Genomic DNA, 115,343 nt, shown 5'->3' on the forward strand with positions numbered 1-115,343 from the left:
GGCCGTCGTCCACCTCGCTGACCGCCAGCCTGCCCTCGGTGAGGGTGCCGGTCTTGTCGAAGCACAGCACGTCCACCCGGCCGAGCGCCTCGATCGTGCGCGGGTTGCGGACCAGCGCGTTGTGCTCGGCGAGCCGCCGCGCCGCCGCCAGCTGCGCCGCGTTGACCAGGAACGGCAGCCCCTCCGGCACGGACGCGACGGCCAGGTTGACCGCGGCGCCCATCGTCTCGCGCAACGGCACCCGGTGCAGCAGGCCCGCGCCCGCGACCGCGGCGGCCGACCCGAGCGCCAGCGGCAGGCTCTTGCCGGTCAGCTCCGCCAGCCTGGCCTCCACGCCGGTGGTCGGTGCGGACGCGCGTGCGGCCGCCATGCCGCGGCCCACCTCGGTCGCGTCCCCCACCGCGACCACCACGGCCACCGCGGACCCGCTCGAGATCGTGGTGCCCTCGTACAGCATCGACGCGCGGTCGGCGATCTCGGCGGCGACGACCGGCGCGGGGTCCTTGACGACCGGCAGCGACTCGCCGGTCACCGACGACTCGTCCACCTCGACCCCGGCGCCGTCGAGCAGCCTGCAGTCGGCGGGCACGACGTGGCCCGCGCCGAGCACCACGACGTCGCCGACCACCAGCTCGTCGGCCGTGACCTCGTGCTCGGCGCCGTCCCTGCGGACGGTCGCGCGCACGGCCGACCGCTTGAGCAGCTTCGCGAGCGCCCGCTCGGTCCTGGTCTGCTGCACGCTGCCGACCAGCGCCGACACCGACACGACCGCGCCGACGAGCGCCGCGTCCACCGGTGAGCCCACCGCGGCCGACAGGGCGGCGCCGCCGGCCAGCACCGGGGTCAGCGGGTTGGCCAGCTCGGCGAGGAAGGCCTTCGCGAAGCTCGTCTCCCCGCCGTCGCCGCCGTGCCCGGCCGCCGGACGGCGCCGCGCCTCGGCCGCGGTCAGGCCGTCCCGCCCGGTGCCGAGCCGGTCCAGGACGACGTCGACGGGCATGAGGTGCCACGGCGTGTTCGCCTGCGCGCGTGGTGCGCTCGCGGCCGCGGACATCAGTTTGCCCGCCCGCCACGTGCCGTCGACGAACGCCAGCGCGGCGCCGGTGTTGACCGCGCGCGTGCTCCGCGACGCCGACCGGACCGGCGTGTTCAACGCGTTGACGGCGCCGATGCCGGTCGCGGCGACGGCCAGCCGCGTGCTGTCCCGGTTGACCAGCCGCGCCGCCTGCGTGGCGGCGACGACGAGCGCGGCGGTGTCCAGGTCGGCGCCGGTGATCAGGTGCGCGCCCCACGGCGGGGCCGCGCCGCCGCGGTGCACGCCGACGCCGCAGTCGGCGGCGCCGAGCGCCCGCCGGTCCGCGGACACCAGCATCACCACGTGCCCGTCGGCCTGCAGCGACCGCACGGCGGCGACCGGGTTCCCGTCCTCGTGCCGCACCACCCGCAGCCCGGCACGCGCGGCGGCGGTGCCGAGCCCGTCGGCGCCGGGCGCGGTCTCCTCCCCGACGGCGACCAGGCCGCGCAGCCGGTCCCCTTCGGCGAGCCCCAGCACGTCGGCGCCGGACTCGCGCAGCCGCGTCCGCTCGGCGTCGGCCGTGTCACCGGTCAGGTCCAGCTCGTCGACGGGGCCGAGGTGCCAGCCGCGCCCGCTGCGGACGGCCATCGGCTCGTCGGGGTCGAACAGCTCGAACACGGTGGTGGCGAGTTCGGTGGCTGCGGTGCCGCCGACCGGCACGAGGTCGGTGAGCTGCCTGCGCCCGCTGGTGAGCGCGGCGGTGTCCACCACGAGCACGTCGACCAGGTCGAGGCGGCGGAGGACGGTGCGGTCCATGACGATCACGCCCCGGCGCGACAGGACCCGCCCGAGCTGGGCGGCGAACGCGGCGCGGCCGGTCCCTGGCGCCTTCGGCAGTGCGGCCAGCCCGGCGCCGAGCGCGCGCCGCGGCCCCGCGAACGGGGTGGCGACCGCGGTGGCGACGGCGCCGGCCGCCAGTGCCGTGCGCGCGTACCGTTCCACGTCGCCGTCGGGCAGCGGGCGCGGCCGTTCGGTCACGACCGCCTCGGCACCCGCCGCGTCGGGGCCGTCGACCAGCGACGCCTCGACCGCGCACCACGCCCGCTCGTACTCCCTGGCCTCCCGCCACTGCGCGACGCGCGTGGCGATGTCGAGTGCCGCGCCCTCGCCGCCCGCGGCGAGCCCGTGCACCAGGGCGGTGGCCATGGACAGGCGGGAGTCGGCCTTCTCGTGGCTGCCCATCCGCTCCCCGGCGAACCGGCGCGTCGCCGGGTGCATGTTCACCGCCGACAGCAGCCCGGCGACCTCGGCCGGCAGCGGCGCCCACGGCGCGATCTTGTTGACCGCCCCGAGCAGCATGCCGACGGCGTCGACCAGCACGGTCGACCGCAGCCGGGTGTGTGCCGTGCCGTCCGCCGGGTGGTGCAGGGCGTCCTCGACGAGCTTGTCCTCGTCGTCCGGTTCCTCCTCGGCCCGCTCGACGACCCGGACGAGCGCCGCGGTGCGGGGCGGCGGGTCCTCGACGCCGATCACGACCCGGGCCGTCGGCGCGTTCACCCGGGCCCACGCGACCCCGGGCTGTGCGGCCAGGCGCCGCTCGATCCGCCGCGCGACCGCGGCGCCGCCCGGTCCGTGCACACCTCGCGCCGCCACGTAGACCCGGCCGGGGCACGTCCACACGGCGCGGCTGCCTGCCCGGCCCGTCAGCCGGTCGACCCCGGCGAACGCGACCCCACCGAGTCCGCGCGCGAGACGGCCGACGCTGGTCAGCGGGTCGGGCAGCGGGACGCCGAGCAGTTCCATGGCACCTCCGGACGGGGTTCGTCGTGCCCGGATACCCACTCGGGCGGCCCGGCTCACCTGGTTTCCCCCGAACGTGCCGGGCCGCGCGCATACTGTCGGCGTGGCACCGGACCGCACCCCGAGGCAGCGCGTCGAGGCCGAGGCGGCCCGCCGCGGCCGGGAACGGTTCGCCGCGGGCTGTGTCCGCCTGCTGCGGGGTGACGACGCCGACGTGCCGCTGATCCTGCAGCTCGGTGGCCGGACCGCGCCGTGGGCGCTGGACCCCGAGCGCGACGCGGCACAGCGCTACTGGTTCCGCGTGTGGGCGGCTCGCGGCCTGCTGTGGGCGTGGCACGACAGCGCGGCGCCCGCGCTGCGGCAGGCCCTGCGGGACGAGGCGTGGCGGGTCCGCGAGATGGCGGCGAAGGTGGTCGCCCGGCACCTCCTCGGTGACCTCCTCGCCGACGTGGCCGAGCTGCGGGACGACCCCGTGCCCCGGGTCAGGGCGGCCGCCACGCGTGCCGTCGACCGGATCACCCGCGCGAGCGCCTGACCCGCCTCACCACGTGGGCCGCGCCGAGACGCCGCCGTCGACGACCAGGTTCTGGCCGGTGATCCACGCCGCCAGGGGGGAGGCCAGGAAGACGCACGCGTTGGCGACGTCGGCCGGGGTGCCGAGCCGGGTCAGCGGCGCCGCGCGCTGCCAGCGGTCGACGCCGTCCGGCCAGTCGTCCGCGAGGCCGGGACGGTCGATCAGCCCCGGCGAGACCGCGTTGACGCGGATGCCGCGCGCCCCGTACTCGAGCGCCGCGGCGCGGGCGTGCATGACCACGGCCGCCTTCGCGCTGCTGTAGTGCGCGTGGCCGGGCGCGGGCTGGGTCGCCTCGATGGACGCGACGTGGGTGACGCTGCCGCCGTCCGCCATGACCTCGGCGGCGGCCTGCGTGCACGCGAACACGCTGTCCACATTGGTCTCCAGCACCGCGCGCCAGCGCTCCGCGGACATCCCGGCCAGGTCCTCGACCGGCTGCACCCCCGCGTTGTTGACCAGTGCGTCGAGCCTGCCCGCCCACCCGGCGGCGGCGTGGACGAGGTCGTGGCACGCAACGTCGTCGGCGAGGTCCGCCCGCATGGCCGTCGCCCTGCCGCCCGCCGCCGCGATGCGCGCGACGAGCGCCTCGGCCGCCGCCGCGCCGCGGTGGTGGTGCACGACCACCGCGCTGCCCGCCTCGGCGAAGCGCCACGCGATCCCGCCGCCGATGTTCCCGCTCGCGCCGGTCACCAGCACGGCCGTGCCGCTCAGGTCCGGCAGCGCGGGGTCACGCGTCGACATCGCCGGGCATCCGGTGGGGACCCGCCGTGCGGCACAGCGCGCGCACGCGGCCGGCGACGGACGGGTACCGGGCCGCGAGGGTGTCCGCGTCGCCGCCTTCGTAGTCGGCGGGCACGAACCCCGGGGCCATCGTCGTGCCGCACAGCGCCCAGCCCTCGGGGACCTGCGCGCCCATCCACGTGCCCGCGGGCACGGTCAGCTGGACGTGCTCGTCGGGGCCGGGGCCGAGCACCTCGACCCGGGCGGTGCCGTCGGGGTCGAGCAGCAGCATTTCCAGCGGGTGGCCGCGGTAGAAGTGCCACACCTCGTCGATGGGCAGGCGGTGCAGCGCGGAGAAGTGGTCATCCTCGGCCGACAGCAGCAACATGATCGCCGACCCGGCCGGGCGCCCGGCGGCGTCCGGCGGTCCCGCCCACGTCCGCCGGTAGAGCCCGCCCTCGACCGGCAGCGGCGCCAGGTCGTAACGGGCGACGAGGCCGGCCGCTTCTTCGCTCAACACCCCCGTGATCGTGCCAGACAGGGTTGAGCAACCGTCGCCGATTGTGTTAGCGTTAACACTTCTCCACTTCTCCACTTCTCCACTTCTCCACTTCTCCACTTCTCCACTCTGCTACTTTGTGCTCTCTCGAAGCGTTCTCCTGCTCGTTAGCGATCACATGCTGTGCGGACAAGAGAGTTCGATCGTCATGCGCGTCTTCCGGCGGCTCTCGACCCTGCTCGCCAGTCTGCTCGTCACCGCGGCCACGACCGTCGTGCTCGGCACGGCACAAGCGGCGGCGGCGAACACGGCCTACGTCATGGCCTACTTCACCGAGTCGCCCCAGATGGCGGGGGCCGACTACGGCCTGCACCTGGCGGTGAGCCAGGACGGGCTCAACTGGACGCCGCTCAACGGGAACAACCCGGTCACCACCCCGACAGCGGGCACGCGCGGGCTGCGCGACCCCTACGTGTTCCGCAAGCAGGACGGCACGTTCGTCGTCCTCGCCACCGACCTCAACGGCACGGACTTCACCCAGAACAACCAGTACCTGCACGTGTGGGACTCGACGGACCTGACGAGCTTCACGGGGTACCGCCGCGTCCGCATGCACACGCTGAACACGCACACGTGGGCGCCGACCGCGTTCTGGGACGCGGCGAGGAACCAGTACGGGATCGTCTACTCCGCCAACAACGGCAGCGACGTGTTCCTCGTCAACTACACGTCGGACTTCCGGACGGTGAGCGCGCCGCAGGTCTTCTTCTCCCCCGGTTTCGGTGTGCTGGACGGCGACATCGTCGTCGACGGCGGCACGACCTACCTGTACTACAAGAACCTCGCGAACGGACTCCTGTACGGGGCGCGGTCGTCGACCGGCGCGCCGGGCAGCTTCACCACGTACACCAGCGGGGTACGGCAGGGCAACGCCATCGAGGCGCCGCTGCTGGTGAAGAACAACGACGGCGGCGGCTGGCGGCTGTGGGGCGACTCGTTCAGCCCCGTCAACAACGACTACTACGCCTGGTCGAGCACGAACATCGGCGGCGGCGCGTGGACGGTGCTGAACCAGCGCGACTACACGCCGCCCCTGAACGCCAAGCACGGCTCCATCGCGGGCATTTCCACCGCCGAGTACAACGCGCTCGTCGCCCGCTGGGGCACGCCGAACTGGGTGCGGCTGAAGTCGTCGAACTACCCGGACCGGTTCGTGCGGCACGCGAACCACGTCGGCAGGCTCGACCCGTACCCGTTCGACCCGTACCAGGACCAGCTGTGGCGGATGGTGCCCGGCCTGGCCGACGCGACGGGTGTGTCGTTCGAGTCCGTGAACTACCCGGGTCAGTACCTGCGGCACTACGACTACGCGGTGCGGCTCGACGCGAACGACGGCACCGCGACGTTCCGCGCCGACGCCACCTTCCACCGCACCGCGGGTCTCGCCGACGCCGCGTGGTCGTCGTTCCGGTCGTACCACAACCCGGCGTACTACCTGCGGCACCACGACTTCGTGCTGCGGATCGACCCGATCGCCACCGCGACCGACCGCCAGGACGCCACCTTCCGCGTCGCGCCATGACGCGCGTCCGGCGAACACCGAGGACTCCGGGATCACGCCGCGGCCCCACCCGGCGACGGGCTGACCGGCTGCCGTCAGGTGGTGCGGCGCAGCGTGAGGCGGCGGGTGCCGTCCTCCTGCACCTCGTCCGTGGCCACCTCGTAGCCGTGCGTCTCCGCGTACCGGAGGGTGGCCGCGTAGCTGTAGGTGTGGGTGAGCTTGGTGAGCCACCCCCGGCCGTACCGCCGCCGGTCGAAGTCGCTGATGATGGCCTCGAACGTGTCGTCGGGGCGGCGGGCGAAGCCGATGTCGTTGCTGGCCGCGCCGATGTGCTCGCGGCGCACGATCACCTCGGCCTTCTCCGGCCGGGCGTCGCCCTGGTAGCCGTACAGGGTCTGGGGCTGGTCGTGGACCTCCACGTGCGGCAGGCCGACGGCGCGCAACGCCTCGGCGAGCACCTCGGCGTCCCGCAGCTGGGTGCGGATGCGGGTGAAGTGGGACAACGGGTTTCTCCCTTCATGCCAACTGGACGACCGGGTGCCCGTCCAGCACCCAGATCCGTCGCTCGATGTCGAACGCCGAGACGGTCAGGCGTTTCTGCGCGTCGATGCGGAAGTCCAGCCGGAACCGGTCCACGCCCGCCGCCGCGGGCGGGTCGGCGTGCAGGAACGTCGGGCTGTCCTCGTTGAGCCACAACGACGACCGCTCCTGGCGCTGTTGCGCGGTCACGGGCACGGTGCGGGCGCCGCCGCGGGCGTCGAACACGATCTCGAGGTCCGCGCCGCCACCGCCGGTGGCGTGGGTCAGCTCGTGGATGGCGAGCCCGAGGCGCCGCTGGCCGTGGTGGATCGCCTTGATGGTGATCGACTTGACCGGCTCCGGCGTCGGGTACGGGGTGCCCGCCTCGACGATCGGCTCGTACTCGTAGGCGCCGGTGCGTGCCTCGACGTGCCGGATCGCGTAGTCGTGCTGGATGTGGTCGTGCAGCTCGCGCCCGCCCGCGATGCCCGCCGCGCCCGCCGCCACCGCTTCCAGCGGCCGGTCGAGGTGCACGCGGTCCGGTTCGAACTGCAGGTGCACCAGGTCCTGCACGGCCGGGATCAGGCTCGTGCCGCCGACCAGGAACACGCCCGCGAACCCGTCGGCCGGGTAGCCCTTCGCGGCCGCGCCCTCGAGCGCCTTGCGCAGCGCGCGGTTCACGCGGCCGAGCACGTCCTTGTCCCGCAGCAACCGTTCGAACCCCGGCCGCGTGATCTCCGCGCGGTAGACCCTGCCGGTCACCGGGTCGGTCGCGGCGATCTCGGTCTCGTCGACGTTCGTGAGCGCCACCTTCGCCGTCTCCGCCGCGTGCAGGAGCCGCCGGAACACGCGGTTGTGGGTGAGCGGGTCGCCGTGCGGCAGCCGGGCCTGCGCGGCCGCGTGCTCGGCGAGCAGGGCGTCGATGTGGTTGCCGCCGAGGTCGAGCCCGACCTTGGCGACCGCCCGCACCCCCGCGCCCGCGCCGGCCGCCGGGTCCTCGACGCGCACCACCGAGACGTCCAGCGTGCCCGCGCCGAAGTCGAACACGCAGAACACGTCGCCGGGGCTCATGCGGGCGCTGTAGCCGACGGCGGCGGCGGTCGCCTCGTCGACGACCCGCAGCCGGGTGCCGCCGATCCCGGCGCCCACCTCGCGGACGAGCCAGTCCCGGTAGGTGTCGAACGCCTCGACCGGTGCGGTCGCCACGATCTCCAGGTCCTCGGCGCCGACGGTGAGCACGGCGAGTGCGGTCACGTCGCCGAGGAACTGGGTGGCCGCCTCCCGCGCGGTCACCTTGCGGTCGCCGACGTGCCGCGCCACGTCGATGGCGCGGCCGGTCACGTTGCTCTTCGTGGACTGGAACACGGTGACGTCCGGGTCGGACAGCAGCTCGGGCCGCGCCACCACCTGCGCGCCGACCCAGCGCTGCTGCCCGCCGTGGTGGTAGGCGATCAGCGACGGCACCACCCGCTGCGTGACCCCGGTGCCCGCCGGCCGGCTCGTGTCGACCCCGTCGAGCGGCACCGGCTCGCCGCGCCCGCGTACGTCGTCCCACCGCGCCACCACCGTGTTCGCGGTGCCGAAGTCGATGCCGATCCTGGCCGTCAAGCCGAACCTCCCAGAGCGATGTCGTCCCCCCGCGCGTGCGCCGGGCCTGCCGGGCCGATCGCGACGTCCACGGCGAACCGGTGCACGAGGCATGCGTACAGCAACTCGAGGAACGGCAGCGCCCTCGGGTCCGTGGTCCGGCGCCTCAGCTGGGCGGCGACCAGTGCCACGTCCGCGGGCGTGGTCGCGGCGAGCGGCCGGTGCGCCAGCTCCGCGATGCCCGTGGCCATCGTCAGGTCGGTCATGGTCACCCAGCCGTCGCCGCCGACCGCGAGCCGGTTGCCGTACTTGGCGAGGAACGTCGGGCTCAGCCCGGCGAGCCGGTCCGGTACGGGCGCGTCGGCGAGCGTCGCGACGTCGAGGAACCGCAGCCGCCGCGTGTCCCCCGCCGCGTCGATCACCGCGAACACGCCGGCCCGCGGCAGGAACACCGGGCAGGCGGGCACGGCGACCTGGCCGAGCTGCCGCTCCGCGACCGGGCGCAGTTCGCCGTCGGTCAGCCGCCAGGTCCGCAGCACCCGCTCGGCGTCCACGCCCGCCACCTGGCCGGGGCCGCGGAACGCCAGGCACGACGCGTCGCCCGGCCGGAACGGGACGCCCGGCGCGAGCGGGTGCAGGTCCGTCCCGGCCACCCGCACCAGGTGCAGGTGGCCGTCGCCGGCGAGCGCGAACCGGCCGGTCGCGGGGTTCGTGGCCATGGTCCACGCGCGGCGCGGGTACGGCGGGACGATGCCCAGCCGGGCGCGCACGTCGACGACACGCGGCCGGAACCCGGTGGCGCCCTCCTCCTGGAGGTACAGCCACACGGTCTCGTCCTGGTCGGCGCCGAGCGCCGCGAACCCCTCCGCCGTCCTGGCGAACCCCCAGACGATCTGGCGGACGGGCGTCCGGTACCGCGGTCCCGTCCCGCCTGCACGCGCGAGCCAGCCGTTGGCGAGGTGGCCGTCCTCGCCGGGCAGCGGCGGCTGGTGCCTGCCCGCCATCACCAGTGCGTCGCCCCGCAGCGCGAGCAGCGCGCGGAGGTTGGCGGCCGTGTGCCGCGCCACGCGCACCGGGCGGTCCGGGGCGAACGTGATCACCTCGACCTCGTCGCCGGTGCCGACGGCGACCCGCGGCGCGTCCGGCTCGACCGACAGTCCCGCGACGGTGCCGGGCACCTGGGCACGCACCGTCCACGGGGTGCCGACGACCTCCCGTGACGCCGTGACCGCGCCGAGGTCGGCGCTGGCGAGCAGGTCGAGGAGGGCGGCGTCGTCGCCGTCGGGCCGCCAGCCGTCGAACCGGGTGACCGCCCGCGCCGCGTCGACCGCCGGGAGGTCCCGCGCGAGTGCCCAGAGCGCGGGCCAGTCCCGCCGCGCGGCCAGCGCGTCGACCAGGTACCGGGTGTCGAGCCGGGCGGACCGGTCGCCGCGCACCATTTCGGCCAGCGCCCGCACGACGCCGGGTTCACCCGCGGCGTGCTGCCGGATGCGCGCGCGTTCCTCCTCCCGCGCGCCGCGGTAGGCGAGCACGAGCAGCGAGTGGTCCGGGTCCGCCAGCCGGTACCGCTCGTCCTGCCCGGTCAGCAGGAAGAACACGGCCGCCCGGTGCGGGTCGGCGGGCGCGAGCCGGTGCCCGGCGCAGAACGCGGCGAGCACCTCGTCGGTCAGCGCGGCCTCGCACGCCGCGTCCACGAGGTCCTGGGGTCCGTCGACGATCCGCGCCCGCGCCAGGTCGCCGACCGGGTGGCCGGTGCGCCGGGCCGCGGCCACCACGTCCGCGGCGGCGGCCTTCATCCCCAGTGCGACCAGGCTCGGGCCGCCGCCGCTGCGGGGCCGCCGCCACGTGGACAGCGCCGCCCACGCCTCGTCGTCCGGGCCGGCGAGCCACAGGTCCCACACCGCGTCGACGGCGTCCTGGGCGCCCCGGGCGCCCGCCTTCAGCAACCGCCGCAGCGCCCGCCGCCCCTTCGGTCCACCGCCCCTGGCCGCCGCCAGGAGCCGTTCGGTCCTGGTCACTCGTCGTCTCCCAGGGCGATGTCGTCGGCCCACGCGCTGAGCGCGTCGCCGTCCCCGAGCGCCACGTCGGTCCCGAACCGGTGCACCAGGCAGTCGTGCAGCAGCTCGAGGAACGGCCGCGCGGCCGGGTCGGCCGACTGCCTGCGCAGCTGGGCACGCACGAGCGCCACGTCGGCGGGGGTGGTGCCGGCGAGTGGCCTGGCCGCGAGTTCCGTGACGTCCCACCGGATCCGGGCGTCGGTCACCGTCACCCAGCCGTCCCCGCCGACCACGAGCCTGCCGCCCGCGGCGGTCAGGAACGTCGGGCGGAGCCCCGCGAGCCCGGCCGGCGCCGGCGTCTCGGCGAGGCTCACCGGGTCGAAGCCGCGCACCCCGTCCGTGTCGATCACGGCGAGCACGCCCGCGTCGGCCAGGTACACGGGGCACGCCGGCCCGTTGACGGGTCCGAGCCGCCACTCCCCCACCACCGTCAGCCGCTGCCGGTCACGCCGCCACATCCGCAGCACCCGCTGCGCGTCGACGCCGGCGAGCTGGTTCGGCCCGCAGAACGTGACGCACGGGACCGAGCCGGGCGCGAACGGCGTCGCGGCCATGAGGGCCATCGCACGGGGCTTGCGCGTCAGGTACAGGCGCGCGCCGTCGGCGAGCGCGATCCGCCCGCTCCCCGGGTCGGTGGTCATCTGCCATGCGGGGGCGGTCGCGGTGGACCCGAGGCGGTGGACCACGTCGTGACGGCGCCACAGCTGGGCGAACCCGTCCCGGTCGGCACCGGGGACGCGGTACACGACCACGTGCGGGGCGTGGCCGGAAGTCAGCGCCACGAACCCCTTCGGCGTTCTGGCGAGGTCCGTCACCGGCTGGTCGGTGGACATCGTGCGGATGCCGCGGATGAGGTACCCGCGCCCGGAGTGTTCGTGGGTGCCGCCGCGGACCACCGTGCCGTCGTCGAGCACCAGCACCGCGCGCCCGGTGACGCCCGCCCGCGGCATCCCGCGCACGAGGTCTCCCCGCCGGACGTCGAACTCCTGGACGAAGTCCGTGCCCGCCACCGCGATCCGCTGCCCGTCGGGGCCCATCGACCCGCAGGTGACCCGGCCGCGCACCTCCGCGCGCGCCGTCCACGGCCGGGCGACCGCCGCCCACGACGTGGTGAGCGCCGCGCGGTCGGCCTGCCGGAGCAGGTCGAACAACTCGATGTCGTCGCCGCCGGGCCGCCAGCCGTCGAACCGGGCGACGGCGCCCGCGGCGTGGTCGACCGGGAGGCCCTTGGCCAGCTCCCAGAGCCCGGCCCAGTCGCGGCGCCCGGCGAGCGCGTCGACGAGGTAGCGGGCCTCCGGATCCGTGATCCCCGCCAGCCGGTTCCTGCGCACCGTCTCGGCCAGCACCCGCACGAGGTCCGGCTCCTCCGCCGCACGCTGCCGGATGCGGGCCCGTTCCTCCTCGGGCGCGGTCCGGTAGGCGAGGCCGACGAGCGAGTGGTCCGGGTCGGCGTACCGGTACTTCTCGAGCTGCCCGGTCAGCAGGAAGAACACGGCCGCGCGGTGCGGGTCGGCGGGTGCGAGGTGGTGCTCGACGCAGAACGCGGCGAGGCCGTCGTCGGCCGTCGCCGCCGCGCACACCGCGTCCACGAGTTCCTGCGACCCGTCGAGGACCGCGGCGCGTGCGGTGGCCTGGATCGGGTGCCCGGCACGGCCCGCGGCGTCGACCACGTCCGGGATCGCGGCCGGTTCGCCGAGGGCGACCAGGCTCAGCCCGCCGCCGCTGTGGGGCCGCCGCCACCTGTCCAGCGCCGCCTGCACCTCGGCGACCGGGTCGGCGAGCCACACGTCCCACAACGCGTCGATCGCGTCCCGGTCGCCGCGGTCACCGGCACGCACCAGCCACCGCACCGCGCGGCGGGCTCGCCAGCCGGTGCCGTGTGCCCGCGCCGCGCGCCGGGCGACGCCGGCGGTCACGACCGCCCGCCCAGCGCGATGTCGTCGGGCCGCGCGGCGACCGCCGTGCCCGTGCCGAGCGCGATGTCGCCGCCGAAGCGGTGCTCGAGGCACGTGCGCAGCACGGCGAGCAGCGGCCGGGCCACCGGCTCGGCCCGGCCGAGCCGGGCGCGCACGGTGTGGAGGTCGGCCGGGGTGGCGGCGGCGAGCGGCCGGGTGACGAGCTCCGACAGCAGCACCTCGAACACCTCGACGAAGTCGCGGTAGCCGACGCCGAACCAGGCGGCGTCGGGCGACGCGAACAGGGCCACCGGGTCCTCGCGGTTCGTGAACCGGGCGGGCACGGGGACCTCGGTGAGCGTGTCGCGGTCGAGGAACAGCACGCTGCGGCCGGTGTTGTCCGACAGGTCGTTCATGGCGATCACACCGAGCCAGGGCAGGTCCACCGGTTCGACGGCCTTGATCGCGCGTTCGGCGGTCAGGTGCGGCTCGCCGTCGTCGATCCGCCAGACGCGCACCACGCGGCGGTCGTCCTGCCCGACGAGCCGGCCGGGGCCGGAGAACGCGAGCCGGGGCACCACCCCGCCCGTGAAGGGGAGGGCGGCGAGCGGTCGCAGCCCGCCCGCGGTGATCCGCGCCAGGTGCAGCCCGGCCCCGGCGAAGGCGATCAGGCCGTGCACCGGTTCGACGGCCATCGCCCACTGCGCACTGGCGTGCCGCGCGGGGATCCCGAGGGCGCCGCACACCTCGAGCGTGCGGCGCTCGTAGTCGCCGAACCGGTGGCCGCGGCCGGACAGGAGGTGCAGGTGGAGCCGGTCGTGGTCGCCGAGGGTCAGAGCGGCGAACCCGTCGGCGGTGCGCGCGAGCGCGCGTGCGCGGTGGAACCTCGCGGTCCTCGTGGACTCGGCGGGGTCGCCGAGGTAGCCGCTCGCGGTGAACCCCGTGTCGCCCGGTTCCTGGCCTCCGTAGGAGTAGACCTGCATGCCGTCGTCCAGGGCGAGCACCGTGCTGTTGTGGCGGACCGGCCACGTCTCGACGAGTCCGCCGTCGGGGAAGGTGCACACGTGCACCTGGCGCGTGCCGCCGACGACGAGGTGCCGCCCGTCCGGCGCGATGGAGCCGTTCGTGGTGTTCCGCAGGGGAAGGCGGATCGTGGCGGCGAGCGCGCGGTGGGACGCGGCGAGCGCGTCCGGGTCGGCGGCGGCCAGCGCGTCGAACAGCGCGCCGTCCGCGCCGTCGGGGCGGGGACCGTCGAACCGGCGCACCGCGCGGACGGCGTCCAGCATCGGCAGGTTCTTGGCCAGTTCCCACAGCGCAGGCCAGTCCTGCCTGGCCGCGAACGCGTCGACGAGGTAGCCTGCCTCGCCGTCCCCCAGCCTGGGGCGGGCGAGCGTGCCCGCCAGGGCACGCACGAGATCGGGGTCCCCGGCGGCCTCGGCGCGGATCCTGGCCCGTTCGTCCTCGGCCGCGCCCCGGTAGGCGACGGCGAGCAGCGAGTGGTCCGGGTCGACGAGCCGGTACTGCTCGCGCTGCCCCGTCAGCAGGAAGTACACCGCCGCCCGGTGCGGGTCCGACGGCGCCAGCCGGTGTTCGACGCAGAACGCGGCGAGGCCGTCGTCGGACAGCGCGGCCGCGCACGCCGCGTCGACGACGTCCTGGTCCCCATCGAGGATGGCCGCCCGCGCGGTGGCCGCGACCGGGTGCGGCGAACGGCACGCGGCGGCGGCCACGGCCACCGGGTCGGCCGGTGCCCTCAGCGCGACGAGGCTCTGCCCGCCGCGGGTGTGCGGTCTGCCCCACCGCGACAGCGCGGCCCACAGCCGCTGGTCCGGCGTCTCGAGCCACAGGTCCCACGCCACGTCCGTGGCGACCGGGTCACCGCGATCGCCGGCACGCACCAGCCGCCACAGCGCCCACTGCCGGGACAGGCCGCCGCGGTGCACCCGCCTCGCCACCGAGTGGGCCGTGAACCGGTCGAACCCCATCAGCGGTCCCCCATCCCGGCCACCGGGTCGCCCGCGCAGGTCCCCGGCCGCTCCGCCCGTCGCCACCGCATGCCGTGTTCAGTTCAGCTCGAGCCGGACCTGCGCCTGCTCGGCCTGCGCGACCTCCGCGAAGGACGCCGACTGGGCGCGGCCCTCGCGCAGCCACGCCCGCAGCCGCTCGATGACCTCCCGCTGCGCGCGGGACAGCGGCACCGACCGGCTGATCGCCGCGGTGATGTCGGCGGTGCGGACGTCCCGGTCCTCCGGGAACGCGTGGTACAGCGCGTCCACGATGGCCTGCTCCAGCTCGGCGCCGGTGAAGCCGTCGGAGATCTGCGCGAGGTGGTGGACGTCGAAGGCGCCCGGGTCGCGGCGGCGTTTGCGCAGGTGCACGGTGATGATCTCGCGGCGTTCCTCCTCGGTGGGCAGGTCGAGGAAGAAGATCTCGTCGAACCGCCCGCGCCGCAACGTTTCCGGCGGCAGCGCCGTGACGTCGTTCGCGGTGGCCACCACGAACACCGGCGCGGTCTTCTCCTGCATCCACGTCAGGATGGTGCCGAACACCCGCTGCGCGGTGCCGCCGTCGAGGTCACCGCCGCCGAGGCCCTTCTCCAGCTCGTCGATCCACAGCACGCACGGCGCGACCGTCTCGGCGAGGTGCAGCGCGCGCCGCACCCGTTCCTCGGACTCGCCGACGAGCGACCCGAACACCGCGCCGATGTCCAGGCGCAGCAACGGGAGCCGCCACAGGCCGCCGATCATCTTCGCCGTCAGGCTCTTGCCGGTGCCGGGGATCCCGATCAGTGCCAGGCCTTTCGGCGCGGGCAGCCCGAACGCGGCGGCCTCCTCGGTGAACGCGCGCTCCCGCAACGCGAGCCACCGCTTCAGCGAGTCGAGGCCGCCGACGTCGTCCGGGGTCTCCTCGGCCGCGAAGAACTCCAGTGCCTGGCTCTCCCGGATGATCGCCTTCTTCTCCGCGACGACCGCGTCGATGCCGCGGTCGTCGAGCACCTCGTCGCGCACGATGGCCTTCGCGAACGCGCGTTTGGCCTGTGCGGCGGTCAGTCCGAGCGCGGCCTGCGCCAGCCGCGCGCGGCCCTGCGGGGTGAGCGCCGACCGCACGCCCGCGGTGTCGTCGATCAACGTGTCGAGCGCCGCCCGCAGCGCGTCGGCCTGCGGCAGCGGCATCTCCACGAGCACGGCGTCGTCCCGCAGTTCCTGGGGGATCTCGCGGGACGGGGTGGTGACGACCAGCGACGCGCCGGTGTAGATAAGCTGCTGGGCGAGGCTGCGCAGCTTGCGGCGCACCCTGGGTTCCTTGCCCCAGAACTCGTGGAAGTCCTTCAGCACGTAGAGGTCGCGGCGGTCCGGGGACTTCAGCGCCATGTCCTTGACCTTGTCCAGCGCGGCGAGCGGGTCCCCGGCCGCCGGGAGCTGGCGCCCCGCCTTGGACTCGAACCCGGCGACGACCTCCCACAGCACCAGGTCGGAGCCGCGGTCCCGGTCCCTGCGGACCTCGTCGAGCACCTCGATCGCGCGCTGCTCCTCCACCGTGACCAGCACGATCAAGGCCACCCGCGCACGCAGGTACAGCCGGATCTCCTCCTGGATGTTCACCAGACGTCCCCTCCCGGCGCCGCGATCCCCGTCACCGTGACCATGCCGTCGACACCAATGTGCACCTCCACGTCCGGGACCCTTCCCAGCGCGGCCGGCGGGTACCGGCCGGTGCGGTCCCAGTACTCCTTGTTCGCCGACCCCCGCAGCCCGGCCGCCACCCGCAGCCGCTCGTTGTAGCGGCCCGCCACGACGAGGTCGGCGCCGGCCACGGCACGCGCCATGGCCGGGTCGCGCTCGATCTCCGCCCGCGTGAACCCGGTCAGCACGATCACCCCCAGGTCGGCCGCGGCCCGCAACCCGGCGCAGAACGCGGCGACGGCCTCCGGCTGCTCCAACGGCTCACCCCCGGTCAGGGTGACGCCCTCGATGCCGGGCACCTCCGCGAGCGCCGCGTCCACCAGCTCGCCGACGGTCCGGGTGGCGCCTGCGGTGCCCTCGTGGGTCTCGGGGTTGAAGCACCCCGGGCACGCGAGCGCACACCCCTGGCTCCACACCACGAACCGCTGGCCCGGACCGTTGGCGAGGCTGCGCGGCAGGACGCTGTGCACCCGCCAGGGCAGCGCGCGACCGGTCAGTGCCACAGCCGGTCCTGGGTCTCCTCCTCCGCCTCGACGTACGCCTCGTCGGTCAGCTCCTGAGCTGCGATGTCCCCGCCGAGCAGCTCGACCAGTCCCTCCGTGTTCGTCAGGCACGCCATCCCGGCCACACCCTGAACCGACATCGCGACCGTCCCGTCGGGAGCGATGCTGACCTCGACCACCTCGTCCGCCATACCCCCATCGTAGGAGCCGGATCACGCCGCGTTGGCCGGTTTGCCACACCGCGTCAGCAAACTGCCAGGGGAACAGGCCGCCGTCCGCGGCCGGGTACCTACCGCCACGGGCGGAGCTTGTCCGGGTTGAGCACCGCCCAGATCCGCGTGATCCGGTCGCCGGTCACGTCGAATGCCAGCACCGCCACGGTCGTCCCGCCCAGTCGCGCCACCAGGCCGGGCTGGCCGTTGACCGTGCGTTCGGTGAGCACCGCGCCGGGCAGCGCCGCCGCGCGGTCGGCGAAGAACCGGGCGATCGCGGCGGCGCCCTGTACCGGGTGAAGCACGGCGCTCGCCACCCCGCCGCCGTCACCCGTGGCGACGGCGCTCGGGTCGAGGAGCCCCACCAGCGCGTCGATGTCCCCCGCCTGCCACGCCTGTTTGAAGTCGCGGACCACCTCGGCGTGCCGGGCCGCGGGCGCCGCGGGCCGTTCCGCCGAGGCGATGCGGCGGCGGGCCGACGACGCGAGCTGGCGGCACGCGCCCGGACTGCGGCCGACGACCTCGGCCACCTCCGCGAAGGAGTACCGGAACACGTCGTGCAGGACGAACGCCACCCGTTCGGCCGGGGTCATCGACTCCAGCACGACGAGGAACGCCATGTTGACCGACTCGTCGAGTGTGATCCGGTCGGCCAGGTCACCGTCCTGGTCGGGCACCGGCTCGGGGATCCACTCGCCGACGTACCGTTCGCGCCGCACCCGCGCCGACCGGAGCAGGTCAAGGCAGATGCGCCCGGCGACCGTCGACAGCCACGCCCCGGGCGCCGCGATGCCCGCCTGTTCCGCCCGGGACATCGCGTACCAGCGGGCGTAGGTCTCCTGCACGACGTCCTCGGCGTCGGCCAGCGACCCGAGCAGCCGGTACGCCATGTTGATCAGCTGACGCCGCTCGCTCATCACCGCGGCCAGGTCCGGGTCGCCCATCGTCGTCCTCTCCACACCCGGTCCGACGGGACAGCGCACCGGAACGTCAGGCCTGACGTTACGACGGACCAGCTCGTCGGGTGGGCATGAACATCACCCTGTGGGTCGTCGCGGGCCTGCTCGCGGCGCTCTTCCTCGCGAGCGGCCTCGCGAAGCTGGTTCAGTCCAAGGAAAAGCTGGTCGCCTCCCCGACGGGAGCGGCCCTCGCCGGGTACGGCCCGGCCGCCATCAAGGGCATCGGCACGGCCGAGGTCCTCGCGGCGGCCGGGCTGGTCCTGCCCGCCGCACTCGGCATCGCACCGGCCCTGGTCCCGGCGGCCGCCGTGGGCCTGGTGCTGCTGATGACCGGCGCGATCGTCACGCACCTGCGCCGCCACGAGGCCACGGTGCTCGCGATGCCGCTCGTGCTGCTCCTGCTGTCCGCGTTCGTGGCGTGGGGCCGCTTCGGCCCGCACGCGTTCCCCGGCTGAGCGGACCAAGAACCGCGCCCGGCCTCGCAGAGCGGGCGAAGCCCCCATCACCCCCGAGGGGTGCCTGCCAACCCAACCCCGTGCCCAAACCCCCGCCATCCCGGAGACCAGCCCCTCCGGCGAGGAGGCCCGTCCGGCGAGGACAAACCCAGAACGGGGACAACCCCCGAACCGCGAAGACCCCGGAGGCAACCCACAAAGAGGCAAACCCGCTCCCGGACGGACCGCGGCTACGCGTTCGCCGCGAACCGTGCCTTGTTCCACAGGTCGAAGTAGAGCACCTCGGTCCACCAGCTCAGCCCGACCGGGTGCGCCGTCTTGCGGTCGCGCGTGTTGTCGAAGTCGTCGTCGAGGACGAGGCCGTGGAAGGGGGCCAGCGGGCCGTCCGCCTTCTCCGCCGCCGCCTTCGCCAGCACGGCGCCCGCCGCCTCGGGGTCGTCGGGGAGCGCGTCGACGGCGGCGCCCGCTTCCTGGCACAGGCCGATCTCGCGCTCGACGCACGCCCGCAGCGCGTCCGCCTCGCTCTCCACCATCGTGTCGAGTTCGATCGTCTCCAGCAGGAGGTAGCGGTCGCGGTGCGCATCGAGGAACGTCAGCGTCTCGTCGATCGCGCCCAGCAGCCGGGGCGCGTCCGCTCCCGCGGACCGCAGTGCCGCGCAGAACTTCGCCAGCCGGGCGTGGCCCGTGGCGAACTCGCCGCTGATGGCGTACAGCGGCGTCCGCTGCCCGGGCGCGTCGTCCTCGAAGCCGTCGGAGATGAGCGACGCGCACAGCCGCGGGTCCCCGGACATGAGCACCCGGTAGGAGAACGGCACGGCGTACGGCCATTCCGACAGTCCGGAGATCGTGTCCGGCCGGTCCTCATAGGACTCGGGCCGGTTGCTGGTGCTGTAGAGGTAGGACCGGTTCGCCATGGTCGGATCCTAGGGTGCGAGCGCGGACGCCAACGGCACCGGCGTGTCCTGCCCCGGCCACGTCCCGGTCAGGACGGTGCCCGGGAGCGCCACATCCGCGTCGAGGCGGCGGGCGAGCGTCAGCTCGACGGTGTCCGTGACGATCACGACCGGGTCGTCCCCGGTGACGCGCACGACCGCGCCGACCGCGGGCGCCGCCGCGCCGCCTGCGCCGGCGATCGCCATGGTGGGTGCCCGCCGCTCCCCGTCCTCGAACACCTCCTCGGCCTGGCCCGCGCCGGTGAGGACCGCGTGGGCGAGGGCGGCGGCGTAGACCGGGTCGCCGACCGCGTCGTACACCCACCGCGTGCCGAGCACCGAGTGTTCCGCCGTGCCGAGCAGCCAGGCGTCCGCACCGGCGAGCGGTGCGGCGCGGTAGGTGAGCGGCACCTGGTGCACCGGCCCGTCGCCGGCGCGGACCAGCATCGTCTCGATCCCGACCGCCCCCGCGGGGTCGTCGAACCGGTACCCGGCAACGCGGTCGAGGTCACCGCCGGGTGCCGGGAACCACGGCAGGCCGGGCAGCCTGGCGGCCAGCAGTTCGAGCTTCGTGGGGGTCAGCGTCGCACGGTGGATCAGTGCCATGCGGACATCGTAGGGAGGCCCGTCCACGCCGGACGTGGTGTTCAATGTGGCGACGGCACCTGGGGGGCCAGGTGAGAGAAGGACCCACAATGCGAATATTGTCCACAGCGGCGCTCGGCTCGGCCGCGGCTGCCGTCGCGTTGGTCATGGCCGGGGCGGCGCCCGCCGGGGCGATCAACTCCTACAACGCGACGCCCGCCCCGGAGCGGACCGAGGTCGGAGCGCTCGTCGCCACCTGGGACAACGACGACGACCCCGCCACGCCGGACCGGGTGGACTGGGTCTGCTCGGGCACGATGGTCGACGCGGGCACGTTCCTGACGGCGGCGCACTGCACCGCGCCCTTCACGTGGCCCGCGAACGTGCGGTTCTACGTCTCGCTGGACCAGGACGTGCAGGCCGGTCTCGACGCCGCCGCTGCCGCGCACCCCGGTGACCCGACGGCGGTCGCGCGGGCGGTCGGCGTCGAGGGCGTCGCGCACACCGAGGCGGGCTACCCGGGCAACTCCGCGGACGCGCACGACATCGCGGTGATCGAGGTGTCCCCCGCGGCGATGGCGGCACGCTGGTCGTTCACGCCCGCGACGCTGCCCACCGCGGGCCGGCTCGACGCGCTCGGCCCGCGCGCGCTCGACGCCACGGACTTCGTCGTCGCCGGGTACGGCACGCAGGAGGCGCGGCGCGGTCCCGGCGGCCACACGCACCCCGGTGGCGGTGTCCGGATGAAGGCGCCGGAGTCGTTCGACGCGCTCAACAAGACGTGGGTGCGGCTCGCGATGACCGCGCCGCAGGGCAACGGCGGCGCCTGCTACGGCGACTCCGGCGGCCCGAACTTCGCGGTGCTGGGCGGGAAGCTGGTGCTCGTGGCGACCACGATCACCGGTGACACCCCCTGCTACGCCACGAACGTGGCCTACCGGCTCGACACCCCGACGGCGCGGTCGTTCCTCGCGCCGTTCGTCGAACTGCCGTAACACGTCGAAACGACCACGGATGCTGTGACACTCTGACACACTTCGTCCCACCTCAGTAGTCGGGAGAAAGGGACATCCGTGGCACTCAGCAGGCGCAAGGCGCTCGTCCTCGGCGGTGGTGCCGTGCTCGGCACCATCGCCGGGACGGGCGCGGCAGCGGCGGCCACCGACTGGATCCGGTTGCCGGTCGTCACCGCGAACATCGGCCGCAAGAACCTCGGCGCGCGCGAGGACGCGATCCGCGCCGTCCGCCACGCGGACGACGCGGCCCGGCCCCTGGTGGGCTGGCAGGAGATCCGCGAGGGCGACACCGGCGAGCCCGCGATGATCGACCGGCACTTCGGCGACCTGTACCGGAACGCGTTCCTGCGCCACGACACCGCGTTCCGCGTGCCGATCTCGATCCCGAAGCCCTGGCGGGTGGTCGGCACGAAGGCCACATTCACCCACGGCGGCATCGAGCACGTGACGCCGCCGCGCTGGATCACCGAGGTCGTCGTGCGCCACGAGACGCACACCGCGCTGGAGTTCGCGATGGTCAACACCCACTACATCGCGAACGCCCACAACGGTGACCAGCGCGCCGACCTGCGTGACGAGTGGAAGAAGCACAAGGACGTCCACCGCGACCGCGTGATCGCCCACCACAACCAGGGCCGCCTGGTCATCTGGACCGCCGACACCAACAACCCGGACTACGTGCGCGCCACCGGCCGTGACGCGGAGCGCCGCGCCTTCGTCAACGGCATCGACCGCGTCAACTGGCTGCCCGGCAACGGCAGGGTCCGGCTGGAGCTGCGCACCACGAAGACCGTGGACATGCGGGTCGACGGCCACGACGCGCGGGTGGCGATCTTCCGGATCCGCCTGGCCTGACGATCATCCCCGCAGCGCCCCGGTCACGGCCTCGACCACGGCCGCCGGGCGTTCCATGTGGACCATGTGCCCGGCGTCGTCGACCACGACGGCGCCGGGCGGGGCGTTCGTGACCGGCAGGACCTGGTCGGCCCGGCCCCACACGACCCGCACCGGGACGTCGACCGCCGCGAGCAGCGGGGCGGCGTCGATGCCCGGTCCGTCCCCGGACAGCAACGTGCCGAGCAGCGTGTCGAGTGCCTTCTGCACGCCGTCGAGGCGTTTGTACCTCATCAGGTCGTCCGCGAGCTGCCGGGTGACCTGGGCGGGGTCGGCGAACAGCTTCGTCAGGTGCGGCTTGAGTTCCCGGCGGGACGCGGCCGCCGCGAACCCCCGCAGGTACCCGGCGTCCACGCGGTCGCCGAACCCCGCCGGGGCCACCAGCGTCAGGGACGCGACCCGGCCGGGTTCGCGGGCGGCGGCCGCGGTGACCACGGCACCGCCCAGCGAGTGGCCGACCAGGTGGGCGCGTTCGATCCCGCGTTCGGCCAGGAAACCGAGCACGGCGCGCGCGAGCGTGTCCAGCGAGCCGTCGCCGACGTCCTTCGTGGACTCGCCGTGCCCCGGCAGGTCGACGGCGTGCACGGTCGCGTGCGCGGACAGCGGTTCCTGCACGAACAGCCACGAGTTCTTGTCACCGCCGTAGCCGTGCACGAGCAGCACGTGCTCCGCGCCGTCGCCGAGCGTCGCGTACGCGATGGTCCTGCCGTCCACGCACACGGTCCCGGTCTCCGGGCCCGTGACGTCCTCGACGACGCCGGAGTCGAGTTCCTCCCGTGCCGCGCGGGCGGCCGCGTCGATCTCCTCCTCCGGCACGTCGGCCGGGGCGATGAGCGCGATCGTGGCGCCGACGGGGACGTCCTCGTTCAGCTCCGCGATGATCCGCCGCACCACACCGGGTTCGGCCGCCTCGAGCGCGCCCGCGATCTTGTCGGTGTCCACGTCGGCCAGTTCGTCGCCCTCCGCGACCTCGTCGCCCTCCGCCACGATCCACTCGGTGATCTTGCCGGTGGTCATCGACAGGCCCCACTTGGGCATCGTGACCTTCTTGATGTCACTCACGGGCGAGTCCAGTCCATGGTCTTCTTGACGGCGCTCAGCACCTTCTGCGCGTCCGGGATGTACAGCTCCTCGAGCGACTGCGCGAACGGCACGGGGGTGTGCGGCGCGGTCACCATCTCGACGGGGGCGCGCAGCGCGCCGAACGCCTCCTGCGCGACCATGGCGGAGATGTCGGCCGCCATGCCGCAGCGCGGGCTGGCCTCGTCGACGACCACGAGCCTGCCGGTGTTCTCGACGCTCTCCAGGATCGTCTCGGTGTCGAGCGGGCTGGTGGTGCGCGGGTCGATGATCTCCGCCTCGACGCCCTGGCCGGCCAGTTCCGCGGCGGCGGCCTCGGCGACGGACACCATGCGGCCCAGCGCCACGATCGTCACGTCGTCGCCGTCCCGCACCACGTTGGCCTCGCCGAACGGGATCGTGTAGCTGTCCTCCGGCACGTCGCCGGTGACGTCGTACATGGCCTTGTGCTCGCAGAAGATCACCGGGTCGTCGTCCCGGATCGACTGCGCCAGCAGGCCTTTCGCCTCGTACGGGCTCGACGGCAGCACCACCTTCAGGCCCGGGATGTGCGTGAAGACCGGGTACAGGCACTGGGAGTGCTGCGCGGCGGCGGACAGGCCGGCGCCGTACATCGTGCGGATCACCACCGGGGTGACGGCGTTGCCGCCGAACATGTAGCGGAACTTGGCCGCCTGGTTGAAGATCTGGTCGAAGCAGACGCCCATGAAGTCGATGAACATCAGCTCGGCCACCGGCCGCATGCCCCGCGTCGCGGCGCCGACCGCGGCGCCGATGAACGCGGACTCGCTGATCGGCGTGTCCAGCACCCGGCCGGGGAAACGGTGGTAGAGCCCTTTGGTGACACCGAGGACGCCGCCCCACGCGTCGTCGTCGCCGGGGCTGCCCTGCCCGCCCGCGTTGTCCTCGCCGAGGACGATCACCCTCGGGTCCCGTGCCATCTCCTGCGCGAGCGCCTCGTTGATCGCCTCGCGGTAGCTGATCGTGCGTGCCATGGCGGTGCTCCTCAGTAGCTCACGTAGACGTCGGTGGTCAGGTCGGCCGCGGTGGGTTTCGGCGCCGCCTTGGCCTCGACGACGGCCGCGTCGATGAGCTGCGCTACCTGTGCGTCGACGCCGTCGAGCGCGGCGGGGTCGAGGAGCCCGGCGTCGGTGACGTGCGCGCGGAACCGCGTGAGGCAGTCGAGGGTCTCCCGTGCGTGGGCGACCTCGTCGGCGCGGTAGGTCTGCTGGTCGCCCTCGAAGTGCCCGAAGTACCGGGTGAACTTGATCTCGATGAGCGTCGGGCCGCCGCCGTCCCTGGCGCGGGCGATGGCCTCGCCCGCCGCCTCGTGCACGGCGAAGAAGTCGAACCCGTCGACGATCACGCCCGGCATGCCGAACCCGGCGGCGCGGTCGGCGATGTTGTCGGCGGCGACCGACCACGTGCTGGCGGTCGCCTCGGCGTAGCCGTTGTTCTCGGCGACGAAGATCGCGGGCAGGTGCCACACGGACGCGAGGTTCAACGCCTCCAGCGTGGTGCCCTGGTTGCTGGCGCCGTCACCGAAGAACGCGACGCCCACGCCGCCGGTGCCCTGCTGTTTGGCGGCGAGCGCGGTGCCGCAGATCAGCGGCGGGCCGCCGCCGACGATCCCGTTCGCGCCGAGCATGCCCTTGGACAGGTCGGCGATGTGCATCGAGCCGCCCTTGCCGTGGCACGTGCCCGTCGCGCGACCGTAGATCTCGGCCATCATGCCCTTCACGTCCACGCCCTTGGCGATGCAGTGGCCGTGCCCGCGGTGGGTGCTGGCGATCGCGTCGCGTTCGTCGAGGTGCGCGCACACGCCGGTGGCGGAGGCCTCCTCCCCGGCGTAGAGGTGCACGAAGCCGGGGATCTCGCCGGTCGCGAACTCGGCGTGCAGGCGTTCCTCGAACTCGCGGATCGTGCGCATCGTCCGGTAGGCGTCGAGCAGCGCGGTCTCGTCGAGCCCCTGCACGGCGTCGGCTGGTCGGGTGGTCGTCATCGTTGGCTGTCCTTTCCGGAGTGTCCGGCGATCCGGCGGAACAGGCCCGTCCTGGCCGCCTGGTCCATGACGGCCGCGACGTCGACGCGACGCGGCCCGTCCCCGCGCAGCCGGACGGTCGCGGGCACCGTGCCGTGCAGTGCGATCTCGCGTTCCCCGTCGACGGCGACCACCCCGGTGCGGGTGGCCACCTCGACCCGCTCCCCGACGCGCATCGGCCGCCACTCCGCGACGCCGACGGGCAGCACGAGCCCCGGCGCGATCGGCGCGTGCACGACGGTCGGCGCGTCGTCGACCGGGCACAGCCGCAGGGCGACGCCGTCGGGCTTGTCGCGGGGGCTGGGGCACAGCAGCCCGGGGACGGACGACAGCCCGACGGCGTCAGGTTCGGCGAACGTGCAGTACAGCTCGGTCAGGGACGCCGGGTCCCACAGCGCACGGGCCCCGACGTGCCGGGCGGTCGACACCCCGACGTCGACCAGGGCCGGTTCGGTGCGGTCCTCGCAGGTCACCTCGAGGACGGACGCCCGGCTCGTGGCGAGCGCGACGTCGACGGCACCGGTCGCGACGAGCCCGGCGGCCAGCCCGGCGACGGTCGCTTCGCGCAGTTCGGGGAAGGCGTTGTTGGTGCCGGTGGAGAGCGGCAGCAGCGGGACGTCGTGCCCGGGGCCGTCGAGCAGCGCGCCCGTCGCGACCCGGGCGGTGCCGTCGCCACCGAGGCAGATGACCACGCGGACCCCGGCGTCCACCATGCGGCGGACGGCGTTCGAGGTGTCCTCGGCGCGGCCGGTGATCGTGTCGTCGTCGACGAAGCGAACCTCGGGCCAGGGGGCGGCTTTCGCCGGGCGGTGCTGGACCGCGCGCAGCACCGTGGCGGAGATGCCGCCGAGATCGACGGAGACGTACGCGGTGGTGACGTTGACGGCGGCCAGTGCGCTCAGCATGCGCTGGACCATGTTGGCCTTCTCCGCGGTCGGGAACACCGACGCGCCCGCCACCAGCCGGCGGATGTCCCGCCCCGAGGCGGGATTCGCCACGATTCCCACCGCTGTCATGCCGCCACCTCCTCTGGGATGGAACATCGGTGGGCTGCGCGCGGGACAGGGTTGCAAGGGGTTGCAACGTGCCGTGGGTCTCACTCCGTGGGTTTCTCTCCGGGGGTCCCTTGCCGTGGGGTCCTGACCGGACGGGCGTCCTCGCCGGAGGGCGTCCTGCCGGACGGGCCTCCTCGCCGGAGGGGCTGGTCTCCGGGATGGCGGCTGGTCGGGCACGGGGTTGGGTTGGCCAGGACGGTGTCCGGGGGTCTGCCTGCCATCCCCGCCGTCAGAGATCCACCAGGACCTTCATCTTGCGCCCGGCGTGCAGGGCCTCGAAGCCCTCCTCGTGCAGTTCGTCCAGGTCGATGTGGGTCACCCACCCGTCGGTCCGGTAGTGGCCGCTCGCCATCAGCTCGATCACCGCCGTGAAGTCTTCCGACGTGTAGCACAGCGAGCCCTGGATGCGGGTTTCCGCGAGCACCAGCTTGAGCAGCGACGTCTCCAGGGGGCGGCGCGCGCCGAGGCAGTCCAGTGCCGCCGACACGCTCGCCGCGACGCCGGCCGCGTCGAAGGCCGCCGCCGCGCCTTCGCCTGCGGTCAGGCTCATCACGTAGTACGCGGGGTCGATCTGGGTCGGGTCGATGACGTCGCCCGCGCCGAGGTCGCTGATCGCCCTGCGGCGGTCCGCCGACGGTTCGCAGATCGTGATGTCCTCGACGCCCTGACCGCGCAGCGCGAACCACAACCCGATGCCGATGGGGCCCGCCCCGAACACGACCGCGTGCTCCCCCGGCGCGACCGCGCCCAGCCGCGCCGCGTGGAAGGCGACGGCCATCGGCTCGACCATCGCGCCGAGTTCCGCACTGACGCTGTCCGGCAGCGGGTGCAGCATGTGCCCGGGCACGACCGTGTACTCGGCCATCCCGCCGTCGGCCATCAGGCCGTGGAAGCCGATCCGCCTGCACACGTTGTACCGCCCGGACCGGCACGGCGGGCACTCGCCGCACCGGTGGATGGGCTCGACGGCGACCCGGTCCCCCTCGGTCACCCCCTCGACGCCGGCGCCGACCTCCACGACGACACCACAGAACTCGTGCCCCATCACCAGCGGGATCGACAAGCCGGTCAGCGGATGGGGTTCCGTGGGGAAGAAGATCGGGCCCGCGTAGTACTCGTGCAGGTCCGTGCCGCAGATCCCGTTGTGGCTCACCCGGATCTTCACGTGCCCCGGGCGGCAGTCCGGCTCGGGCACCTCCTTGATCTCGACGTCCTCGCGTCCTCGGTACACAGCTGCGCGCATGGTCCAGGCTCCTTCGCTGATCGCACCGATGCGGCGAACACCGCATGAGCACTGTGATACGTGCGCACCACCGGGCCAACGGTTGCGGCCGGGTTGCAGTCAGCTCTCGGTGGCGCGGGCACGCACCACGGCGGGCGCGAGCGAGCCGGGCAGCAGGTCGGCGGGCCGCGCGGGCCAGCGCACGGTCACCTCGACGCGGTCGCTGAACCGGTACGGCCGGTGCGCCAGCACGCTGCCGAGGTGCCTGCGCAGCCGCGACATCTCGGCGCGCACGGTCACCGTGGACCGCGCGTCGCCGAACAGGTCCGCCGCCAGCTCCGGGGCGGAGCGGCCGGCCGGGTTGTCCGCCAGCACGAACAGGATCTCCGCGTGCCTCGGGGTCAGCCGGTGCTCCCACTCCCCGCTCGGCCCGCGCACGGTGACCGTCCACTGTGCGCGGTCACGTAGGTCCAGCGTCACGTGCGCGGGTGGCGCGCTCTCCTCGGTTTGCGGCCGCAGCAACCAACCGCCCGGCAACGGTTCCGCGGTGCACGGACCCATGGCGGGCAACCAGATCAGGCCGTTGGTGACGCGTTCGGGCACCAGCACGCGGTTCACCGGCGGCAGCCCGGCCACCGCGGCGACCCACCCGTGCGGGTCGGTGACCAGCACCGGGCCCTCCGTGCGCGCGAGCATCGGGGTGGCGACCGCGCGCAACTGCTCCAGGTCGGCGTAGTGCGCGGCGGACAGCTGCGCCTCGGCGAGCTTCGCGACCGCGTCGACGAGCGCGAGCGTGCTCGGGTGCACACTGGCGGCGGGTCCGCTGACGTCGATGACGCCGAGCAGCTGCCCGCTCTTCGGGTCGTGGACCGGGGCGGCGGCGCACGTCCACGCGTGGTGGGTGCGGACGTAGTGCTCAGCCGAGTACACCTGCACGGGCTGGCGGACGATCAGCGCGGTGCCGATCGCGTTGGTGCCGACCGTGTCCTCGCCCCAGCAGGCGCCCTCGACGAACCCGAGGCGGTCGGCCTGCCGCCGCACGGCGCTGCTGCCGTCGCGCCACAGGACACGTCCTTCGGCGTCGACGACGACCATGATGTGCGACGCCTCGTCGGCGACCGACACGAGCCCGGACCGCAGCACCGACAGCACGGCGGCGAGCCCGGACGCGCGGCGGCGGTGCTCGACCTCCGCGGTGTCCAGCGGGTCGGCGGTGGCGTCCTGGTCGGGGTCGACGCCGAAGCGGGTCACCCGCGCCCACGACGCCTCGATCACGGAGCGGGGCCGCGCGGGCGGCCGGGCACCGGCGATGGCGGCCTCGTGCACCTTCGCCAGGACACGCGCGTAGCGGCGCGGATCCTCACCGACGGGTAGCGCCGGCTCCAACTGTTCCCGCTCCACGGCTTCCCTGCCGTCCACGTCGTCGTGGTGTCCGGCCCACACTAACCCAGCTCAGGCCCCAGGACCACGGCCGTGCAGGGGGCCAGCAGACCGTCCGCGAACCCGCCCGCGCCGGACGAGATCAGCACCCGGCCGCGGTGGCGCACCGGCACCGGCCCGTCGCCGAAGTTGGCGAGCACCGTGAGCGCGTCGCCGCGGCGGTAGGCCAGCACGTCGTCCGGGCAGTCGAGCAGGGTGAGGTCGCCGTCGCGCAGTGCGGGGTGGGCGCGGCGGAGCGCGATGAGCCCGCGGTAGAGCCACAGGATGCTCGTCTGGTCGGCGCACTGCGCCCCCGCGTTGCGGGTGTCGGCGTGCGGCGGCCACGGCAGCCACGGGTCACCGGCCCAGCCGTGGCCGGGGGCGGCGGTCCACGGCACGGGCGCGCGGGAGCCGTCGCGGCCGAGCGGGTCGCGGCGGCGCCCGGGCGGGATGATCGCGTCGGTGAGGCCGAACTCCTCGCCCTGGTAGACGAACGGCGTGCCACGCAGCGTGAGCAGCACGGTCGCGGCCACGCGGGCGCGGTCCTCGCGGTCGCCGTGGCGGGTGCGGTGGCGGGGCTGGTCGTGGCTGGACAGCGGCCACGCGGGTGCGCGGTGCGGGCCGTACACCCGCTCGGCCTCCGCGATGCGGTGCCGCCACGCCGCCGCCGACCACGGCGCCTCCATCAACGAGAAGTCGAACGCGGCGTGCAGCTGTCCGTCATCCACATAGGACGGCACGGCCGCCGGGTCGGCCAGCGGGACCTCGCCGACGAGCACGCGGTCGCCCGGGTGGGCGTCGAGGACCGCGCGGATCTCGCGGAGCAGGTCGTGCGTGCGCGGGTCGCGGTAGCCGCCGACGAACTCGTCGAGGTTGCCGGGATCGGACAGCACGGCGTCGGGCAGGGCCGGGTCGCGGCCGATCAGGTTCACCACGTCCGCGCGGAACCCGTCGACGCCGCGGCCGAGCCAGAACCGCAGCCCGTCGAGCATCGCGGCCCGCACGCCGGGGTGGTTCCAGTTCAGGTCGGGCTGGGCCGGGGTGAACAGGTGCAGGTAGTACTGGCCGCGGACCGGGTCGAAGGTCCACGCGGGGCCGCCGAACGCGCTGGGCCAGTTGTTGGCGGGCGCGTCGGCCCACCAGTACCAGTCGCCGTGCGGTCCGGCCGGGTCGTGGCGGGAGGAGACGAACCACGGGTGCCGGTCGCTGGTGTGGTTGGGCACCCAGTCGAGCAGGACGCGGACACCGCGGCCGTGCGCGGCGGCGAGCAGGCGGTCGAACGCGGGCAGTCCGCCGAAGCAGGCGTCGACGTCGGTGTGGTCGGCGACGTCGTAGCCGCCGTCCACGCCGGGGCTCGGGTGGATCGGGGACAACCAGATCGCGTCCACGCCGAGCCAGGTCAGGTGGTCGAGCTTCGCGGTCACCCCGTCCAGGTCGCCGATCCCGGAGCCGGTCGTGTCCAGGAACGACCGGGGGTAGACCTGATAGACGACGCCTATTGACATCGGCCTAGTAAACCGGTTTATCCTCCGCCGTGTAAACCGGTTTAGGAGGACCGTCGATGAGCGACCGCCGCCCCACCATCGCCGACGTGGCACGCCACGCCGGCGTGTCGAAGGGTGCGGTGTCGTTCGCGCTGAACGGGCGGGCCGGGGTGAGCGCGGAGACCCGCAAGCGGATCCTCGACGCGGCCGCCGAGCTGGGCTGGTCGCCCAGCCACCGGGCCAGGGCGCTCTCCGCCAAGCGCGCGTTCTCGCTGGGTCTGGTCATCGCCCGCGACCCCGACCTCCTGGGTGCGGACCCGTTCTTCCCCGCGTTCATCGCCGGGGTCGAGAAGGTGCTCGCCGCCCGCGACCAGACGCTGGTGCTGCAGGTCGTGACCAGCCCGGCCGCCGAGGAGGCCGGGTACCGGCGCCTCGCCAGGGACGGCCGGGTCGACGGCGTGTTCCTCGTCGACCTCCGCCGGGCGGACCCGCGGATCGCGCTGCTGGAGGAGATCGGGCTGCCCGCGGTCACGCTGAACCGGCCCGACGTGCCGTCGCCGTTCCCCGCGGTGATCCTCGACGACCGGCCCGGCATCGCCGCCGCCGTCACCCACCTCGCCGAACTCGGCCACACGGCGATCGCGCACGTCGCGGGCCCCGAGGTGTTCCTCCACGCCATCGCCCGACGGGACGCGTTCCGGCAGGCCATGGCCGACGCGGGTCTGCCACCCGGCCGGGTCGTGGCGGGCGACTTCACCGCGGCGGGCGGACGCGAGGCCACGCACCAGCTGCTCACCGGGCCCGGCCGGCCCACCGCGATCGTCTACGCCAACGACGTGATGGCGCTGTCGGCCATCGCGGTCGCCGCCGAGCTGGGCCTGCGGATCCCGGAGGACCTGTCGATCACCGGCTACGACGACACCACACTCGCGGGGTACGTGCACCCCGCGCTCACGACCGTCCGCGCCGACGCGCGGAGCTGGGGGGAAGCCGCGGCGACCACGCTGCTCGCGCTCGCGGACGGCGAAGACGTCGCGGACACCACGCTGCCACCGGCCGAGCTGATCCTGCGGAGATCGACCTCGGCGCTCTGATCCCACCCCTCAACCCCGTACGGAGACGCAATGAAGCGCATCCTTGTCGCTTTACTCTCGGCCACCGCCCTGGCCACCACCGCGTGCGGCGTGGACAGCGGCGGCGGTGGTGACGCCGCCGGGTCCGCCGACAAGCGCGGCCCGATCACCATCTGGTACTCCAACAACGCCGAGGAAGTGGCGTGGGGCAAGGCCATGGTGGACACGTGGAACGCCGCCCACCCGGACGAGAAGGTCACCGCACAGGAGATCCCGGCTGGCAAGACGACCGAGGAGGTCATCGGCGCCGCGATCACCGGCGGCACCGCACCCTGCCTGGTGTTCAACACCGCGCCCGCGGCCGTGCCGCAGTTCCAGAAGCAGGGCGGCCTGGTGGCACTCGACGACTTCCCGGGCGCGCGTGAGTACATCGAGAAGCGCACCGGCGAGACGGCCGCGCAGTACCGGTCCCCCGACGGCAAGTACTACCAGCTGCCGTGGAAGTCGAACCCGGTCGTGATCTTCTACAACAAGGCCGCGTTCACCAAGGCGGGCATCGACGCGGAGAAACCGCCGCTGTCCACCTACGACGAGTTCCTCGACACCGCACGCAAGGTGGTCAAGGGCGGCGGCGCGAAGTACGCGATCCTGCCCGCGCCGACGAGCGAGTTCTTCCAGTCCTGGTTCGACTTCTACCCGCTCTACGCCGCGGAGACCGGCGGGACGCAGCTCGTCGAGGACGGCAAGGCCACGTTCGCGAGCGACGCGGGCGAGAAGGTCGCCGCGTTCTGGAAGACCCTGTACGACGAGGGCCTCGCGGGGCGCGAGAAGTACAACGGCGACGCGTTCGCCGACGGCCAGGCCGCGATGGCGATCGTCGGCCCGTGGGCCATCCCGGTCTACAAGGACAAGGTCGAGTGGGGTTCGGTGCCGGTGCCGACCTCGCAGGGCACGCAGGCCAACGAGATCCACACCTTCTCCGACGCCAAGAACGTCGCCATGTACTCCGCGTGCGAGAACCGCGGCACCGCGTGGGAGCTGATGAAGTTCGCGACCAGCGAGGAGCAGGACGGCGCGCTGCTCGAGGCCACCGGCCAGATGCCGTTGCGCGCGGGCCTGCAGGACGCCTACCCGGACTACTTCGCGGAGAACCCGGCGTACACGATGTTCGCGGACATGGCGTCGCGGACGGTCGAGGTGCCGAACGTGCCGAACTCGATCGCCATCTGGCAGGCGCTGCGGGACGCGTACAGCAACGCGGTGATCTTCGGCAAGGCCGACCCGGCGCAGGCGCTGAAGGACGCGGCCGCGAAGGTCGACCAGCTGGCCGGACAGTCGTAACCGGACCGTCATGCCACGGACCACGAAGCGGGGACCGCTGCTGGGCCGCCAGCCCATCGGCATCGCCTTCGTCACGCCGTACGCGGTGTTCCTGGCGGCGGTCTTCGCCTACCCGCTCGGCATCGCGGTGTACATGTCGTTCCACGACTGGTTCTTCGCCGCGCCCGGCGCGGTGGTGGACCGGCCGTTCGTCGGGTTCGACAACTACGTCACCGTGTTCACCGACCCGGCGATCCTGCGGTCGTTCGCGAACATCGCGATCTTCCTGGTGATCAACGTGCCGCTGACGGTGGCGTTGTCGCTGGGGCTCGCGTCCGCGCTCAACGCGGCGATCCCGTTCCGGACGTTCTTCCGGGTCAGCTTCTACGTGCCGTACGTGACCGCGAGTGTCGCGGTGGTCGGCGTGTGGCTGTTCCTGTTCAACTCCGACGGGCTCGTCAACTCGGTGCTCGGGCCGCTGGCCCCGGTCCCGTCGTGGCTCGTGAACGCCACCCTCGCCATGCCGGTGGTGGCGGTGTTCGTGACGTGGAAACAGCTCGGGTTCTTCATCCTGCTGTACCTGGCGGCGCTGCAGAACGTGCCGAAGGAACTGTACGAGTCGGCCGCGGTGGACGGCGCGTCGCGGTTGCGGTCCTTCTGGACGGTCACCGTGCCGGGCGTCCGCCCGGCCACCACGCTCGTGGTGCTGCTCGCGACGATCACCGGCGCGAACCTGTTCACCGAGCCGTACCTGCTCACCGGTGGCGGCGGCCCGAACGGGGCGTCTGCGTCGCCGGTGCTGGTGATGTACCAGCGCGGCATCGAACAGGGCGAGGCCGGGCTCGGCGCCGCGATCGGCATCGTGCTCGTGGTCCTGACGCTGCTGGTCTCGCTGGTGAACCGACGGCTGCTGGAGCGTGACTGACATGTCCAGGACGGTCCGCCTGCTCGCGCTCGCGGTCGGCGCGCTGATGTTCCTGTTCCCCTTCTACTACATGCTGATCGGCAGCCTGCAGACCGAACCGGACACCACGCCGGCCGGTGCGCTGCCGAACCCCGGCAACCTGACCACGCGGAACTACACCGACATCAACGAACGGCTCGACCTCGGCACCACCCTGCTCAACTCCGGGATCTTCACCGGCGGGGTGCTGCTGTGCACGGTCGTGTTCGGTGTGCTCGCCGGCTATGCCCTGGCACGCCTGCACTTCCGCGGACGGGCGCTGCTGTTCAACCTCATGCTGCTGGTGCAGGTGATCCCGTTCCAGCTGCTCACGATCCCGCTGTACGTGCTGATCGTGCGCACCTACGGCCTCGCCGACTCCTACCTGGGGATGATCCTGCCGTTCGCGATCAACTCGGCGGCGGTGTTCATCTTCCGCCAGTACTTCCTGCAGCTGCCGCGCGAGCTGTTCGAGGCGGCGCAGGTCGACGGGGCGAGCGAACTCGCCATCCTGTGGCGGGTCGCGCTGCCGCTCGTGAAGCCGGCGCTGCTGACCGCGGTCCTGCTGACGTTCATCGGGCCGTGGAACGAGTTCCTGTGGCCGTTCCTCATCACCAAGGACGCGGACATGCAGCCACTCGCGGTGGCGCTGGCGAACTACATGAGCAACGTCGCGGCCCGCGCGGCCAACCCGTACGGCGCGTTGCTCGCAGGCGCCTGTGTGCTGGCCGCGCCGGTGATCCTGCTGTTCGTGATCTTCCAGCGCCGTTTCGTCGCCACCAACCTCGGATCCAGTGTGAAGGGCTGATCTTCCGTGACTCCTCCGTACACCCTCACCCGCGTCGGCGTGCTGATGACCCCGGAGCCGGGCAACGAGCTGGAGGCCGAGGGGGTGCTGAACCCGGCCAGCGGCTACGGCCCGGACGGCACGCTCTACCTGCTTCCCCGGCTCGTCGCCGCGGGCAACGTCTCACGTGTCGGGCTCGCCGAGGTGGTGCTGACCGACGGCGTGCCGACCGGTGTGGCCCGGCGCGGTGTCGTGCTCGCGCCCGACGAGGGCTGGGAACGCGGGAAGAACAACGCCGGCGTCGAGGACCCGCGGGTCACGTGGGTGCCGCGGCTGGGCGTGCACGTGATGACGTACGTCGCGTACGGCCCTCTCGGCCCGAAGCTGGCGATCGCGGTGTCGAAGGACCTGCGGGAGTGGCGACGGCTCGGGCCGGTCCACTTCCGGTACCAGCCGGGTCTCGACACGGACCTGAACCTGTTCCCCAACAAGGACGCCGTGTTCTTCCCCGAGCCGGTGCCCGGGCCGGACGGCGAGCCCGCGTACGCGATGCTGCACCGGCCGATGTGGGATCTCGGCTGGTTCCGCGACGGCGAGGGCGTGCACCTGCCCGCCGGGGTGACCGACGAACGACCCGGGATCTGGGTGTCCTACGCACCCGCCCGGGACGTCGAGCGGGACCTGGACACCCTGGTGCTGCAGGGCGACCACCGGCTGGTCGCGTTGTCCGAGCACCCGTTCGAGGAGCTGAAGATCGGCGCCGGGCCCGCGCCCATCCGGGTCGACGAGGGCTGGCTGCTGCTGCACCACGGCGTGATCGGCGCGATCGACGACCCGTGGGAACCGCAGCAGCAGAAGGTGTCGTACGCGGCGGGCGCGATGATCCTCGACCCGGACGACGTGAGCCGCGTCCTGGACCGCTCGACCGTGCCCATGCTGACCGCAGAGACCGAGGACGAGCGGTCCGGCACCGTGCCGAACGTCGTCTTCCCCACCGCGATCGAAGAGGTCGACGGTGTCCGCTACGTGTTCTACGGCATGGCCGACACCAAGATCGGCGTCGCCCGCCTCGACCGGATCTGACTCAGGAGCCTTCCCATGCGATTACGTGCCTCAGTCGTCACTGTCGTCACCGTCGCGTTAGCACTGTCCACAGCAGCCCCCGCGGCTGCCGCGCCCGCCCGGTTGACCAACCTGGCGCACCTGGACTTCCTCGGCGACACCGTCACGCCCCCGGCACAGCCCGGCCACACCACCTACCGGCTCGACGCCGAACCGTCGGTCGGCGTCCTGTGGACCTACGCCGACCGCCGCGACGACGGCCACTACGACCGGATCGGCGGCGGCGCCTACGACCCGGCGACGAACACGTACTCGCAGGGCGCGTTCAACGCCGACGACGTCTCCCGCGCGGCGGTCGTGTACCTGCGGCACTGGCGGCAGACCGGTTCTCCGGACAGCAGAGCGCGGGCGTACCAGCTGCTGCGCGGCCTCACCTACCTGCAGACGGCGACCGGTCCCGACGCGGGGAACGTCGTGCTGTGGATGCAGCCGGACGGCACGCTCAACCGCAGCGCACGGCCGGTCGAGCTGCCCGACCCGTCCGACTCGGGCCCCTCGTACTGGCTGGCGCGGACGGTGTGGGCGCTCGGCGAGGGCTACGCGGCGTTCCGCGGCACCCCGTTCGGCGAGTTCCTGCGTGCCCGGATGGACCTGGCGGTCGCGGCGCTGGACCGGCAGGTGCTGTCCCGGTACGGCGAGTGGCAGGTCGTCGACGGCGTGCGGGTGCCGGCGTGGCTGATCGTCGACGGCGCGGACGCGACGGCGGAGGCGGTGCTCGGCCTGTCGGCGTACGTGTCGGCGGGCGGCGGCCACGCGGCGCGGACCGCGCTGGCACGGCTGGCCGAGGGCGTGGCGGCGCTGTCCGGCGGCTCCCGGGCGGGGACGTGGCCGTACGGCGCGATCCTGCCGTGGGCGCTGTCGCGGTCGATGTGGCACGGCTGGGGTGCGCAGATGCCCGCGGCGCTGGCCCGCGCGTCGGCGGTGCTGCACCGCCCGGACCTGCGCGCACCGGCGGTGGTGGACGCGGCGACGTTCACGCCGTACCTGCTGACGGCCGGCGGCCCGGACAACGGCTGGTTGCCCACGCCCGCGGACCGCACGCAGATCGCGTACGGCGTGGACTCACGCGTGCAGTCGCTGGTCGCGGTGGGTGCGCGCGAGCTGGCGGGGATCGCGGCGGGCTGGTACTTCGGCGCGAACGCGGCCGGGGAGGCGGTGTACGACCCGGCGACGGGCCGCACGTTCGACGGCGTCAGCGGTGACGGTGTCGTCAACCGCAACTCGGGCGCGGAGTCGACCATCCACGGGTTGCTGTCGATGCTGGCCCTGGACGCGGACCCGGCGGCGGCCCGCATGGCCCGCGACGCGGCGCAGGTGCGGCACCGCGAGTCGACGGTCCTGGTGGAGGGCGAGTCGGCGGGCGGCGGCGAGGTCGTCACCCCACCGTCGGCGTGGACGGGCGAGTCCCAGTGGAGCGGCGGGAAGTACCTGACCGGCGACGATACGACGGCCACCTGGACGGTCCCCACCGCCGCCCAGCCGCGACTGGTGATGCCCGTGGTGAACCGGCTTCCCGGCGCGGGCACCACGTCGTGGTCCGCCGGCCGCCCCCTGGGCACGATCAACCACGGCGACGCGGGACCGCAGGGCGCGTCCCCGGCGCCGGGCGCACTGCTCCCGGTCACACTCCCGGCTCCCCTGCCGCCCGGCGCGACGACGGTCACCGCCCGGTTCGCCGACGGTGAGTCCGCTGTGGACGCTCTGCTGCTGCGCCCGGAGGTGAGCCAGGTCGTGTTCAACCGCGCGGCACTGCTCCAGAGCGCGGCGACGGGCCCACGTGTCCGGGCGGTCGCGGTGCCGACCACGGGGCGGGTAACGGCCCTGACCTACGACGGCCGAGGCCACCTGCTGAACCGCGCGACACTGACCGGCCCGACGGTGCACGCCCCCGTCGCGGCGGGCGGCTTCACCGTGCTGCGCTGGTAACCCGAAGCGGACGCCCGGGGTTCACGCGCGCGGGCCGGCGCGGCAGAGGTCGGGCGCCGCCGCGACGGGTTCCGGGGTGCGTGAGGTGCGGTGCGGGGGAACGAGGACGGCGACGCCGGCGACGATGACGAGCACGAAGAAGAGACCGAACGCGGTGGCGCCGGTCAGCAGTCCCGGCATCAGGCCGTGCGCGGTGACGATGCCGCCGAGCGCGGGCGCGCCGACCCTCTGCGCGACGTACCCGACGAGGTACCCGCCGGACACCATGCTCGCACGGTGGTGCGGTGCGGCGCAGCGGCTGAAGACCGTGAGGCCACCGGCGAAGTCGAACGCGTAGGCCGCCCCGGCGACGGCCGACGCCAGGAAGAACACGACGAGCGAGTGCACCGCGCCGGTCAGGACGAACAGCCAGACGGCCACGAGCGAGCCCGCCGCCCCGAGCACGCCGATCAGCCAGACGTGCAGGCGGCGCGCCGCATCGCGAACGTGGTGATGCCCGCCGCGAACACCGACAGCAGCGCGCCGGTGACGAGCGCGTTGCCCGAACCCGCCAGCTGCTGGGCGATCTTCGCGCCGAGCGGCAGGACGATCGCGCCGAGCAGGAACGACGAGGCGAAGGTGATCGCGCCCGCGACGAACACGAGGCGGCTGCCGCGCGGGATCGTGATCGCCCGCGGCCGCCACGGTTCGGCCGTCTCGCCCGGCGTGTGGCGCGGCATCCGCAGCACGAACAGCGCGACGACCGCGATCGCCACCGCGAGCACCACGAAGTTCAGGCGCAGCGGGAAGGGCCCGTACTCGGTCAGCGCACCGCCGACCACCATCGCGAGCGCGATGCCGAGGGCGGAGATGGCGGTGCCCGCGGCCCCGGGACGAGCGCGAGCGGGTACGCGGCGAAGATCCACGTGACGGTGGTCGTCGAGATGTGCCATCCGGCCTGGAGTACGTCCTGACGGAGGCGGGCCGCGCGCTGTCCGTGGTCATCGGCGCGCTCGCGACGACGGTGACCTGGTGCCGCCGGCACGACTGGCCGCCCGGCGCACCGAGGACGCGGTCCTCGACCAGGCGTCCTGACCACGAGCACCACGAGCGGCCCCGAAACAGCGAAGCCCCATCACCCACTGAGGGGTGCCTGCCATCCCGTCGACCTGGCGAAGCCCGATCACACCGTGTCAAGGGGGCCCGAAACCCAAAGCACCCACATACCCAAAGCCGCCGGGCCCCCTTGACGCGGTGTGATAGCCCGTGGGAGGTCGACGGGATGGCAGGCACCACCACGGACACCAGTCCCTGCCAACCCAACCCCGTGCCCAACCCGCCACCATCCCGGAGACCAGCCCCTCCGGCGAGGAGGCCCGTCCGGCAGGACGCCCTCCGGCGAGGACAAACCCAGGACGGGGACAACCCCCGAACCGCGAACCCCCGGGAGAGAACCCACAAAGAGGCAACCCGACAAGCACGAAACACCGCGTGACGGAACCGGGGTGGGACAGTGGATGTCTCACTCAGGAGGTGCCGATGAGCAAGTCCGTGGCGGAGATCCTGGCCAACGTCGACCTGTACGCGAACGACCAGACCGAGAACATGGTCGAGGCACTGGCCGTGGCCAGGGCCGAGTGCCCGGTGCCGCGCACGGCGTCCGACGGCGGCTACTACGTGGTCACCCGCCACGAGGACGTGCGCACGGTGTGCGGGAACCCGGAGCTGTTCAGCTCGGCGCAGCCGGGACTACGTGGCGTGCCGATGCGGCTGATCCCGATCGGGGTCGACCCGCCGGAGCACCGGCACTTCCGCGGGTTCCTCAACCCGTACTTCTCGCGGTCGTTCCTGCTGCGCTACGAGGACCGGATGCGGGCGATCGCGCGGGCGGCCATCGCGGCGTTCCTCGACGACGGGGAGTTCGACGTGGTGCGGGACTACTCGGTGCCGTTCAGCGCGGGGTCGCTCGCGCGGGTGGTCTTCGCCACGGACGACGAGGACCTCGTGGACCGGGCCGTGGCCGCGGTGAAGCGGACGGCGCTGGAGAGCACACCGGAGACGTTCGAGGCGGTGGCGGCGCTGGCCATGGAGGCGATGGCGGAGGCGGCGGCCGCGCCGGAAGGCCGTGAGGACGTGCTCGCGGCGCTCGTGACCGAGGAGGTCGACGGCCGCCCGCTGACGGTCGAGGAGCGCCTCGGGATCGTCACCACGCTCCTGCTCGGCGGCCTGGACACGACGCGCGGCATGATCGGCAACATCGCCTACCACCTGGCGACCCGCGCGGACGTCGAACCGGTGCTGCGGGCGCCGAACTGGTGGCGCGGCGAGCTGGACGAGTTCCTGCGCTACGAGCCGACGGTGGCGTTCATGGCCCGCACGGTCACGCGGGACACCGAACTCGGTGGCACACCGTTGAAGGCGGGCGACCGGCTCGCCGTCCACTTCTACTCGGCGAACCGCGACGCCGCCCGCTTCGACCGGCCCGACGAGCTGGTGTTCGACCGGGTCGCCAACCCGCACCTGGCGTTCGGCGCCGGGGTCCACCACTGCCTGGGCCTGAACTTCGCCCGCATCCAGCTGGCGATCGCGTTCGAGGAGCTGCTCGCGCAGGCGACGAACTTCCGCATGAAGGAGGGGACGGAGATCCGCCGCCAGACCGGGGTCTGCTTCGGCAGCCCGGAAGAGCTGTGGCTGACGTTCGACCGGCGCTGACCGGAAGCGTCTGCTGTGGACGGACGCGGTGTTCCGTCCCGCCGCGCCGCGGGGCGGAACACCGCCGTCGGCTCAGGCCGTCATGGGACCGAGGCAGACCGTGCGCTTCGGGTCCGGGTAGACGCGGGCGTTCTCGGCGTACTCCGCCGGGCAGCCGGACTTGTCGGCCGTGCCCTTGATCACCTTGGTGACCCGCACGTTGGCCTCCTCGCTCGTGCAGGCGACCTTCTTCTCCTGGCCCGCCGAGATCATCGGCACGTCGAGGCAGTCGCCGTCGGTGACGTTGAGCATCATGCAGAGCTTGTACTCCTGCTGCTTGCCACCGGTCTGCTGGTACCGCGCGTAGTCCTCGCTCGGGCAGTCGGCGTCCGGGTCGTCCAGGTACACGCCGACCTCGTAGAGCGCGGCGTCCGAGGCGCAGTCGACCTTCTGGATCTCCGCCGCGAACCGGCCGCCGCTGACGACCTCGACGCAGTCACCCGCGTTGAACGCGGGCGCGGGCGGGTTGAGCACCTTCACCACGACGAAGATGGCGACGGCGGCGAAGATGGCGATCAGGGCCGCGATCCCGGCGATCTTGACGTTCTTGACGGTCTTCGGGGAGAACTCGGTGTCGGGGTCGTGCCCCGGCGGCATGGCCGGGACGTTGCCTGACGGAGCTGTCGGGGTTGTCATTCGATGAGGCTCGTATTCTCGCGATCACTGACACGGCAACGAAAAACGCGTGCGAGCAGCGTCGGCCGCACGTACCGCCGATGCTAGGGAGCGCGGCGCCGCGGTGGTGTCGGGTGAACACCCCTCAATCCACTAGAGATCGTCGAGCCCGACCAGACCGTCCTGAATGGCCCGTGCGAGCAGCGCCGCCTTGGTCGGCGCGGGACGGCCGACGTTGGCGTACTTGACCCGCACCCGGTCCAGGTAGGTGTCGACGGTCCTGGGCGTGATGTTCATCCGGTCCGCGACGAGCTGCTTGGACTCGCACTGGAACCACTGCGTGAGCACCTCACGCTCCCGATCGGACAGTCGCGGCTGGGACGGTCCGCGGTCGGCCGCGATCGCACCGGCGAGCGTGGGCGGCAGGTACGGGCGGTTCTCGACGGCGGCGACCGTCGCGGCCACCAGGTGCTCGTGCCCCTCCGCCTTGGTGAGGAACGCGCTCACCCCGAGGTCGAGGCACGTCAGCGCGACGTCCTCGCTGTCCTGCATGGTGTAGACGATGACCTTGCGGCCTGCGTCGACGAGCCGCCGCACCGCGCGCTGGTACGGCGCTCGGTCGGCGCCGACGTTCAGGTCGAGGACCACCACGTCGGCCCGGTCGCCGGGCGGGGTCCACGCCACGTCCGCGGTCGTGCCGGCGGCGATCACCTCGATCGGCGTGTCCGCCTCCGCGTACCAGGCACGCACGCCGGAGAGGATCGCCGGGTGGTCGTCCACCACCGTCACCGTGATCGCCATGAGGTCTCCAACCACACCTGTCCGTCGGTGACGGACTCGACGAGCGACACCTCGCCCGGTCCGGGCGGGGTGATGGGCAGGTCCGGGGCCGCGCACCGGGCGCTGACCCGGACCTGGTCCGGCGCGTGCAGCACGGTGACCCGGGCAGGTGAGCGTGCCGTCACGAGCGCCTCCGAGATCGGCGCGAGCAGGTCGCGGCGCACGTGCTCGGGCAGTTCGGTCGGCGTGCCGCGCACGGACAGGTGCACGGAGGCGCCGTGCCGCTCCGCGACGTCGATGATCGCACCCAGCTCGTGCGCGAGCCGGTCGGTCACCGCGTCGCCGTGGCCCTCGCTGAGCAGCCTGCGCATCCGCGCGGCCTCGACGGCGCACCGGCGGCGCACGTCGTCGGCGCGGGGGTCGAGGCTGCCGTCGGCGAGCCCGGCGAGCAGCGGTATGGTGGTGGGGCGCAGGTCGGCGTAGCGGCGTTCGTGGTTGCGGGCCGCGGCCGCCGCCTCCTCGTCGCGGATGCGCTGCCGCTCCCCCGCCCGCGCGGTCCGGAACGCGCCGTCGGCGATCGACCGCACGAGCCGCGCGCTGAGCGCCACCCCGACCTGGAACCCGGCGACCGACACCAGGGCGACGGCCATGTCGGCCGTCTCCGCCGCCGTCCCGGCGACCAGCACCGGCCCGCCGGTGACCGCGGCGTGCCCGAGCAGGAACGCCACCACCCAGCCGATGGCGAGGTCGTAGAGCAGCACGAGCCCGTACCACCCGATCAGGCCGATCGACCAGTGCTGCGGCCACAGGGACCCGTCGAGCGCCAGCGCGACCGAGCAGGCGAGCAGCGCGGCGACGCCGGGCCACCGGACCGCGTCCGGGATGCGGCCCCGCACGCGCAGGGCGGCCGCGCACACGCCGCCGAGCACCGCGAGGAGCCCGTACACGACGAGCTCCGTGCGCGAGGTCCCCGGCGCGACGAGCACCGCGCCGTTGAGTCCGACCTGGACGGTCAGCGCGACGGCGAGCAGCACCACGGTGACCGTCGCGGCGAGCCTGCGTTCGATGTAGGCGGGGTCAACCACGCGACCACGTCCACTCGACCGTGGTGCCGCGCCCTGGCGCGGACCGCACCCGCGCGGTCCCGCCGACGGCCGCCATCCTGGCGTGGATCGACTCGGCGAGCCCGCGGCGGTGCACGGGCACGTGGCCGGGGTCGAACCCGCGGCCCCGGTCGGACACCCGGACCACGACCAGCCCGTCGCGGTCGTGCCCGCTGAGCACCGGGGCGCGGTCGCCCGCGTGCCGCCGGACGTTGCTCAGCGCCTCGCGGACGCCGTGGTAGATCGCGTAGGCGGGCTTCGGCGGGACGGTCAGCGGGCCGGGGACGTCGGTGCGGACGGTGAGGCCCGGGTAGTCGGCCAGCGCGCCGAGCAGCCGGGCGAGGTCGACGTCCCCGGCACGGTCGGGTGGGTGCGCGGTCAGCACCTCGACGTCCCGGCGCGCGGCGGCGGGCAGCCAGCCGAAGTCGCCGGTGGTGTCGGTGGAGACCATGAGCAACGTCGTGCTCGCGGTGTCGTGCAGCATCGCCAGGTAGGCGCGGTCGGCGGTGCGCCGCGCCCGTTCGGCGGCCGCGGCCACCCGCCGCTGCTCGGCACGCGCCACGAGCCGGTCGCACAGCCGCGCGGCGTGCCGGACGAGCAGCAGGCCGGCCCACGCGAGCACTGCTTGCACCACCAGTTCCCAGGTGGTGGCGGGCAGGCCGGCGCCGGCGAGGACGCAGCCCGCGCCGTAGGCCGTGATGGTCACGCCCGCGAGCACGTGCCCGGCGACCGGGCGGGTGGGCCACTCGAAGTAGCCGGTGACGGCGGTGATGGAGACGACGGCGAACAGCCAGCCGCCCGTCGGCTGCGCCCCCAGCACGACCTGGCCGAGCCCGGCGAGGACGGCGACGCAGGCGCCCGCGACCAGGAACGGCGGCCGGCCGGGCCACCGGCTCTGCGCGCACGGCAGCCCGGTGGCGACCACGAGCAGCACGACGGCGAGCGGCAGTGCGGGCCCGGTGTGCCCGGACAGTCCGAACAGCCCGCACAACCCGGTGACGGCGGCCCGCAGCAGGGGCGCGCACCAGGCGATGGCGTCGTGGAGGTGCCGTTCGCAGGGGCCCGGCACGCCGTGACCGTCGGCTACCGCGTCTGTCGAGCTACCGGGCACGCGGAGAACCTACCAAAAGTAGGATCTCCGAACGCGCAGTTCACGGCCGCCTCCCTCGGTCTGGGACGGCGGTCACAGTGCGTGAGTGGCGGTCCGCCGCAGGCTGGTGAGCGCCGCGCGGACGCGCGCCACCGCGCCGGGTCCGGTCGAAGCGTGCGGGGACAACCGGATCTGGTCGGGCCGCACGGTGGCCGTCACCTCCGCGCCGGCGAGCGCGGCCGCCACCTCCTCGACGGGGTGGCCGGGCACGCGGAAGGCCAGGATCCCGGCCCGCCGATCGGTCGCGGACACGATCTCCGCACCCGCGGCCCGCAGCACGTCGTCGAGTTCGGCGACCCGGTCCGCGATCCGCCCGAACACGACGGCCGGCCCGATCTCCTCGACCAGTTCCAGCGCACGGGCGAGGGCCCCGGCGGTCACGGGGCTGAGGTTGGTGACCGACCAGGCCTGCGCGCCCGGCGCCAGGTCGTGGATCTCGTCGTCGAACACGCCGGGGTCCGTGGCGCCGGTCCACCCGGAGAGCAGCGGCGCCGTCCGCGCCAGCGCACGCTCCGACAGGATCGCGAACCCGGTCCCCCACCCGGCGCGCAGCCACTTCTGGCCACCGCACACGAGGATGTCGGCAGCGTCCCACGGCTCGTCGACGACGCCGACCCCCTGGATGCCGTCCACGACGAGCAGCCGGTCACCGACCACGTCCCGCAGGGCCGCCAGATCGGCGCGGTACCCGGTGCGGAAGTCGACAGCGCTGACGGAGACGGTGGTCGTGCCGGGCGTCAAGGCCGCCGCGACCACCTCGGGTGTGACCCGCCCGCCGGGTGGCCGCAGCCGGTGCACGGTCAGGCGGCCGGCCTGCTCGGCCCGGACCCAGGGGTAGGTGTTGGCGGGAAACTCGGCGGCCGACACGAGCACGGTGCCGGCGGGCACGCTGAAGGCGGCCTGGAAGAGACCCTGGCTCGTGTGCGGCAGCAGGGTCACCCGGTCCGCGTCGGCACCGCACAACCGGGCCACCGCACGCCGCGCCCGCCCGTCGAAGGCCATCAGCTCGTCCACTGTGGACGCCCCAGCGGCGGCGAGCCGCGCCAGCGAGGCGGCGCTCTCGTCGAGCACCGCCCGGGAGGGCGGCCCGACCCGCGCGAAGTCGAGGTACCCGGGCGACTCGCCGAACTGTGCGTCCCAGATGTCGCCGCTCACCGGGCTCCCGTCGTCGCTGTGGTGGTCACCCCATCCTCGCACGCCCGCCGACGACCACCCGCCACGGCGGTAACGGCGCCACCGGCCGAACGATGAAGGCGGTGTGCCCGCCACCGACCTGACGACGCTGGCGCTACCCGCCTGGGCCGTCCCGACACAGCGACGCTCACTCGCGGTGGCTGACCACACTGTCGGCATCCGCGAGAAGTGGTGGCACACCGCGATCACGTCCCGCCGGTTGCCCGGCGAGCCGCCCGTGGGTCCGGCCCTGTCGCGAGCGCAGGTGTGGGCACCCGACACGGACGTGTTCACGCTGCTGTGGCGTACGCTCGCGTGGGGTTCGGGAAGCCACTTGCGCCACAACCTGCGGCGGCTGGGCAGCATCGCCGCCGACGTGCCACGCGCGGAGCGCCTCCTGACCAGAGCGAGGGAGCTGTGCCGCGACGATCCGGCAAGGGCGTACGCCGTACTGCGCCCAGGAGTCCGCAACGAGATCGGCGGGCTGGGCCCGTCCTTCTTCACGAAGTTCCTGTACTTCGCGGGCGAAGGCGCACCGGCGCACCGGTGCCTGATCCTCGACCGGGTCGTGGCCACCGCACTCCGCGATCGGTGCGGGTGGACGTCGCTGCACCCGCACGGCCCATGGCCCGCCGGCACCTACGAGCGGTACTGCGACTTGCTGGCCCGCTGGGCACTGCACCACGGCCACGCACCCGACGAGATCGAACGCACCCTGTTCGAAGGCAAGGCCTTGGCGTGACCGTGATCATCACCTGCCCGAGGTGCTTCAGCGCCGATGACGTGCTGCCCCCCACGCAAGCTTCCCGATCGCCTGCTGCAGTACCGCTGCACCAACGAAGCCGCTGAACCGGTGCGTGCCCGCCGGTGAGCCGTTCGCCGATTACGGCATCGTCGAGCACCGCCCACGGCTGGGCTTTCCCGGGTTGTTCGCGGCTCGGGGAGCTGGTCAGCGAGTACGGTCCGGCGACGATCGGCGTGGTCTGGGGCCGCCGGTGTGAGTGGTTCGCTGGACGGTTTGCTGACTGACGCTGGTACGGGCTGTCGCGAAAACCGGACCGCCGCTAGCTTCTGGGGCATGGCACACATCGATCTGGGCGTCGACGAGAAGCAGTTCCCCGGGATCACGGGACCCATGAAGTTCCGGCCGGAGACCGGGCAGCCGTTGAACGAGCTGGCGGAAGTCCTGCTGCGCAGGCAACCGCACCCCCTGACCCCGGGCGAGCGCGAGCTGATCGCCGCCTACGTGTCCGGGCTCAACGACTGCGACTTCTGCTGCTCGTCGCACTCGGCGTTCGCCGCCGCGCAGTTGCCTGCCGGGATGGCCCTGGTCGACGAGGTGCGGGGGGACCTGGACGCCGCGCCGGTGTCGCCGAAGCTCCGGGCGTTGCTGCGCATCGCGGGGGCCGTGCAGCAGGGCGGCAAGAAGGTGACCACCGACCTCGTCGACGCCGCGCGTGCCGAGGGGGCCACCGACCTCGAGATCCACGACACGGTGCTGATCGCGGCCGCGTTCTGCATGTACAACCGGTACGTCGACGGCCTGGCCACCTTCGCGCCCCAGGACAAGGACGCCTACACCGGCATGGCCGCGCGCATCGTCGAGCAGGGTTACGAGGTGCCCTGACCTGCCGCTGTTTTCCCGCGCCGCGCAAGGGAAAGCTGTAGCCGTTCAGCTCTTTCCCTGCCAGGAGAGGCGTGGACCGGGACAGCCGGGGGGTTGGGGTCAGCTCGTCCGGAACGTGCTCATCATCGCCATGTCCTCGTGTTCGAGGTTGTGGCAGTGCAGCATGTAGCGGCCCGCGTGGTCGGTGAACCGCACCGCCAGGTCCACGTACTCGTTGGGGCGCACGTCGACGGTGTCCTTCCAGCCGCCGTCCGCGGGCTCGGGTGGATCGCCGTCGCGGGCGACCACCTGGCACGGGTCGAGGTGCACGTGGACCGGGTGGTGCAGGTCGCTCACGACCCGCCACACCTCGACCTCGCCGAGTGTGACGTCGGCGTCGATGCGCGCGGGGTCGAACGGCGCGTCGTTGACGAGCCAGCCGCCGTGGCCGCCGACGTCACCGCGGGTGAACCGCCACTCCCGGGTGCGCACGGCCCGCGCGGGGTCGAGCCGCTCGATCTCGCTGAGCCGGGCGGGCACCCGGCTGTCGTCCCGCACCCGGCTCGTCACGCGGAACCGCATGACGTGCGCGGTGGTGCCGCTGCCGAGGGTGTTGGCCATGGTGATCTCGGTGCCGGGGCGCAGGCCGGAGAAGTCGACGACCACGTCGAACCGCTCCCCCGGCGCGATGGTCAGCTCCTCGTGCGTGACCGGCGCGGCGAGCAGGCCGCCGTCCGAACCGATCTGCGTGACAGCCAGCCCTGGCAGGGAAAGCCGGTAGCGGCGGGCGTTGGAGGCGTTCAGCAGCCGCAGCCGGTACCGCGCGGTCGCCACCTCCAGCTCCGGCCACGGCGCGCCGTTGACGAGGACCACGTCGCCGAGCACGCCCTCCATGTAGGCGTCCTCGACGCCCGGCATGACCCGCATCCGCTGGTCGAGCGACGGGTACCGGAACGAGCCGTCCTCGTCGAACGCGCGGTCGGTGATCATCAGTGGGATGTCCCGCTCGCCTCTCGGCAGCGGCAGCGCGTCCTCCTCGTCGTCGTGGACGAGGTGGAACCCGGCCAGCCCGCGGTACACCTGCGGGCCGGTGAAGTCCATGCGGTGGTCGTGGTACCAGAGCGTCGCCGCCCGCTGCTCGCACGGGTACACGTAGTCGCGCTGCCCGACCGCGACCGTGCCGTGCGCGGAGTGCCCGGACTCGTCGTGCCAGCCGCGCGGCAGCAGGAGGTCGGTGGGGTACCCGTCGCTGTCCGCCGGGGTGTGGCCGCCGTGCAGGTGCACGACGGTCGGCACGGACAGCTCGTTGCGGTGGGTCACGACCGTCCGCTGCCCGCGCCTGCTCACGATCGTCGGGCCCGGGAAGATCCCGTCGTAGCCCAGGATCGGCGTGCGCAGCCCCGGCAGGATCTCGGCGGCCGCCTCCCGCTGCGTGATCACGTAGTGGCCGTCGCGGACCGGCGTGGCGGCCGGCGGCACCGGCAGCGGCACGGTGAACGGCTCCGGCAGGCGGGCCCGGCTGCGCAGCAGTTCCGCGGTCTGCCCGGGCGCGCCCGGCCACACCAGCGAGCCGAGGGTCGTCGCGCCGAGCGCCGCGCCGCCCAGCACGCCGAGGAAACCCCGGCGCGACAGGCTCATGACGCCCTCCTGGACCGCCGGGCGCTCGCGCGGAACACCCACACGGTCAGCAGCAGCTGCAGCGCGATGACCGTCACCCCGAGCGGGACGTGGATCGCGACGATCCCCTCGTAGCCCAGCCCGGCCTGCACCTGTTCGGCGAGCACGAGACCGAGCGACGCCCACAGCGGCCACGCCCGGCCCGTGCCCGCCCACACGTACACGATGGCGGCGACCAGCTGGGCGATCCCCAGCCCGGACACGACGCTCGCGTTGATCTCGTGGACCGCGATCGCGTCGACGTCCCCGCCGAGGTAGATCCCGGCGAGCACCGGCTGCCCGACCGCGCACAGCGAGTGCAGCACGGCGAACGACCGCAGCACCCAGAGCGTCGCCCTCGGCCCGGGCGGCGCGGCGGCGATCCCCGACGCGGGGTTCGCGGCGGTGGTGGACGCACTCATGACTCCTCCTCGACGCCCGCACGGGCGATCATCAACGGCCAGAGGGGAAAACCCAGCCAGCCGACCACCCCGACGACGACGCCGGCGCCGCACACGGCGTACAGCGCGACCGAGTCCGGCGGCAGGAGCAGCGCCCCCGCGCCGAACACGGCGGCACCGGCGAGATAGCTCACCCCGACCACGGTGCCGACCAGGACCACGCCGCGCGGCAGGGCGTTCCGGCCGGTCCTGCTCACCACGAGCACCCAGGCGAACGTGACCGCGAAGCACGCCATCACGAACCCGACCTGGACCTCGAACGCCAGCAGCCCGGCGATCAGCGCGACCTGCAACAGCACGACGGCGGCCATCGCGCCGACCGCCACCGCGGTGGCGGCACCGGCCCACCCGGCGCGGAGCCTGCCGCGGACGGCGAGCGCGACCGGCACGAGCGCCGCGAACTGCACGACGACCACGACGTCGTTCGCCGTGCCGGTCCACGCCAGCCCGCCGCCGTCCGCCCACGGCCGCGACACCGCGAAGAACAGGACCAGCAGCACGTTCGCCGCCAGCCCGGCCGTCCCGGACAGCGCGGCCCACCGCGCGGGAACACCCATCGGACTCACCTCCGGGTGGGAACGGTAAGTAGCCGCCGGGCGTCACGGAACGTGGTCAGGGCACAGATCGGGATGGAGGCCAGCCCCGGGGCAGGAGTGGTGGTCAGCCCCGTGGACGCGGGCCGGGTGGCGGCTCACAATGCCGGAATGACCACATGGCACCGCGCGGCACGGGTCGCGGGCATCGCGCTCGGCGGCGCCGGGCTGGCGGTGGCCGGGTGGCACGCGGTCGCCGTGCCCGCGACGAGCGGGGTGCTCGGCGGGCTGACGTGGCTGGGCGTCGGTGTCGCGCCGCTGTACGCGGTGAGCGTGTGGGTGGTGTGCAGGCGGCCGGAGCACCCGCAGGCACGCAGGCTGCTGCTGATGGGCAGCGCCCTCGCGGTCAACGTCGCCGTGGAGGGGCCGATCCAGGACGCGGTCGCGCGTGCCGGCGCCGGGTCGTGGCTGTGGCTGCCCAACCTGGTCTACCAGTACAGCGGGGTGCTCGCGCTGATCGCCGGGGTGCTGCTCCTCGCGTCCTACCCGGACGGTGTGGTGGAGCGGGCGTGGCAACGGCGCGCGCTGGGAGCGGTGTGGCTGTACCTGCTGCTGCCGCCGCTGCTCCTGGTGTCCCGGCCGACGCTGCTGTTCGACCGCTACCTGTTCGAGCTGCCACCGCCGGTGCCGAGCCCGTTCGCCGTGCCGTGGCTGGAGTTCCTCGCGGCGCCGCTCTCCTCGCTCTACCTGTACTACTACGGCGCGCTGGTGCTGGCGGCCGTGCTGTTCGTGCGGTTCTTCCAGGCCGACCGCCGCCTGCGGGACCGGATGCGGCTGCTCGTGTACGTCACGGCCCTGCTGATCGCGATGACCGCGCTGACGCCGGTGTTCGAGTCCGCGTACGGCGCGGACCGGCCGCTGTGGATGCGGCTGTTCAACGGGCTCTACATCGTGCTGCTGCTGATGGTGCCGGTGACCATCGTGATCGGCATCGTGCGGCACCGGGTGTTCGAGCTGGAACCGGTGGTGCGCCGCTCGACCGTGTTCGGGGTGCTGTCCCTGCTGATCGCGGCGGCGTACCTCGCGGTGGCCGCGGCGCCGGGGCTGACGCTGGGCGACGACATCCCCGTCGAGCTGGCGGTCGTGCTGACGATCGGCGCCGCGGTCGCGTTCCAGCCGTTGCGGCGCAGGCTGGAGCGGCTCGCCGACCGGCTCGTGTTCGGGGAGCGGGTGGACCGCTACGACCTGCTGACCGCGTTCGGCGCGCGCCTGGAGCAGACCGTGGAGCTCGGCGACCTGCTCCCCCGGCTGGCCGCCACCATCCAGGACGGGCTCGCCGCCCCGTGGGTGCGGGTGACGCTGCCGGAGGCGAGCGCGGCGGTCGGCGAACCGGCGGGCGGGATCGCGCTGCGCGTGCCGCTGGAGCGGGGCGACGAGGTGGCGGGCCACATCGAGTGCGGCCCGAAGGACGGCGGCTACGCGGCCGACGACCGGGAGCTGCTGCGCACCCTCGCCGCGCAGGCCGCGACCGCGATCGCCAACGTGCGGCTGACCGCCCGGCTCGCCGAGCAGGTCGACGAGCTGGCCCGCTCCCGGGCCCGCATCGTCGCGGCGCAGGACAGCGAGCGGCGGCGGATCGAACGCGACATCCACGACGGCGCGCAGCAGCACGTGGTCGCCCTGATCATGAAGCTGCGGCTGGCGCGCAACCAGGTCGGCCGCGGCGAGCGGACCGCGGCGGAGGTGTTCGACGAGCTGGGGGGCGACGTCCGCGACCTGCTCGCCGACCTGCGCGAGCTGGCACACGGCATCCACCCGCCCGTGCTGTCGGACCAGGGGCTCGTGGTGGCCGTGCAGGCGCGCGCCGACCGGCTGCCCCTCGACGTCCGGGTGCACGCGGACGCGGACCTGCGCACCGGGCGGCTCCACGCCGATGTCGAGGGCGCCGCGTACTTCGTGATCTGCGAGGCGCTGACCAACGTCGTCAAGCACGCCGCCGCGCACCACGCGGGCGTCGAACTGTCCATGACCGACGGGGTGGTCAGCGTGCTGGTGCAGGACGACGGCGTCGGGCTCGGGAACGGCGCCGGGCACGGCCTGACCAACCTGCGGGACCGGGTCGAGGCGCTCGGCGGCAGCCTGGTCGTCGACAGCGAACCGGGTGGCGGCACGCGGGTGCGCGCCGATCTGCCGGCAGGGGCGGGCCATGGCTGACCGGCTCCGCGTGGTGATCGCCGAGGACAACTTCCTCGTCCGCGAGGGCACCCGCGGCCTGCTCGAGGACTCCGGCGACGTCGAGGTGCTCGCCGCCGTCGGCGACGCGGCCGAGCTGCGAGCGGCGGTGCGCAGGCTGACCCCGGACGCGGTGCTCACCGACATCCGCATGCCGCCCGGGCACCACATGGAGGGCATCGAGGCCGCGCACGCGATCCGGGCCGAGCACCCCGGCATCGGCGTGGCGGTGCTGTCGCAGCACACCGACGAGAGCTATGCATTCGCGTTGCTGCGCAACGGCACCGCCGGGCTCGCCTACCTGCTGAAGGACCGGCTGGGTGACCTGGAGGACCTGATCAGGGCGTTGCGCGAGGTGGCCCGCGGCGGTTCGGTGATCGACCCGCTGGTGGTCGACGCGCTCGTCGCGCGGCGCACCAGGTCGGTGGGCTCACCGCTGGCCGTGCTCACCGCGCGGGAACTGGACGTGCTGCGCGAGATGGCGCAGGGCAAGACCAACGCCGGGGTCGAGGACGCGCTGAACCTGTCGGCGTCGACGGTCGAGAAGCACGTGAACTCGATCTTCGGCAAGCTCGGGCTCGTCGACGGCCCGGTGCACCGCCGCGTCGCCGCCGTGCTGGCCTTCCTGCGCGAACGGCCGGACGGCTGACGGACGTGCCCGGCGCGCACCGGTAGCGTGATCGCAACGATCCCGGCGCGGACTCCGATACGCCGCACGTGGCGGGATCTCTTGGGGGTGGATCATTGCGGGGACGTGCCGTGGCGGTGGTGGTCGCGGTCCTGTGCGTGTTGCTGGTACCGGGACACCCGGCCGCCGCGCAGCCGGGGGCCGACATCGGCTCCGTGCTGTCGCGTGTGGAGCGGGAGCGGGTCGTGCGGTTGCCGGGGGCGGTGACCTCGGTGGACGCCGGGCGGTTGGCGGCACGGGACCGGGTGCTGCTGGCGCCCGCGGCCGGACTGCCGGACGACCTCGGCCCGCTGTGGGCGTGGGCGGACGACGAAGGTGTCCGGCTGACGGTCGTCGAGGGTTGGTGGATCTCCCGGCAGGGCGAGCAGGTGCGGGTCGAGCGGGAGGCGTTGCCGTGGGTGCTCGCGTCCGGTGACGTCACCGACGTCGTCGTCGGTGCGACGGCGCCGGTGCCCCAGCGGGTGACCGCCACCGCCGAGCTGCTGGACGGGTTGCGGGTCGACCGGTTCGAACCCGGGGTGCGGCTGGTGACGCTGCCGGCACGGCCCGACCCCGTCACGGGCTACGCCGCCGCGCTCGCGGAGCGGTTTCCCGGGGAGCTGGTCGTCGTCGCGTGCGGGGCGTGGCTCGAGGTCGCCGGTCAGGGCGCGGACCAGGCGGCGAGCGCGCGGGACGCCACCTACGGGCTGATGCTGCTGCGCCGCGGCAGTCCCCTCGGCCCGGACGCCGACGACCTGGTCACCGCGGTGCTGGAACGGAACGCCGGCCCGGCACCACGACGGCTCTACACGCCGGTGAACTGGGACACGATCCGGGACACCGTCTGCTTCTGGCTCGCCCTGCTGATCGTCGCCGTCGGCGTGTGGCTGCTCGTCCGCCACCGCCGCGCGGCGGCCGTGGCACCGATGCGCATGGCATGGGCGAAGGCGCACCTGCGGGTACAGCTGCTGGAGGCGCGGTCGGCGGGCGCTCCCGCCGCGGACACGGCGCGCGCACGGCCAGGTCGAGATCCCGTGGGCAAGAGATGCCGCGAGAAGCGCGACCGGGAACCCGGCCGAGCACCCACGGCACCCGAGCCCACCGCACGCGCGCGGGGCACCACCTCCTTGCGCGCCGGTGTCTACCTCGCCGGCCTGATCGCCTACAGCGTCTGGCGGCTCGCTCTCTCGCAGGACCCCGCCGACGAGGAGCAGTACACCCCGCGCAACGCGGCCGACCAGCTCAGGTACTCGTCGGTCTACGCTGTTCCACTCGGCCACGTCCGGGCATCCCTCGACGTCGAGGAGGCCAGGGGGATCATCGGCAACCGGCCCCTGGTGGCCGTGGCGGGCTTCCCCACGATGTGCGCGGAGATCGCCGAGGAACTGCCCGGCGTGATCGTGGTCGTGGTGAACCCGGATCCCGGGACCCCGATCGTCGACTGCGCCCGCGAAGGCTCCTTCCACGACCCGGCACTTCTGCGCGACGTGCGGGACGCCACCACCTACCTCGCGACCGGTGAGGACCGGACCGCGTACCTCGCCGAGTACGTACGGGCGTTCGACGCCCGGCACCCGTCGCTGCGACGCGACCCCACCGACGACGGCGACCTCACCGACGACCTCATCGTCGTCCTACCGCTGCTCGTGGCCCTCGGCCTCGCGGCTGCGGGCGCCGTCGCACTGCACCGCACCTGGCACACCACGAACACCCGCCTGAACCGGCTGGCCACCCTTCTCGCCGCCGACGACACCGGTCCGCCCCCACGAGATGGCGTCGAGACCGCCACCGAATACCTCCGGGCGCTGCACGGGTTCGACACCGCCACCACGAAGGAACAACGAGCGACGACCGCACAGCGGATCACGGCGCTGGAACGAACCGTCGGCGCGCGACCGGCCGCGTCGCCCCGGGCGCCGAGAAGTAGCCCTTGACGCGGCGCCTCCGACCGGTTTGTTTGAAACCAACACACAAGCCGGGAGGCGCCATGCTGGCGAAGCTGTCGACGGTCCTGCTCGCCGCGGCGGTCGCCGTCGGCTGGTCACCCGTGCCGGGAGCGGCGGCGGCCGACCCCGCCCCGGCCGGGAGCAGGTACGTCGGCGCGGTCACGCTGATCACCGGTGACCACGTCACCGTGCGCGAGGTCGGCGGGCACCTGGTGCCGCAGGTGACCCCCGCCCCCGGCCGCGAGCACCTGCACTTCGCCACCACCGCCGTGGCCGGCTCGCTGCTGGTCGTGCCGAACGACGCGTGGACGGCGGTCCGCACCGGGCAGGTCGACCGGCGGCTGTTCGACGTGGCGGCGCTGCTCCGCGACGGCTACGGCGACGCACGCCGGGCCGACATCCCGCTGATCGTGCAGGGCGAGCCCGGCACCGCGGCCACGGGTGTCACCCTGTCCAGCGTGGACGCCGTCGCCGTGCGCCAGCCCAAGTCCGGTACCGCGGCGTTCTGGCAGGCGCGCCGCGGCCGCGTCTGGCTCGACGGGCTGCGGCACCCCAGCCTGGACGTGAGCGTCCCGCAGATCCACGCCCCGCAGGCGTGGGCGGCCGGCTACACGGGCGCCGGGGTGCCGGTCGCGGTGCTGGACACCGGGATCGACGACACCCACCCCGACCTGCGCGGGCGGATCACGGCGACGAAGAACTTCACGTCCGACCGGAGCGTTCGCGACACCGACGGGCACGGCACGCACGTGGCGTCCACGATCGCGGGCACCGGCGCGGCGTCGGGCGGCAAGTACAAGGGCGTCGCCCCGGGCGCGACGCTGCTGGTCGGCAAGGTGTGCGGCGGGTACGGCTGCCCGGAGTCGGCGATCCTCGCGGGCATGGAGTGGGCGGCGGCGAACGGGGCGAAGGTCGTGAACCTCAGCCTCGGCGGCCCCGACACGGCAGGCGACGACCCGCTCGAACTGGCCGTGGCCCGCCTGTCCGCCGAGCACGGCACGCTGTTCGTGGTCGCCGCGGGCAACGACGGCGGCTACGGCGCGGAGACGGTGTCCTCCCCCGCCAGCGCCGACGCGGCGCTCGCGGTCGGCGCCGTGGACGACCAGGACGCGCTCGCCGGGTTCTCCGGCCGGGGACCCCGGGTGCGTGACGCCGCGCTCAAGCCGGAGATCACCGCGCCCGGTGTGGAGATCACGGCGGCCCGGTCCCGGTTCTCGAGCCGGGGCGGGCGGCACGACCGGTACGTCGCGCTGAGCGGCACCTCCATGGCGACCCCGCACGTGGCCGGGTCCGCGGCGCTGCTGGCGCACCGGCACCCGGACTGGACCGGCGCGCAACTGAAGGCCGCGCTGATCGCGTCGGCCGAGCCCAGCGCGGACGCCGGCGTGTACGAGCAGGGCGCGGGCCGGGTGGACGCCGGCCGCGCCGTCGCTCAGGACGTGGTCGCCACGCCGTCGACCGTCTCGATGGGACGGATGGCGTGGCCGCACGCCGACGACGCGCCGGTGACGAGGACCGTCACCTACCGCAACACGGGCGCCGCGCCGCGCACGCTGCGGCTCGCGCTGCCCGCGCGCGGCCCCGGCGGGGCACCGGTGCCCGACGGCATGTTCCGGCTCTCCGCGCAGACCGTCACCGTGCCCGCGGGCGGCACGGCCGACGTGGCGGTCACCGTGGACACGGCGCTGCCCGCGGCCGAGGGCGCGTTCGGCGCCCACGTCGTCGCCACCGACGACAGCGGCGCCCGCGTGGTCACCCCGGTCGCGGTGGACCGGGAACCGGAGAGCTACGACCTGACGTTGCGGACCCTCGACGGCACCGGCGCGCCGACCGACAACCACTTCTCGTTCGTGTTCGGGCTCGACGAGGCGCGGTACCGCCCGGTGCCGGGGATCGGCGGCGCGGGCACGCTGCGGGTGCGGGCGGGCCGCTACCACGTCGACGCCGCGATCAGCACGCCGCGGCCGGGCGGCACGCTGTTCGACTCCGCGAAGGTGGTGCACCCCACGGTCGACGTGCGTGCCGACACCACCGTGACCCTCGACGCCCGGTCCGCGCGCCCGGTGTCGGTGACGTTCGACCGCGCGAACGTGGCGCCGGAGGCGGTGGCCGTGGCCTACCACCGGTTCACGCCGGTGAACTCGCTGAGCACCGGCGTGCTCGGCGACGACCTCGACCGGATCGACGTCGGCCAGGTCGGCGCCCCGGTGCCGGAGGACGAGCTGATCGCGACCATCGGCGGTGTGTGGGCGGTGCCGGACGCGTACGGCGACGTGTCGCGCAGCACCGTGACCTACAACCTGGCGTGGTTCGGCTACGGCGCCGTGCCGACCGGGTTCGCCCGGCACGTCGTGGACGGCGACCTGGCCGAGGTGCACGCCACCTACCGGGCGCAGGCGGACCGCAAGCGCGGCACCAAGGTGTGGGTCGCGCAGGAGCCGAGGGCCGGGATCGGCAACGGTTTCGGGTTCGGGTTCCGGCTGCCGCTCAACCGCACCGAGTTCCACAACGTCGACGGCCTGCGGTGGTCGGGTGAGCTGCAGCAGTGGTCGTTCGTGGACAAGCAGGTGCACACCGAGACCATCCTGACCGGCGGCCCGGTCGACCACGAGCCGGGCGCGGTCGCGGCGGAGGAGTGGAACACCGCCGTGTTCGGCCCGGGTTTCCCGGCGGGCGGCGAGGTCGCGAGCCGGTCGGGCGACGTCGTCGGGTTCACCCTGCCGCTGTACTCCGACGCGGGCCTCGACCGCGCCGGGGTGTCCGAAGTGGACTCTGGCAGGACGGTGCTGTACCGCGAGGGGGTGCGGGTCGGCGAGACCGCGCAGCCGGGGGTGGGCCAGTTCGAGGTGCCTGCCGAGCAGGCCGCGTACCGCCTGGAGGTCGACTCCCGCCGCGCCGACGTGTCGGAGTTCTCGACGCGCGTGTCGTGCGTGTGGACCTTCACGTCGGCCCGCCCGGCGGAGGACCCCGACCCGAAGCCGAAGGGCAAGGGCGGCACCGGCCTGCCCCTGATGGCCGTGCGGTTCGCCCCACCGGACCTGGACCCGTCGAACGCGACGGACGCGGGCGCGATCACGGTCCCGGTCACCGTGCAGCGCCCGTACAACGCCCCGGCCGCGACCGTCGAGGCGCTGACCGTGGACACGTCCTTCGACGACGGCCGCACGTGGCGCCCGGCCCCGGTCACGATGACCGGCCCGGACAGCGCCACGGTGGCGATCACGCATCCGAGGGGCGCGCGGTACGTGTCGCTGCGGGCCCACGCCACCGACTCGGCGGGCGGCACGGTCACGCAGACGATCATCCGCGCGTACCGGAGCAGGTGACCAGACCCGCGCAACGGACTGTCCGGCGTGCGGCCGGGGTTGTCGGTGTCCTGAAAGGCGCGGCCAAGCCCCGCGGTGGGCAGAACCTGATCGATCCGCATCCCGACCCACGCGTCCGCGTCACCACGCGTCTTGAAAGGCACGTGCAGGACACCGCTCCAAACGCAAGCCCACGCAGCGGGCAGAACCTGATCGATCCGCATCCCGACCCACGCGTCCGCGTCACCACGCGTCCTGAAAGGCACGTGCAGGACACCGCTCCAAACGCAAGCCCACGCAGCGGGCAGAACCTGATCGATCCGCATCCCGACCCACGCGTCCGCGTCACCACGCGTCCTGAAAGGCGCGTTCAAGCCACCGCCCGTGCCCGGAACGGCGCGCTCATGCCGCTGAATGACTCGAACGCGCCTTTCAGGACGCCAACCCAACCCGCGCACCCAAGCCCCGCGGCGGGCAGAGCCTGATCGATCCGCATCCCGACCCACGCGTCCGCGTCACCACGCGTCTTGAAAGGCACGTGCAGGACACCGCCCAAACCCGAACCCCCGCACCGGGCAGAGCCTCACCGATCTGGCACCCCGAACCACACCACCTACCCACCCACACCCCTCACAACAGGCAGCGCCTGATCGATTCGGGTGTGATCAGGATTAGGCCACGCGGATGGTTCCGTGGGCTCCTTCAGCCCTACCCGTTCCCAGATCGTTGAGTCTTGTCCGATCTGTGCGATTGGATGTGACTGGATCACCACACCGGGTGGTCGTCCTTCACCGTGTGCGGCTCGCCAAGGGCAGGTGCGCCGCGCACGCCCTGCATCGAGGAGGACCGGACATGAGCCGTCCGAGAAAAGCGACGTTCCTGAGGGCGGGTGCGGTGGCGGCCGCGGTCGCCGCCGTGAGCCTCGCGTTCGTCACCCCTGCCAGCGCGGCCGAGGGCAAGGTTCTCGGCACCGACGCGCCGGGCACGATCAAGGACAGCTACATCGTCGTGCTCAAGGACGGCGCCGCGGCCGCGAGCGTCGCGCAGGCGCACAACGCGAAGGTCACCCACACCTTCAAGACCGCGCTGCGCGGCTACGCGGCGACGATGAGCGAGGCCGACGCCAAGCGCACCGCGGCCGACCCGGCCGTCGCCTACGTCGAGCAGAACCGCGTGATCACCGCGCTGGAGACGCAGCCGAACCCGCCGTCGTGGGGTCTTGACCGGGTCGACCAGCGCACGCTGCCGCTCGACTCGAGCTACACGTACCCGAACGCGGGCAACGGCGTGACCGCGTACATCATCGACACCGGCATCCGCACCACGCACGGCGACTTCGGTGGCCGGGCGTCGTGGGGCACGAACACGGTCGACGCCAACAACACCGACTGCAACGGCCACGGCACGCACGTGGCGGGCACGGTCGGCGGCACCGCGCACGGCATCGCCAAGCAGGTGAAGCTGGTGGCGGTCAAGGTGCTGAACTGCCAGGGCTCCGGCACGCTCGCCGGCGTCGCGCAGGGCATCGACTGGGTGACCGCGAACGCGAAGAAGCCCGCCGTGGCGAACATGAGCCTCGGCGCCTCCGGCACCAACGCCACGCTGGAGAACGCGGTTCGCAACTCGATCAGCTCCGGCGTCACCTACGCGATCGCGTCCGGCAACTCGAGCGCGGACGCCTGCAACTTCACCCCGGCGCGCACGCCGGAGGCCATCACGGTGAACGCGACCGACCGGAACGACGCGCGGTCGTCCTTCTCGAACTTCGGTTCCTGCACGGACATCTTCGCGCCGGGCCGCGACATCACGTCGGCGTGGAACACCAGCGACACCGCGACGAACACGATCAGCGGCACGTCGATGGCGACCCCGCACGTGGCCGGTGCCGCGGCCGTGTACCTGGGTGCGCACCCGACGGCGACCCCGGCCGCCGTGCAGACCGCGCTGAAGGGCTCGGCGAGCATCGGCAAGGTGACCGGCGCGGGTGCCGGTTCGCCGAACAACCTGCTGTTCGTCGGCGAGGGCGCCGACCCGAACCCCGGTGACCCGGGCGACCCGGGTGAGCCGCCCGCGTGCGAGGGCACCACGCCGTGGAGCGCGTCGGCGCTGTACTTCTTCGGCGACGAGGTGAGCCACAACGGCCACGTCTGGATCCTCGCGGCGTTCTTCTCCTACGGGGAGGCGCCGGGTTCCACGTCCTCGTGGCTGGACCTGGGTGCGTGCTGACCCTAGTTTGACGTGAGCACGACGGTGGCGGGTGCCCGGCGGGTGCCCGCCACCGCCTTCTTCCGACGATGGGAGCCGTCGTGACGAGGTACCGGGTACTCGCGGTCTGCGCCACCGTAGCGGCGGCGGCCGTCGTCGCCCCGCCTGCCGCCGCGGCCCCGGCGACGGTGTCGGTGCCGGGCACGCACAACAGCGAGATGGGCTGCCCGGGTGACTGGCAGCCGGACTGCGCACAGGCGCGGCTGACGCTGGACCCGGCCGACGGCGTGTGGAAGGGCACCTTCGACGTGCCCGCGGGCACCTACCAGTACAAGGCCGCGATCAACGGCTCCTGGGACGAGAACTACGGCGCGGGCGGTGTGCCCGGCGGCCCCGACATCACCTACACGACGACCGGCGGCGCGGTCTCGTTCTTCTACGACGACGGCACCCACTGGGTGACGAGCGACGCGGAGGGCCCGATCGTCACCGCGCCGGGCAGTTTCACGGGCGAGCTGGGCTGCCCCGGCGACTGGGCGCCGGACTGCATGCGCTCCTGGCTGCAGGACCCGGACGGCGACGGCACCTTCACGTTCTCCACCACCGCGATCCCCGCCGGGCAGTACGAGGTCAAGGCGGCGCACGGGCTGTCGTGGGACGAGAACTACGGCGCGGGCGGCGCCCGCGGCGGCGCGAACATCCCGTTCACCGTGACCGAGGACGGCGACCGCACGTCGTTCTCCTACGACCTGTCCACCCACGTGCTGACGGTGTCGGCGGGCATCGCGCCGCCCGACCTGCGGTCCGCGCGGGCGCAGTGGCTGCGGCGTGACGTGCTCGCGCTCGACGTCCCGGCGGGTGCCACGAGCTTCCGGCTCTTCCACGCCCCGCGGGGCGGTCTCGTCGCCACCGGCGACGGCGTGACGGGTGGCGAGTCGCTGCCGCTCACGCTCGACCCGGCCGGGCTGCCCGCCGAACTGGCCGGGCAGTACCCGCACCTGGCGGACTACGAAGCGCTGCGGGTGCCGCCCACCGCGGTCGGCGACCTGCTCACCGGGCAGCTCGCCGTCGCCGCGTACGACGACGACGGCAGGCTCGCCGACGCCACCGGCGTGCAGCTCCCCGGCGTGCTCGACGACCTGTACGCGGGTGCCGCCGGGCAGCGGCTCGGCCCGGTGTGGGACCACGGCCGCCCGTCGCTCGCGCTGTGGGCGCCGACGGCGAAGGACGTCGACCTGGTGCTTGGCGACCGCAGGCTGCCGATGACCCGCGACGACGACGGCGTGTGGCACGCCCGCGGCGACCGGACGTGGCGGGACGCGCGGTACGCGTTCGCGGTCACCGTGTACGTGCCTGCGCTCGACGAGGTGGTCACCAACGTGGTGACCGACCCGTACTCGCTGGGCCTCACCACCAACTCGGCGCGGTCCGTGCTCGTCGACCTCGACGACCCGGCGCTCGCGCCGAAGGGCTGGGACCGGCTGCGCAAACCGGCGCTCCCCCGCCCGGAGGACTCGACGATCTACGAGCTGCACGTGCGCGACTTCTCGATCGGCGACACCTCCGTGCCCGCCGCGCACCGCGGCACGTTCCTGGCGTTCACCGACCGGAACAGCGCCGGCATGCGCCAGTTGCGCGACCTTGCGGGCGCCGGGCTCAACACCGTGCACCTGTTGCCCGCCAACGACATCGCGACGATCGAGGAGCGCCGGACGGCACAGCAGACGCCGCCGTGCGACCTCGCGTCGTACGGCCCGGCGGCGGAGGACCAGCAGGCGTGCCTGGAGCCGGTCCGCGACGCCGACGGCTTCAACTGGGGCTACGACCCGCTGCACTACACGACCCCGGAGGGTTCTTACAGCACGAACCCGGACGGCGCGCGGCGCACCCGTGAGTTCCGCGAGATGGTGGGCGCGCTCAACGGCGCGGGCCTGCGGGTCGTGATGGACGTGGTCTACAACCACACCCCGGCGGCGGGTCAGGACGAGCACTCGGTGCTGGACCGGATCGTGCCGGGCTACTACCAGCGGCTGTCGGCGACGGGCGCGGTGGAGACGTCGACCTGTTGCGCCAACACGGCGACCGAGCACCGCATGATGGGCAAGCTGATGGTCGACTCGGTCGTCACGTGGGCCCGCGAGTACAAGGTGGACGGTTTCCGGTTCGACCTGATGGGCCACCACAGCAAGGCGAACATGCTCGCCGTGCGTGCCGCGCTCGACCGGCTCACCGTCGCGAAGGACGGCGTGGACGGCAGGAAGGTCTACGTCTACGGCGAGGGCTGGAACTTCGGCGAGGTCGCCGACGACGCCCGCTTCGTGCAGGCCACGCAGCGGAACATGGCGGGCACCGGCATCGGCACGTTCTCCGACCGCCTGCGTGACGCCGTGCGCGGCGGTGGCCCGTTCGACGAGGACCCGAGGATCCAGGGCTTCGCGACGGGGCTGTTCACCGACGAGAACGGCGCGCCGGTGAACGGGACATCGGCCCAGCAGCGGGCGCGGTTGCTGCTGTACCAGGACCAGATCAAGGTCGGCCTGGCCGGGAATCTCAAGGACTACCGGTTCACCGACCGCAACGGCGACGTGGTGCCGGGCTCGGCGGTCGACTACAACGGCCAGCCTGCCGGCTACGCGGGCGACCCGAGCGAGACCATCACCTACGTCGACGCACACGACAACGAGACGCTGTTCGACGTGCTGCAGTACAAGCTGCCGCGGTCGACGTCGATGGCCGACCGGGTGCGGATGAACGCGGTCGCGCTGGCGACGACGGCGCTCGCCCAGGGCCCGTCGTTCTGGCACGCGGGCAACGACCTGCTGCGGTCGAAGTCGTTGGACCGCAACAGTTACAACTCCGGCGACTGGTTCAACCGCATCGACTGGACGGCCACCGAGTCCACGTGGGGCTCGGGCCTGCCACCGCGGGCGGACAACGAGGCCAAGTGGGACTTCATGCGCCCGCTGCTGTCGGACCCGGCGCTGGCGCCGCGCTCGGCGGACCTCCGCGCGGCGCACCGGCAGGCGCTGGACCTGCTGCGGATCCGGTTCTCCTCGCCGCTGTTCCGGCTGGGTTCGGCGGCGGAGATCCAGGCCCGGGTGCGCTTCCCGGTCGGCGGCCCGGACCAGGCGCCGGGCGTGATCGTCATGGCGCTGGACGACCGCACCGGCCGCGACCTCGACCCGAGGTGGGAGAGCGTCGTGGTGGTCTTCAACGCCTCGGACGAGCCGACGACCCAGCCCGTGCCGCCCGGCCGCTACCGCCTGCACCCGGTGCAGGCGGGCGGCGCCGACCCGGTGGTGCGCCGGTCGACCTACCACGCGGGCACGGTCGAGGTCCCAGCCCGGACGGTGGCGGTGTTCGTGGCCTCGTAGCGCCGGACGTGGCCCCGGTACCGCCGGACGAGTCCACTTCTTCCCACACCGCGTTACTTGGCAACGATTCCTGGATCGTTGAAGTCTTGTGCACCCCTGCGGGATCGCCAACCTTTGACAACAAGGGGCCGCATTCCGTTGACCGCCCCCATCCCCGGAGGAGTGCACCCATGCCACGACGTGTCGTCGCCCTGCGCCTTCTGCTGGTACTGCTCATGTCGGTGGGCGGCATGACCGCGGCCGTCGTGCCCGCGTCGGCCGCGACCGACAGAGTGCTGTCCTACCAGTTCCAGTGGCAGGAGACGTACTACTACTGCGGGCCGGCCGCCACTCGGATCGCACTCACCGGCCGCGGGTACTACTACACCCAGAACTACATCGCGGGCAGGCTGGGCACGACGACCGCGGGCACGAACTCCGCCGCCGACACCACGCGCGTCCTGAACAGCCTGGGGCAGACCGCCTTCTACGAGACGAAGTGGATCCCCGGGAACTCCGCCACCCAGGCCGAGATCAACCGCCTCCAGTGGGACGTCGTGTACGACATCGACCGCGGCTACCCCATCGTCGCCAACGTCGTCGGCTCCGCGATGGACACCGACGGCGACTGGCACACGTACTCGGGCGGCCACTACCTCACGGTCGTCGGCTACTCGAACTCCGGCTGGACCGTCAAGCTGGCGGACCCGGCGGACGCCAACGGTTACGGCTGGTACTGGATGGACACCACCCGGCTGGCGCACTGGATCGCGCTCCGCGGCTACTCCGCCTGACCGTTCAGGCGAGCCCCCATCTTGGCGATGAAGGCGAGCACGGCGTCCTCGTCCTTGTCGGGCAGGCCGATGACGACCTCGTCGACGCCGAGCGCGGCGAGCTCCGCCACCCGTTCGGGGTCGGCCCGCCCCCCGAGCGCGACGACGTACGGTGCGCCGGATCGGCCCGCGTCGGCCCAGTGCTTGGCGAGGAGCCGCATCCGGTCGGCCATGTCGGTCTCGTGGGGGGTGGTGATCCACCCGTCGGCGTGCGCGGCGACCCAGGCGAAGGTCCGGTCCGTCCCACCGGCGCCGACGAGGAGCGGCACGTGCTCCTGCGCCGGTTTGGGGTAGGCCCAGCTGCCGCCGAAGGAGACGAAACGCCCGTCGTAGGCGGCGACGTCCTGCGTCCACAGGGCACGCATCGCCTCGACGTACTCGCGCAGGGCCGTGTAGCGGAACCGGGCGGGTATGCCGTGGTCGGCCAGCTCGTCGGTGTTCCACCCGAACCCCGCGCCGAGCGTCACCCGCCCACCGGACAGGAAGTCGAGCGAGGCGATCGTCTTGGCCAGCGTGATCGGATCGGACTCGACGGGCAGGGCCACGGCCGTGGCGAGCCGGATCGACGAGGTGACGGCGGCGGCCATGGCGAGCGAGACCCAGGGGTCGAGCGTGCGCAGGTACCGGTCGTCGGGCAACTCGGCGGTGCCCGTCCGGGGGTGCGCGGCGTCCCGCCGGACGGGGATGTGGGTGTGCTCGGGCACGTAGAAGGAGTGGAACCCGGCGTCCTCCGCCGCCTTGGCACAGGCGGCGGGCGTCGCCCCGCGGTCACTGGTGAACAGCACGACCCCGAACCGCATGCGCACCCCGCAAAGTAGAACGTGTTCTACCGCAGGGTAGCAGTTCACATGCCGGTGTCCGTCACACCGGCACGACCGCCCAACCGCCGACGAGCCACATCTCCCCCGGTTCATCCCAGTTCATGAAGCGCGTCCGACCATAAACTGGCCGTGGGCACACGTCAACTCAGATGGATGAACACCCGGCGGCTTCTTCATCTGTGCTGGCCGAGGCCGACTCCAACGTCCCGAACCCGTGTGGGACCCACGTGCGGTAAGCGCCTCTGAGGTAGGACCCCTTCATCACACCGGCACCCCACCGGGACAACCGCCCTGACCAGCGGCACATCCCATCCCAAGCCCGCGGCGATATCCTCCCCGTATGCCGGAGGACACCGCCGAAGGACCAGCCGACACGCTGGCCGCCAAGCTGGACCGCCTGTTCAGCACGGTCGTCCCGCGCGGCGGCGGCGAGTACACCCACGAAGAGGTGGCCGAGGCCATCCGTGCCAAGGGTGGCCCCACCGTCTCCGCGACCTACCTCTGGCAGCTGCGCAAGGGCCTGCGCGACAACCCGACCAAACGCCACCTCGAGGCGCTGGCCGGCTTCTTCGGCGTCCCGCCCGCCTACTTCTTCGACAGCGCGGAGGCGGAGCGCATCGACGCCGAGCTGGCGCTGCTGACGGCACTGCGCGACGGGCCCGTGCGGCAGATCGCCATGCGTGCCAACGGACTGTCCGCCAAGAGCCTGGAGGCCATCGCCGAGATGGTGGACCGGGTCCGTGAGCTGGAAGGGCTGTCCCCGTCGCCGCCGGACAACCCGTCGTGACGTTCTTCCGCCGGTACCGGCTCCGCAGGCGCTGCCGTGCACGGCTGCGGGACCTGCCACTGCCCGTCCCGTTCGACGTGCACGAGCTCTGCGCACGCGTGGCCGCGCGGCGGGGGCGGCCGATCCGGCTGCTGCCGGTGGCCGGGCTCACCGGCGTGTGCGGCCTGTGGATCGCCACCGACACGACCGACCTGATCTGCTACGAGCGCGACACCACCCGCCCGCACCAGGACCACATCATCCTGCACGAGCTGAGCCACGTGCTCTGCGACCACCACCCCGCAGGCGACCACGCCTCGGCGCTGTTCCCCGACCTCGACCCGGCGATGGTGCGCGCGGTGCTCGGCCGCGCAGGCTACTCCAGCGACGAGGAGCGGGAGGCCGAGACCCTCGCCTCCCTGATCCGCCAGCGCGCCTCCACCCGGGCGGGCGGCACCCTCCACGCCCGCCTCCACGACGCGCTGGACGACGACCGTGGGTGAGCTGCTCCGCCAGTACGGCCCGCCCGCGCTGGCGTGGGTGGTCCTGCTGGCCCGCAGGCCCGGCGACGACCACGCCCGCCGCTACGTCCGGCACATCCTGCTCGGCCTGGCGATCTCCCTGACCGTGCTCACGCCGGCCGGGCACGCGGCCGTCAACGGTCTCGCGGGCACGCACGACCTGCCCAGGCTCATCGGCCACGCAGGCATGCTGCTCACCGCGTGGGCCGGGCTCGGGCTGCTGCTGCACGTGAACGGCATGCGCCGCCGCTGGCACACGTGGTGGCTCGCGGGCGCGTTCTGCGTGATGTGCGTGTTCTTCGCGCTCACCCCGAACATCGAACCGGCGTCGCCGTGGGTGTTCGAGTACGTCCTCGCCTACGTGCTGGCGCAGCTGCCGGTGTATGCCGCGATCATGTGGCTCGGCCTGCGGTACGCGCGGCTCGCGGACACGACGGCACTGCGCGTCGCGCTGCGCATGGTGGTCGCGGGCACCGCGATCGCGGCGGTCTACCTGGTCAACAAGGCGGTGCTGAGCGCCTCCTACCGCGTCGGCTTCGCCGACCCGTTCGGCCACACGTCGTTCGCGGGCAAGGTGCTGCCGACCACGGCCTACCTGCTCGTGCTGATCGGCGCGCCCCTCCCCGCGGCGGTCGCCTGGCTCGGCCGGTACCGCCGCTTCCTGCGGCTGGGCCCGCTGTGGCGTGCCCTGTACCGGGCCGACCCGGCGATCGCGCTCGACCCGCCCTCGGTGCCCGACTTCCTGGTGCTGGGCCGGTTGCGGCTGCGCCTGTACCGCCGGGTGATCGAGATCCGCGACGGGTTGCTGGCGCTGCGGCCGTACCGGGACCCGGCCGTCGCGGCCACCGCGCGCGACCGGGCGACGCGCGCGGGGCTGACCGGACCGGAGCACGACGCGGCGGTCGAGGCGGCCGTGGTCGCCGCCGCACTGCGCGCCAGGGCCGAGGGCCGGACACCGCGCGGCGACGGGGAGACCGCCGTGACCGGTGGCGCCGACCTCGCAGGCGAGACCGAGTTCCTCGGCCGCGTCGCCCGCGCCTACCGCACGCTGCCGCGCGAAACCCGCGCGGCACAACGGGTCTGACGCGGACCGGTCAGTCGCGCCTGCCCTGGCCGAACCGGCCGAGCGCGCCGAGCACCATCGGGATGAGCAGCCACATCGGCCAGAAGTACCGGAGCTCCCCCGCGCCGATGCTCGTCACCACCCAGATCACCGTGCACACGGCGAAGATGCCGCCGAACCCGCCAAGCCACGCCCGCACGAGCTGCCCGCCCCGCGTGGACACCGGCTGCGGCACCGGCGTGGCCGTCGCGGCCACCGGCTCCGTCGTGGCGGCCCGCTCGGGCAGGGTGGTGCCGGGCAGGTCGTCCAGCAGGCCCTTCAGGTCGCCGTAGGTCTTGGCGGCGTAGGCCCGCTGCAGGCGATCGTCGTACTCGGCGAGGTCGAGACGGCCCTCGTCCAGCGCCTGCTTCAGCTTGTCGGCGACGGCCTGGCGATCACTGTCGCCGGCCCGCATCTCGTCACGACCCATGCGCACAGGATGTCATCCCCGCGGCACGGCCCGTGCGGCATGCCCGGTCAGATCACCGCGACCTCACGACGGGACCGTCCCGCCGTCGTGGACCGGGCACCGGCCCGCCGCAGATCACGCCGGGACACCACGCCGACCAGCCTGCCGTCCCAGTCCGTGACGAACAGCCTGCGCATGCCGGTGCGGGCGAACACGTCGACGACGAAGCTCACCGGTTCGGCCGTGTGCACCGCGCGGACCGGGCCGCCCATCAGCTCGGCGGCGGTACGTCCCCGCGGGCTGGGCAGCTCGAACACGGGCAGCAGGTCCGCCTCCGACACGACGCCGAGCGGCAGGCCGTCACCGTCCACCACGGGCAGCGCGTGCAGCCCGCTCTCGGTCATCGTGGCGACCACGTCGGGGAAGGGCGCCTCCGCACCCACCGCCACCACGCTCGTCGTCATCACTGCGGCCACCGTCGTCTCGTCCACCGCGTTTCGCCTCCGTTCGGCCCCTGCCGAAAAACAGAACCTGCCCGTTCCGGCGCGCACAAGAGGACTTGGTCCCTGAAAGCGGCCGGTCACCGGCTCCGTTCGTGTTCGAAGGCGGCCCACCCGGCCGCCCAGCCGCGCATCCGGCGTCGCTCGAACGCGGTGTGCAGGCCGTAGCAGGCCAGGGCGAGCAGCCCGGCGGCGCCGAGCCAGCCGAACGCGGCGACGGCGATGCCCGTGCCCACGGCGTCCGATGTGGACATCGGAGGGGCGGTCGGCGCACCGGTCTCGTCGAGCCACACATCGACGGTGTCGCCCGCCGCCATGCCGCCGCGCACCGGCACCACGCCCGCGCGGGCGGTCCCGTCGGGCGCCCGCCACGTGGCGTGCGCCGACGGGGTGGTGCTGCCCGCGTACCCGCGGGCACCCGGCGCGGCCAGGTCCTCGGTGAGGACGGCGACGGTCCGGTGGTGCGTGGCGGCCTCCTCGGCGGCGGCGCCGGTGAGACCGCGGTAGGTGAGGGCGCCGACGACCAGCGCGACCGGGATCAGCAGCACGGCGAGGGCGACGCACGCGAGCACGGTGACGCGCTCGACGCGGTCGACGTCCCGGACGAGCGGGTTGTTGCCGGGACGGAGCAGCCCGCGGAGTTCGGCGCGCATGGGTGTGGCCCTTCGACAGCACTTCGACTGCCGGGCACATCGCGCGCGACGCCCTCCGCGCAACACGCCGTGAGCAACGCCACGGCGCGGCGGGGGTCAGGCGCGGCGGGGCTTCTGCCGTGCCGCCTCTTCCCGGACCTCGGCCTGGGTGGCGCGTTCGCGCCGCAGCCACTCGGGGTTGGCGGCCTTCAGCTCGTCGATCTGCTCGGTGGTGAGCGGGTCGGTGATGCCGGCGCGGGCGAGACCGCTGATGGACACGCGCAGCTTCGCCGCGACGACCTGCCGCGGGTGCGGTCCGTTGCGGCGCAGGTCCCGCAGCCACTCCGGCGGGTCGGCCTGCATGGCGTTGAGGTCGTCGCGTGACACGGCGCCGGCCCGGAACTCCTCGGGGGTGGCCTCGAGGTACACCCCCAGCTTCTTCGCCGCGGTCGCGGGCTTCATCGTCTGGGGTGTCTTGCGCGACGTCATCCCATGAGGGTAACGGGCCGTGCGGGAGCCGCTGTGCACGCCCGGTAATCTGCGCACGTGACCGCTCCCGCTTCGTTCACGCTCGGTTACGTGCCGGGCGTGACCCCCGGCAAGTGGGCGCGGACCTGGGCGGAGCGCGAGCCCGGCGTGCCCCTCGACCTCGTGCAGGTCACCCAGTCCGACGCCGAGGCGCTGGTCCGCGACGGCAAGGCCGACGCGGTCCTCCTGCGGCTGCCGATCGACCGGACGGGCCTGCACGCCATCCCGCTGTACACCGAGACCACGGTGGTCGTCGTACCGAAGGACCACCACCTCGCCGCGGCCGACGAGGTGACGGAGGCGGACCTAGCGGACAGCGTGCTGCTGCACCCATTGGACGACACCCTCGACTGGCCGGCGCCGCCGGGTGTGCCCGCGGTCCACCGGCCGGCCACCACGAAGGAGGCGGTCGAGCTGGTCGCGGCCGGGGTCGGCCTGCTCGTCGTGCCGCAGTCGCTCGCCCGCCTGCACCACCGCAGGGACCTGACGTACCGGCCGTTCCCGGCCGCGCCGCAGTCGCGGGTGGCACTGTCGTGGCCGGAGGACGAGACCACCGACCTGATGGAGCAGTTCATCGGCGTGGTCCGCGGACGGACGGTGAACAGCACCCGCGGCCGTCCCCAGCCACCGGCAGAGCCGAAGCGGCCCGCGGCCCGCAAGGCCAAGCCCGCGCACGCCAACCGGGGCCGCCAGAGCACCAGGAAGCCACGCCGCCGCTCCTGAACCACGCCGCCGGTGTCTGGGGTGAGCACCAGCTGGCCCGGGCTGGACGAGGTGGCGGCACCGGGCGCTGCGCGCCCGGCCCGCGCAGCGGGCCACATCCCGTCGCCCCGAGCCGATCATCCGCGGCCCCGACGCCGATGAGACCCCTCCCCTCGCGTTGAACACGCCGACCCACTACGAACGAGGCGCGACGCAACCGACTCCGAACCCCGCTGAGCGGCATCGGGCGCTGCGCGCCCGGTCGAGCCACGCTCCGGCGCAACCGGAACCCGGTCAGCCGCGGAACCGACTCCGATGCGCTCAAGGACCCTTCACCGCAGTGGACGCGACGAACCCACAACCACGCACTTCACCCAGCCGGGCGCTGCGCGCCCGGCCCGCGCAGCGGGCCACCCTCCGTCGCCACCGGAACCAACCCGCGGAGCCGACGCCGATGAGACTCCCTCCTCTCGCGTTGAACACGCCGACCCACCACGAACGAGGCGCGACGCAACCGACTCCGAACCCCGCCGAGCGGCATCGGGCGCTGCGCGCCCGGTCGAGCCACGCTCCGGCGCAACCGGAACCCGGTCAGCCGCGGAACCGACTCCGATGCGCTCAAGGACCCTTCACCGCAGTGGACGCGACGAACCCACAACCACGCACTTCACCCAGCCGGGCGCTGCGCGCCCGGCCCGCGCAGCGGGCCACCCTCCGTCGCCACCGGAACCAACCCGCGGAGCCGACGCCGATGAACGCGCCAATCCACCACAACCGAGGCGCACCCTCCTGCGCTGGTCGGTCCCGCACAGCAGGCCACCCCCGTTGCCTCCGAAGCCCGGCCATCCCCAGACCCCGACATCGATGCCCGGCAGACCCCTTCGCCGCACCGGACGCGGCGAACCCACCACAACCACACACTTCACCAACCCGGGCGCTGCGCGCCCGGCCCGCGCAGCGGGCCACATCCCGTCGCACTGAAACCCCGGAGCTGACGAGACCCCTCCCCCGCGTTGACCGCCAAACATCGGACGGTCTTCATGAACCCAGTCCGGTCCCCGGCGCGCGCCACAGCACAGCACCCCGAGGCGGCCGGGCCGTGCCACGAGGTCCGGGTGGCACGGCCCGGCCATGGCCGGGCGACCCCGTGCAGGGGAACAACCCGGTGCCGGCCACAGCCGGGTGGGCACGGACCGTGCCCACCCGGCCCGGTTCACCTGTTGACGCCCTGCCCGTTGAACTGGAGTTCGTCGACGGACATGAGGTCGGCCTGTTCCGGGGTCCACGCCGGGTTCACGAACACCGCGTACAGCGTGACCGTCCTGCCCGGGTCGGTCAGCGGCACCGTGAGGTCCACGGTCGTGCCCCACCCGCCGGTGTTGGCCACGTCGACGGCGCCCAGCAGCCGGCCGTCCGGTGCGTCGGCGCGGAACTCGATCTTCCCGCCGATGCCGCCGGACGACGCGGTGACGGTCACGGAGTCGATCCCGGTCAGGTTGACCGGGTCGTAGGCCACCCAGTCGCCGTGCTCGATCTCGCCCAGGCGCTTGCCTGCCGACGCGTCCGCCCGGTCCAGCACCTGCACGCCGCCCGTCCGCTCGAAGTGTTCCGCCTCCTTGTGCTTCGGCTCGAGCGTGACGTGCGCGGACCCGACCAGCGCGGGCGCGCCTGGCGCGCCGCCGTCGGTGTACTGCGCGCTCACCGCCGCGTACAGGTTCTGCCCCGGCCCGTGGCTGTCGCCGGTGTCGGTGCGCACGGTGCCGGTGCAGCCGGTGACGTTGTCCATCGGGTGCAGGTGGTCGTCGTGCCCGAGCTGGGACTGCACCACCACCCGCGCGCAGTCGATCTGCCCGTCCTCCGGGTCGGTGACCTGGACCTCGAACGGGATCGCCGCGCCCCAGTCGAACATGCCGCCGTGCGGCGGGAACACGAGCCGCACCTCGGGCCGGGTGTTGCCCGCCGTGATCGTGGTGGCGGCGACCGCGGTCAGGTCCGTGGTCGTGCTGGTCACGGTCAGCAGCACCCGGTACTGGCCGGGCTGTGTGTACGTGAACGACGGGTTCGCCTCGGTCGAGTCGGTGTCGCCGTCGCCGTCGAGGTCCCACGCGTAGGTCACCGGTTCACCGGAGCCGCCGCCGGAGCCCGCGCTGGAGAACCGGACCTCGAGCGGCGCGGGCCCGGACTCGGCGGACGCGGTGACCGCCGCGGTCGGCGCCCGGCCGTTGGCGACGTAGTCGATCCGGTAGATGCCGGACCCCTCGTTGGTGCCGCCGCGGCCGGTGCCGCTGCCCTCACCGAAGTCGATCACGTACAGCGACCCGTCCGGCCCGAAGTCCGCCTCGAACGGCTGGATCCACGACATGTCCGCGAACACGCCGTTGATCGACAGCAGGTCGCCGGCCTTCGCGGCGGGGAACCTCGGGTCGGTGAACGCCTGGTTCTTCTGCTGCACCGACATGGTCTTGAACCAGCGCCGGGTCAGCTCGTAGGTGAACCACTTCCCGTCGAAATACGCCGGGAACTTGCTGACCAGCGGGTTCCCCGGGTTGTACCGGTATACCGGGCCCGCCATCGGGCCACCGCCGCCGGACCCCAGCTCCGGGAACTCCGCCGAGGTCGCGTAGCTGTACCAGACCCAGGCCGGCTGTGCGGGCGGCAGGTTCCGCAGCCCGGTGTTGTTGGGCGAGTCGTTGACCGGCGCCGCGCAGTCGTACGCGGGCCCGGAGGTGCCGGTGGCGAAGTCGTAGTCCCGGAACGGGGTGTTGTTCCCGGTGCAGTACGGCCAGCCCTGGTTGCCCGCCTTGGTGATGCGCAGGAACTCGACGGTGCCCGCCGGCCCGCGGTTCGGGTCCGCGGCGCGGGCGTCCGGCCCGTAGTCACCGACCAGCAGCGCGTTCGTCTTCGGGTCCACGGTGATGCGGAACGGGTTGCGCATGCCCATCACGTAGATCTCCGGCCGCGTCTGCGCGGTGCCCGGCGCGAACAGGTTGCCGGGCGGCACCGTGTAGGTCCCGTCCGGGCGCGGGGTGATCCGGAGGATCTTGCCGCGCAGGTCGTTGGTGTTGGCGCTGGTGCCCTGCGCGTCCCACGCCCTGCGGCCGGCCCGCTCGTCGGTGGGCGCGAAGCCGTCCGAGGCGAACGGGTCGGTGTTGTCGCCCGTGGCGATGTACAGGTTGCCGAGCGGGTCGAAGGCGAGCGACCCGGCCATGTGCGAGTTGGCGCGGCCCTCGTCGCGGTAGGTGGGGATCGACAGCAGCCGTTTCTCCGTGGCCAGGTCGACGGTGTTGTCGGCGGCCACGGTGAACCGGGAGACGTTGACCTGTTTCTTCTCCTTGTCGGAGTACTGCAGGTAGACCCAGTTGGTCTTGTCGAACTTCGGGTCGAGCGCCAGGCCGAGCAACCCGTCGGACTGGCTCGTCATCGCCGGGGTGTAGGCGAAGTCGAGTGCCGTGGTCACCGTCAGCGTGGCCTGGTCGATCACCTTGAGCGCGCCGGTGCGCTGGATGTAGAACACGCGGCGGTCGGGGGCGACGGCCAGCTCGAACGGGTCGGCGAGCCCCTCGTCGACCAGCGGGACCCGCTGGAAGTTGCCGGTCTGGGTGGCGGCGCAGTCGCCAGGCACAGCACCGGCGGCCCACTCGATGCCGCCGAGCAGGTGAGCGCGGAACCACGCGTCGGAGAACTTCCCGGCCGCGTGCCCACCCGCGGTGAACCAGGACCGGCCGCCGTCGTAGCGCTGGCACCACGACCACGGGTGGTCCACACCCTCGTTCAGGCCGGTGACCCCGTCACGGGTCTTGATCTGCACGAGCGTGTGCACCTTGCCGGTCGGGTTGACCCGCCAGTTGTACCACTCCTCCTCCTGCTCCCACAGCTCCGGCAGGTCCTTCGTGGACGGGTGGACGCGGTCGAGCACCTTGACCCGGCCGGTCTGCGGCACCGGGTGGTTCTCGAAGATGGCGCCGACCAGGCCCTCGTACCACGCCCAGTCACGTTCACTCGCCGACGCCGCGTGGATGCCGGTGAAGCCGCCGCCCGCCCGGATGTACCGCTGGAACGCGGCCCGCTGATCGGCGTTGAGCAGGTCACCGGCCTCCGGCGTGGAGTTGGTGTTGTTGAAGACGATCGCGTCGAAGCGGGCGAGGTTCGCGTCGGTGAACGCGGTGGCGTCGTCGGTGACCTCGACCCCGAAGTGATGCTTGGCGCCGAGGTCCCGGATCGCGGCGATGCCCGCCGGGATGGAGTCGTGGTAGAAGTTCGTGACCTTGGAGAACACGAGGACGGTGAACCTCGTGTGCGCGGTGGCTGGGGTGGCTGCGAGCAGGCTCGCCAGCAGCGCCAACAGCACCACGGCGGCCGTTCTCCGTAACACGGGCATGGGCATCCTCTCGCGGTCGGCTTTGACCAACGGCAGGTCCGGGCACGCCACAGGGACGGCACGCGTGGTGCGGCCGCCTGACGACCGGGTGGGATCGACGTGTGGCGCGTCCCGCCCAGTGTGATACGCCACCACCCGCCAGGCAAGGGCTTTCCTAGCGAGTAACCCCGATCGGCGCAGTCACCAAGAGCAAGGAAAGCCTTTTCCCAGCCGCTGAACAAACCCCCGCAGCGACAAGAAGGGAAGCCGAGCGCACTCACCACAAGGACTGCTGCCTGCCATCCCGTCGACCTGGCGAAGCCCGATCACACCGTGTCAAGGGGGCCCGAAGCACGACCCAACCACATGCCCAAAGCCGCCGGGCCCCCTTGACGCGGTGTGATAGCCCTCCGGGAGGTCGACGGGATGGCAGGCAGACAACGGACACCAGTCCCTGCCAACCCAACCCCGTGCCCAACCCGCCGCCATCCCGGAGACCAGCCCCTCCGGCGAGGAGGCCCGTCCGGCAGGACGCCCTCCGGCGAGGACAAACCCAGGACGGGGACATCCCAAGACGGGACACCCCAAGACGGGGAACCCGGAGGGAAACCCACGACGAGGCACGGCCTCCGGCCCCCGAAATCCGGCCTACCGGCAGCTACCGGCAGCCACCGACAAAACCGGCGGCAACGATCACCGGGACCGGCGCTGCCGAGCGATCTCGTCCGACAGGAACCGCGCCAGCCGATCCAGCCCGATCTCGATCTGCTCCGCCGTCACCACACTGCACGACAACCGCAGCGCACGGACCTCCCGGCCCTCCCCCGAGTCGTAGAAGTGGTGCATGGGCGTCCACAACACCCCGTAATCCCGGGCCGACCGGGTCAGCGACGCGTCGTCCACGACGAACGGCACGGTCACGACCACGAAGAACCCACCGGCGGGCACGTTCCACCGCACCGCCGACCCGGCCCCGAACCGGGCGGCGAGCCCGGCCACGACCCGGGCCCGGTTGGCCGCGTAGATCTCCCGCTCCCGCCGGTTGGCCCGCACGAGACTGCACCCGTGCTCCAGCAGCTTCCCGCCGACCACGGCCTGTGCGAGCGCAGGGGTGTTCACCGTCAGCATGCTCTTGATCTTCGACAGCTCGTCGGCGAGCAAGCGCACGGATCCGTCGGCGCCGGTGACCGTCTGGTCGGCCACGACGTACCCGACCCGCGCGCCGGGCAGCACCGTCTTGGCGAACGACCCCAGGTACACCACGCGCCGCTGCGTGTCGAGCGCCTTCAACGTCGGCACGCGCTCCGCGTCGCCGTGGAACAACCCGTACGGGTTGTCCTCCAGCAGCAGGAAGTCCTCCTCGCGCGCCAGCGACAGCAGCACCTGGCGGGTCTTCAACGACATGCTGACCCCGGACGGGTTCGCGAAGTCCGGCATCACGTAGCACGCTCGCGGCCGCAGCCCGGCGGCGCGCGCCCGCTGAATCGTGGCCAGCAGGTCGTCGAGGTCGACGCCTGCCTCGCCGCTCGCCACCGGCAGCACCGGCATGTCGACGAGCCGCGCGGCGCCGGTCAGGCCCACGTACGTCGGCGACACCGCGAGCAGCACGTCCTTCGGGCCGGACCGCAGTGCGCGCAGCACCAGCGCCATGGCCTCCTGGCAGCCGACGGTGACCACGATGGACTCGGGGTCGGCCACGATGCCCTCGTCCAGCTCCAGGTTCCTGGCGACGAGGTCGTGCACGATGCCCTTGGTGCGCCCGTACTGGAACAGCGTCGTGCGGACCTGCTCCTCGGTGTAGCCGCGCTCGGTCCGCAGGTGGTCGCTGAACCGCGCCAGGTACCTCGGCAGCTCGTCGACCTCCCAGAACTCCTCGAACGGACGTCCCGCCGCGAACGACACCGCGTCCGGGTAGTGGTTCGCGACCTCGTTGAGGAAGTTCATCGAGTTGAGCGCCGGGTCCTCGAGCGAGGGGTGCAGGTCCTCGGTGCGCAGGTCGGTCCGCACCGGCTCGGGCGGCGCAGGCAGTTCGGTCACGGACGCCAGCGCGACCGGCGGTGGCTCCTCGGACAGCTGGTCCGGCAGGTCGGCGACACTCATCAGGCCCTCGCAGTTCGAACGGTGGACAGGGACCGCACCGCGGCCACGTCGGCGCACCCGGCCAACGTCATGGCGGCGCGGAACTCCTCGGTCAGCAGGGAAAGGACACATCCGGCGCCGCGGGCCCCGTCGGCCGCCAGCCCGTACAGCACGGGCCTGCCGACGAGCACGCCGTCCGCCCCGCACGCGATCGCGCGGAGGATGTCGGTACCACTGCGGACACCGCTGTCCAGCAGCACCTCCGCGCGGCCGGCGAGCACCTCGGCGATCGCGGGCAGCGCGGTGATGCTGGGGGTCGCGCCGTCGAGCTGGCGGCCCCCGTGGTTGGAGACGACCACCGCGTCCACACCGGACTCGGCGGCCAGCTCGGCGTCACGCGGGTCGAGAATCCCCTTCAGCATCAGGGGAAGCGACGTGCGGGCGCGCAGCCACGCGATGTCCGTCCACGTGAGACCGGGTGCGAACGCGGCCGCGGTGTGCGCCGCGATCGCCGACTCCCCCGCCACGTGGTCGTGCGCGCGGCTGACCGCGCCCTCGTCGAGGTGGGCGGCGATCACGTCGTCGGGCAGCACGAACGAGTTGCGGACGTCCCGCAGCCGCCTGCCCATGACGGGCACGTCGACCGTCACCATCAGCGCCTCGCAGCCGGCCTCCTCGGCGCGGGCGACGAGCGACGCGACGAGGTCGCGCGACCGCAGCCAGTACAGCTGGAACCACGTGGTGGCCCCGGTTTTCGCGATCTCCTCCACCGACACGCTGGACAGCGTGCTCACCACGAACGGCACCCCGGCCGCCGCCGCGGCCTCGGCGGCGGCGAGCTCACCGTCGGGGTGCAGGAGCCGCTGGTAGGCCATCGGCGCCACCGCGAGCGGCAGCGCGGCGTCCGTCCCGACGAGCCGGGTCGACGGGTCGACCGAGCCCGCGCCGGTCAGCACCCTCGGCAGCACCGACACCGCGTCCAGCGCGGCGCGGTTCGCGGCGAGCGTGATCTCCGCGCCGCTGCCGCCGTCGACGTAGTCCCACAGTTCCTTCGTCAGCCGCGCCTCGGCGAGCCGTGCGACGTCGGCGACGGTCAGCGGTTCGTCACGCGACATCGGACACGGTCTTCCTCAGGTACTCGGCGACCTGCGCGACGGCGCGGCGTGCGTCGGGCAGCACACCGGACATCGTGAAGAACCCGTGCGCCATCCCGTCGTAGCGGGTCAGCTCGACCGGCACACCGGCCTGCCGCATCCGTTCGGCGTACCGTTCGCCCTCGTCCCGCAGCGGGTCGTACTCCGCGGTGATCACGAGGGCCGGCGGCAGCCCAGACAGGTCCTGCGCGAGCAGCGGCGACACCCTCGGGTCGCGGCCGTCGGCCGGGTCGGGGAGGTAGTTGCGCCAGTACCAGTCGACGGAGTGCCGGTTGAACATGTACCGGTCGTGGTTGTCCCGCAGGGACTCGGTCTCCGCGTGGTGGCAGGTGTTGGGGTACACGAGCACCTGCGCGGCGATCGGCAGCGCCCGCTCCCTGGCCAGCAACGACACCACCGCGGCGAGGTTGCCGCCCGCGCTGTCGCCGCCGACGGCGACCCGCCCGGGGTCGGCGCCGAGCTCGTCTGCGTGGTCGACGACCCACGACACCGCGGCGACGCAGTCGTTCACCGCGGCGGGGAACGGGTGCTCGGGCGCGAGCCGGTAGCCGGGCGTGACGACCAGGCACCCGGCGGCGTTGGCCAGCGCCCGGCACACCCCGTCGGAGGTGTCGATGCCGCCGAGGGTCCAGCCGCCGCCGAAGAAGTACACCAGCGTCCCGAGTGGACGCTGCGCGGACGGCCGGTAGATCCGGACGGGACGTTCGTCGTCGGGACCGGGGAACACGCCGTCGGTCACCTCGAACACCGGCTCGCCGGCACCGGCGGCCGCGCGGATGTCGGCGAGGTCGGCCGCGCGCGCCTCGGCGAGGGTCATCTCGTACAACGGCGTGGCACCGCGCTTCATGCGCTCGTCACGCATGGCGGCGACGAGGGGGTCAAGCGGCACCGCGACCTCCGGTGGTCACCGGGATGACGCTGTACCCGCGCAGCAGGAACCCCTCGCCGCGAGTCGGCTCGCCGGCCACCGCGAGGTCCGGGAACCGCTGGAACAGCCGGGGGAACGCGAGTCGTCCCTCCAGTCTGGACAGTGCGGCGCCGAGGCAGAAGTACGCGCCGCCGCCGAAGCTCTGGTGCCCGAGGTCGGCGCGGTCGGGGTCGAACGTGCCGGGGTCGGTGTGCTTGCGGGGGTCGCGGTTGGCGGCGCCGATCAGCACGAGCACGTTGCCGCCCTCGGCGAGCGGGACGCCGGCCAGTTCGGTGTCCTCGCCGACGACGCGGGACAGCAGCTGCACCGGGCTGTCGTAGCGCAGGGTCTCCTCGACGCAGCGGGAAGCGAAGTCGGCGTCGGCGCGCACCCGGTCGACCAGGTCCGGCCTGGCCAGCAGCGGGAGGAGACCGTTGCCGAGCAGGTTCATGGTGGTGACGAAGCTGGCGTTCAGCAGCACCACGAGGTTCGCGACCAGCTCGATGTCGGTGATCTTGTCGGAGCCCGCGTCGATGAGCCCGACGAGGTGGCTGATGATGTCGTCGCCGGGGTGGCGGCGGCGGTCGTCGATCAGCTTCAGGTAGTACTCGGTCAGCTCCAGCACCGCGTCGTCGGCGGAGGCGAGCTTCTCGTCGGCCTTGCCGCCCAGGTCGAGGTAGCGGTCGATGCGCTCGGCGCGCTCACGGAACCACCCGAGGTCGGACTCGGGCAGGTGCAGCAGCAGCCCGATCACCTTCGTGGGGAACTGGTAGCCGAACTCGGCGATGAAGTCGACCGGCTCGCCGCCCGCGCCCAGCTCGGCCATCCGGTCGAGCAACCCGTCGATGGCGCCGATCAGGTCGTGCTCCAGGCCCGCGATGCGGCGCGGCGTGAACACCTTGTTGAACAGGCCGCGCATCCGGCCGTGGTCGGGTTCGAGGCTGAACATCATGGAACGGGACAGCGTGGCCAGCACCGGGTGGTCCAGTTTGTCCTTCGGGCCGATGCCCTTGAGGAAACGCGGGCTGCGCAGCACCTCGTCGACGGCGTCGAACCCGTTCGCCACCACGGAGTACACGCTCGTGGCGGGATCCAGCGGCGAGGCGGGGCCGAGTTCGTGCAGCTTGGCGTACCACGGGTTCGGGTCGTGCCGGGCCTGCGGGGTGTACAGGTCCGCCACGATCGCGTCGGCTTCCACGTTCCCTTGTCGTCCCTTCTACGTCGAACGTGAGCGGTCCCGGTGGCAGGAATGCCACCGGGACCCTGTGAGTCAGCGCACGATCAGGTGCAACGGAATCGCGTCCGCCAGCGCCCTGGAGCCGATGTCGTTCGGGTGGATGTGGTCACCCGGGTCGTACTCCGCCTTGAGCTTCGTCGGGTCGGCCGGGTCGCGGACGATCTTGTCGAAGTCCACCACCGCGCCGAACTCGCCGCGGTGGGTGCGCAGGTAGTCGTTGACCGCCTGGCGCGTCGCCTCCTTCTCCTCCGTCCACACCAGCGCGGTGCCGCCGTTGAGGCCGTTGAACGGGCCGATGGTGGCGAAGATGGTCGTGTAGCCGCGCGACTGGATCTGCTGGTTGAGCTGGCGCAGCGAGGCGATGATCGCGTCCGCCGAGTCGTTGTTCATCCAGATGTCGTTGACGCCGAGGCTCACGATGACCGAGTGGGCGCCGGTCTCGGAGAACACGTCCTCGTTCAGCCGGGAGAACGCGTTGTCACCGAGCTCGGGGAACCCGGGGAAGCCGCCGTCGCCGGGCTCGATGGCCTCGTGGTTGAGGCGCGCGCCACCGCGGCTGATGTTCAGCACGCCCGGCAGGTCGCGGTCGCGGACCTTGTCCTGCAGGCGGTCGAAGAGCTGGTCGGGCCAGCGCATGTTGCCGTTGAACGTGGTGCCGTGGCCGTCGGCGAGCGAGTCGCTGAACACGATCACCGAGCCTGCCGGGTTCGTGCGCAGCACGTCGACGCCGGCCAGGAAGAACCAGCAGCAGGTCCGCGTGGTCGTGTAGCCCGCGCCGCCCGGGTCACTCACCAGGTCGCCGGGGCCGACGAAGTTGTTCTGCCGGGTGGTCGAGTGGAACGTGGTCAGGCCCGTGGAGGTCGGGAAGAAGACGCTCACCACCAGGTCCTGGTCGTCACCGACGCGCAGGTCGACCGGGTCGCTGAGCAGCTCGGCGCCCTTCTGCATGACGAACGAGGACGCGCCGCCGAAGGTCAGTTCCTTCGTCGTCGCCGGGTCGATGTCCGACAGCTCGGGGGTGGCGGTGTTCGGCTTCGCGACGGTGGCGCGGCCGACCGTGACCGACTTCTCGCCGTGGAGGTTGGACAGCCGGATCCGGACCTTGGAGCCGCCGACCGAGCCGTGGACGATCATCCGCACGCTCTGGTTGTTCAGGCCCACGAAGGTGGATCCACTCAGGTTGCCCCGGGTGACGGCGGCCGCCCAGCTGCCGACCCAGTCCTTGGCCGAGCCGTGCCGGGCGTCCCGCGCCTCGGCCGCCTCGCCCGAGCTGGCGACGAGCACGGTCGACACGACCGCGGCCAGCGTCCCCGTGGCGATCAGCGACCGCCATTTCTTCGGGTGTTTCATTCGGTGGAACCTCCAGGAAAAGCCTGAGCACGGCCGCTCACGTGCCGCCGCGTGTGATGGGCCCGGAACGTAGCTGCCGCTCCGATTCGCGGTCAATCCTGCGCGCGAATGGCACCAATGTATTCGTATGACCAGACCAATCATTCAAACCCATCCGCACTACGTGCGAACGGTGCGCGATTCACCGATAGCCGGGAGCTACGAAGCCGTCCGAAGCGCTGCCCACAAGGGCAAATCACCCTGGCTCCACCCCGGTGCGGCGGGTACTCTCCAGTCCGAATCCCGGGGGGCTGGTCACCGCGCGTGATTTCGCCGAATGGACGAGCGGAGTGGACATGGATATTGCGACCGAACGGACGCAACCGTATGTGACGCGCGCACTGGAACTGTTCGCCGATTACGGCGACCGGGAGGCTGTCGTCCAGGACGATCGGCGTCTTTCGTATACCGATTTGCGCACCCTTGTGCTCCGAATGGCTGCCGCGCTGCGGGCATTCGGCGTCGCGCCGGGGTCGAACGTCCTGATCATGGTCGCGAACCCGCTCGAAGGCCCGGTGCTGCAGCTGGCGGTCCACCTGCTCGGCTGCCGCTCGTTCTGGGTCGCGCCGGTCACCGCGCGTCGCGAGATCCTCGAGTACGTGCGGCGCTGCGACGCCGACGCGTTCGTCTACGACGCCCGCACCCAGGGCGAGTTCGGCGCCGAGATCGGCGCGGCGCTCGACGTGCCGGTGTTCTGCCTCGGCCCGGGCGGCGCCGGTCCCGACCTGCTCGCGGCCCAGGAGGACGCCGAGCCCGGCGACCTCGCGAACCTCGACGTCGAGCCGGAGGCGGTGTTCCAGACCAGCGGCACCACCGGCGCCCCGAAGCTCGTGCACCTGCCGCACACGTTCTTCCAGCAGGTCCTCGCGATCGCGGAAGGACAGTTCACCGCGGCGGGGGCGCCGCTGCTGCGCCACCTGTCCAGCTCGCCGATGTGGCTGGTCAGCGGGCAGATCACCGCGTTCGTCAACCTGTTCACCGGCGGCGTGCTGTTCCTCGAGGACGCGTGGACGGCGGAGAAGTTCCTGGCCACCGTGGCCCGGGAGAAGATCAACTCGACGTTCATGTCGCCGCCGATGCTCTACGAGGTGCTCGACCACCCGGCCGCGGCCACCACCGACATGAGCCACATGTTCATGTTCAACATCGGCGCGGGCCCAGCCGCCCCGTCACGGTTGCGGCAGGCGATCCGCCTGTGGGGCCCGGTGATCCGCATCGTGTACGGATTGTCCGAGTCGGTGGTGACCACGGCGCTGCCCGGGCTGACCGACGATCCCGGGCACCCGCAACGGATCCGGTCGGCCGGCACCCCGTACGGCGACGTGCGGCTGGAGATCCGCGACGAAGACGGCAACCCGGTGCCGACCGGTGTGGACGGTGAGATCTGGATCGCGAGCAGGCTGAACTTCGCCGGCTACTGGGGCGATCCCGAGCTGACGGCGGAGACGCTCGTGGACGGCTGGGTGCGCACCCGCGACGTCGGCCACCTCGACGAGGACGGCTTCCTGTACATCGTGGACCGCACCACCGACATGATCATCACGCACCGCAGGTCGTGGAACATCTACTCGCGACCGATCGAGGACGTGCTGGCGGCGCACCCGCAGGTCCGGGCGGCGGCGGTGATCGGCGTGCCGGACGCGGTGGTCAACGAGGTCGTGCACGCGTACGTGGTGCCGGTCGAGGGCGCGACGGTCACCGGCGACGAGCTGGCCGCCATGGTCGGCGCGGAGCTGAACGACATGTGGCAGCCGCGGTCGGTGGAGTTCGTCGACAAGCTGCCGCTCACCAGGGCCAACAAGATCGACAAGAAGGCGCTGCGCGCCCGCTACGCCGCCGAGCACCCGACCGTCGAAGTCGGGGGCTAGCCGGTGGGCGCGAGGGGGAGGTTCGTCGCGCTGTTCGTCGCCGACGTCGTGTCGGTGCTGGGCAGCAGGGTGTCGATGCTGGCGATCCCGTGGCTGGTGCTGGTCACCACCGGCAGCGCGACGAAGATGGGCCTGGTCGCGGGCGCGGAGATGCTGCCGTACGTCCTGTCGGGTGTGCTGGCGGCGCCGCTCGCGGACCGGTTCGGGGTCCGCCGCACCACGATCGTCACCGACGCGGGCAGCGCGCTGGCCATGGCGGGCATCGCGGCGGCGCCGCAGCTCGGGTTCGGCTGGCTGCTCGTGCTGGTGGCGGTGGCGGGTGCGACGCGCGGGCTCGGCGACCGGGTCAAGCACGTGATGCTGCGCCCGCTCGCCGAGGAGGCGGGGATCAAGGTCATCCGCGTGACGTCGGCGTACGAGGGGTTCTCGCGCACCGCCATGCTGCTGGGCAGCGCGGCTGGCGGCCTGCTCATCGCGTGGGTCGGCCCGCTCGGCGCGATCTGGGTGGACGCGGCGTCGTTCGCGTTGTGCGCGCTGGTGGTCGCGGTGCTGGTGCGGCTGCCGGAGGACGCGTTCCCGAAGCAGGCGCCCGAACGCTACTTCGTCGCGCTGCGCGGCGGTTTCCGCGTGCTGTGGCGGGACGACCTGCTGCCCAGCATGATCGTGATGTTGTTCGCGCTCAACATGTTCAACCAGGCCGGGATCGCGGTGTTCATCCCGTTGTGGGTGGACGAGGTGCTGCACACGCCGGAGGCGCTGGGGCTGGTGCTCGGCACGTTCGCGGGCGGTGCGGTGCTCGGCAGCGTCGTGTTCACGGCGATCTCGCCGAAGCTGCCGATGTACCAGACGTTCATGCTCGGCGCGCTGCTCGCGGGCGCACCGCGGCTGCTGGTCCTGGGCCTGACCCACGACGTGGTCGTGGTCTGCGTGGTGACGTTCCTGTCCGGTGTCGCGATGGCGGCGGTGAACCCGGTGGTCGGCGCGATGCTGTACGAGCGGGTGCCACCGGAGCTGCAGACCAGGGCGTTCGGGGTGTGCACGGCGGTGACGTTCACCGGCATCCCGATCGGCGGTGTGCTCGGCGGCCTCGCGGTGACCGGGCTGGGCATCGACCCGGCCATCCTCGTGGCGGGCGTGCTGTGCCTGCTCGCCACCGCGGCGCCGTGGGTGTGGTCGTGGCGCCGGGGCGCGGGCGCGGCGGTGGAGCCGCCGGTCGCCCGCGTCGGCGAGGCCGGGTGAGGGCTCCCGTGTCAGTTCGGCCACGCCGGGGAGCGGCCGAGGAATCCGAGCATGCGGTCGGCGACGGGCGCGTCCGCGGGCACGTCGACGCGGTAGCCGAACGCGGTGCCGGGGCCCCAGATCTTGGGCGAGTCCAGGGGCCAGCCCGCCCCGATCGCCAGCACGGCCGCGCACGCCTCCTCGTCGAGCCCGGGATCGGCGCCGATCGACACGGCGACGTCCCAGCCGTGGGTGAGGTAGTCGATGAAGTGCATGCCGACGGCCTGACCAGCGGGTACGTCCCCGTACCCGAGGATGGCGAAGGTGCCGGTCAGCGGCTCGACGGACGCGAAGGCCTCGTTGACCCGCTTGGCGGACGCGGCGAACTCGCCGACGGGGTCGGTGACGTCGACCCCGTCCCAGACCTCGGCCCGCGGCGGTTCACCGAGCGCGGCGGCGGCGAACCCGTTGTTGTTGCCGACCATGTGCCGCAGCAGGTCGGCGACGGTCCAGCCCGCGCAGGGTGTCGGCAGACCGAGCTGGTCGGGCCGCACCTGTTCTACGATCGCCGTCGTGGTCGCGAGCACGCGGCGGCCGGGTTCCCGCAGATCCCGCAAGTCCATGGCAGTCACCGTCTTCCTGGCCCGCACCGGGCCCCGATCCGGATCCTCGTGAGTTGACATGTGCACCTTCGCTGAGTCGCAAGACCCCTACTGCCTGCGCGAAGGGGAGAGCGCGAGACTGCTCGCCGGCCACCCGTGGCGCCGGTTCGCCGTGCTCGGCGACAGTGTCGCGGAAGGCCTCGCCGAACCGGTACCCGGCTACAGCGAGGTGCAGCTGGCCGACCGCATCGCGGCGGAGTTGCGCGCGCACGCGCCCAGCCTCGAGTACCTGAACCTCGGTCACCGCGGCCTCCGCACCAGGGAGATCCGCGAACGCCAGCTCGCCCCGGCACTGGCCTTCCACCCGGACCTGGCGATGGTGGTGTGCGGCGGCAACGACGCGTTCCCGGCGACGTACCGCCCGGACCCGGTAGCGGACGAGCTGCGCGCGATGGTCGTCGCGTTGCAGGAGGCGGGCGCGGACGTGATCACCGTGGGTTTGTACAACGTCTCGTACTCCCCGTCCACGGAGATCGCGGACTGGCTGCGCCCCGGCCTGCGCAAGCGGATGCAGACCCTGTCGGAACGCACGAAGGCGATCGCCGAGGAGCGGGGCACCCTGCACCTGAACCTGACCGCCCACCCGGCCGCGACGGACCCGGGCCTGTACAGCAGCGACGGCCGCCACGGCAACGCCCGCAGCGACGCCATCGCCGTGGCGGAGGCGGTGCGCATGCTGGGCGCCCACCTGGCGGCCACCCGCCACGTCAGTCGTCCGTGAGCAGCAACCCGCTGGTCAGGGCACCCTGGCCGAGGTTGACGATCGAGCCGGAAGCCGCGTCCGGGACCGCGAACCGCAGGTAGGCGCCCGCGGCGTGGCCACCGAACAGGTAGGGCGCCACGCAGTACGGCACCTCCGCCGACCGCTCCTCGCCGGTCGCCATCTCGACGAACCGCATGTCGAGCCGGTCCACGGGCACGTACTCCTGCAGGAGGTGCCCGCCCGCGGCCACCGCGGCCCGCAGCGCCGACGCCCACTGTTCGTCGGTGACCTCGCGGCCGACCACGACACCGGACCCGCCGTAGGTGCCGGTCGGCTTCAGCACCAGGTCCTCCCGGCGTCCGTCGACACCGGTCTCGACCAGCCGCGTGCGCGGCACGTGCGCACGCACCAGCTCGGCGTCCGAGGGGGACAGCGCGTCGACGTCCTCCCACAACCACGCGAACGTGGCCTTGTTGGCGAGCAACCACGTGGCGGACGGCGTGAACATCCGCGTGGCCCCGGCCCGGAGCGCGGCGACCAGCGCGTCGTACCCGTCGCCGTGCGGCACGTCCTGCGGGATGAACATCCGCAGCACCGAGTCCAGCGCGGTCTCCCCCGCCCACAGGCGACCGTCCGAGAAGGTCAGCCACTCCAACGGGTACACGACGACGTCCAGCCCGGCCGCCCGCCCCCGGTCGCGCACCGGTTCCAGCAGCTTGATCAGCGTGTGCCCGTCCTGCGTGTCCGGGTAGTCGCTCCCCATGTGGAACAGGATCACCGACGTGGCCCCCGAAGCGAGCCCCAGCTGCGCCCGCATGGCGTGGAACCGCGTGTCCACAGCGGACTCCGGCACCGACAACGACACCGGCAGACCGGCATAGGCGGCGAGGAACCGCCGGGCGATGCCGTCCGAGTCGAACGCACCACCCAGCGCGCTGTCCACGTTGCACTCGACGAACTTCGGCACCCCGCCGGACATCAGCACGTCCGGCCGCACCGCCACGATGAGGTCGTCGGTCAGCGGGGCGGACTCGTCCAGGAACTCGATCAGCCCGGCGGGCACCCCGAGCCGCTCCCGCAACTCCCCCACCGTCGACGCGCGCCGCCTGCACGCGTCGAGCACCAGCCCGGCGAGCCGCGCGGTCAGCGACGTCAGCTCGTCGTAGGCGGCACGCGTCATCACCGGCGACCGCAGCGGCCGCCACTGCTTGTTCTTCGTGGCGACACCCTCGTAGATGCCCGCCCAGTTCGCCCTCCCGCGTTCGATCATGGCGGTCCGGACGTCCTCGTCCAGCCCTTCCCATGCCCCCGAGATCGCTGTCATGACTACCTTTCCTTCACCGTGAGGTTGACGGCGGCCGCCAGCTGCGCCCTGCTGGGCTGGGTCGCCCGGTCCAGTTCCAGCGAGAACGGCAGCACCGCCCCGTCCGGCCGGGTCACCCGCACCGGCGGCGCCGTGAGCCGCACCCGTTCCGACATCGTCGCGATCACCTCGCCCGCGATGCCGCAGGTGCGGTTCGAGTCGTCGATCACCACGAGCCGCCCGGTCCTGCGCACGGACGCGGTGAGCCCGTCCCAGTCGAACGGGTAGAGCGTGCGCGGGTCGAACACCTCGACCGACACACCGCTGCCCGCGAGGTCGTCGGCCACGGCGAGCGCGTCGTGCACGTGCTGCCCGACGGCCACGACCGTGACGTCCGAGCCCTCCCGGCACACCCGGCCGACGCCGAGTGGCACGGGGGCGAGCGTCGCGTAGTCCACGTCCTCGCGGACGCCGAGCGCGGCCGACGGCGCGAACACCACCACCGGGTCCGGGTCCTCGATGGACGACCGCAGCAGCCCGTAGGCGTCGGCAGGCGTGGCGGGCACGACCGTCTTCACGCCGACGTGCGCGAACAGGCTGTACGGGTGGTCGGAGTGCTGCCCCGCCCACCCGGTGCGCGAACCGGAACCCGGCACGACGTAGGTGACCGGCACGTGGCACTGCCCGCCGGTCATCAGCGAGAACTTGTGCGCGTGGTTGGTGATCTGCTCGAACGACAGGAACAGCAGCGCGGGGATCTGGAACTCGATCACCGGCCGCATCCCGGCCATCGCGGCGCCGGTGGCGAAGCTCGTGAACCCCTGCTCGGACAGCGGGGTGTCGAGCACGCGGTCCCGGCCGAACTTCGTGACCAGCCCGGTGGTCACGTTCGACGCGGCGACCCGCACGTCCTCGCCGAGCACGAACACCGTCTCGTCGGCGGTCATCGCGTCGGACAGCGCCCGGTTGAGCGCCTTCTGGTAGGACAGCCACGGCATCAGACATCACTCCCCGGGCGCGGGGTCAGCCCGCTCGCGTACAGGTGGTCCAGCGCGGTGACCGGGTCGGGGAACGGGCTCTCCAGCGCGAACGCGACCGCGGCCGCGAGCACCGCCTCCACCTCGTCGTCCACCGCGGTGCGGACGGCGTCGTCGAGCCGGGCGCCCTGGACGTCGACGGGGTCGCGGGACCGGATGGCCGCGAGTTCCTCGTCGGTGCGGTACCGCAGCCGCACCTTGTGCTCGAACGTGTGGTGGGCGTCGAAGCGCTGCGTGCGGCACTCGAGGAACGACGGCCCGTCGCCCGCCCGTGCCCGCGCCACGGCCTCCTCGGTGGCCGCGAGCACGGCCTCCGCGTCCTGCCCGTCCACGACGGACGCCGGGATGCCGAACGCCTCGGCCCGCCCGGTGATGCTGCCCGCCACCGCCTCCTCGACGCGCATGGTGGTGGCCCAGCCGTTGTTCTCGCAGACGAACACGACCGGCACCCGCCACAGCGCGGCCAGGTTGAACGCCTCGAGCAGCATGCCCTCGTTGACCGCGCCGTCACCGAAGAACGTGGCCGCCACGACCGGGGTGCCCAGGCGCTGCCGCGCCCACGCGGCGCCGGTCGCGATGGCGCCGGCGGCGCCGACGATGGCGTTGGCGCCGAGGATGCCGACGCCGAAGTCCGCCGCGTGCATGGAACCGCCGCGGCCCTTGTTGAGGCCGGTGGCGCGGCCGGTCAGCTCGGCCATCATCCGCGCCGGATCGGCGCCCTTGGCCAGCACGTGGCCGTGCCCGCGGTGGGTGCCGGTGACGAGGTCGTCGCGCCCCAGCGCGGCGCAGACCCCGGCGGCGACGGCCTCCTGCCCGATGTAGGGGTGGATGCCGCCGACGATGTCGCCTGCGCGCACCAGCTCGATCGCCCGCTCCTCGAACCGGCGGATCAGCCGGATCGTCCGGTACATGTCCACCGTTGTGTCCACTGTGGACGTCATCGCGGCGCCTCCGCCCGCACGGCTCGGCCGACACCCGTCGGGGTGCCCGGTTCGATCGCGGCCTGCACGGCCACCTCCTCGATCGCCAGCGCCAGCGCGGTCATCTCCGCGCGGCTGAAGTATCGCCGGTCGACGGACAGGACCAGTTCGACCGCGTCCGGTGGGTCGTCGACCTTCAGGTACAGCTTCATCTTGGAGAGGTTGGGGTCCTGTCTCCAGGAGAACGCGCTGTCCGCGAGCGCGGCCCTGATCTCCTCCGCCGTCGGCGGTGTGACGCCGGCGTGCACCCGGTCCCGTTGCCTGCGGTCGTTGTAGAAGCAGGACAGGTCGAGTTCCTCGCCGCGTTCGCGCTCGATCCGCGCGATCCGCTCCACCTGCTCGTAGGCGTCGTAGTAGGCGTTCATGTACGCGGCGAGCGCCTTGCCGGTCACGGCGGCGACCACCTCCCCCACCGTCTGACCCGCCACGTCGAACACGAACGGGGTGACCTTGAGCAGTGCGCTGACCGAGTCGGCGAGCCCCGGCCGGAACCGGTTGCTCACCAGGATGGTCGTCACCAGCGGGCTGACGCCGGTGACGCGCCCGGCCCCGACGAGGAACGCGGTCAGCAGCGCGGGCGAGTCGTCACAGTGTTCCCGTGCGGCGACCGCCTGGAGTGCCATGGCGATGGCGCGCGACCGGTACCGCACGACCTCGTACCGCGGCTCGCCGTCGTACCGCGGGGGTCCGAACAGGCCCGCGGGCGCGGCGCGCAGCACCTGCTCCAGGTACCGCAGCGACCGGTCGTTCTGCCTGCGGCCGGCCGGGGACGCCTCCCGTGCGGCCTGTTCGAGCGGGGTGAGCGCGGTGACCGGGCCCGCCGCCGCACCCGTCACGGGGTCACGCGCGCCGATGTCCGCCGCCAGCGCGCTCAACCCGAACGCGTCGATCGACGTGTGCAGGATGACCGTGACGACGTGCGTGACCACGTCGTCGACGACCACGGCGGCCATCCGCACCGGCCACTCGGTGCCGTAGTCGAACAGCACCGTCTGCCAGTGCTCGGACAACGCGTCGGCGACCGCCCTGGGCTCGTCGTCCCCGGCGGCCACCACGAGCAGCGGGATCTCGCCGCTCGCCGTGACCCGCTGCCGCGGCGGGCGGTCCTCGCCACGCAGGACGAGCGTGGTCCGCAACGCCGCGTGCCGCGACACCATGAAGCCGAGCATGTCGGCGACCGCCGCGACCGTGGTGCCGGGATCGGCGTCGGCGACGTACGCGACCGTCTTGGAGTTCCCGGAGTCCACGATGGACTGCCACAGCCCGAGCTGCCCGAACGCCAGCTCGCCCTCGCCCGCGCCGTCCCCGGCGAACGGGACCAGCACTCGTTCGGTCACCGCACCGAGCGGCACGGCGTCCCGCGCCACCACGGACGTCATCGGCCCGCCTCCACCAGGGTGGCACCGCTGGTCACGGGCTCGTCCGGGGTGAGCGCCGCCGCCACGCCGGCCTCCTCGACCGCCAGCACGAGCGCCCGCATGTCCTCACGGGTGAAGTACCGGTTGTCGGCCGACAACGTCAGTTCGACGTCCCCGGACTTGTCGTCGACCTCCAGGTAGAGCTTCGTCTTCGGGATCTCGGCCTCGTGCGGCCAGGTCAGCTCGCTGTCGGCGAGCGCTGCCCGGACCTCCTCCGCCGTCGGCGGCGCGACACCCGCGTGGACGCGGTCGGCCTGCCGGTGGTCGTTGTAGTAGCAGCCGAGGTCGAACACCTCGCCGCGTTCGCGCTGCACGCGTTCGACGACCTCGTCCTGGTCGTAGGCGTCGTAGTAGGCGTTCATGTACGCGCTCATGGTCTTGCCCGCCGCGGCGCGCACCGCCTCCCCCACGGTGAGCCCGGCGACGTCGAACGCGAACGGGACGATCTTCATCAGCGCGCTGACCGAGTCCGCGTAGCCGGGCCGGAACCGGTTGCTCACCGTCATGATCGTCAGCAGGTTCGTCACGCCGGTGACGCGGGCGACCCCGGTGAGGAACGCGCCGAGCAGTGCGGGCGAGTCGTCCATCCGCTCCCGCGCGGCGACCGCGTGGATGGCCAGCCGCAGCGCCTTCGACCGGTAGCGCAGGATGTCGTGGCGGCGCTCGCCATCGTAGCGCGGCGGGCCGAACAGGTGCGCGGGCGCGGTCCGCAGGACCTTCTCCAGGTAGGCGAGCGACCGCGCGTTCTGCCGCTGTCCGGCCGGGCTCGCCTCCCGCTCCGCCTGCGCCAGCGGCGCCAGCGCGGTGACGGGCCCGGCCGCCGCGCCCGTGACCGGATCGCGGGCGCCGATGTCGGCCGCGAGTGCGCTGAACCCGAACGCGTCGATCGAGGTGTGCAGGATGACGGTGACGAGGTGGGTGACCACGCCGTCGACCACCACCGCCGCCATCCGCACCGGCCACTCGGTCCCGTAGTCGAACAGGACGGTCTGCCAGTGCAGCGACAGGGCCTCGGCGACCGCGGCCGGGTCGTCGTCGCCGGGCGACACGACCAGCAGCGGGATCTCCCCGCTCGCGGCGACCCGCTGCCGGGGCCTGCGCCCGTCCCGCAGGACGAGCGTGGTGCGCAGCGACTGGTGCCGCGACACCATGAAGCCGAGCATGTCCGCCACGTCCTCGACGGTCGTGCCGGGCTCGGGCCGCGCCACGTAGGCGACGGTCCGCGACACGCCCTTCGCGAGCGTCTGCCACAGGCCGAGCTGACCGAACGTCAGTTCCGCCTCGCCTTCGCCATCGCCCGAGAACGGGACGAGGACCCGGTCCACCACGGCACCGCGTGGCACGTCGTCACGCCGCATTGCCTGCCACCTCCCGTTCCGGGTCGATCTGCCGCGCGGCGGCCGCGACGGCGGGTCCGATGAGCAGTCCGACGGCCGCGAACACCCCGGCCAGCACGAGCCAGCCGAGCACACCCTGTTCGACCACGCCCGCGGTGATCAGCGCCGGGCCGGCCATGAGCGCGGCGGCCGACCCGAGCCAGTACACCGACAGGTACTCGCCCTGCCGGTCCCGCGGCGCCAGCGAGTAGGACACCGACAGCCTGCCCGCGAAGTGCCACAGCTCGCCGAAGGTGAGCACGACGGTCGCGACGACGACGGCGACCACCGCGCCGACCGGGCCGAGCGGCGCGGAGATCGCGAGCACGGCCACACTCGCCGCGAACGCCAGCGCGGCCCGGCGCAGCGCGCGGACGCCGCCCTCACGCGTGTCACTCCCCCGGCTCAGCCGCACCTGCAACAGCACGACGAGCACGGTGTTCACCACCATGAGGGGCGCCACCACGGCGGGTGGGGCGTCGGTGCGCGTCGTGACCCACAGCGGGATGCCCAGCGTCAGGATGGTGCTGTTCAGCACCAGCACGGCGTTCAGGCCGACGACGGCCAGGTACCTGCCCTGCCGCAGTGACCGCGGCCACCCGCGTGCGGTCTTGCGGTCGGGCGGGTCGTCGGCGAGCAGCGGCACCTTCGCCAGCAGGAACCCGGCGAGCAGGAACGTGGCGCCGTTGCCGAGCACGATGACCAGGAACGCGGGCCGGGTGCCGACGACGAGGATCACGGTGGCGAACAGCCCGCCGATCGAGAAGCCGATGTTGTAGACGACGCGCATCACGGCCAGCAGCCGCATCCGCTTGTCCTTGCCGATGTGCCGGTCGACGTACATCTGGCTGACCGGGTCGATGGACCGGGTCGCGACGCCGACGAACGTGGACACCACCAGGAAGGAGACGAAGTCGTGGACGAACGCGTACCCCACGAACCCGACCCCGCGCCAGTAGTGCAGCAGGATCGACGCGGCCCGGGGGCCGATGCGGTCGGCGAGCATGCCGATGGGGGTGAGCATGACCAGCCCGCAGCCGTTGGCGATGGTGAGCCCGATGCCGACCTCGGTGGTGCTCAGCCCGGCGCTGAGGGTGAAGAACACCGCGAACCCCGCGATGTACAACCCGGTTCCGATGGCGTCGACCAGGCCGATGAACACCAGCAGCCTGCTCTCCCTCGGCACGTCGAGACCGGGAAGGCGCATCGGGCGGAACCCCTTTCTGCGACGCCGGGTGCACCGGCGCATGATGTTGGGGGTGTGCGGGGACGGCTGTCGCGTTCCCGCACACCCCGGAAGGCCTCAGCGGCCCGGTCTTCAGGCCGGCTTGTCCTCGATCGGCTTGTCCTCGATCATGAACTCCGGCTTGTCCTCGATCATGAACTCGGGCTTGTCCTCGATGAGGGCGGGCTTGTCCTCGATACGCATCTGAAAATCACCTCCGTTCCCCTGGCACCTGCTGTCCGTTCTGGACACTCAGTGGGCCGCTCCGGTGGCCACCTTCCTGGTGATCCCGGTCGGCGCGGCCGGCTCGAGCGCGGCCTGCACGGCCGCCTCCTCGATGTTGCGCATGATCGTCGCCATGTCGGACCGGTCGAAGTACCGCCGGTCGACCGACATCACGAACTCGATGGCGCCGGGCGGGTCGTCCACGTTGAAGTAGATCTTCCGCCGCGGCATGCTGATCTCCGGGTCCCACGACAGGTAGCTGTGCGCGAGCGCCGCGCGGATCTCGTGCGCCGTCGGGATCTCCGCGCCGAGGTGGCTGCGGGTCTGCTGCCGCCGGTCGTTGTAGAAGCAGGACAGGTCCAGTTCCTCGCCGCGTTCCCGCTCGACCCGTTCGATGACCTCGTCCTGCTCGTACGGGTTGTAGTAGGCGTTCTTGTACGCGTTGATCGCGCTCGCCGCGGCCCGCGACACCGCGTCGCCCATGGTCGTGTCGGCGACATCGATCATGTACGGGCTCAGCTGGATCAGCGCGCTCACCGAGTCGGCGAGCCCCGGCCGGAACCTGTTGCCCACCATGAGCATCGCCATCACCGGGTTCACGCCGGTGAACCGGGCGAGACCGACGGCGAAGCTCGCGAGCAGCACCGGCGAGTCGTCGATCTTCTCCCGCGCGGCGACGGCGCGGATCGCGAGCAGCGTGGCGGGCGACCGGTAGTGGATCATGTCGATCCACCGCTCGCCGCCGTACTTCGGCTCGCCGAAGCGGCTCGCGTCGATGGTCCGCAGCACCCGCTCCAGGTACTTCAGCGACGCCGCGTTCTGCCGCTGCCCGGCCGGGCTCGCCTGCCGCGCCGCCTGTTCCAGCGGCTGCAGGGCGGTGACCGGGCCCGCGTCCGGACCGGCGGCGACGTCGGCGGCCAGCGCGCTGTGCCCGTAGGCGTCGATGGACGTGTGCAGGATGACCGTCACCACGTGGGTGAGCTCGCCGTCCTTGCGGATCGCGGCGAGCCGGATCGGCCACTCGGTCCCGTAGTCGAACTCCTCGTGCTGCCAGCGCTCCGACACCGCCTCGGCGACCAGCGCCGGGTCGTCCGCACCCGCGTCGACGACGGTCAGCGTGACCTCACCGGAGGTGTGGCAGCGCTGCCGGGGCGGCGCGTCCTCGCGCAGCACCAGCGTGGTGCGCAGCGCCTGGTGCCGGGACACCATGAACCGCAGCCGCGCGGCCACGTCGTCGACGGTCGTTCCCTGCTCGACCTCGCCGACGTGGAACACGGTCTTCGACATCCCGGAGGCCTCGATCGACTGCCACAGCCCGATCTGCCCCCACGTGAGGTCGGCCTCTCCCTCCCCTTCGCCGTGGAACGGCACGGCGATGCGGGCCACGACCTCGCCCTGGGGCAATCTGTCCTCATCCGGCATGTTCGGGTTCCTCTACTGCCTTGGGGTGTGTCTTCTCGATCTGGGCGGCCGCCGCCTCGACCGCGGGGCGGATGAAGAGCCCGGCGACCACGAAGACCGCGGCGAGGCCCAGCCAGGCGAACGCGCCGCGCTCGACGACCCCGATCGTCACGAGCGCGGGGCCGACCGTGTACATCGCGGCGGTGCCGAGCGAGAACACCGCCAGGTACTCCCCCTGCCGGTCCCGCGGCGCGAGGTCGTAGGACACGCTGATCCCGCCGGCGACCTGGAACAGCTCGCCGAACGTCAGCAGCACCATCCCGGCCACGAGGAGCACGACGGTCACGGCCGTCGGCGTCTCGCCCGCGAACGCGACCACCGCGGCGCACCCGGCGAGCGACAGCGACGCGAGCCGCAGAGCGCGGACACCACCCTCGCGGGTCTCCGTGCCCCGGCTGAACGGGACCTGCAGCAGGATCACGAGGACCGTGTTGAGCACGATCAGCGGCCCGACGATCAGCGACGGCGCCGACGTGTGCTCCGTGATCCACAGCGGGATGCCGATCGACAGCAGCGGGATGTGCAGCACGAACACCGCGTGCAGTGCCGCGACCCCGAGGAACCGGCCCTGCCGCAGCGACGTCGGCCAGCCACGCACGGTGCGCCGGGTCGGCGTGTAGTCCGCCATCAGCGGCACCTTCGCCAGGAGGATCCCGGCGAGCACGAACGTGAGCGCGTCGCCGATGACGATCGCGAGGAACGCCTCCCGCGTCCCGATCGCGATGATCACGGTGGCGAGCAGCGCGCCGAGCGTGAACCCGACGTTGGCGACGACCCGGAACGCGGCCATCACCTTGGTCCGCAGCTCCTTGCCGATGTGCCGGTCGACGTACATCTGGTTGACCGGGTCGACCGCGCGTGCCGGTATGCCCACCACCACGGCGACGACCAGGAACGTGACGAAGTCGTGCACGAACGCGTACGCGAAGAACCCCGCCGCGCGCCAGAAGTGCAGCAGCACCGCGGCCGGCCGCGGCCCGATGCGGTCGGCCAGCATGCCGAGCGGGGTGAGCGCCACCAGCCCGCACAGGCCGGCGACGGTGAGGCCGATGCCGACCTCGGCGATGGAGAGCCCGGCCCCCCGCGTGTAGAACACCGCGGCCCCGGCGATGAACAGCCCGGTACCGGTCGAGTCGATCAGGCCGACCACGACCAGCAACCCGCTCTTCGCGGGCAACCCGAGCCACGGTATGCGCATGGGGTGACTGCTCCTTCACGTAGAATGGCCGGGAGAGCGTGCGGGGGCGGGTGTCGCCGCCCCCGCACCGGCCCTCTCGCGGGAGGGCCGCCACGTCTCTCGGCACGAGAGAACTAGCTGCTTTCAGCAGCGCTGTTTCAGTCCTTGACCGCCATGTCCGCTACACCTCCTCCCGTTCCGGTGCACCGGCCGCCACCGCGAGGGCGGTCGGCCGGGGGCTTCTCTCGAGCCCGGCCACGCACAGGTAGCCGAGCCCGGGGTCGTAGTCGGCGAGCACCAGCAGTCCGCCGGGTTCGCCGTCGTTCAGGCGGGCCCACAGCCCGGTGTAGGGCAGCCCGTCCGGTGGTCCGTCCACTCCGGACCCGAGGACGAGCCGCACGTCGTCGCGCGGTCCGGACAGTTCGGCGATGTCCGCGGCCAGCACGGCGTCCACCGCCTCCGCGGGCAGGTCGACGTGCTGGCGCACGCTGACCGGGGACGGGCCCCGCTCCAGCAGCAGCGCCACCGCCGAGTGCCGGTCCGGCACGGGTGCGTCCGCCACCAGCGGGTAGGGCACCGCGGTCTGCTCGGCCACCACCAGCACGGCGCGGTCGACGTCGTGGTCGGCGATCAGCCGCAGCGCGGTGAACGCCGCGGCGACCCCCTGGTCGCACACCGCGAACCCGTGCGGCCTGCCCGGGCAGCGCGCCGCGAGGTGCAGCGCGGTGTTGCGACCGGGCTGCACGTCCGGCACGCCGTAGGCCAGCACCAGCAGGTCGACCGGCTCGTCCGCCGAGGTGAGCGCCGCGATCGCGGGTTCCGCCAGCTCGGCGTACGCGTGCCCGGTGCCCAGCTCGTCCTCGCGCACCGCGAGACCCCTGGTCCCGGCGAGGTCGCCGAGGTAGGTCCGCAGCGCGGGGTGCGCGGCGAGGGCGGAGTGCCCGTCGTCGGTGTGGTGGGCGAGCGCTCTCAGGTACATCCCGGGTCACACACCGTCCGCGTGGGCGACCACGAAGTCGGCGAGCGAGCCGACCGACGCGAGGTCGCGGCGGTCGATGTCCTCGACGTCGACCTGGATGTCCAGCTCCTCCTCGAGCGCGAGCAGCAGCTCGAGCGTCTTCGACGAGGACAGCCCCAGCTCGTCGAACAGCCGCGTCTCCGCCGACACGGTGACGTCCGCGCCCAGCATCCGTCCCAGCAGGACGCCGAGGGCGTCGACGACCCGTGTGCGCAGCTCGGTTGCCAGCATCTGTCCGCTCCTGTGTTCGAAGACCATGGCCGAGAAGACCGCACCGAGCCCCGCCCCGGCGGTGAGGTAGCGGTCGCCGGGCGACAACCGCCCCTTCGCGACCGCGGACGCGTGGTTGATGAAGGTGTCCGCGGACGGCGTGTGGCCCGCCAGCGGGACGTTGTCGAGCAGCACCCGGTCGAGCGGCAGCCCGATCCGCCTGCAGACCCGCCGCCACGACACGACGTTCACGTTGTGCGGCAGCACCAGCGCGATGTCGTCGAGCGACATGTCGGCCTGCTTCACCGCGTCGAGGATGACCTCGCTCAGCAGTTCCGTGTAGTCCTGCGCGAACCGGTCCATGGCGCCGAGACCGTCGGTGCTCCAGTGGTCGAGGTCGCCGCGCTGGCCGGCCGCGTAGGACAGCAGCACGTCGCCGGGACCGTCGGCGGCGACCAGGCACGCGCCGGCGCCCTCGCCGAACACCCGCTGGTCGGCGCCGAGCCGCTCGTCCTGGGTGAACAGCTGCTCGCCCGCCACCACCAGCGCGAGCGCCGACGGGTCGCCGTCGCGGGCCAGCATGCGGCCCGCGATGTCGATGGCGAGCAGCCCGGAGGCGCACGCGTGGTGGGTGATCGTGAACGCCGTCGCGGCGCCGAGGCCGAGCCGTGCCCGCAGTTCGTGCACCGGGTTGACCGGGTACGGCGCGACCACCGGCACACCGCGCGCGTGGATCACGTACCGCACGAGGTGCTCGCGGCCCGGCAGCGTCGGCAGCGCCCGCGCCGCCCCCTCCAGGAGGTCGGCCAGCGTCTCGCCGGGGCGCTGCCTGCGCACCTCGCCGAGCCCGTTGAACCGCCGCAGGACCCGCACCTGGGTCGGGGTGAGCCCCAGCTCGGGGCCGAGCTCCTCGACGGTCACCACGCGCTCCGGCAGGAACGCGGCCACGTCGGCCAGTGTCGTCGTCATGTCACTCTCACCGGCAGCGACTCGTAACCGCGGAGCATCAGGGTGGTGCGCTCGCCGGGGTCGCCCGCGAGCGCGAGGTCCGGGAAGCGGCGCAGCAGCATGGGCACGGCGACCTTGCTCTCCAGCTTGGTCAGCACGGCGCCCAGGCAGTAGTGCATGCCGGCGCTGAACGACAGGGGCTGCCCCTCGTCACGGCCCGGGTCGAACGTGTCGGGGTCGGTGAACTTCGCCGGGTCGCGGTTCGCGGCACCCAGCAGCACGAGCACCCTGCTGTCTTTCGTGATCGGCACCCCGGCCACCTCCGTGTCCTCAGCCGCCCAGCGAATGGAGAAGTGCGTCGGCGGCTCGCACCGCAGCACCTCCTGGATGAACCCGTCGGCCCGCGCGGGGTCGGCGAGCACGAGTGCCTTCTCCGCCGGGTCGTCCAGCAGGATCCGCACGCTGTTGCCGATCAGGTGGCTCGTGGTGACGAACCCGCCGTTGTACATGGTCAGCAGGTTCGCGACGAGCACGTCGTCGTCCAGCTCGACGTCGTCGTCGGCGACGAGCGCGCTCACCAGGTCGTCGCGCGGTGCCGCGCGCCGCTTCGCCACCAGCTCGTGGAAGTACCCGGTCAGGTCCTCCGCGGCCTCGTCGGCGGCCTTCTGGAACCGCCACACGCCCGCCCCGAGGTCGAGGATCGCGCCGAAGGCACGCACCCGCTCCGGGAACCACTCGCGGTCGGCCTCCGGCACGCCGAGCAGTTCGCCGACGACGTCGCTCGGCACCGGCAGCGCGAAGTCCGCCAGCAGGTCCACCGGTTTCCCGGCGGCGCCGAGTTCGGCGAGCCGGTCGAGGCGGCGCGCCACGATCCGCTCGACCGCGGGTTCGAGGGCGGCGACCCGCCGTGCGCTGAACGCCTGGCTGAACAGCCTGCGCACGGTGGTGTGCTCGTCGCCCTCCATGAAGAAGATCGATCTGACCAGCACCTGGAGCGCCGGGTGGGCACGCCACAGCCTGCCGCCCCGGCGGTCCGGGTACTCGCTGGTCATCACGTGCAGCGCCGGGTCGCGCAGCGCGTGGTGCACCGCGTCGTAGCCGTGCACCACCACGTCGAACCGGTCGGCCGGGTCCGGCAGCAGGCACACCGGGCCCTGTCGGTGCAGCTCGGCGTAGAACGGGTTCGGGTCCCGCCGTCCTTCCGCCGAGAGCAACGACCGCAGGGAAGTTTCCGTGATCACGCTTTCACCGCCACGATCGCGCTGTCCGCGCTGGGGCCGCTGCCGTGGTGGACCGTCTCGATCGCGAACCCGGCGTCGGTCAGCAGTCTCCGGTAGTGCTGCTCGGTCCGGTCGTGCCCTTCGAGCAGCACGAGCATCAGCAGGTCGACCATCCCGGACGCGGCGTCCGGGTCGCTGTCCTCGTCCGGCACCAGCTGCTCGAACACGACCAGCCGCGTGCCGGGCGCCATGGCCGCGTGCACCCGCCGCAGGATCCGGACGGCCTTGTCGTCCTGCCAGTTGTGCAGCACCCGCGCCAGCACGTACGCGTCGCCGCCCTCCGGCACGCCGTCGAAGAAGCTGCCCTCGACCAGGTCCACCCGGCCCGCGAGCCCCGCCTCGGCGAGCTTCTTGCCCGCCGCGCGGATCGCCTCCGGCAGTTCGAGTAGCACGCCGCGCATCCCCGGATGCGTGGCGAGCACCTCGGCGAGCAGTCCGCCGCTGCCGCCGCCGACGTCCACGAGCGTGCCGACCCCGGACAGGTCGCACGCCGCGAGCGCCTTCGGCACCTGGTTGGCGTTCATGGCGTCCGCGAACGTCGCGGCCACCGCGTGGTTGCCGTTGATGTAGTCGTAGAACGGCTCGCCGTAGATCATGTCGAAGGCGGGCGCCCCGGTCCGCACGGTGTGCAGGATGTCCGCGAAGGACCGGAACACCTCCTCGCCGTCGAGGATCGCCATCTGCCGCAGCGAGTGCGGCACGTCCGAGCGGAGGCACTCGGTGACCGACGTGAGCGCGTAGGTCCTCGGCGCGGTCCTGCGGAACAGGCCGATCGAGGCCATGCCGCGCAGCAGCCGCGCCAGCACGTCCGGGCTGGCACCGCTGCGCGCGGCCAGCTCGTCGACCGAGCGCGGACCGTCCGCCAGCAGGTCCGGCACGCCGAGCTTCGCCACGGCGTAGCAGCACTGCGCCACCCAGCTGCTCGACAGGATGCCGAGCAGCTTGCGCCGGGCGAACCCGCCGGCCACCGTTGTCTCCCCCACGGCCGTCGTCACCCGTCGGCGCGGTTCTTGACGGCCACCAGGATGCTGTCCCACAGCCTCGCGCGCGCGGCGAGCGCGGTGTTCACGGTCTCCGCGCAGTCGGCCCACTTCTGCTCGTCGTCGCCGCACAGGTCGGTGACCATCTGCATGGCCATCGGCGTGTGGAACTCGCCGTCGACCTCGATGTGCCGCTCGAGGTAGTCCACGAACGTGTTCAGCTTCTTGCTGCGCTCGTTGATCGCGACCACCTGCTGGAACATGTCCGGGATCAGGTCCTCCCGGCCGAACGCGAACGCGGCGGCCTGGCAGTGCACCGGCAGGTTCTCGATGATGTTCCAGGTGGTGCCCGCGAAGTCGACCGAGGGCGCGGGCACGCCGGCCGCGACGAGCGCGTCGGTCACCTTCGCGCCGCCGCGGAGCAGCTCGATCAGCTTGTCGATGGCCGTGGTGTCGGCGCCCGCCTCGCGCATGCCGTTGACGTACAGCTCGAAGTGGCTGATGAAGCCGTCGCCGAGCTCGTCGGACTCCTCGACCATCACGATGTCGTTGATGAGCCTGCGGCTGCCGGTCGGGCCGGTCGGGATCCACGGCACGGTGACGCACGTCAGCTCGCGCTGCAACGACTTCAGCAGCGACATGAAGTCCCACACCGCGAAGACGTGGTGCTCCATGAAGGTGACGATGGCCTCGTGCGTGTCCAGGCCGGCGTACAGCGGGTGCCGCACGACCCGGTCGCGGGCCTCGCTCACCGACTTCTCGAGCCGCTCGATTCCCGGATGCGTCTGTCCCCAGTCATATCTGGACAATTGTTTGTCGCTCCTCGATAGATGTGGTCAGCGGCGCCACAGAACGGGACAGTAATCCGGATCGGAGTAGTCCGGGCGGCCGTCCGGCGTTTTCCGGACCAGGCTGTCATGATTGTAGAACGCCAGACTGCCATCGGACAACGGGAATTTGCGAAATTCATTCGCGCCGTCCTGCAGGTGCAGGGAAACGGCACGGCGCGGCCGGTCGCTCACGTTCGCACCACTGCCGTGGTAGGTCTTGCAGTGGTGGAAGCTCATGTGCCCCTTGGGAATCACCATCGGGACCTTGCGCACCTCGGCGCCGTTGTACGCCGCGTTCTCGGACAGCATCTGTTCCAGCTGCGACCGGTCCCGTTCCGCGAAATGGCGGGTGGTGCTGTCGTCCGCACCGATCTCTTTCCACCGGTGACTGCCGTCCACCATCGTGATGGTGCCCATTTCCTCGGTGCAGTCGTGGAACGGGATGAAAGCGGTGAGCATGTTTTCCGAAGAAGACGAGGCCCAATAGTGCTTGTCGAAATGCCAGGGCACGATGTTGGAGGGCAACCCCGCGATCGGCGGCTTGTAGATGAGCGTCGACTGGAAGACGCGGATCTCCTCGGCCTGCGCGAGCCGCGCGGCCACCGCGCCGAGCACCGGCTTGAGCAGCAGCTTCGCGAGCGGGTCGCTCTCGTAGTGCACGTAGTCGTTGTGCCGCTGGACGTCGCCCTGGTCCGGCGTCCAGTACGCGAGCCGCGGCGGGCGGACGGGCAGCGTGCGGTCCCGCGCGCCGGCGTAGTACGCCTCGCTGGCCGCGACCAGCGCGTCCACCTCCTCGTCGGTGAACAGCTTCTTCGACAGGTACCAGCCGTGCTCGGCGTAGAACGCGACGTCCTCGTCGGACGGCAGCAGCTCGAGGTCCTGTTCGGACAGTGCGAAACGTTCGGTAGTGGTCACCGAAGCCCTCCAACCAGCTCGCGGTTCTTCGCCTCGTACAGCGCCTTGATGTTGCCGCTGCCGAAGGTGAGCGCGCCCCGGCGCTCGATGATCTCCAGGAACAGGGTCCTGCGGACGTGCATCGACTCGGTGAAGATCTGCAGCAGCTGACCCCAGTGGTCGGTGTCGACGAGCACGCCGGCGTCACGCAGGTCGCCGACCGGCACCGCGAGGTCGGGCACCCGCTCGGCCAGCGCGTCGTAGTAGGTCGGCGGGGTGCTCGCGAACCGCACACCGCGCGCGGCGAGCGCGCCCACCGTGCTGGTGATGCCGTCGGTGGTGAACGCGACGTGCTGCACACCCGCGCCGCCGTGCCAGGCGAGGAAGTCGTCGATCTGGCCGCGCTCGCGGCTCGTGTCCGGCTCGATCAGCGTCAGCGTGATCAGCTTCGACGGGCTCTGCACGACCTTGGACGACATGCCCTGCGCGCCGACCTCGATGTACTCCTCGAAGATCTGCGAGAACCCGAACACGTCCTCGTAGTGCTTGACCGTCGAGTCCAGCTGCCCCGCGGGCACGCACACCGCGAAGTGGTCGATCACCTTCAGCAGCGGGGCCGCGTCCGCCTCGTCCACGTCCGCCATCAGGAACACGCCGGGCAGGAACTCGGTCCTCGGCCCGGTGCGCTGCACCAGGCGGTGCGTGATGTCGCCGAAGCCGATGACCTCGGCGGTCGTGACCGACGCGTCGCCCTCGGTGTACTTGGCGGGCGCGGACACCGAGGCGGCGCCCGCGTGCACCAGGTCCTCGTACGCCGCCTCGGCGTCGTCCACCTCCAGCGCGATCACCGCGACGCCGTCGCCGTGCCTGCGCACGAACTCGGCGGCCGGGTGGTCGGCGACGAGCGGCGAGGTGAGGACCATCCGGACGTCGCCCTGGGTCAGCAGCAGCGACCGCTGGCCCTTCAGGCCGGTCTCCGGCCCGCCCTGCCCCTGGACCCGGAACCCGAAGGCGGTGCAGTAGTAGAACGCAGCCTGTCGTGCGTCTCCGACGTACAGCTCGATGTGGTCTATCCCGTTGAGATTCATGTGCCCTAACCGTTCCGCTTCTTCTCGGTGCTGGCCGCGCTCAGCACCAGACTCACGTTCTGGCCGCCGAAGCCGAAGGAGTTCGACAGGGCGTGGCCCGTCTCGCGCTCCAGCGGCGTGGTCCTGATGTGGTTGCCCGGGCAGGCCGGGTCCACCTCGTCGAGGTTGTAGGTGGGTGGCAGCACGCCGCGCGCCACCGCCATGGCGCAGGCCGCCGCCTCGACCACGCCGGAGGTGCCGAGCATGTGCCCGGTCAGCGACTTGGTCGAGCTGACCGGCGGACCGTCCACACCGAACACCGCGGCCAGCGCCGCGGTCTCCGCGACGTCGCCCAGCTTGGTCGACGTGCCGTGCGCGTTGACGTAGCCGATGTCCGCCGGGGCCAGTCCCGCGCTGGCGAGCGCCCTGCGCATGCACTCGGCCGCGCCGGACCCGTCGGGCCGTGGCGTGGTCGGGTGGTGGGCGTCGGTGGTGGCGCCCCAGCCACGCACGTCCGCGTACCCGGCCGCGCCGCGGGCGTTCGCGTGCTCGGCCCGCTCCAGCACGAGCATCGCCGCGCCTTCCGCGAGCACGAACCCGTTGCGTCTCGTGTCGAACGGGCGGCTCGCGGCCGTGGGGTCGTCCCACCGCCGGGCGAGTGCCCGCGCGTTGCCGAACGTGTCGGCGAACGTGGGGAACAGCGGCGCCTCGCTGGCCCCGCACACCACCACGTCGGCGTCACCGGACCGGATCAGCCGCAGCGCGTCGGCGATGGCCTGCGCACCCGACGCGCACGCGGTGCCGATGCTCGAACTGTACCCGCGGATCCCGTGCGTGATCGCGATCCGCGCCGCGGGCATGTTCGGCAGGATCCCGGTGAGCAGGTACGGGCTCACCGACGTCCGGCCGCGGTCGCCGCGCGCCAGCACCTGCTTCTCCAGGGTCGCCATGCCGCCGACCCCGCCGACGACCACACCGACGCGTTCCGGGTCGACGTCCCTGCCGACCTCGATGCCCGCGTCGGCGAGCGCGTCGGCCGCGGTCAGCAGCGCCAGCACCACCGTCTTGTCCACCACCGACGCGGCGGGCCCCGACACGACCGTGCGCGGGTCGACGTCCGGGACGAAGCCGCCGACGTCCACCGAGTCCGCGGCCGGGTGCCCCTCCGGCGGCACGGCGAGCCCCGACTTCCCGACGCACAGCGCGTGGAAGACCTCCTCCACGCCCCTGCCGACCGGGGTCAGCAGGCCCATGCCGGTGACGGTCGCCGCGCTCATGCCGGCGCCTTGCTCAGGTGCTGCTGGCGCAGCAGGAACTTGCGGACCTTGCCGGTGACGGTCAGCGGGATGTCCTCCTGCCGCACGGCGACCACGCGGTCGAGCGTCGCGCCGACCTGCTCGCCGAGCGCGGCGCGGATGGCCTCGGTGCGGTCGGCCCCCGCGTCGGCGTCCGGCGCGAGCTCGAGGAGCACGTCGGTGACGATCCTGCCGTCCTCCGGCACGATCACCACCGTGCAGTCGAGCACGTCCGGGCAGGCCGCGAGGATCCGCTCCTCGGACAGTGCCGTGTAGAAGCCCTCGCCGACCACGGCGTCCGGGTCGCGGTCCACGTGGTAGAAGTTGCCCTCCTCGTCGGTGTACACGAGGTCGCCGGTGAGGAAGTAACCGTTCAGCCGGGCGCGGAACGTGGTGCCCGAGTCGTTCCAGTAGCCGGGCGAGAGCGTCGGCGACCGGAAGCCCAGCCTGCCTACCTTGCCTGCGGGCAGCTGGTTGCCGTCGTCGTCGAGCACCACGCACTCGGCGAACTTGTACGGCCTGCCGATGCGGCGGCCGTAGTGGTCGCTGTCGGGGGTGTGGGTGACGTGGAAGCCGTTGTGGCCCATCTCCGACGAGCCGAGCCCGTCGACGAAGTGCGAGCCGCGGATCCGCTGCCGCCCCTCCCGGGTGACGGTCTCGCGCGCCCCGACCGCGACCAGCCGCCGGATGTGCGTCTCGTGCGCGCAGTCGCCGGTGTTGAACCACATCCGCACCGAGTCGACGTCCCGAGTGGACAGGTCGAAGTGCGCGAGGTCCGCCCACGTGACCGCGAACCCGTACACCGCCTCCGGGTGCCAGCGTTCGATCGCGGCCAGCACGGTGGCGCCGTCCTGCTGGGACAGGCACAGCATCTTCCCGCGGTTGCACAGGATCTGGCACACCATCAGCACGGTCGCGGTGTGCGGGATCGGCAGCGCGTTCAGCACCCGGTTCGTGCCCTGCGCCTGCGGCATCTTGAGCAGGTGCCGCTGCGAGGCGAACAGCGTGCGGTGCAGGTGCAGCACGGCCTTCGGCACGCCGGTGGTGCCGGACGTGTGCGTGATGACCACCGGGTCGTCCTGGTGGTGCCGGTAGTGCGGCGGCGCGGCGGCCGGGTCGCCCGACGCGAGTTCCGCCGGCGTGCCGAGGAGCTCGGCGCCGAGGTCGTGCCCGGCGAGCAGCTCGGTGTGGGCGGCGTCGGCGAGCACGCCCCGTGCGCGCAGCCTGCGGATGAACTCGGCGGCGATCTCCGGGGCCATCTTCCCGTTCATCAGCGCGGGGATCGCGCCGATGCGGGTGAGGGCGAGGAAGCTCAGGACGGTGTCGGCGGCCGCGGTCGCCCACACGGCGACCGGGTCCCGTCTGCGGATGCCCCGCGCGGAGAGCCACGCGGCGCGGGCGTCCACCATGCGGTCCAGCTCGCCGAGCGTGAACTCGTGCTCGGCCGGGTGGCCGTCGACCTCGGTGTCGAAGATCAGCCCGGGCCCGTCCGGATCGGCGCCGTGCGCGAGCACCGTGTGCAGCACGTTGCCCGCACCGATGTCCGGGTCGGCGGCCAGCACGGCACGCAGGCCCTTTGCGTTCATCGTGACTCTTCCCTTCAGCTCACCAGCACGGCATGCGCGGTCTCCGCGCCGGCCTGTTCCACGAGGACCACCAGCACCTCGTCGGCGTCCCCGTCGTCGATCAGCAGTCGTGCGTGCGCCAGCCCTTCGGCCTTCGGCTCCCCGGTCGGGCACAGGCAGACCACGGGGCCGCGCAGGCCCCACTTGGCGGCGACGTGCCCGGCGACGCTGTTGGGCACGGCCTGGAAGAACAGCAGCGGTCCGATGCGGGCGCCGTGGTCGACCGCGTGCGCCACGTGCTCGGCCATCGCCGCGTCCCCGCTCCCGCTCACGACCACGATCGCGGTGCGCTCCCCGATGTGGTCGGCGGCGGGCGCGTTTCCGTGACGGGTCGCCAGGCACTCGTCCGCGGCGGCGGCCACGAGCGGGCTGAACGACGAGAACACGAACCCGGGCAGTGGCGCGGGTTCCCGCACGGTCGCGGTGGCGAGTTCGGTCATGACGCACGCACCAGCACGGCCGTGTTGGCGCCGCCGAACGCCGCGTTGACGCTCAGCGCGTACGGGCTCGTCGCCCGCCTCGGCGCGTCCACGATCAGGTCCAGGTCGCACGCCGGGTCGGCGCCGAGGTGCCCCGCGGTCGCGGGCAGCTTCCCCGCCTGCACCGCGAGCACCGTGACCACGAGCTCGAGCAGGCCGGAGCCCTCCAGCCCGTGCCCGTGCACGGACTTCGTCGAACTCACCGGAACCCGTTGCCCGGCAAGGGCTCGACGCAGTGCCGCCGCCTCCGCGCCGTCACCGTCCGCGCCGCTCGCGTTGGCGTTCACGTACCCGACCGCGTCCGGGTCGATGCCGCCGCGCCGCAGCGCGTCACCGATCGCCCGTGCCATCCCGCGCCCTTCCGGGTCCGGTTTGACCACGTGGTGGGCGTCGCCGGCACGACCCCACCCGGCGACCTCGGCCAGGACCTCCCTGTCCCCGAAGGGTTCCAGGACGACCGCCGAGACCGCGTCGCCGAGCACCAGTCCGCTCCGGCCGGTGCTGAACGGGCGTGCCACGCCGTCCTTCGCCAGTGCCCGCCCGGCGTCGAAGAGCGCGAACTGGTCCGGTTCCACGAGGTAGCCCGCCGCCACCACGACCCGGCCGGACCGTCCCGCCCGGATCGACGCGGCCGCGTCGGCGACCGCCGTGCTGCCGGAGACGCACGCACACGTGTAGACGCGTGCCACCCCGGCGAGCCCGGTCCGCGCCGCCACGTCCCCGGCGAACCCCGCCGTGGTCGCCGTGGCGTCCCGGCCCGCGTCCGGGTGCCCGTGAACTCCCAGCAGCAGCGGGGTTTCCGACCGCTGCGCCGGGGTAAGCCCGGTGCATGCCTCGTCGATCACGCCCGCCAGCTCGTCCGCGAGCGTGCCCGCGTCCGGCAGCGTCGCCGCGACCGTGGTCCTGCGCCCGCCGACGTCGAACCGGCGCACCGGACCGAACGCGGCGCCACCGGCGAGTGCGCCTGCCAGCTGGGCCTGCGCTCCTCTCCCGAGTGCGCTGACCGCGGCCAGCCCCGTGATGCCGGTCCGTAACGGGGGTTCAGTCATGCGGGACCGTCCCGATCGCCTCGCGCAACACCTCGACCGCACCGTCCACTGTGCTCATCCGGGCGAACTGCCCGTCGTTCAGCTCTATCTCCACGCCGTAGCGTTGTTCCACCTGGTGCATGAGCCACGCGAGCTGCATCGAGTCGACCCGGTCGCCGACCTCGTCGACCGGTCTGTCCCCGAGGCTCGCGATCATGGACACGACGTCGTCGCGCCCCACGGCGGGCTGTCGCGTCATCCCGCCTGACCCGCACCGGCGACGTTCGATGCGCGCTCGGCGACCGTCCTGGTGAACTCCCCGACGGTCATCAGCGCCAGTTCCTCGGACTCCTCCTCGGCGAACCGCACACCGAACCGGTCCTCGACGCGGACCGCCAGCTCCGCCATCGCCAGCGACTCCAGGTCGACACCCGCCGGGCCGAGCGTGCTGTCGTCGTCGACACCCTCGATGTCGTAGTTCATCTCCTGGAGGGTCTCCAGCACGAACTCACGGACCTCAGCAGCGTTCATTTGCTCACCTTCTACTGTGTTTGCGATGTACTCGTCGGGAACCGCTGTCCCGTAAGGGTTTTCAGGAAATCGTGTCGTGGAGCACGTTGCGGTCGCGGACGAGCTTCCCCGTCGTGGTGCGCGGCAGCGCGGTCACGAAGTGCGTGGTCTTCGGTCTCTTGTACGCGGCGATCCGCTCGGCGAGCGCGGCCTCCACCGACTGCCCGGTGGCGTCCCCTGCCAACTGGACGAACGCCGTGATCTCCTTGTCGTACAACACGACCGCGGCGGCGACGCCGGGCAGTTCGGTGAGCGTGTGCTCCACCTCGGTCAGGTCGACCTTGAGCCCGCCGACCGACACCTGCGAGTCGAGCCTGCCGAGCACGGTGACGAGTCCGGTGTCCGGGTCGACCCGGCCCGCGTCCTTGGTGTGCAGCCAGCCGTCGGCCCACCGCGCCGGGTCGGACAACCCGACGTACGGCGACTCGGGCCTGCGGATCCGCAGCTCGCCGTCGACCTCGCGGACCTCGATCCCGGGTGCGGGCATCAGCGCCGGGCGGTGCGCCCCGAACAGGTCGGTCGCGATGACACCCAGCTCCGTCATCCCCCACATGTTCCCGAGCGGCACGCCGTACTTCTCGTCGAACTTCGCCGAGACGGCGGCGGGCACCAGCTCCCCGCCGGTGGTCATCCGCTTGAGCTGTGGGAGTTTGCGCGGTTCCGCCACCGAGTTCAGGAGTCCGATGTGGAACGGCACGCCGAGCACGGTGGCCGGTGCGGTCCCGGACGCGACCGCGTCGAGGATCGCCTCGCCGGTGAGCCGCCGGGGCGGCACCAGCTCGATCCCCGCGTGCAGCCCGTACAGGAGACCGCCGACCAGACCGAGGACGTGCACCATCGACGGCAGCAGGATGATCCGCTCGCCCGGCAGCGGCACGCCGTCGATCAGCGTGTACCGGTGCACCTCCGCGACCAGGTCCTCGGCCGTTCGGCCGATCACCTTGGACGGGCCGGTGGAGCCGGAACTGAGCTGGAGGACGGCGTGCGGTGTGGCCGCCTGCCTGCCGTCCCTGGTGGTGATCACCTCCGTCACGTCGTGGAAGACGTCCAGCGGGCTGCCGTGCGAGGCCCCGACCGCGACGAGGACCTGCACACCGAGACGATCGAGCGCGGCGTCGACTTCGTAACGGGTGAGCCGGTGGTCGAGCAGCACGGCCTGCGCGCCGATCCGCCAGACGGCCAGCAGGTTGGCGACGTAGGTGAGCGAGGGCGGCAGGTTCAGCGCAACGCAGCCGCCGGGCCGCAACCCCGCGGCGACCAGGGCCTCCTGCTTGTCGCGGACCAGCCGGCGTAGCGCGGAGCGGGCAATCGGGCCAGTCTTCAGGTGTAAACAGACGTCATTGTCTGCGCCATTCAGCAATACCTCGTCGACCCATTCCGACGCACCGGTTCGCAGCGGTTCCGTGGCCGTAATCGCCGTCACCTCCCGACTAGAAATGTGCAGCACAAATTCGCCCTTCTTGAGGGCGTGCACCGGGTTGCCGCCAGGGCCCCTCAGCCGACGGCGAAGTGGAGCGTACGTCAGATTCCGCGCACTGAGAAGACAAACGGTGAACGACGCTTAACGTAATGAGTCGATTACGGACTGTTTGACCAGGACTGAACCAAGCGTGTTGACCATGCCGCTGACCTGCGGTTCTGCCCGACCGGCTGCCCGCTCCGTCGAGGCCTGACGGCCATTCGGCCGACGGTTCGCACCCCGGAACAGGACATCCCGGGCACCATTCCCGGGATGCCGTCCTCCGTCCCACCGTATGGGGCGAAATGGAGTACAAACCCTGGGCGTCTCGTACGAAAGTCAACTATTTCCGCAACAATTCCGGTGACTGTTCGTCCACTTGCGCGAAGGAAAACTCACGGCGTGTGATGGCAGGCGGCGATCGATTCCTAAAAGGACAATCAGGTCCGGTGTGACGAGCTGGACCTGGTCAGCGCGCTGGGCTCACCCGCACCGGGGTACACCTCACCCGTTCGGCCGTACGCGACGTGGTCCGAGAAGTGTGCACCCCGGACGCGCCCCGCACAAACCGGGGGAACACGCAGCGACCGGACGACTGCCGGCAGTCACGTCAACGCGCCGGTGATCCAGCCGTCGGCGGGGAGCAGCGCGGCGAGCCTGCTTTCCCGCTCCTGCGCGGAGGTCCCCCGGAACCATCGCTCGTGCAACCCGGTGGCGCGCACCAGCTCGGCCAGCGCCACGGTCGACGGGTCGCCACTCCCCCGCGCCAGCGCCCGGTGCAGACGGCCGAGGATCGCGACCTCCGGACCGTCCTCGGGCGCGAAGAGGCGCCGGGCCGGCGTCGCGGCCCTGGAGTCGTACTCGGTCAGCACCCGGTCCGCGCGCAGCCTGGACAGCCGGGCCAGATCGGGACGCGTGGCGGCGACCGCCCGCACCCACGCGGCGATCGCCTGCTCCTGGGCGGCGACCACCCCGAGCGCGGCGTCGAGGTCGGCGTCCCCGGTCGACTCGACGTCGACGACCTCGCGCCCCGGCACGACACGGCCGAGCAACGCGAGGTCGGCGAGCACCGCCACCGCCGCGGCGACGGTCATCCTCGGCGCCACGACGGGCTGCCCGTCGGGCGCGAGGCCCCAGCCCTCGTTCTCCGCGGCGACGGCGAGCAACAACAGTTCGTCGACGAGCAGCACGCCGACAAGGTTAGCCGGGCGTTCCGATGTGGATGGCGGTGCCGGCCACGCGGTGGCGTGCCACTACACGGCGGTACTCAGTCCGCGTACCTGATGTGCGGCACGTCCCGCGAGACCGGCCGGAACCCGACGCCGTAGTACAGCTCCCGAGCGCTGGGATGCCCGGGCGCACCAAGGCAGGCGACGGTCATGTGCGTGGCCCCGGCGGCCCGCGCCAGGCGCATCCCGTGCAGGAGCATGGCCCGGCCGAGGCCGCGGCGCCGGTAGCCGGGGTGCGTGCCGACGGGCTCGAACTCGGCGGTCCTGTTCACCGCGTCGAACCACATGATCGTCGAGGCGGCCATCACGCCGTCCGGCGCCTCGACCAGGACGTGCAGATCACCGCGGTAGGCGGCGGTCCGCCGGACGCCGTCGTAGCTCGCCGCGGTGTACGGGCTGGGCGCCCACGCGTCCACGTGGGCCTGGACCGCGGCGGCGGGCCCGGCGTCGTCGGCGGTGCGGAACCGGAACCCGTCCGGAAGTACCGGCTCCTCGAGGTCGGTGAGGTCCCGCTCGTTGAGCTGGGTCCAGTACCCGGTGTCGCCCGTCCCCGCGGGATCGGGCCGGTAGCCGTGCGCCGCCCACCGCTCCAGTGCGAACGTGTCGGCGGCGCCGGGCAGGACCGTGCGCTCGACGTTCCCGGCGGTGCCGTCGAACCAGTCGATCACGTCGTCGACGAGGGCCGCGTGGCCGGGGTGGACCTGGTACGCGAGGTAGGCGCCGGTGACGTCCCTGACCGACCCGTCGTTGCGCCGCACCCGGCGCGGCAGCTGCGCCCACCCCCACGCGACGAGGTCGCCGCCGGAGAACCACAGGCGGCGCCGCCAGCTCCCGCCCTCGCTCGCGTGCCCCTTGCCCCAGTTCCAGGCCAGCTCGCCGTAGGACGCGTCGCTGTTCACCAACTCGGGACGGGTGGCGGTGAGCTGTTGCGCCAGCCCCTGCATGAGCCGCACGTCGTCGGCGGTCACGGTCTCGACGGTGGTCATGGTGCGCCACTGTGTCAGCAGCGCGCGCCGCCGTCGAACCGTTTCCCGCACCGCGTCAACCAGGGGCGCACTCCGCGAGCGCCGCACGCAGCTCCGCCGTGAACTCCGCGTCACCCCCGTCGTCGAGGGACAACGCCGCCATGAAGTCGGCCGCGGCCGACCGGGCGTCGCCCAGTGCCCGGTGTGCGTGGCCCCGGTTGTACCGGGTGACCGGGTCGTCGGCCAGGGACAGCGCGGCCGTGAGGTCGGCGATCGCCGCCGCCACATCCCCCCTCTCGAAGCGAGTGGTGGCCCGGTTCACCAGCGCCTCCGTCAAATCAGGACGGCCCGCCAGCGCCCGGCTGAACAACTCGTCGGCGACCTCGTGCTCACCCCGGTCCGCGTGCACGAGGCCCAGCGCGCACAACAGGTGCGGATCCCCAGGCGCCACGGCCAGTCCCGCGCGGGCGTCGGCCGCCGCGCCCTCGGCGTCACCTGATTCGTACCGCAGCGCGGAGCGGTTCGTCAGCGCGTCCGCGTGCGCGGGCTGCTGCGCCAGCACCCGGTCCAGATCCGCCAGCGCCGCCGACGGTTCGCCGACGGCCTGGAGCAGATCGGCCCGGTTGTAGTACGCCTCCGGGAGGTGCGGGTGCCAGCGGATCGCCGCCGTGCAGTCGGCGAGCGCCTCCTCGGCCCGGCCCGCCGCCCGCAGCAGCGACGCGCGGTCGACGTAGTACTCCGCGTTGTACGGGTCCATCGCGATGACCGCGTCGAGGTCCGCGAGCGCGGCGTCCGGCCTGCGCATGGCGAGGTGGACCTGCGCGCGGTTGTGGACGAGCCGGGCGCGGTCCTGCCGCCGCTCCCCCGGCCCGAGCACACGGTCGAGCGCGGCGATGCCCTCGTCGATGGTCCGCAACGCGCGTTCGTGGTCGCCTGCCTTGCTGTCGAGCAGCGCGAGTCCCTGCCCGTGGAACACGGTGAGCACCGTCCGGCGTGGTTCCGGGAGTTTCGCCGCGAGTGCCATGGCGCGGTCGAGCCAGTCGCGGGCGGTCGCCGGGTCGGCGGGGAGGTGCCGGGCGTGCAGGACGCCGAGCGACGCGGACGCCGACATCAGGATCGCGGGGTCGTCGGTGGCGTCGACGACCCCGAGGTAGAGGTCCCGCGCGGCGGCGGGTTCGCCGAGCGCGGTCAGGCACGTCGCGAGCCCGGTCGTGAACGGCCAGGCCAGGTCCGTGCCGACGAGGGCGAGCCCGCGGGTCGCGACGCGCCGCCCGTGGTCGTGGAAACCCCTGGCGATGGCGGCACCCAGCGCCGCACGCAGTGCCACCGGATCGGTTTCCGGTTCCGGCGCCGGCGATCCGCCGTCGACGTCCAGTGTCAGCGCCGGCACGCGGCGGAACGCGTCGAGCAGCTCCACGGTCGTGCGGTCGGCCCTGTCCACGTTGTGGAGCACGAGATGCGCCGGTCTGTCCCACGCCCGCACGAGTTCGGCCAGACCGAACGCGAGCGCGCGGGTGCGTGCCGCCGGGTGGAACCGGATCTGCACGTCGGTGGTCAGGTCGAGCGCGGCCGTCGCCGATGCGGGCAGCAGTGGCGCGAGCTCCGGCACCGCGCTGACGAGCTCGACCGCGTGCCGTTCGACCAGGTCCGGTGCGCGGCCGAGGAGTTCCGCGACGACGAGCCTCAGGAACTCGCCGACGCCGCCGTACGGCCCGGCCGCCCACGCGTCGCAGTCGAACGGTCCGTACGTGGTCATGGCACTCCTCGACCGCGGCACTCAGCTCACCAGCACCACTCGATCCACAGCCTGCGCGAACCGGCCGTCAACCGCGTGCTGCCCGCCTTCTTCGCGGTCACCTTCTTCATGCCACACACCTCCGTCGCACCCGTGCCCATCATGATCACCAGGACCGTACCCGCGGCGAAACACACTGGTACAGAGCCATTCGCTGCAGTCACCACCCTGAATTCCCGGCGGACGGAATACGGCCACCCGGCCGAGTCGCGTTCGTCCACATCGGAGTGCGCAGCGAAATGTTTCGGCGCGCTTTTCTAATTTTCCGGAGCAATTGACCGAGCACGTCGTGCTCGCGGTGGCCGCGCAGTCCCGCCTGCCCGACCCCTTCACGACGCTGAACGGCACGCGCCGCACCGCGAAGCCGGTCCGCGAGCTTCTCCGCGGGCGCCGCCGTGATCAGCTACGACCCGCTCGCCGTCGGCCGGGAGGGCACCCCGCGCGACAACACCGGCTGCGCGGCGACGGTGACCGCGGGCGCCGCCCCGGTGAACGGGTGGACGGTCACGACCACCCTGCCGCCGGGCGCGACCATCGTGCACTCGTGGGAGGCCACCCGCGGGCACCGTGACGTTCACGAACTCGCCCACAACGGCGCGATCGCGGCCGCGATGTCGGTGGAGTTCGGGTTCCAGGGCACGGGAACCGGCACCGGACCGACGCCGAACTGCACCGCGCGGTGAGCGGCACCGGTCATGGCCGGTTCAGCAGTGGGTCAGCACACCCCGCAGCGCGTCCCGCTCGTCCCGGTCGACGGTCAGGTCGTACTTGTCCTTCGTGAGCACCCACCGGATCACGTACCCGCACCGGTTCTGCTCGGGCAGCCAGCTGGCGGGGTCCTGGTCGCCCTTCTGCCGGTTGCTGGTAGCCGACACGACGACCAACTGACTCAGATCGTTGGCGAACGCCTCCCGCTGGTCGCGGGTCCACGTGCGGGTGCCGCTGCGCGCCGCCTCGGCGAGCGGCACGAGGTGGTCGAGGTCGGCCTCGCTCGCGTCGTGGATGACCACACCGTCGTAGCTGGACACCCAGGTGCCGTCGACCGCGCGGCACTCACCGTCGGTCCGGACGTCGGTGCCCTGCTGCCGGAGCGCCAGCTCACGCGTGTTGCAGCTGTTGCCTTGCCCCGACCAGTGCGGCCACTGGTCCCGGTCGTACCGGAACCCGGTGTCCTCCTCCGCGACGGTCAGCCCGTCGAGAGCGGCCAGCGCGGTCGCCGGATCCGCCGGGAGCGGTGCCGTGTCCTTTCCGGTCTCGTCCGCCCGGGTCGGGTCGCCGGTGAACCACCAGACGGCGAGCGCGATCGCGAGCGCTACGAGGAGGCCGAGGAGGCGGGTGGAGTGGGAACCGGAGCGGGCGCGGGGGGACACGCGGGTGATCTTCGCATCCCGGCGGCGCCTTCCCCGGCAACGAAACGCCGGGTGCGGTTCGAACGGCCGCGTGGTGGCGTCCGAGCGGCGGAACCGTCCCGAACGCATCTCTCGGGACGGAAGCGGCGACGCGTCCCGGCCCCGCTGCGCGGGACCGGGACGCGTCTGCGGTCGCCGCTCAACGTTGTCGGTGCTCGCTGATAGCGTGAAATCAGGGGGCCCCTGGCCGATTGAATGGACCGTTCAATCGGCCAGACCAGATGCCTCCCTGTCATGCCGGACGCGACTTGCTGCCCGCGCGGCCCCGGTCCCGCCCAGGAATTACCACTACCAGCCGCTCCACCGCACCCCACGACCCGCAGCAACCCGACAGCCCAACCAACACAACCAATCACGCCCAACCGCTCCACCACACCCCACGACCCGCAGCAACCCGACAGCCCAACCAACACAACCAATCACGCCCAACCGCTCCACCACACCCCACGACCCGCAGCAACCCCGGTCCTGCCCAAGGAACCGCCGCGCTCGGCCGGATCGGCATCCGGCCGACCACGCCCCGACCGACCGGCGGACACGACCGCGACACCGGGCACACCGCGACACCGGGCACACCGCGACACCGGGCACACCGCGACACCGGGCACACCGCGACACCGGGCACACCGCGACACCGGGCACACCGCGACACCGGGCACACCGGAACCGCCGGAACCGCCGCCCCTACCGATTGAATGGACCGTTCAATCGAGCTGGCGCAGGTCGACCGCCTCCCCCATCGCCCGGTAGCCCGCGTCCGAGGGATGCAGGTGGTCACCCGAGTCGTACCGCGGTGCCAAGCGCCGCGGATCGGACGGTTCCCGGACCACCGCGTCGAAGTCCACGACCCCGTCGAAATCTTCACTCGTTCGTATGAACTCGTTCACCGCTTGGCGTACGGACTCGCGTTCCTCGTTGTACGACCGCCACCCCATGAACGGCGTGATCGTCCCGACGACGACCCGCAACCCCGACGCGTGCGCCCGCGCCGCCATCTGCGTCAGCGCCGCGCCCAACGTCACCGGATCGGGGTGTGCCAGGTTCCCGATGTCGTTGATCCCCTCCAGCACGATCACCGTCCGCGCGCCGGTCGGCACCAGCATGTCGCGCGTCAGCCGCGCGAACGCGTTCGGGCCGCCGATTCCCGTTGTGCTGTCCAGGATCCGGTTCCCGCTGATCCCGCTGTTGACCACGCTCAACCGGGTCGGGCCGGGGCGGGCGG

At 72.8% G+C, this 115,343-nt stretch carries 98 protein-coding genes and 1 pseudogene (2 of these 99 running past the window's edge); 29 read left to right on the forward strand and 70 right to left on the reverse strand.

Annotation, left to right across the window (positions count from 1 at the left end):
* On the reverse strand, positions 1–2,815 hold the 5' portion of the coding sequence (locus tag ACYQ77_RS12140) for a cation-translocating P-type ATPase (RefSeq protein ID WP_459710408.1). The gene continues 1,499 nt to the left of window position 1, outside the view; 2,815 of the gene's 4,314 nt are visible here — the first part of the coding sequence; the start codon lies at positions 2,813–2,815; the stop codon falls past the left edge of the window.
* Between the two features lie 100 nt (positions 2,816–2,915).
* On the opposite strand from ACYQ77_RS12140, the gene ACYQ77_RS12145 reads away from it, so the two are divergent.
* Positions 2,916–3,347, forward strand: coding sequence for a HEAT repeat domain-containing protein (locus ACYQ77_RS12145; RefSeq protein ID WP_459710409.1), 432 nt, complete (start codon positions 2,916–2,918; stop codon positions 3,345–3,347).
* A 6-nt stretch (positions 3,348–3,353) separates the two neighbouring features.
* Here the strand turns inward: ACYQ77_RS12145 and ACYQ77_RS12150 are convergent, their stop codons facing one another.
* Positions 3,354–4,127 carry an SDR family NAD(P)-dependent oxidoreductase gene (locus ACYQ77_RS12150; protein ID WP_459710411.1) on the reverse strand — a complete coding sequence of 258 codons (774 nt, stop codon included), beginning with the start codon at positions 4,125–4,127 and terminating at the stop codon, positions 3,354–3,356.
* Positions 4,114–4,626 (reverse strand): cupin domain-containing protein, encoded by a 513-nt coding sequence (locus ACYQ77_RS12155; protein WP_459710413.1) that lies wholly within the window; start codon positions 4,624–4,626, stop codon positions 4,114–4,116. Before ACYQ77_RS12155 ends, ACYQ77_RS12150 begins: the two co-directional genes overlap by 14 nt.
* Before the next feature lie 187 nt (positions 4,627–4,813).
* On the opposite strand from ACYQ77_RS12155, the gene ACYQ77_RS12160 reads away from it, so the two are divergent.
* Positions 4,814–6,187, forward strand: coding sequence for a glycoside hydrolase family 43 protein (locus ACYQ77_RS12160; protein WP_459710415.1), 1,374 nt, complete (start codon positions 4,814–4,816; stop codon positions 6,185–6,187).
* A gap of 74 nt (positions 6,188–6,261) precedes the next feature.
* Here the strand turns inward: ACYQ77_RS12160 and ACYQ77_RS12165 are convergent, their stop codons facing one another.
* From ACYQ77_RS12165 to sigJ, 9 genes are all read right to left on the reverse strand, one after another.
* Positions 6,262–6,669 carry a DUF1257 domain-containing protein gene (locus ACYQ77_RS12165; protein ID WP_459710417.1) on the reverse strand — a complete coding sequence of 136 codons (408 nt, stop codon included), beginning with the start codon at positions 6,667–6,669 and terminating at the stop codon, positions 6,262–6,264.
* 13 nt (positions 6,670–6,682) lie between these two features.
* Positions 6,683–8,293, reverse strand: a complete 1,611-nt coding sequence (locus ACYQ77_RS12170; RefSeq protein WP_459710419.1) for an Hsp70 family protein — start codon at positions 8,291–8,293, stop codon at positions 6,683–6,685.
* Positions 8,290–10,290 (reverse strand): hypothetical protein, encoded by a 2,001-nt coding sequence (locus tag ACYQ77_RS12175; protein WP_459710421.1) that lies wholly within the window; start codon positions 10,288–10,290, stop codon positions 8,290–8,292. The genes ACYQ77_RS12170 and ACYQ77_RS12175 overlap by 4 nt, the downstream gene beginning before the upstream one ends.
* Positions 10,287–12,245 carry a hypothetical protein gene (locus tag ACYQ77_RS12180; protein ID WP_459710423.1) on the reverse strand — a complete coding sequence of 653 codons (1,959 nt, stop codon included), beginning with the start codon at positions 12,243–12,245 and terminating at the stop codon, positions 10,287–10,289. Before ACYQ77_RS12180 ends, ACYQ77_RS12175 begins: the two co-directional genes overlap by 4 nt.
* Positions 12,242–14,209: a hypothetical protein gene (locus ACYQ77_RS12185; RefSeq protein WP_459710424.1), complete on the reverse strand. Its 1,968-nt coding sequence runs from the start codon at positions 14,207–14,209 to the stop codon at positions 12,242–12,244. The genes ACYQ77_RS12180 and ACYQ77_RS12185 overlap by 4 nt, the downstream gene beginning before the upstream one ends.
* Positions 14,210–14,287: 78 nt before the next feature.
* Positions 14,288–15,826 (reverse strand): AAA family ATPase, encoded by a 1,539-nt coding sequence (locus tag ACYQ77_RS12190; protein WP_459710426.1) that lies wholly within the window; start codon positions 15,824–15,826, stop codon positions 14,288–14,290.
* On the reverse strand, positions 15,823–16,410 hold the full coding sequence (locus ACYQ77_RS12195; RefSeq protein ID WP_459710428.1) for a 4Fe-4S cluster-binding domain-containing protein: 588 nt from the start codon (positions 16,408–16,410) through the stop codon (positions 15,823–15,825). The genes ACYQ77_RS12190 and ACYQ77_RS12195 overlap by 4 nt, the downstream gene beginning before the upstream one ends.
* Positions 16,401–16,601, reverse strand: coding sequence for a DUF2997 domain-containing protein (locus tag ACYQ77_RS12200; protein ID WP_459710430.1), 201 nt, complete (start codon positions 16,599–16,601; stop codon positions 16,401–16,403). The genes ACYQ77_RS12195 and ACYQ77_RS12200 overlap by 10 nt, the downstream gene beginning before the upstream one ends.
* 98 nt (positions 16,602–16,699) lie before the next feature.
* Entirely contained in the window at positions 16,700–17,566 is an 867-nt protein-coding gene (gene sigJ / locus ACYQ77_RS12205) for an RNA polymerase sigma factor SigJ (protein WP_459710768.1), read from the reverse strand.
* Positions 17,567–17,652: 86 nt separating this feature from the next.
* On the opposite strand from sigJ, the gene ACYQ77_RS12210 reads away from it, so the two are divergent.
* Entirely contained in the window at positions 17,653–18,036 is a 384-nt protein-coding gene (locus tag ACYQ77_RS12210; protein WP_459710432.1) for a DoxX family protein, read from the forward strand.
* A gap of 230 nt (positions 18,037–18,266) precedes the next feature.
* Here ACYQ77_RS12210 and ACYQ77_RS12215 read toward each other — a convergent pair whose 3' ends face one another.
* Positions 18,267–18,950: a DUF7822 domain-containing protein gene (locus ACYQ77_RS12215; protein ID WP_459710434.1), complete on the reverse strand. Its 684-nt coding sequence runs from the start codon at positions 18,948–18,950 to the stop codon at positions 18,267–18,269.
* Positions 18,951–18,959: 9 nt separating this feature from the next.
* The gene (locus ACYQ77_RS12220) at positions 18,960–19,574 is read right to left on the reverse strand and encodes a CG0192-related protein (protein WP_459710436.1); all 615 of its coding nucleotides are present in this window, start codon (positions 19,572–19,574) and stop codon (positions 18,960–18,962) included.
* A gap of 89 nt (positions 19,575–19,663) precedes the next feature.
* Here ACYQ77_RS12220 and ACYQ77_RS12225 point away from each other — a divergent pair, with 89 nt between their 5' ends.
* Both ACYQ77_RS12225 and ACYQ77_RS12230 read left to right on the forward strand, forming a co-directional pair.
* Positions 19,664–20,548: a trypsin-like serine protease gene (locus tag ACYQ77_RS12225; RefSeq protein WP_459710438.1), complete on the forward strand. Its 885-nt coding sequence runs from the start codon at positions 19,664–19,666 to the stop codon at positions 20,546–20,548.
* A 78-nt stretch (positions 20,549–20,626) separates the two neighbouring features.
* Positions 20,627–21,424, forward strand: a complete 798-nt coding sequence (locus ACYQ77_RS12230; protein WP_459710440.1) for a hypothetical protein — start codon at positions 20,627–20,629, stop codon at positions 21,422–21,424.
* 3 nt (positions 21,425–21,427) lie between these two features.
* Here the strand turns inward: ACYQ77_RS12230 and ACYQ77_RS12235 are convergent, their stop codons facing one another.
* The 7 genes from ACYQ77_RS12235 to ACYQ77_RS12265 form a co-directional block, all read right to left on the reverse strand.
* Positions 21,428–22,525, reverse strand: a complete 1,098-nt coding sequence (locus ACYQ77_RS12235) for an acetoin dehydrogenase dihydrolipoyllysine-residue acetyltransferase subunit (protein WP_459710442.1) — start codon at positions 22,523–22,525, stop codon at positions 21,428–21,430.
* The gene (locus ACYQ77_RS12240) at positions 22,522–23,538 is read right to left on the reverse strand and encodes an alpha-ketoacid dehydrogenase subunit beta (RefSeq protein ID WP_459710444.1); all 1,017 of its coding nucleotides are present in this window, start codon (positions 23,536–23,538) and stop codon (positions 22,522–22,524) included. The genes ACYQ77_RS12235 and ACYQ77_RS12240 overlap by 4 nt, the downstream gene beginning before the upstream one ends.
* Positions 23,539–23,549: 11 nt before the next feature.
* The gene (locus ACYQ77_RS12245) at positions 23,550–24,545 is read right to left on the reverse strand and encodes a thiamine pyrophosphate-dependent dehydrogenase E1 component subunit alpha (protein WP_459710446.1); all 996 of its coding nucleotides are present in this window, start codon (positions 24,543–24,545) and stop codon (positions 23,550–23,552) included.
* A complete protein-coding gene (locus ACYQ77_RS12250; RefSeq protein WP_459710448.1) occupies positions 24,542–25,600 on the reverse strand; it encodes an ATP-NAD kinase family protein in 1,059 nt (352 codons plus the stop codon). Before ACYQ77_RS12250 ends, ACYQ77_RS12245 begins: the two co-directional genes overlap by 4 nt.
* Before the next feature lie 268 nt (positions 25,601–25,868).
* Positions 25,869–26,882, reverse strand: coding sequence for an alcohol dehydrogenase catalytic domain-containing protein (locus tag ACYQ77_RS12255; RefSeq protein ID WP_459710450.1), 1,014 nt, complete (start codon positions 26,880–26,882; stop codon positions 25,869–25,871).
* Between the two features lie 99 nt (positions 26,883–26,981).
* Positions 26,982–28,280: a helix-turn-helix domain-containing protein gene (locus ACYQ77_RS12260; protein WP_459710452.1), complete on the reverse strand. Its 1,299-nt coding sequence runs from the start codon at positions 28,278–28,280 to the stop codon at positions 26,982–26,984.
* 23 nt (positions 28,281–28,303) lie between these two features.
* Complete coding sequence (locus tag ACYQ77_RS12265) at positions 28,304–29,785, reverse strand: alpha-amylase family glycosyl hydrolase (protein WP_459710454.1); 1,482 nt, start codon at positions 29,783–29,785, stop codon at positions 28,304–28,306.
* Positions 29,786–29,841: 56 nt separating this feature from the next.
* Here ACYQ77_RS12265 and ACYQ77_RS12270 point away from each other — a divergent pair, with 56 nt between their 5' ends.
* From ACYQ77_RS12270 to ACYQ77_RS12295, 6 genes are read left to right on the forward strand one after another with little or no spacing between them, the layout of a single operon-like run.
* On the forward strand, positions 29,842–30,858 hold the full coding sequence (locus tag ACYQ77_RS12270) for a LacI family DNA-binding transcriptional regulator (RefSeq protein WP_459710456.1): 1,017 nt from the start codon (positions 29,842–29,844) through the stop codon (positions 30,856–30,858).
* Positions 30,859–30,888: 30 nt separating this feature from the next.
* Positions 30,889–32,178, forward strand: a complete 1,290-nt coding sequence (locus tag ACYQ77_RS12275; protein WP_459710458.1) for an extracellular solute-binding protein — start codon at positions 30,889–30,891, stop codon at positions 32,176–32,178.
* Positions 32,179–32,188: 10 nt separating this feature from the next.
* Complete coding sequence (locus tag ACYQ77_RS12280; RefSeq protein WP_459710460.1) at positions 32,189–33,082, forward strand: carbohydrate ABC transporter permease; 894 nt, start codon at positions 32,189–32,191, stop codon at positions 33,080–33,082.
* Position 33,083: 1 nt separating this feature from the next.
* Positions 33,084–33,908 (forward strand): carbohydrate ABC transporter permease, encoded by an 825-nt coding sequence (locus ACYQ77_RS12285; protein ID WP_459710462.1) that lies wholly within the window; start codon positions 33,084–33,086, stop codon positions 33,906–33,908.
* Between the two features lie 6 nt (positions 33,909–33,914).
* Positions 33,915–34,970 (forward strand): glycoside hydrolase family 130 protein, encoded by a 1,056-nt coding sequence (locus ACYQ77_RS12290; RefSeq protein WP_459710464.1) that lies wholly within the window; start codon positions 33,915–33,917, stop codon positions 34,968–34,970.
* A 15-nt stretch (positions 34,971–34,985) separates the two neighbouring features.
* The gene (locus tag ACYQ77_RS12295; protein ID WP_459710466.1) at positions 34,986–36,935 is read left to right on the forward strand and encodes a hypothetical protein; all 1,950 of its coding nucleotides are present in this window, start codon (positions 34,986–34,988) and stop codon (positions 36,933–36,935) included.
* Between the two features lie 21 nt (positions 36,936–36,956).
* Here the strand turns inward: ACYQ77_RS12295 and ACYQ77_RS12300 are convergent, their stop codons facing one another.
* Entirely contained in the window at positions 36,957–37,379 is a 423-nt protein-coding gene (locus tag ACYQ77_RS12300) for a hypothetical protein (RefSeq protein ID WP_459710468.1), read from the reverse strand.
* Between the two features lie 5 nt (positions 37,380–37,384).
* On the reverse strand, positions 37,385–37,867 hold the full coding sequence (locus tag ACYQ77_RS12305; RefSeq protein ID WP_459710470.1) for a hypothetical protein: 483 nt from the start codon (positions 37,865–37,867) through the stop codon (positions 37,385–37,387).
* Positions 37,868–38,453: 586 nt separating this feature from the next.
* Between ACYQ77_RS12305 and ACYQ77_RS12310 the strand changes: the two genes are divergently transcribed.
* Positions 38,454–39,626 (forward strand): cytochrome P450, encoded by a 1,173-nt coding sequence (locus ACYQ77_RS12310; protein WP_459710472.1) that lies wholly within the window; start codon positions 38,454–38,456, stop codon positions 39,624–39,626.
* Positions 39,627–39,698: 72 nt separating this feature from the next.
* Here the strand turns inward: ACYQ77_RS12310 and ACYQ77_RS12315 are convergent, their stop codons facing one another.
* The 5 genes and pseudogenes from ACYQ77_RS12315 to ACYQ77_RS12335 form a co-directional block, all read right to left on the reverse strand.
* Positions 39,699–40,262, reverse strand: a complete 564-nt coding sequence (locus ACYQ77_RS12315; RefSeq protein ID WP_459710473.1) for an LppU/SCO3897 family protein — start codon at positions 40,260–40,262, stop codon at positions 39,699–39,701.
* 171 nt (positions 40,263–40,433) lie between these two features.
* A complete protein-coding gene (locus ACYQ77_RS12320) occupies positions 40,434–41,081 on the reverse strand; it encodes a response regulator (RefSeq protein ID WP_459710475.1) in 648 nt (215 codons plus the stop codon).
* Complete coding sequence (locus ACYQ77_RS12325; RefSeq protein ID WP_459710477.1) at positions 41,066–42,145, reverse strand: hypothetical protein; 1,080 nt, start codon at positions 42,143–42,145, stop codon at positions 41,066–41,068. The genes ACYQ77_RS12320 and ACYQ77_RS12325 overlap by 16 nt, the downstream gene beginning before the upstream one ends.
* On the reverse strand, positions 42,138–43,232 hold the full coding sequence (locus ACYQ77_RS12330; RefSeq protein WP_459710479.1) for a sensor histidine kinase: 1,095 nt from the start codon (positions 43,230–43,232) through the stop codon (positions 42,138–42,140). Before ACYQ77_RS12330 ends, ACYQ77_RS12325 begins: the two co-directional genes overlap by 8 nt.
* 135 nt (positions 43,233–43,367) lie before the next feature.
* A pseudogene (locus tag ACYQ77_RS12335) lies at positions 43,368–44,468 on the reverse strand (aminotransferase class V-fold PLP-dependent enzyme); the annotation flags it as partial.
* A 175-nt stretch (positions 44,469–44,643) separates the two neighbouring features.
* On the opposite strand from ACYQ77_RS12335, the gene ACYQ77_RS12340 reads away from it, so the two are divergent.
* Together ACYQ77_RS12340 and ACYQ77_RS12345 are read left to right on the forward strand one after the other, a co-directional pair.
* Entirely contained in the window at positions 44,644–45,228 is a 585-nt protein-coding gene (locus ACYQ77_RS12340) for an 8-oxoguanine DNA glycosylase OGG fold protein (protein ID WP_459710481.1), read from the forward strand.
* Positions 45,229–45,564: 336 nt separating this feature from the next.
* Positions 45,565–46,113 carry a carboxymuconolactone decarboxylase family protein gene (locus ACYQ77_RS12345; RefSeq protein ID WP_459710482.1) on the forward strand — a complete coding sequence of 183 codons (549 nt, stop codon included), beginning with the start codon at positions 45,565–45,567 and terminating at the stop codon, positions 46,111–46,113.
* Between the two features lie 99 nt (positions 46,114–46,212).
* Here ACYQ77_RS12345 and ACYQ77_RS12350 read toward each other — a convergent pair whose 3' ends face one another.
* From ACYQ77_RS12350 to ACYQ77_RS12360, 3 genes are read right to left on the reverse strand one after another with little or no spacing between them, the layout of a single operon-like run.
* Complete coding sequence (locus ACYQ77_RS12350; protein ID WP_459710484.1) at positions 46,213–47,730, reverse strand: multicopper oxidase family protein; 1,518 nt, start codon at positions 47,728–47,730, stop codon at positions 46,213–46,215.
* A complete protein-coding gene (locus ACYQ77_RS12355) occupies positions 47,727–48,170 on the reverse strand; it encodes a hypothetical protein (RefSeq protein WP_459710486.1) in 444 nt (147 codons plus the stop codon). The genes ACYQ77_RS12350 and ACYQ77_RS12355 overlap by 4 nt, the downstream gene beginning before the upstream one ends.
* Positions 48,167–48,766, reverse strand: a complete 600-nt coding sequence (locus ACYQ77_RS12360) for a hypothetical protein (protein WP_459710488.1) — start codon at positions 48,764–48,766, stop codon at positions 48,167–48,169. Before ACYQ77_RS12360 ends, ACYQ77_RS12355 begins: the two co-directional genes overlap by 4 nt.
* Before the next feature lie 147 nt (positions 48,767–48,913).
* On the opposite strand from ACYQ77_RS12360, the gene ACYQ77_RS12365 reads away from it, so the two are divergent.
* The 7 genes from ACYQ77_RS12365 (at position 48,914) to ACYQ77_RS12395 (ending at position 63,244) form a co-directional block, all read left to right on the forward strand.
* Entirely contained in the window at positions 48,914–50,956 is a 2,043-nt protein-coding gene (locus tag ACYQ77_RS12365) for a sensor histidine kinase (RefSeq protein WP_459710490.1), read from the forward strand.
* Positions 50,949–51,623 (forward strand): response regulator, encoded by a 675-nt coding sequence (locus ACYQ77_RS12370; RefSeq protein WP_459710492.1) that lies wholly within the window; start codon positions 50,949–50,951, stop codon positions 51,621–51,623. The genes ACYQ77_RS12365 and ACYQ77_RS12370 overlap by 8 nt, the downstream gene beginning before the upstream one ends.
* A 110-nt stretch (positions 51,624–51,733) precedes the next feature.
* Positions 51,734–53,575, forward strand: coding sequence for a hypothetical protein (locus ACYQ77_RS12375; protein WP_459710494.1), 1,842 nt, complete (start codon positions 51,734–51,736; stop codon positions 53,573–53,575).
* A 53-nt stretch (positions 53,576–53,628) separates the two neighbouring features.
* A complete protein-coding gene (locus tag ACYQ77_RS12380) occupies positions 53,629–56,913 on the forward strand; it encodes a S8 family peptidase (protein ID WP_459710496.1) in 3,285 nt (1,094 codons plus the stop codon).
* Positions 56,914–57,744: 831 nt separating this feature from the next.
* On the forward strand, positions 57,745–59,118 hold the full coding sequence (locus ACYQ77_RS12385) for a S8 family serine peptidase (protein ID WP_459710497.1): 1,374 nt from the start codon (positions 57,745–57,747) through the stop codon (positions 59,116–59,118).
* Positions 59,119–59,198: 80 nt separating this feature from the next.
* Positions 59,199–62,471, forward strand: coding sequence for a pullulanase-type alpha-1,6-glucosidase (gene pulA / locus ACYQ77_RS12390; RefSeq protein ID WP_459710499.1), 3,273 nt, complete (start codon positions 59,199–59,201; stop codon positions 62,469–62,471).
* A gap of 170 nt (positions 62,472–62,641) precedes the next feature.
* Complete coding sequence (locus ACYQ77_RS12395; RefSeq protein WP_459710501.1) at positions 62,642–63,244, forward strand: C39 family peptidase; 603 nt, start codon at positions 62,642–62,644, stop codon at positions 63,242–63,244.
* On the opposite strand, the gene ACYQ77_RS12400 is transcribed toward ACYQ77_RS12395, so the two are convergent.
* On the reverse strand, positions 63,232–64,083 hold the full coding sequence (locus ACYQ77_RS12400) for an LLM class F420-dependent oxidoreductase (protein ID WP_459710503.1): 852 nt from the start codon (positions 64,081–64,083) through the stop codon (positions 63,232–63,234). The two genes, ACYQ77_RS12395 and ACYQ77_RS12400, sit on opposite strands and share 13 nt — an antisense overlap.
* A gap of 361 nt (positions 64,084–64,444) precedes the next feature.
* Here ACYQ77_RS12400 and ACYQ77_RS12405 point away from each other — a divergent pair, with 361 nt between their 5' ends.
* The 3 genes from ACYQ77_RS12405 to ACYQ77_RS12415 are packed head-to-tail and all read left to right on the forward strand — an operon-like array spanning position 64,445 to position 66,475.
* Positions 64,445–64,891 carry a helix-turn-helix domain-containing protein gene (locus ACYQ77_RS12405; protein WP_459710505.1) on the forward strand — a complete coding sequence of 149 codons (447 nt, stop codon included), beginning with the start codon at positions 64,445–64,447 and terminating at the stop codon, positions 64,889–64,891.
* A complete protein-coding gene (locus ACYQ77_RS12410; protein ID WP_459710507.1) occupies positions 64,888–65,373 on the forward strand; it encodes a hypothetical protein in 486 nt (161 codons plus the stop codon). The genes ACYQ77_RS12405 and ACYQ77_RS12410 overlap by 4 nt, the downstream gene beginning before the upstream one ends.
* Positions 65,366–66,475, forward strand: coding sequence for an MAB_1171c family putative transporter (locus ACYQ77_RS12415; protein WP_459710509.1), 1,110 nt, complete (start codon positions 65,366–65,368; stop codon positions 66,473–66,475). The genes ACYQ77_RS12410 and ACYQ77_RS12415 overlap by 8 nt, the downstream gene beginning before the upstream one ends.
* Positions 66,476–66,485: 10 nt before the next feature.
* Here ACYQ77_RS12415 and ACYQ77_RS12420 read toward each other — a convergent pair whose 3' ends face one another.
* The 4 genes from ACYQ77_RS12420 to ACYQ77_RS12435 all read right to left on the reverse strand — a co-directional run bounded on the left by ACYQ77_RS12420 (position 66,486) and on the right by ACYQ77_RS12435 (position 68,523).
* Positions 66,486–66,923 (reverse strand): DUF1707 SHOCT-like domain-containing protein, encoded by a 438-nt coding sequence (locus tag ACYQ77_RS12420; protein ID WP_459710511.1) that lies wholly within the window; start codon positions 66,921–66,923, stop codon positions 66,486–66,488.
* Positions 66,924–66,970: 47 nt separating this feature from the next.
* On the reverse strand, positions 66,971–67,393 hold the full coding sequence (locus ACYQ77_RS12425) for a CBS domain-containing protein (RefSeq protein ID WP_459710513.1): 423 nt from the start codon (positions 67,391–67,393) through the stop codon (positions 66,971–66,973).
* An 89-nt stretch (positions 67,394–67,482) separates the two neighbouring features.
* Positions 67,483–68,055, reverse strand: coding sequence for an Rv1733c family protein (locus ACYQ77_RS12430; RefSeq protein WP_459710515.1), 573 nt, complete (start codon positions 68,053–68,055; stop codon positions 67,483–67,485).
* A 96-nt stretch (positions 68,056–68,151) separates the two neighbouring features.
* Positions 68,152–68,523, reverse strand: coding sequence for a DUF5997 family protein (locus ACYQ77_RS12435; RefSeq protein WP_459710516.1), 372 nt, complete (start codon positions 68,521–68,523; stop codon positions 68,152–68,154).
* Between the two features lie 57 nt (positions 68,524–68,580).
* Between ACYQ77_RS12435 and ACYQ77_RS12440 the strand changes: the two genes are divergently transcribed.
* A complete protein-coding gene (locus ACYQ77_RS12440; protein WP_459710518.1) occupies positions 68,581–69,285 on the forward strand; it encodes a LysR family substrate-binding domain-containing protein in 705 nt (234 codons plus the stop codon).
* A gap of 1,192 nt (positions 69,286–70,477) precedes the next feature.
* Here ACYQ77_RS12440 and ACYQ77_RS12445 read toward each other — a convergent pair.
* The 6 genes from ACYQ77_RS12445 to ACYQ77_RS12470 form a co-directional block, all read right to left on the reverse strand.
* Positions 70,478–73,642, reverse strand: a complete 3,165-nt coding sequence (locus ACYQ77_RS12445) for a ThuA domain-containing protein (RefSeq protein WP_459710520.1) — start codon at positions 73,640–73,642, stop codon at positions 70,478–70,480.
* A 672-nt stretch (positions 73,643–74,314) separates the two neighbouring features.
* Positions 74,315–75,721 (reverse strand): aminotransferase-like domain-containing protein, encoded by a 1,407-nt coding sequence (locus ACYQ77_RS12450; RefSeq protein ID WP_459710522.1) that lies wholly within the window; start codon positions 75,719–75,721, stop codon positions 74,315–74,317.
* Complete coding sequence (locus tag ACYQ77_RS12455; protein WP_459710524.1) at positions 75,721–76,815, reverse strand: alpha-hydroxy acid oxidase; 1,095 nt, start codon at positions 76,813–76,815, stop codon at positions 75,721–75,723. Before ACYQ77_RS12455 ends, ACYQ77_RS12450 begins: the two co-directional genes overlap by 1 nt.
* On the reverse strand, positions 76,805–77,743 hold the full coding sequence (locus ACYQ77_RS12460) for an alpha/beta hydrolase (RefSeq protein WP_459710526.1): 939 nt from the start codon (positions 77,741–77,743) through the stop codon (positions 76,805–76,807). Before ACYQ77_RS12460 ends, ACYQ77_RS12455 begins: the two co-directional genes overlap by 11 nt.
* Positions 77,733–78,959 (reverse strand): cytochrome P450, encoded by a 1,227-nt coding sequence (locus tag ACYQ77_RS12465; protein WP_459710527.1) that lies wholly within the window; start codon positions 78,957–78,959, stop codon positions 77,733–77,735. The genes ACYQ77_RS12460 and ACYQ77_RS12465 overlap by 11 nt, the downstream gene beginning before the upstream one ends.
* Before the next feature lie 72 nt (positions 78,960–79,031).
* Positions 79,032–80,348 (reverse strand): GDSL-type esterase/lipase family protein, encoded by a 1,317-nt coding sequence (locus ACYQ77_RS12470; RefSeq protein WP_459710529.1) that lies wholly within the window; start codon positions 80,346–80,348, stop codon positions 79,032–79,034.
* A gap of 335 nt (positions 80,349–80,683) precedes the next feature.
* Here ACYQ77_RS12470 and ACYQ77_RS12475 point away from each other — a divergent pair, with 335 nt between their 5' ends.
* Both ACYQ77_RS12475 and ACYQ77_RS12480 read left to right on the forward strand, forming a co-directional pair.
* The gene (locus ACYQ77_RS12475; protein ID WP_459710531.1) at positions 80,684–82,255 is read left to right on the forward strand and encodes a class I adenylate-forming enzyme family protein; all 1,572 of its coding nucleotides are present in this window, start codon (positions 80,684–80,686) and stop codon (positions 82,253–82,255) included.
* Between the two features lie 3 nt (positions 82,256–82,258).
* Complete coding sequence (locus tag ACYQ77_RS12480) at positions 82,259–83,494, forward strand: MFS transporter (RefSeq protein WP_459710533.1); 1,236 nt, start codon at positions 82,259–82,261, stop codon at positions 83,492–83,494.
* Positions 83,495–83,505: 11 nt separating this feature from the next.
* On the opposite strand, the gene ACYQ77_RS12485 is transcribed toward ACYQ77_RS12480, so the two are convergent.
* Positions 83,506–84,096 carry a TIGR03086 family metal-binding protein gene (locus ACYQ77_RS12485; RefSeq protein ID WP_459710534.1) on the reverse strand — a complete coding sequence of 197 codons (591 nt, stop codon included), beginning with the start codon at positions 84,094–84,096 and terminating at the stop codon, positions 83,506–83,508.
* Between the two features lie 58 nt (positions 84,097–84,154).
* On the opposite strand from ACYQ77_RS12485, the gene ACYQ77_RS12490 reads away from it, so the two are divergent.
* Entirely contained in the window at positions 84,155–84,856 is a 702-nt protein-coding gene (locus ACYQ77_RS12490) for an SGNH/GDSL hydrolase family protein (RefSeq protein WP_459710536.1), read from the forward strand.
* On the opposite strand, the gene ACYQ77_RS12495 is transcribed toward ACYQ77_RS12490, so the two are convergent.
* The 25 genes from ACYQ77_RS12495 to ACYQ77_RS12615 form a co-directional block, all read right to left on the reverse strand.
* The gene (locus ACYQ77_RS12495) at positions 84,843–86,162 is read right to left on the reverse strand and encodes a hypothetical protein (protein WP_459710538.1); all 1,320 of its coding nucleotides are present in this window, start codon (positions 86,160–86,162) and stop codon (positions 84,843–84,845) included. The genes ACYQ77_RS12490 and ACYQ77_RS12495 overlap by 14 nt on opposite strands.
* Positions 86,163–86,164: 2 nt before the next feature.
* The gene (locus tag ACYQ77_RS12500) at positions 86,165–87,139 is read right to left on the reverse strand and encodes an alpha-ketoacid dehydrogenase subunit beta (protein WP_459710540.1); all 975 of its coding nucleotides are present in this window, start codon (positions 87,137–87,139) and stop codon (positions 86,165–86,167) included.
* Positions 87,139–88,119, reverse strand: coding sequence for a thiamine pyrophosphate-dependent dehydrogenase E1 component subunit alpha (locus tag ACYQ77_RS12505; RefSeq protein ID WP_459710542.1), 981 nt, complete (start codon positions 88,117–88,119; stop codon positions 87,139–87,141). Before ACYQ77_RS12505 ends, ACYQ77_RS12500 begins: the two co-directional genes overlap by 1 nt.
* Complete coding sequence (locus ACYQ77_RS12510) at positions 88,116–89,537, reverse strand: condensation domain-containing protein (RefSeq protein WP_459710544.1); 1,422 nt, start codon at positions 89,535–89,537, stop codon at positions 88,116–88,118. The genes ACYQ77_RS12505 and ACYQ77_RS12510 overlap by 4 nt, the downstream gene beginning before the upstream one ends.
* Positions 89,534–90,934 (reverse strand): condensation domain-containing protein, encoded by a 1,401-nt coding sequence (locus ACYQ77_RS12515; RefSeq protein ID WP_459710546.1) that lies wholly within the window; start codon positions 90,932–90,934, stop codon positions 89,534–89,536. Before ACYQ77_RS12515 ends, ACYQ77_RS12510 begins: the two co-directional genes overlap by 4 nt.
* Positions 90,924–92,159: an MFS transporter gene (locus tag ACYQ77_RS12520; RefSeq protein ID WP_459710548.1), complete on the reverse strand. Its 1,236-nt coding sequence runs from the start codon at positions 92,157–92,159 to the stop codon at positions 90,924–90,926. The genes ACYQ77_RS12515 and ACYQ77_RS12520 overlap by 11 nt, the downstream gene beginning before the upstream one ends.
* Positions 92,160–92,429: 270 nt before the next feature.
* Positions 92,430–93,824, reverse strand: coding sequence for a condensation domain-containing protein (locus tag ACYQ77_RS12525; protein WP_459710550.1), 1,395 nt, complete (start codon positions 93,822–93,824; stop codon positions 92,430–92,432).
* On the reverse strand, positions 93,814–95,061 hold the full coding sequence (locus ACYQ77_RS12530) for an MFS transporter (RefSeq protein WP_459710551.1): 1,248 nt from the start codon (positions 95,059–95,061) through the stop codon (positions 93,814–93,816). Before ACYQ77_RS12530 ends, ACYQ77_RS12525 begins: the two co-directional genes overlap by 11 nt.
* 160 nt (positions 95,062–95,221) lie before the next feature.
* On the reverse strand, positions 95,222–96,019 hold the full coding sequence (locus tag ACYQ77_RS12535) for a hypothetical protein (RefSeq protein WP_459710553.1): 798 nt from the start codon (positions 96,017–96,019) through the stop codon (positions 95,222–95,224).
* A 6-nt stretch (positions 96,020–96,025) separates the two neighbouring features.
* Positions 96,026–97,237 (reverse strand): 3-oxoacyl-[acyl-carrier-protein] synthase III C-terminal domain-containing protein, encoded by a 1,212-nt coding sequence (locus tag ACYQ77_RS12540; RefSeq protein WP_459710555.1) that lies wholly within the window; start codon positions 97,235–97,237, stop codon positions 96,026–96,028.
* Positions 97,234–98,457 carry a cytochrome P450 gene (locus ACYQ77_RS12545; protein ID WP_459710557.1) on the reverse strand — a complete coding sequence of 408 codons (1,224 nt, stop codon included), beginning with the start codon at positions 98,455–98,457 and terminating at the stop codon, positions 97,234–97,236. The genes ACYQ77_RS12540 and ACYQ77_RS12545 overlap by 4 nt, the downstream gene beginning before the upstream one ends.
* The gene (locus tag ACYQ77_RS12550) at positions 98,454–99,479 is read right to left on the reverse strand and encodes a methyltransferase (RefSeq protein ID WP_459710559.1); all 1,026 of its coding nucleotides are present in this window, start codon (positions 99,477–99,479) and stop codon (positions 98,454–98,456) included. Before ACYQ77_RS12550 ends, ACYQ77_RS12545 begins: the two co-directional genes overlap by 4 nt.
* A gap of 8 nt (positions 99,480–99,487) precedes the next feature.
* Positions 99,488–100,285, reverse strand: coding sequence for a DUF3050 domain-containing protein (locus tag ACYQ77_RS12555; protein ID WP_459710560.1), 798 nt, complete (start codon positions 100,283–100,285; stop codon positions 99,488–99,490).
* Positions 100,286–100,312: 27 nt separating this feature from the next.
* Positions 100,313–101,221, reverse strand: a complete 909-nt coding sequence (locus tag ACYQ77_RS12560; RefSeq protein WP_459710562.1) for a phytanoyl-CoA dioxygenase family protein — start codon at positions 101,219–101,221, stop codon at positions 100,313–100,315.
* Entirely contained in the window at positions 101,218–102,288 is a 1,071-nt protein-coding gene (gene hppD / locus ACYQ77_RS12565; RefSeq protein ID WP_459710564.1) for a 4-hydroxyphenylpyruvate dioxygenase, read from the reverse strand. Before hppD ends, ACYQ77_RS12560 begins: the two co-directional genes overlap by 4 nt.
* 5 nt (positions 102,289–102,293) lie before the next feature.
* The gene (locus tag ACYQ77_RS12570; RefSeq protein ID WP_459710566.1) at positions 102,294–103,544 is read right to left on the reverse strand and encodes a beta-ketoacyl-[acyl-carrier-protein] synthase family protein; all 1,251 of its coding nucleotides are present in this window, start codon (positions 103,542–103,544) and stop codon (positions 102,294–102,296) included.
* Positions 103,541–105,148: a class I adenylate-forming enzyme family protein gene (locus ACYQ77_RS12575; protein ID WP_459710568.1), complete on the reverse strand. Its 1,608-nt coding sequence runs from the start codon at positions 105,146–105,148 to the stop codon at positions 103,541–103,543. Before ACYQ77_RS12575 ends, ACYQ77_RS12570 begins: the two co-directional genes overlap by 4 nt.
* Positions 105,149–105,162: 14 nt before the next feature.
* Positions 105,163–105,627 (reverse strand): beta-ketoacyl synthase N-terminal-like domain-containing protein, encoded by a 465-nt coding sequence (locus ACYQ77_RS12580; protein ID WP_459710569.1) that lies wholly within the window; start codon positions 105,625–105,627, stop codon positions 105,163–105,165.
* Positions 105,624–106,715, reverse strand: coding sequence for a beta-ketoacyl synthase N-terminal-like domain-containing protein (locus ACYQ77_RS12585; RefSeq protein WP_459710571.1), 1,092 nt, complete (start codon positions 106,713–106,715; stop codon positions 105,624–105,626). The genes ACYQ77_RS12580 and ACYQ77_RS12585 overlap by 4 nt, the downstream gene beginning before the upstream one ends.
* Positions 106,708–106,953 (reverse strand): hypothetical protein, encoded by a 246-nt coding sequence (locus ACYQ77_RS12590; protein ID WP_459710573.1) that lies wholly within the window; start codon positions 106,951–106,953, stop codon positions 106,708–106,710. Before ACYQ77_RS12590 ends, ACYQ77_RS12585 begins: the two co-directional genes overlap by 8 nt.
* Complete coding sequence (locus tag ACYQ77_RS12595; RefSeq protein ID WP_459710575.1) at positions 106,950–107,225, reverse strand: acyl carrier protein; 276 nt, start codon at positions 107,223–107,225, stop codon at positions 106,950–106,952. The genes ACYQ77_RS12590 and ACYQ77_RS12595 overlap by 4 nt, the downstream gene beginning before the upstream one ends.
* Before the next feature lie 61 nt (positions 107,226–107,286).
* Complete coding sequence (locus ACYQ77_RS12600) at positions 107,287–108,687, reverse strand: class I adenylate-forming enzyme family protein (RefSeq protein ID WP_459710577.1); 1,401 nt, start codon at positions 108,685–108,687, stop codon at positions 107,287–107,289.
* A 641-nt stretch (positions 108,688–109,328) separates the two neighbouring features.
* Positions 109,329–109,913: a GPP34 family phosphoprotein gene (locus tag ACYQ77_RS12605; protein ID WP_459710578.1), complete on the reverse strand. Its 585-nt coding sequence runs from the start codon at positions 109,911–109,913 to the stop codon at positions 109,329–109,331.
* Positions 109,914–109,990: 77 nt separating this feature from the next.
* Positions 109,991–110,938 carry a GNAT family N-acetyltransferase gene (locus ACYQ77_RS12610; RefSeq protein WP_459710580.1) on the reverse strand — a complete coding sequence of 316 codons (948 nt, stop codon included), beginning with the start codon at positions 110,936–110,938 and terminating at the stop codon, positions 109,991–109,993.
* A 55-nt stretch (positions 110,939–110,993) separates the two neighbouring features.
* The gene (locus ACYQ77_RS12615) at positions 110,994–112,673 is read right to left on the reverse strand and encodes a tetratricopeptide repeat protein (RefSeq protein ID WP_459710582.1); all 1,680 of its coding nucleotides are present in this window, start codon (positions 112,671–112,673) and stop codon (positions 110,994–110,996) included.
* A gap of 434 nt (positions 112,674–113,107) precedes the next feature.
* Here ACYQ77_RS12615 and ACYQ77_RS12620 point away from each other — a divergent pair, with 434 nt between their 5' ends.
* Positions 113,108–113,395, forward strand: a complete 288-nt coding sequence (locus ACYQ77_RS12620; protein WP_459710584.1) for a cellulose binding domain-containing protein — start codon at positions 113,108–113,110, stop codon at positions 113,393–113,395.
* Positions 113,396–113,416: 21 nt separating this feature from the next.
* Here ACYQ77_RS12620 and ACYQ77_RS12625 read toward each other — a convergent pair whose 3' ends face one another.
* Positions 113,417–114,082: an HNH endonuclease family protein gene (locus ACYQ77_RS12625; protein ID WP_459710586.1), complete on the reverse strand. Its 666-nt coding sequence runs from the start codon at positions 114,080–114,082 to the stop codon at positions 113,417–113,419.
* Positions 114,083–114,825: 743 nt separating this feature from the next.
* On the reverse strand, positions 114,826–115,343 hold the end of the coding sequence (locus tag ACYQ77_RS12630) for an SGNH/GDSL hydrolase family protein (protein WP_459710588.1). Its footprint extends 1,837 nt past the window's final position; only the last 518 of its 2,355 coding nucleotides appear in the window; its start codon lies beyond the right edge, outside the window; the stop codon is at positions 114,826–114,828.

It is taken from the genome of Actinophytocola sp. KF-1 (assembly GCF_054661535.1).

What these genes read in the sequence shown, in the direction of transcription:
- ACYQ77_RS12360 (WP_459710488.1), bottom strand. Translation starts at nt 48,766, where the DNA reads ATGGGTGTTCCCGCGCGGTGGGCCGCGCTGTCCGGGACGGCCGGGCTG.
- ACYQ77_RS12240 (WP_459710444.1), bottom strand. Translation starts at nt 23,538, where the DNA reads ATGGCACGCACGATCAGCTACCGCGAGGCGATCAACGAGGCGCTCGCG.
- ACYQ77_RS12200 (WP_459710430.1), bottom strand. Translation starts at nt 16,601, where the DNA reads ATGGCGGACGAGGTGGTCGAGGTCAGCATCGCTCCCGACGGGACGGTC.
- sigJ (WP_459710768.1), bottom strand. Translation starts at nt 17,566, where the DNA reads ATGGGCGACCCGGACCTGGCCGCGGTGATGAGCGAGCGGCGTCAGCTG.
- ACYQ77_RS12510 (WP_459710544.1), bottom strand. Translation starts at nt 89,537, where the DNA reads ATGACGTCCGTGGTGGCGCGGGACGCCGTGCCGCTCGGTGCGGTGACC.
- ACYQ77_RS12220 (WP_459710436.1), bottom strand. Translation starts at nt 19,574, where the DNA reads ATGGCACTGATCCACCGTGCGACGCTGACCCCCACGAAGCTCGAACTG.
- ACYQ77_RS12215 (WP_459710434.1), bottom strand. Translation starts at nt 18,950, where the DNA reads ATGGCGAACCGGTCCTACCTCTACAGCACCAGCAACCGGCCCGAGTCC.
- ACYQ77_RS12505 (WP_459710542.1), bottom strand. Translation starts at nt 88,119, where the DNA reads ATGACGTCCACAGTGGACACAACGGTGGACATGTACCGGACGATCCGG.
- ACYQ77_RS12320 (WP_459710475.1), bottom strand. Translation starts at nt 41,081, where the DNA reads ATGGCGATCACGGTGACGGTGGTGGACGACCACCCGGCGATCCTCTCC.
- ACYQ77_RS12400 (WP_459710503.1), bottom strand. Translation starts at nt 64,083, where the DNA reads ATGCGGTTCGGGGTCGTGCTGTTCACCAGTGACCGCGGGGCGACGCCC.
- ACYQ77_RS12530 (WP_459710551.1), bottom strand. Translation starts at nt 95,061, where the DNA reads ATGCGCATACCGTGGCTCGGGTTGCCCGCGAAGAGCGGGTTGCTGGTC.
- ACYQ77_RS12315 (WP_459710473.1), bottom strand. Translation starts at nt 40,262, where the DNA reads ATGCCGCCGGGGCACGACCCCGACACCGAGTTCTCCCCGAAGACCGTC.
- ACYQ77_RS12285 (WP_459710462.1), top strand. Translation starts at nt 33,084, where the DNA reads ATGTCCAGGACGGTCCGCCTGCTCGCGCTCGCGGTCGGCGCGCTGATG.
- ACYQ77_RS12295 (WP_459710466.1), top strand. Translation starts at nt 34,986, where the DNA reads ATGCGATTACGTGCCTCAGTCGTCACTGTCGTCACCGTCGCGTTAGCA.
- ACYQ77_RS12450 (WP_459710522.1), bottom strand. Translation starts at nt 75,721, where the DNA reads ATGAGTGTCGCCGACCTGCCGGACCAGCTGTCCGAGGAGCCACCGCCG.
- ACYQ77_RS12395 (WP_459710501.1), top strand. Translation starts at nt 62,642, where the DNA reads ATGCCACGACGTGTCGTCGCCCTGCGCCTTCTGCTGGTACTGCTCATG.
- ACYQ77_RS12225 (WP_459710438.1), top strand. Translation starts at nt 19,664, where the DNA reads ATGCGAATATTGTCCACAGCGGCGCTCGGCTCGGCCGCGGCTGCCGTC.
- ACYQ77_RS12520 (WP_459710548.1), bottom strand. Translation starts at nt 92,159, where the DNA reads ATGCGCCTTCCCGGTCTCGACGTGCCGAGGGAGAGCAGGCTGCTGGTG.
- ACYQ77_RS12160 (WP_459710415.1), top strand. Translation starts at nt 4,814, where the DNA reads ATGCGCGTCTTCCGGCGGCTCTCGACCCTGCTCGCCAGTCTGCTCGTC.
- ACYQ77_RS12245 (WP_459710446.1), bottom strand. Translation starts at nt 24,545, where the DNA reads ATGACGACCACCCGACCAGCCGACGCCGTGCAGGGGCTCGACGAGACC.
- ACYQ77_RS12615 (WP_459710582.1), bottom strand. Translation starts at nt 112,673, where the DNA reads ATGACCACGTACGGACCGTTCGACTGCGACGCGTGGGCGGCCGGGCCG.
- ACYQ77_RS12265 (WP_459710454.1), bottom strand. Translation starts at nt 29,785, where the DNA reads ATGTCAATAGGCGTCGTCTATCAGGTCTACCCCCGGTCGTTCCTGGAC.
- ACYQ77_RS12595 (WP_459710575.1), bottom strand. Translation starts at nt 107,225, where the DNA reads ATGAACGCTGCTGAGGTCCGTGAGTTCGTGCTGGAGACCCTCCAGGAG.
- ACYQ77_RS12455 (WP_459710524.1), bottom strand. Translation starts at nt 76,815, where the DNA reads ATGTCGCGTGACGAACCGCTGACCGTCGCCGACGTCGCACGGCTCGCC.
- ACYQ77_RS12370 (WP_459710492.1), top strand. Translation starts at nt 50,949, where the DNA reads ATGGCTGACCGGCTCCGCGTGGTGATCGCCGAGGACAACTTCCTCGTC.
- ACYQ77_RS12580 (WP_459710569.1), bottom strand. Translation starts at nt 105,627, where the DNA reads ATGACCGAACTCGCCACCGCGACCGTGCGGGAACCCGCGCCACTGCCC.
- ACYQ77_RS12585 (WP_459710571.1), bottom strand. Translation starts at nt 106,715, where the DNA reads ATGACTGAACCCCCGTTACGGACCGGCATCACGGGGCTGGCCGCGGTC.
- ACYQ77_RS12515 (WP_459710546.1), bottom strand. Translation starts at nt 90,934, where the DNA reads ATGCGGCGTGACGACGTGCCACGCGGTGCCGTGGTGGACCGGGTCCTC.
- ACYQ77_RS12280 (WP_459710460.1), top strand. Translation starts at nt 32,189, where the DNA reads ATGCCACGGACCACGAAGCGGGGACCGCTGCTGGGCCGCCAGCCCATC.
- ACYQ77_RS12150 (WP_459710411.1), bottom strand. Translation starts at nt 4,127, where the DNA reads ATGTCGACGCGTGACCCCGCGCTGCCGGACCTGAGCGGCACGGCCGTG.
- ACYQ77_RS12590 (WP_459710573.1), bottom strand. Translation starts at nt 106,953, where the DNA reads ATGACGCGACAGCCCGCCGTGGGGCGCGACGACGTCGTGTCCATGATC.
- ACYQ77_RS12485 (WP_459710534.1), bottom strand. Translation starts at nt 84,096, where the DNA reads ATGGACTTGCGGGATCTGCGGGAACCCGGCCGCCGCGTGCTCGCGACC.
- ACYQ77_RS12275 (WP_459710458.1), top strand. Translation starts at nt 30,889, where the DNA reads ATGAAGCGCATCCTTGTCGCTTTACTCTCGGCCACCGCCCTGGCCACC.
- ACYQ77_RS12185 (WP_459710424.1), bottom strand. Translation starts at nt 14,209, where the DNA reads ATGGGGTTCGACCGGTTCACGGCCCACTCGGTGGCGAGGCGGGTGCAC.
- ACYQ77_RS12355 (WP_459710486.1), bottom strand. Translation starts at nt 48,170, where the DNA reads ATGAGTGCGTCCACCACCGCCGCGAACCCCGCGTCGGGGATCGCCGCC.
- ACYQ77_RS12570 (WP_459710566.1), bottom strand. Translation starts at nt 103,544, where the DNA reads ATGAGCGCGGCGACCGTCACCGGCATGGGCCTGCTGACCCCGGTCGGC.
- ACYQ77_RS12420 (WP_459710511.1), bottom strand. Translation starts at nt 66,923, where the DNA reads ATGGGTCGTGACGAGATGCGGGCCGGCGACAGTGATCGCCAGGCCGTC.
- hppD (WP_459710564.1), bottom strand. Translation starts at nt 102,288, where the DNA reads ATGAATCTCAACGGGATAGACCACATCGAGCTGTACGTCGGAGACGCA.
- ACYQ77_RS12310 (WP_459710472.1), top strand. Translation starts at nt 38,454, where the DNA reads ATGAGCAAGTCCGTGGCGGAGATCCTGGCCAACGTCGACCTGTACGCG.
- ACYQ77_RS12445 (WP_459710520.1), bottom strand. Translation starts at nt 73,642, where the DNA reads ATGCCCGTGTTACGGAGAACGGCCGCCGTGGTGCTGTTGGCGCTGCTG.
- ACYQ77_RS12365 (WP_459710490.1), top strand. Translation starts at nt 48,914, where the DNA reads ATGACCACATGGCACCGCGCGGCACGGGTCGCGGGCATCGCGCTCGGC.
- ACYQ77_RS12525 (WP_459710550.1), bottom strand. Translation starts at nt 93,824, where the DNA reads ATGCCGGATGAGGACAGATTGCCCCAGGGCGAGGTCGTGGCCCGCATC.
- ACYQ77_RS12495 (WP_459710538.1), bottom strand. Translation starts at nt 86,162, where the DNA reads ATGACAGCGATCTCGGGGGCATGGGAAGGGCTGGACGAGGACGTCCGG.
- ACYQ77_RS12305 (WP_459710470.1), bottom strand. Translation starts at nt 37,867, where the DNA reads ATGGCACATCTCGACGACCACCGTCACGTGGATCTTCGCCGCGTACCC.
- ACYQ77_RS12430 (WP_459710515.1), bottom strand. Translation starts at nt 68,055, where the DNA reads ATGCGCGCCGAACTCCGCGGGCTGCTCCGTCCCGGCAACAACCCGCTC.
- ACYQ77_RS12345 (WP_459710482.1), top strand. Translation starts at nt 45,565, where the DNA reads ATGGCACACATCGATCTGGGCGTCGACGAGAAGCAGTTCCCCGGGATC.
- ACYQ77_RS12350 (WP_459710484.1), bottom strand. Translation starts at nt 47,730, where the DNA reads ATGAGCCTGTCGCGCCGGGGTTTCCTCGGCGTGCTGGGCGGCGCGGCG.
- ACYQ77_RS12435 (WP_459710516.1), bottom strand. Translation starts at nt 68,523, where the DNA reads ATGACGTCGCGCAAGACACCCCAGACGATGAAGCCCGCGACCGCGGCG.
- ACYQ77_RS12535 (WP_459710553.1), bottom strand. Translation starts at nt 96,019, where the DNA reads ATGTACCTGAGAGCGCTCGCCCACCACACCGACGACGGGCACTCCGCC.
- ACYQ77_RS12490 (WP_459710536.1), top strand. Translation starts at nt 84,155, where the DNA reads ATGTGCACCTTCGCTGAGTCGCAAGACCCCTACTGCCTGCGCGAAGGG.
- ACYQ77_RS12470 (WP_459710529.1), bottom strand. Translation starts at nt 80,348, where the DNA reads ATGAAACACCCGAAGAAATGGCGGTCGCTGATCGCCACGGGGACGCTG.
- ACYQ77_RS12385 (WP_459710497.1), top strand. Translation starts at nt 57,745, where the DNA reads ATGAGCCGTCCGAGAAAAGCGACGTTCCTGAGGGCGGGTGCGGTGGCG.
- ACYQ77_RS12250 (WP_459710448.1), bottom strand. Translation starts at nt 25,600, where the DNA reads ATGACAGCGGTGGGAATCGTGGCGAATCCCGCCTCGGGGCGGGACATC.
- ACYQ77_RS12610 (WP_459710580.1), bottom strand. Translation starts at nt 110,938, where the DNA reads ATGACCACCGTCGAGACCGTGACCGCCGACGACGTGCGGCTCATGCAG.
- ACYQ77_RS12380 (WP_459710496.1), top strand. Translation starts at nt 53,629, where the DNA reads ATGCTGGCGAAGCTGTCGACGGTCCTGCTCGCCGCGGCGGTCGCCGTC.
- ACYQ77_RS12475 (WP_459710531.1), top strand. Translation starts at nt 80,684, where the DNA reads ATGGATATTGCGACCGAACGGACGCAACCGTATGTGACGCGCGCACTG.
- ACYQ77_RS12210 (WP_459710432.1), top strand. Translation starts at nt 17,653, where the DNA reads ATGAACATCACCCTGTGGGTCGTCGCGGGCCTGCTCGCGGCGCTCTTC.
- ACYQ77_RS12500 (WP_459710540.1), bottom strand. Translation starts at nt 87,139, where the DNA reads ATGCCGTGGCTGTCCTACCAGAAGGCGCTCAACCGGGCGCTGTCCGAC.
- ACYQ77_RS12255 (WP_459710450.1), bottom strand. Translation starts at nt 26,882, where the DNA reads ATGCGCGCAGCTGTGTACCGAGGACGCGAGGACGTCGAGATCAAGGAG.
- ACYQ77_RS12540 (WP_459710555.1), bottom strand. Translation starts at nt 97,237, where the DNA reads ATGACGACGACACTGGCCGACGTGGCCGCGTTCCTGCCGGAGCGCGTG.
- ACYQ77_RS12405 (WP_459710505.1), top strand. Translation starts at nt 64,445, where the DNA reads ATGCCGGAGGACACCGCCGAAGGACCAGCCGACACGCTGGCCGCCAAG.
- ACYQ77_RS12270 (WP_459710456.1), top strand. Translation starts at nt 29,842, where the DNA reads ATGAGCGACCGCCGCCCCACCATCGCCGACGTGGCACGCCACGCCGGC.
- ACYQ77_RS12575 (WP_459710568.1), bottom strand. Translation starts at nt 105,148, where the DNA reads ATGAACGCAAAGGGCCTGCGTGCCGTGCTGGCCGCCGACCCGGACATC.